The sequence below is a fragment of the Oligoflexus sp. genome, from assembly GCF_035638955.1.
In the GTDB taxonomy this organism is placed as follows: Bacteria; Bdellovibrionota_B; Oligoflexia; order Oligoflexales; family Oligoflexaceae; genus Oligoflexus.
In genome coordinates, this window is record NZ_DASQYZ010000124.1 from 57,672 (window position 1) to 170,452 (window position 112,781).

The following is a 112,781-nucleotide window of genomic DNA, read 5'->3' on the forward strand; positions in this document are numbered from 1 at the left end:
GGGACGTCACAACAAAGTCGATGTTCTCGCCGATGGCCTTTTTATTTCGGGCCAGGTTCGTGACAGGATTCGTTATGGTGATGGTCCGGCTCGGGGTCAAGCATGACGTCTGATACCCATCTTCAAAGCGATAAAACACTTCGATCGCATAACGTAACGTGGAAGCCTGAAATATACTCTTGGGCAGGCTGAGTTGCGTAGCCGAGGCCTCCACACGGCTGGCCCAAAGCAAGGAATTGTCCTGAGCATCGGCAATACGGACTTCATAGTGATCCAGAGTGTACCCAGGCAGGGTCCATGACCAATCCAAAGTCTGGGCATTGTCGTGGACCGTTTCTCCAAGGTCACAGAGTGCAATCGGATCCAGAGTGGTTGTCGCACTTTTGACGACAAAATTATACTTGGCATAGGCTGACGAGGTTCCATCCCCATCATTGATCAGGGTGATGTTGATCCCACCGTCTGCATCACGCAGAACCTCCTCCCCTCGCATTTGGAAGCGAAAGGTGCCATCCCGTGCGGTCACCGCATCCTTGAGAAAGTAATTGGGCTTGACCTTCTGGGACGCCTTTTCGTAAGTGGGAAACATCGGAAAGGCCAGGGAGATAAACCAATTGAGGGTCTCTTTAAAATAGGTCTGACTGGGATTGATATAGGCAAAGACGCGCAGGTTGCGCAGCGCAATCGAGGTGCTCGGCAGCCCTTGGTTACTGGCATCCAGAAACTGACCGCTGATCGTTACGATATCATCGTCATTGAAGTTCGGCGATTTGCCCGGATTGTCTTCTCCCGAACAGGCGACACCAGTGAGGGCCAGGGACGCGGCGATGAATTTTCTCATGGCAGGAGGATGTCCTCGTTATTAAAGGTCAGGATAGCTTTCGGAGCGTAGGCCGAGGAATGATTCGAGGTAAAAATTTTACTCGTATTCCCGGCGTTCACATCACTCGGAATGATCTGCAGCAAAAATCCCTGTATTTTTTCGCCAGCATCGATAGCAGCTATTATGGAATCGGTAACGTTGAACATAAGCTTTTTGTGACTCAAGCCGTCGGCCACCTTTTCCACATCCGGTGACACCGGGGCCAGATCCAGCAGATCGCCTCCCGGCGTAGCCCAATCCTGATCCGACGCCAACGAGAAGCGGGAATTCCAGGTCGCGTACGGGGTCCAGTTCTGGCTCACAAAACCCAGCTGAATATTGTCGGGATTGACCGTTCCCTCATTGGCGACGAGCTGAATCTCGATATGGGCAATGGAACTGAGAATGACGTCATCCCGAAAGAGCGTGAGGATATCAGGAATGGCGAGCAGGATGCGCGTTTCATGACCATAATCCTCCTGCCCGACCGAGGCTGAGTCCGCATTGTAATTATAGGTGTTGGGCGTACGGCTCTGAATGGTGACATCAAAGACCTTGGCCTCGACGGCAATCACCGTGTCCTGCTTATCCTCTTGATTGGAACAGGCACCGATCAGGATACAGCCCAGCATGATCCAGCATGGTTTAAAACTCAAAACCGATCCCAAGGGAACCTCCATCGTAGGCGTCACGATGCATGGCAGAGCCAATCAATTTATGAAACTCTTCCCGGCGTCCATGATCTTCAAGGACCTTATGGGCCTCCAGGCGCAGCATCGAATGTTTGTTACCTTTCAGAACCACGGCGGCTTTCGCATACGTGACACCAGGCAGGTCGATCCTATAGTTTTGGCCCAGGATATCGTAGCGACCCCGCAGCTTATCAAACCGTCCCGCATCAGCCTCGACTTCGAGAAAACCCACGCGCAGAGCGATTCCCGCCTGACTTTGTTGGTAGGGATAGGGATTAAAGGTCAGCGTAAAGGAATCGATGCGCGTCTTGGCCGATCCATACGGCACATACGAACGCGAGAATCCACGCAGTTGCAGAAACCCTAAATCAAGTTTGAGGCCAGCGCCGAGGACACTGCGAGAGATTCCATAGTCAATTTCATCGAGCGCAAACTTATCGATGGAAAACATATAGCCCAAATCGAGATGAAGTCGAACCGGTTCGAAATCAAATCCAAGCCCACGGGAGACGAATTCAATGGAATCGCGGATGGTTTTTTCATCGATGTGATTGAGGCTGGCAAGTTCAAAGTCCCCAAGTCCACCCTTGTCTTGGGCCACTTCAAACTTATAAAAGCTTTTGTGGACGTCCGTCTTCTCAAACGCTCCATAGCTGGCGAGTAGGGTCGCAGCTCTGGCCTGCATCGGCATCAAAGTCCCATGAGAGAGCAAAACCAGCGGAACTGTGAAAGCCTTGAGTTTCATTGCAAGTCTCCAACGAGCCGCCTCGGGGCACGCATCACATGATTGCTGGGGAGTTGCATTATTATAGGAGAAGACGCTTAGGATGGAAAACGGAAAAGAACGGTAGCAGGCGGCAGCTGCGGTTGAGCAACCAAGGGCTTTGGTTTAGGCGCTTTTACGCTCGGCTTGGGGCACGGTTGTGGCATTTTTATTTTCTGTTGGCTTGCCGTTGTAGATCAGCTTTTGGTTCATGGCGCGCGTGGGTATGATGAGTTCCGTAAGCATTATCGTTTACAGAAGCCCTTGCCTGAAGGGGACATCCTTTGTGTGCAGGCGCGGACCTTGGAGAATTGCCCCGCTCCGCTGCAGGGCACGTTTCAACGCGTGGATTTAGATGAGCTGAATCTGAAAATTCGCGACGATCATGCCGCACGTCATGTTTACAAAGGCAGGATCAAAATACCCACTTTTTCAGATGTGGGTTGAATGGGCCTCGAGGCGGGGAGGACGGCTGCTCGAAATCAATGAGCGAAATTCCACGGTCACTTGCTCGGTCTGTTTGCAAAAGACAGGTCCGTGTGGACTGAGTGGCCTTGGTATAAGAGAGTGGTCCTGCCCAAGCGGAGTGGTCCATGACCGCGATGTCAATGCGGCAACGAACATTCTCCGTCTCGGACGTGAGACGCTGAGCCTTGGGCGGATCGCCTGATGCAAGGGATGCTCGGGAATTCATTCCCGAGAGGACGTCACGTTGCTGAGTTCGATGAAGGTTCCCAACCCCCTTTGCTTCGGCAGGCCTCCTAAGTTTGACACATCCTCAGAAGGTCCAGATTTTGCAGTTATTGCAAAGGACGCTCAGGAGGACTTTGCCATGTCAAAAAAATTAATTACGATGGGACTCATGGTCCTGACCTCATATTCCATTCCATCTTTCGCGCAAACCACGGGACAGCCGCAGCCTGAAACAGCGGCGCCCGCATCCGGAACGTCGACGGCGCCCAGCACCGGCGCCGAGGGGCGAATCCATGATGAAGGGCAGGTTCAACCGCCACGAGAAGGACAGGTCGAGACGGTTCCTGAAGGGCATGTGGAGGCTGTGAATCCCACAGTTGTCGACGCGCCAGCCCAGGATATGCAGCCCGACCTTTTCCGATTTGAGTCGAGGCTGTTTAATCCGATGCCGTCGGACTAACAGCTGAACAGGCATGCTCCCGCCAAAAGGCGGGGGCGTGCATTTTAGTAATGAAATCAGAAGGATGTTGAATATCGACCTTGTTCTTGTGGGTTCATGACAACAGTTATTGCGATTTTCGCAATTTTTTCCTTATTCTTCCAGGGCCTTACTGTTGGAAAATGCCCCGACACCGTAGTTTTCACCGACACATGAGCCAGCTTTGGCTGCCCGATTGCCCATAAATTCCTACGCATACTCCAGGTGTTAGCCAAAGTCGAAGGCGTGACACTCCTTTCACGAAACTTGCATTCAATAAGATAAGAGCCATATCCCATCGAACGATCCCAAGGCCACCTGTGTCCAGGAGGGTGAAGCATGTTGCATAGACTTTTGATTATCATGTCTCTCCTGCCATGCTTCAGCTCATCCGTGAGTTCGGCCAATCCTATCAAGAAAACCTTTCAGTACTCCGTCGTTGAAGTGCTGATCGATCGAGTCAAAGATGAAAAAGCCGAGCTGAACCGTCCCATTCCCCTGCAAAAAATTCCGTTTAAACAGAGAACCGATTCTTATATCTCGATTGGAACGGCCTGGTTTATCAATGACAAGGAATTATTTTCAGCCGCCCATGTTTTTCAGGCGAACTTTGCGCCATTTACTCAAAACTTCTATGTGCGAAATATCTTTGGCGAAGTCTTTGCGGTGGATGCCGTGACCCTTTATTCGAACCGTTTTGATATTGTCAGCTTTACGTTAAAGACCTATCCCAAAAAGATCGTTCCGGTTTCGGTCACCAAATCCTATGGCATCGGCGATGACGTCTGTGTTCCGGGCAATGCACTCGGCCAGGGCATTAGCCTGCGCTGTGGTGGGCAGATTTCCTCTCTGTCCCCTGAACCCAAGAACGGTGAGTGGAAGGAAATTTATTTTTCAACGCCCGTGAGTCCTGGCAACTCGGGTGGTCCCTTAATTGATAGCAGTGGACGGGCCCTTGGCATTGTCATCCGTAAGATTCAGGGCGAGGACCTGAATATCGCGATTCCTTTCAATGAGCTGACCAAACTCAAGTCACGGCTGGAATATCTGGAAAAAGACCTGGGTTTTCAGAACAAGGTCGTGCGGCCGCTTTATGCCAAGAGTGATCTGGCTATCGCGTCCCATCAGATCATGCCGATGATGGACTGGATGCGGCTGCTGATGGCCGGAACCAACGATCACCTGATGAAAATGGCTCGGGTTTACGAATCAGGTTGGATCAAAAACGGTGTTCTTAATTCCAAAGGGGCGAAAAACTATCTCAGAAACCCGCGTAAGGGATCCTTCTTCACTCATGTCAAGTTCGTCAACCAGGATCTTTCTCAGGTTGATGGTGACGAAGGGGAACTGGAAAAATATCGAAAAACCAAAAGACGCATCCTGCTCCAGCGCATTGCCGAGAAATCCCTATTCTTCATTGGTAAAAATCGAGGCGAAAGAATTGAGACCCTGCTTTCGAATCCCAAGGAGATTATGGACTCCATTCTGTCCACAGGACGTGTGATGTCTCGCAAGGTGGTGGATGAGGATCTCTTCTATACAACCCTGGGACCGCCCACCATCGCGAGTCTAACCACGGATCTGCTGGGCCGCAATTGGTTGATGTACAGCTGGAAAATGAATGAAATCGAAAGCACGGCCGCGCTTCTCTGCACACCACGCCCCAGCGATGTGGCCTGTTTCTTTCATACGCATGAAACGATGCTGACACCCGAGACGGTAGCCGCCATGTTCCGGGTGGATATTTCGGAGTTTACTCTGAGTTACTCGGGTTCCAGCAGTGAGTGGACTGAATTCCTGGCAGCCAGCAATCGCTTTAAACCCAATTTCATGGCAGGCGTTGCCATCAGCCGAGCCGATGGCAAAATCAAGATTGCGGTGCAGGAATTATCCATCGCCTTTCCGGGAACCCAGGACACCCATGATTCCATCGTTCTGACATTTATCCCTGACGTGATCAACCCGCTCAAGCAAAATGCCTATGCGATTTCGTATATCCCTAATCTCGCGGAACGTATTATCGTGTCGGCCATGAGAGTCTATAAAGCAGGTCGGAGTCCAGCCGACATGAATGAAGGCGTGTTCCGAACCAAGGCCGGCCGCTATATGGCGACCCGGTTCATTGACCAAAAGAACAGCCCGGTGGCTTTCATGGGCTACATGTATGGCGATGAGGAGAAAAAGCTCAATCGCTTTTGGAAGAGCATTGAGTTCAGCGTTGCCACCCCTCCCGTCCTGTTAACCAACCGAAGTTGAATCACGCGGCTTCGGCCAGCTTGTGCTCGAACAGCGGCTTTTTCCGATTATTCAGCAGCTCAAGAAAATCCTCGGCACTCATGGATTTGGGGTTCAGCCATCGCTGCATCTCGTCCCAATCCAAAATAACCGGGCATCGATCGTGGCCGGCATTTTCGATTTCCGGAGTTGGCACATCCGTGATGATGGCAAAACCGCTGTCCGTGCCGCTGTCAAATCCCTCGCCCGATTCGGAAAAAGAAAAGATGGTCGGGACCAGCAGAGGTTTGTCATCGTTTGGCTTGAATTCAATGACGATTTGCCGCAGCCGGGGGTCCTTGGTTTCTGTTGGGGTTGGCTTATACTTCTTTCCTGCAGCCAGAATACGGGCCTTGCGCTCTTCCGATTGCTTTTCGAATTCCGCTTTAACCTGCGCCAGAGTTACAACTCCAGCCTTTAAAAGATCCTTCACCGCCACCCATTCGTAAAACGCTTCCAGCACCACAAAGCCATGATGCTTCATGAACCCCACCGACCAGAAATTGCTCAGCAGATTGTCCCGCCGGGCATTGAAGGTGGTGTATTTTTTAGGGTTGGCGATCGTATGAGGCGGATAGGCGCCATACCGCATTAACTCCGATGTAAAACTTTCACCCTTGCCTTGGTGAATCACCGGGCCATAGGAGCCAGGGAAAATCCGATCGCGCAGGGGTGGGAAGCGCTTGGAGTCTTCGGTTGCGGCCTTTTCATAAATGTCCTTTTGATCCCGAACCATGATGGGCAATCCGCTGTTTTTGTCGGTCCATCTTTTTACGAGTGCGGAGTAGCACATAGCAAAGTCCTCCCAGGTTTTCTCTTAGCAAAAGTTAGCCTAAAACCGCAAAACCGAGCAGACTCTTTTTGCAGTCAAGGTTGTGCTTGTTTGCTGCCAAAATGACCGTAGTCGCAGCGAAATACCCATTTTAGAGTGAAGGACTGGTCCCTGCGGGCGCTACTCAGAACCCTGTATGATGGAGGCAATCCGTGCTGACGGCTCAGTTACCCAGCAATGAAGAAGAACGGCTCAAGGAACTTTTGGAATACAGAATTTTGGATACCATGTCTGAATCCGCCTACGATGAATTGAGTCATCTGGATGCTGGAGCGAAATTTCGATCCATTGACGCCAGGCAAAAATTTCCCCCCTCATGACCTGACAAAGTCTCAAATGTTATAATCAGGTCAATCAAACCAATGGAAAACGGATTCTGCGCAAGTCCTGGCAGAACCCCTTCGCACAGGGACGGGCCCTCGGGATGCTTAAGATCATCTATTGGCTTTTGGGGCCAACGCTTCTTGTCTGGGGCGCGTCCTGCTTTGTGGTGAGGGACGGCCATCCGGATCTCACTTCGGTGAACCTGCAGCGTCAATGGAAAGGTCAGCCATGGACGGGACTCGTCGTCAGCTTTCATGACAATTTTCGACCAGCCCTGCTGAGCACGTACCTTCAAGGTCAGCGGCACGGCGTGGAACTTTCCTGGTATCACAATGGTCATCGCGAACGGGAACAGCATTACCGTCACGGCCGTTACCATGGTCTGGCCCAGACCTGGTATGAGAATTCCCGAATCAAAACCTGGCGCTCCTATCACGAAGGCCTGGCCCATGGAGAACAGTGGACCTGGGGACCCGAAGGTCAGGTTCTTGAGTACAATCTTTATCAGATGGACCAAGAGATCACCCACAAAACCTGGACCTTCGATGGCAAGCCTTTTCACAATTATGTTTATCAAAACGGCGAAAAAGTCGGGATTATGGGAGAACCATTTTGCAAGCGCAAAAAGCAGCTCTGATTTGGGCCTTGGTCCTTGGTTGTCAGAAGCCGGAATCAGCTCAGGATGCCATCGCTCGTAGCCGTGGGACTTTGATTGATCAGGTTAACGAGGCCGGAGCGGGCGTGCCCTTTTACACAGCGAAGACTTTGAATCCTACCTGGGACCCGACGCAACCCATTGTACAGATGCCTGACGCGGAATGGGTTGACCAAAATGCTAAGAAGCACGATCGTTCGCTGTTTCTGGGCCGAACGTCGGTGGTTGCGTTCATGTTCACCTCCTGCAGCGGCTTTTGTCCCTTTGTCGTGCAGGAATTAAAAAAAGTCGCCAAAGCCACGTCGGGTTCCAATGTGCAGTATGTTGTCTTCACCGTCGATCCCGAGTTTGATACGCCCGAGCGATTGAAAGCCTTCGCGGAAGCTCATCAGGTGGATCAGAAAAACTGGCATTTTTTACGCGGCTCAGCCGTGAAATCTTTGATCCAGGACACCTTGGCAAGTCAGGTTATGGCAAGGCCAATCGCCAACGGCCGGGACTTTGTCCATGCCGGGCATTTTTATATTATCGATGACATGGCTCGCCTGCGTGGCATTCTGAATGGCACGGAAATCAGTGTATCGACACAAGCCAGGAACCTCATCCAACGCCTTCCTCCCGCCTTATAAGATTCACAAGCCAGGCCCCATCATTCGCCAGGCCCGGGCACGCGCCTGGGCTTTGATCTATTCCGACCTGGTTCCACCAGGCTCGGGCATGATGATTAGTACTCAAGTTGCTGAAGGCCTTACTTTAAATCTGGTACAAATTGACTGGAACTGTTGAATGGTTTAAACCCAGACACGAAGCGAAAGCTTTTTTTCGTCTGATACTTATCATCAGGAAATTTCGATGAAACAGTATTTTTCCCTACTGCTTATATTCGTGTTGATGGGTTGGTCACCCCATGTTTTTGGCGCCAATGCCAAGCCGCTGGGTTCGCCTGATAAACCCATCCGTGTCGCGCTCCTGATTGATAAAATGGATATGTTCTGGACCCATTTTGTCCGCATTATGAATGTTGCAGCGAACCAGCTTAAGATGGACGTCCAAGTCTATCATGGGCATGAATCGCATCTCGCCATGATTCAAAAAGCCGAACAACTGGCCCTATCTCCGGACAGGCCTGATGTCCTTATGTTCAAAAGTTTTAAAGGCAATGGTCCGCAAATCATGCAAATGGCCGCCCGGCATCAGGTGAAAACCTTTGCGGTGAATGCGAGCCTGGAATTGAAGCCTGGTGAGGCTGCTGCGTGGCCTCACCTCATCGGGGAACTCCTGCCCGACGATGTCCAGGCCGGTTATGAGCTGGTGAAAGCTCTGCGCGCCGAGATGCGAAACAAGAACATAGCACATGTCCATTTGATTGCTATCAATGGGGACCAGGCGGATTCACCCGCCAGGCTGCGCGCCATAGGTTTAAGACGTGCGGTCAGCGAGTTCAAAGATATCACCTTGCATCAAGTGATCGCGGATGCCTGGACAGCGCCAACGGCGCCGGAACAATTCGAGCTTTTGAAAAAGCGCTATCCGATGATCAACGCCGTTTGGGCCGGTAATGATGCCATCGCTTTGCGAGTCGTAGAGAAAGCGAAAACGATGGACTATGTATTGGGACAGAATTTATTTATCGGCGGCATTGATAGCTCGCCCGAGGGCCTGGCGGCGATCAAAAAGCGCGAGATGGTGACCAGTGTCGGTGGTCATATTCTGGATGGGGCCCGATCTTTGATTGTACTCTATGATTATTTTAAGCTGGGCCAGTTCAAGGAAAAACTCTGGATGACACCGATGGTTCCTGTGACCTTGGCGAATGTGGATGCGTACCGCCGGATTATAGATCCGCAATCGTCAACGCCCGTGGATTTTACGCAGTATTCCAAATGGCTTCACCCTAAAGCCTCCTATGACTTTAATTTTCTGAAGGATTGATCCATTCCAACAGGGGAGAGAGGGGTAAGCCATTTGTGAAAAAAATATCATTCAGAATGTTTGGTTCGGCCTCTCCCCTTTCCAAAAAGCTTGCGCTATCGATTATCATTTACAGCTCGATCGTGGCTGTCTTTGTGACATTTATTCAGCTCTTCTATGATTATCAAAGGGACATTGATGATGTGAATCTGACCTTTGAGAACATCGAGAAGAGTTATCATGGAATCACGGCGACTGCGCTGTGGCATGTGGATCTGGAAGCCGTTCAGAAAATATATCATGGACTGGAGGCGCTACCGACGATCGATCATGTGAAGATAACTTTTGCGGAAGGACCGGTCACAGGCAAGGACCCACCCCAGTCCGCGGCTATTGCGGTTCACACGGTCAACCTTTACTACCAGCATGATGGCCAGGCCCGATACGTGGGTGAGCTCACTTTAGGGTCAGACATTAGCCGTATTTACCGCAATCTTGGCAAAAAGCTGCTTCTCATCCTTTTTGCCCAAGGAACCAAAACCTTCCTGATGGCGATTTTCATGCTTTTCATTTTTGAAAGGCTTATCATGCAACATCTGCGCTCCATCGCCGCCTACGCTCGGCAGATGAGAATCGAAAATAATAAGGTGCTGCCGCCATCATGGACAATTTCCAATGATGTTCAGGGCGAATTGAAAGACGTTGTCCAGGCGCTAAACGAAATGCGGCTCAACATTGGACGATCCTATGAGGAGCTCGAACGTGCGGAGCATCAACTGAGAGTCCTGAACGCCAGCCTTGAAGAGGAAGTGCAGAAACGTATTCAAGAGAATGAAAAGCAGCAGATGCTCATCCAGCATTCGGCGCGACTGTCATCTTTGGGTGAGATGGCCGGCAGCATTGCGCATGAGATCAACAATCCGCTCACCATCATCGCCGGCTACATCCGCATCATACGTCAGCACCTTAAGAGTGAGCATCTCTCTCCGGAAAAACTGGAAAGCTTTGGCGAAAAAGCCGAAAACACCGTTCGCCGTATCACCGCCATTATCAGTGGGCTTTTGCGACTTTCAAGAGTCGATCCCGCCAACGGACTCTTGAACTATGCGATCAACGAGATCCTTTGGGATACGGCCAGTATTTGTCGTGAAAAGTTTGCCAGCCGGGGGATAAAATTCGATGTCGAGATACCTTCGATCCATATCTGTACGGCCTGCCGGCCAGCTGAAATTGGCCAAATTGCTCTTAACCTTCTGAATAACGCCTTTGATGCTGTCAAGAATATGCCCGACCCTTGGATCGCCCTCACACTGGATGAACAGGATGGGAAGGCCGTGGTCGCTGTGTCTGACAGCGGACCGGGAATTCCAGAGGCGATACGCGAGCGCATCAAGGAACCATTTTTCACCACAAAACCTTATGGCCAGGGCACCGGCTTGGGCCTGAGTATTTCGCATGCGATTGCCAGCGAGCATGACGGGCGTTTGTACCTGGATGAGCAAAGCCCGCATACGCGGTTTGTGGTGGAACTGCCTGTCATCGCGTGTGTGACGCCGATCGACAGGTCTTCTTGAAATTATTGGAATCGAACGGTGATTTTTCCATCCGCATGAACCGTGGCGTGCAGCATCGCTCGGGAGTTATAGGAAGCATGCGTCTTGCCGTTGCGATCGACGGCGATGATTCCTCCCGATCCGCCCGCCTTCAAAAGTTCGTCCTTGATCAGTGTGTCAGCAGCCTGAGGCAGGCTCAAACCCTGGTAGCGCATGCGAGCTGTAATATCATGAGCCACGGCATAGCGGATGAAATATTCGCCGTGTCCCGTGGCTGAGATGGCCGCACTTCGGTTATCAGCATAGGTTCCCGCACCGATAATAGGAGAGTCCCCAACGCGTCCCGGCAGTTTCGCTTTGAAGCCTCCCGTTGAGGTTCCAGAGGCAAGATTTCCACAGCGATCCAGGACGGCCGCGCCCACGGTTCCAAATTTTTCTTCACCTGGAGCTGGCCTATAACCAGCTTTTTTGTCTTTTTCCTTCCCATCAAAATAATCTGGCTTAACCAGCTGAATCTGACGCTTCGATGCAAAATCCTCGGCACCGCCGGCCACCAGCAGGACGTGTTCGGACTGGTCCATCACAGCTCGCGCGGCCAGAATAGGATTTTTGATGGTCGTGACAGCGGCCACCGCGCCTGCTTTCAAAGTGGTTCCATCCATAATGGATGCGTCCAGCTCATGCTTGCCCAGACTATTGGCAATGGCCCCACGTCCAGCGTTGAAAAGAGGATTGTCTTCCAAAGCGACGATGGCTTCTGCAACAGCATCCACGGCCGTGCCGCCCGCCTGCAAATTTTTATGCACGCGGCCCATGACGTCTTCCATGGCTCGCCGATAAGCCGCTTCATTTTTCTGTTTGAAATCCCAGTCGCCTGCACCCCCATGGACGATGGCGGCGAATCCCTGCTGCTTTTGACAGGGACTGGTTTTTACTTGAGGAGCCGCATCGGCTGCCATCAAAGCACTGGACGTGAGGAGTGGAATCAAGGAGAGCCCAGAAAAGCTTTTTATCATTGTGATGTCACCTGTATTTTCGTGAATTGAACAGTTTATGTATATGATTTTGGGCCGCTTTTGCAAGCGGGGGGCAACAGATTCACCCAAAATTGCAGCATCAGCAGCTCCACTCCGTCCTCTTCCTGAATTTGACCCTTGTCAGGAAGGGGATACACCATGCTCCATCGCGCAGCTTCAGCTCTAAGCCTCTCTTTAATCGGATTTGCTCTTGCTTTGCACGCGGCGTCCGCAATCGCGCAGAATCGCCCTGGTACGAGCGATCCTGTTTCGGTTGACCTTGTGGCCGATGCGGGATTTGAGCAGGGGGTAACAGGATTTGAAATGCGTGATGGCGGTGACATTCAGGTGTCCACCAGCCGTCCTTTGGTGGGGCGATCGAGTCTTCAGGCGCGTTTTGCGACAGGGAGCAGTGAACTGTGGTTCGAGAGTCGTCTTGATACGGCCACACAGCGTGTCGCCAGTGTGAAAGCATCGGCCAGGATCCGCAACGATGCGTCGCGGAACGTGGACTTTTCCATCTGCGCCTCGGCTTATGATAGCGACTGGGCCCTGGTTCGTGCCTGTACGCCTTATCATCTCACGCCCGGTCAAACGGTTGAGGTCAGTGCCGCATTGGTGTTTCCTGCGCAACAGGTCCTGGAACGGGCTTTTCTCGTTATCGATAATGAATCGCAGGCGGCTCTTGATCTGACACTGGATGAAGCTCATCTGATCATGGTTTATCAAACCATTGCAGGGGGAACCAATCCGGGCCCTACGGACCCTCTCCCGAATCCTGATCCGAATCCTGCGGAGGACCCGTTGGTTAATCCTGGCCCCTTGCCGGCGATTACTGCCCATCCTCGACTTTGGATCACGGCCCAGGATCTGCCGCGACTTCGCCGTTGGGCTCATGCCGGTAACCCCATGTTTCAAGCTTTAGTACAGTATGCGGGATCCATCAAGGCTGAGATGATCGCCGGCCGTATTCCGTCGGGTGATATCGGAGGGGCCACGTGGGTCGGCGACCCCTCTGAGAGTTATGCCACACTCTTTGCTTTTCTCTCGCTGCTCGAAGCTGATCCTGTGCAAGCCAAGGATTGGGCTACGCGCGCCCGCACTCTGCTCATGCATGTGATGGATCGCGCAGCCCAGGGACGTCACGCGACGCTGCCGTTTCGTCAGGAAGATTTTGCCACCAACGATCGAGGCCGCTGGTGGGGTGAAAGTTTCGGTCTGACCGTCGATTGGATTTACCCGTATCTGAGTGCCGCGGATAAAGCGACCATTCGTCAGGTTTTCTTACGCTGGACTCGTGAGCTGATTCAGGAAAGCTATCATCACCCTCTGCCCGTGAATACCTTGAATAACGAGCTGCTGATCCGTGATCGCGCGCAGGTGCGTTGGGCGAATAACAATTACTTCAACGCCGCCATGCGCAATGTCGGACTTATGGCCATGAGTCTGGACCCAATTGATGATCCAACCGGTGAGCTGCGGGGACGCTTGCATTATGCCGCGGGGTCGTGGCTTTATATCGTCGATCATATGCAGAGGACCGCGACACGAGGCGGACTGCTGGCGGAAGGATTTGAATATGGTCCCCAATCTCTGGCCTATCAGGCCCAGTTTCTTTGGGCGTTGAAAACCTCGGGCTTTGATCAACCGGCGTTTTTCGGGCCGCAGGTTAAGTTTGAAAACCCATTCTGGAAAGATGTTCTACCGGCCCTTTTACATTCGGTTAGCCCGGGTCCGGTGACACTTCCCGAGGTGGGCTCAGTTTATCAACCTTCCTGGTTTGGGGCGGGTCAGCGCTTTATGCTGCCTGATTTGATTCCCGCGCTCGCGCCTTTGGCGTTCAAGGCCATGTCTGAACAGGATCAAACGACCCTTCAAGCGATCCGGTGGATTCAAACGCATATGGTTCCTGGCGGCGCGGCGGAACTTATCGATCGCGTCCGTCGACCCACATCGGCCATGGAATCGATTTTATATTTTATGCTGTTTGATCCACAGGCGCATCCCGCATCGGATCCCCGTCCGGCTTTGCCTTTGGCTCATTTTGCCGATGGAATAGGCCGCACTCTGGCCAGGACAGACTGGACTCCGAATGCCAGTTGGTTCAGCTTTGGTTTGAGTTGGGCTGGCATTGATCATCAGACAGGCGACGGCCTCAGTTTTGATTTTCATCGTAAAGGGGAATGGCTTACCAAGCGTCGCATCGGGTATTCTGAAGTCGATTTTGCGATGTCCGATAACCATAATACACTGGCTGTGGAAAATGCCAGGCCCGATCATGATGACCAACGGCGCAACGAAATGTGGCGTCGCGGATCTCAGGATGCCTTGGGCGTGGAAAATAATCCGCAGGTCCTGGCTCGTATCAGCCGCAGTGAATATGTTTATGTTCTGGGTGATGCCACCAGCCTTTATAATTCGGAACACGAAGGAACCCATGATGTCAGTCACGTGAGTCGTTCCGTGGTTTTCTTAAAGCCTGATTTTGTCATTACCTATGATCGGGCCGAGACGACTGTGGCAGACCGCTTCAAGCGCTTTCATTTGCAGCTCCCAGCCACAGCGAACATTCAGGGTAAGCGGGCGAGCATGACGAGCGCCAAGGGGCAGCAGCTGTTGATCAGCAGTCTCCTCCCTGTGCAAAGTACACTCCAAGTGGCAAGGCTTGGACCAGAATTGACGGGCAGCGCAGCCCGATATGATGACATTACGCATCGATTCACCGTTGAAGCTGTTGGGAATCCTACCCAGGCGCGTTTTCTTCATGTCCTGCAGGGAGTCGATCGTGGCCAAACTGCAGCCGCCACGACTCTGATTCATAGCTCCAGTGGGCAGGCGATGAGCGGGGCTTTGATTCACAATACGGTCGTACTTTTTCCATATAATCTGATTGCCATCAATAACGTGAGCTATACGGTTCCCGTGACAACCGCCCATCATCTAATTACGGGCCTGAAACCAGGGGCTTTCTTTACGATCAACAGGATGGTCAACGGATCGAGCCTGAACGTGACTCTGCAAGCCGGAGGCACGATGCAAGCCGATGCCGCAGGGACCCTATGGTTTTGACTCTTTGATTTTCGCAAATTGAATATATGGGAAATAAAGCTTACTCTGCTCATACGACAGACACCATAGAGTCGAGGGCTTTTGCTTCCAACCCCATGATTCGAGACGAACATGTCAACCATCAGAATGGTTTGCGTCGGCTTTTTCCTGGCCACGATGTTTCTTCTCTCCTCCTCGGTCCAGGCGGCGGATGTCGAATTCCGCCACGCGGTTCGGGGCGAAGTTGACCTGAAAGGTTGGAATGGCGAGACCTCTGGGGTGGACCTGATCCAAAGTGTGATGACCCATCTGCTGCGCAATTCCATCGATCATGGTTTGGAATTCCCCGAGATTCGGGAAGCCCAAGGCAAACCAGCCCAGGGACGCATCACCATCAGTGCGCGTCCCGAAGGCTCCCACTTGCAGATTGACCTGGCTGATGACGGCGCCGGACTCGACCTCGACCGCATCCGCACGCTGGCTGTCGCAAGCAGTCGTCTCCACTCAAGTCAGTCGTTATCGGATCTGGCATTGGCGGAATTGATTTTTGAAGATGGACTTTCCACGAAGGCCGAGGTGACTCAGATCTCGGGTCGCGGCGTAGGCATGAGCGCAGTCCGCAGAATTTTGGAAGGAAGTAGCGGCAGCATTGCGATCTTGCTGCCGAGCGTAGGTTACGACCGCAAGCATGTGCGGATCGCGTTCCGGCTGCTCCTGCCTCAGGATCTTTGGCAATCTCCAGGTGACCGGAGATCGACGACCGTTCCACAAACGGTGAAGTTTCAGCGAAAAGTACTCTGAAAATTTCTTCCCAAAAAATCAGACTCAGTTGGCCAGCCAGGCCTCAACATTTCCATCGAAACCGTGTAGCACTAGGGCACCAGCTAAGGAGGCCCTCTATGAACATGTTGAAAGCCATTATTTTCAGTCTCGCCGGTTTCGCTGCCAATGCTCAGTCGGCCGAGATTATCTCGACCAACAGTATGGCATGCACCAAGGATATCAATCTCTGGGGTCACGCGAGTCGTTGCGCCTGCCCTGTTTCGAGTCTTTATGATCCAAGACTGGGTGCCTGCGTGATCGGTACCTACGAACCTATTATGGTGAGCGGTCAGATCCTGGCCGGTTTGGGCGCCATTGGCGGCGAAACCACAGGCATCGCCCTGCGGACCTTTGAAAATCCAGAGATCAGCTATGAGCTGGTTCTTAACAAAGTGGACTCAAAGAAACTATCTCAGCTGAATGGTTTGCCCTTTGAAGTGGAAGGGGATTTTATCAATCTTCCCGGCGTGGAAATTCCATCGCGCCCGGCCATCATTGTCAGGGAACTGCGTTGGCTTGATTAAGGCCTGCGGTCGAGCTGCTGGCAGCACGTCATAAGGCTGCCAGCTACGGTCCTTACTCCGGCACCACAAAGGCCTGGAGCGGATTGAGAACTTTAAACGGCATGCCTTTTTGTAAGCCCACTTCATCCCAGGTAAAGAAGATCTCTTCACCGTCTGGTACCAGAACTTTACAGTTGTCCGCTTTTAGACGCGTGAGCTGCAGCTGAGGTGGATAGGATTCCAGTGTGTAAACCTGGAAATCATTCTTGACCGTACAGCCTCCTGAATAAACGTAATACGTGATGCCCTTACTGCCGACCCGCAAACCCAGCAAGGCTTCCTGCCTTATTGCCTCGGGATGAGCCGAAGCCATCGTGGTCATCGAAAGAAGCAGGGAGAGAGAGCAAAAACCAGTTAAAGCGAATTTCATAAATCCTCCTTATTCAGCCATGTATAAGACAACGAGCATGAAATATGCCAGCGCGATTTCACAAGGGTTCGTAAACTCCAATCACACGTGCATTCCATGGACAATAATTCTTTACTTTCTGCAGCCATTCCTTTTTGTTCTCTTCCACATAGGACGGCCGTCCATCGCACAGCTCAATCGTGACGTCCGCAAAGGTCAGTGAGTCAGGAACTGCATGAAAGGTCCAGAGGCCACTGCATGAGGCCCCATCGGCGAGCATCATCAAAGGTACTTTGAGTTTTCCTGAAGCCAGAAGGCCGTGAGCCTCGGCAATGGCTGCGGCCGACGTGGTATAGACCCAGAAATCCTCCCCAACAATATCAAACTGAATCATGGCTCCTTGATTGCGTGGCGTATAGTCCGCGTGGGCAGCCTCACAAAAGTTGTTGAAAAACCGTGCCGGTCCTTGCGCGCCGTTCGCATCTGAACATACAGGAGCATAGACGGCAGGACAGAGCAGGCGTGATGCCGTAGTGGTCGAAGCCTGGCTGAGACCTGCCCACGATGCGAGGATCAAAAGTGAGACGTTTTTCATGTCTTGTACTCCGATACGGAACGTTTCCGCCTGTCTCCCTGACAAGCTCTGAAGTCGTTCGTTAGTCGGCGCCAAGCAAGCCGAGGACCAAAACTTAAGTCGTGATAATCCGGAGAGAAAAGAATTGGCTGGATGGCCGTGCACGATGGAATGTGTGCAGAATTCTGGAGCTCATGTCCAGCTTTCTGGATGGGATCGGAAGGCTATAAAATAAGCCGAACGAGCAGCGTTCGGCTGGTGTCGTGCATTAACCCACGACTTCCTTGAGAGGTCCACTGAAACTGGCATTGCCAATCGTTTGAATATCGGTTTGTCCCATCAGATGAGCAAAGCTCACCAGCAGATGGTTCCAGGGGGTGTTGGCGTTGCTGTTGTACTGATCATACGCGTACTCGACTAATCGTCCGCCCGGCAATTTACCACCTAAGCGTCCAGCCAGGAACGCTGGAATATTCACACCATCATGGTTGTTGGGATTCTCGCCAATATCACTGGACACCAGCATCAGCGTCTCGTCAAACAGAGTCCGGTCCCCCAGTTTTACACCTTTTAACTGAGTGATCAACGCGGCGACTTCCGTCATGATGGATTTTTGAATGGCATGAAACGCTGGGGTATTGGCGTGCGATAAACTATGATAGGCGATCCCAGATGCCGGATTGCCTTCGAACGTGAACTCCCGATCCACATCCGAAAAGCCATACTGCAAAAGTCCAACACGCGTGATGCCGCAGGCCAGGGCCTGGACCATCATTTCCCGATTGACTTTGTTGATGGCCGCGGTGGCTTCGGTCCGATGATACCACTTGGGCCAGCTATTGGGATCGACACCTCCCGCCGTGGGTATGATGCCTTCCAGAGCCTTTGGATTGCAGGACACGCTGGACACGGGCGAGGTTTGATTGCTGATGGATTCCTGACGTTTAATTTCCTTGCCGAGATCATCCAAAGCCAGCACATGCGCTTCAAACATCGAGCCTTCCAGGGGGCCCAGTTTACGTTTCACCTGGCGAAGGTCATCACGGATAAAATCAATAATACGCTTGCGTCCCTGCTGAATATCGATCTGCGCCAGGCGCAAGGCTCCGGAACCGCCCGCGCTCGGCGTGAAGCTTCCAAAAATATCAGCATAAGCCGCACCCGGGTTATCCTGAGCTGGTTGAGGCTGACCGTTGTCCCGGAACGAAACCGGTTTCTGTCCATCGAAACTGGAATAGACGCCCAAGGCAACCAGACGCCGCAGCGTGTTGCCTGGTTCAATCGACGGCGTGGATTTCGGCGAGCTGGTGAATGATATTCCCAAACATGAAGCCTTTGATACGGTCATGACCCCGGAAAAATTTTTTAATAGCAATCGATTGAAAGGCTATTTGAAATTTGCCGAGATCCTGATATTGGTTGGCGCGCAGTCCGCCGACCAGGTCAGCTCCTAAGGGAACGGCATCCAATGAATTTCCGGTGGCTATGGATTCAGGTTTGGGAGGCCGCTTTTTGGAGCAGGCGCTTATTTCGAACAGAAGAAAAAGGCAAAGAGCTGACATTATAAATCGCATAAGAGGCTCCCGGCGTACGGATTTCCAGACAGTAGGATGATGGTATCGACGTCATGGGATTCCTCGACTGTGGTGCCTCGTAGACCTGTTATTTAGCAGTATTCGTGCCTTACCCTGTTATTTTCAGGGCTTGAAAAATCGCCAGCTTGGGATCCTTTGCGGCGAAAAAAGTCCAGACTGCAGGTTCAGAAGCCGGACCCTGTCGGCATCCTGGACAGTTCCCAGCCGATGGTCCGGCACCATGTCAGGTGCAGTTTTCGAGGACGTAGTCAACCCGGGGAAGATCACGAGTCATCACGTTGGGGACGGTGGTTGATGTCCCCTTGTTCAGGGTCAGGACGATCAACATGGCGAGAGTTCTCTTCGCCGACTCCATGGTCTGGCAAGGGGGACTGATGCGACGCATGAGCTGCATGGAGCGCACGAATTCAGTGTCGTTGGCAATGGGACCCATAGCCATGTTCTGATATTCGAGAGAGGCTTCTATGGTATCGCCGGCCAAAGTCAGAAGACTCACATCAACCTGCAGGCTTTGACCGGTGGACAGCATCCCCAGCGCTGCATAATAGAATTGAGGGAGGATGACGGGTACCAGACGCTTGCCCTTGGGGATGGTTGCATCCATCGCGACCAGGCATTGGATCGAGTCACTGGCCAAGGTTTCAAGTTTCAGACTGAAGTTTTCTGTCGTGAGTTTGATTGTACTGTCCGTCGTTTCCAGCTTTTTCGCATAGCTGCAGTATTCATTATATTTTTCATTGGGCTTCACGAGTACGATGGGTGGTGGTGGAACAGGCTTGGGCTCGTCAGGCAGGACCACGGGAATGGGTTCGATGGCAGTTTCTTCCTCACGCTCTTCGGGAACGATGATGTCCGATTCCACAATCTGGTCGGCTGATGTTGTCGTCTCTTCCACTGTGCCTTCCAGCGCTTTTCTTTCCTTGCACGCAGGCATCAAACCAAGAAAAAGGATCACAAGCATGAGTCGAATCATGGAAAGGTCCCCCGGTCGTGAAAAGACTCGGGGGTATCGGTCCTATGGCAAGAAACTTAAGTTTGGTGATATATAGTTAAAAATCAGTGTGTTGCAGATGCCCGAAAAAGGCCTCAAAGCGTTGGTATGGATTCGGCTTCGATTTCCACTCGCAAGCGCTGGATCCCACTGTTCTTCATTGAGCGGCATACCAAAGGAAGGGGCCACTCGATCGATAGGCTTGATTGAACTGTTTTCGATTGAGAATATTTCCGAAGGTGACGCCTTTGTAGAAGACATCCCAACCCATCTCCAGATAGCGTGGGTCCTTGCCACCGGCCCAGTAAGCGAAACCGTAGCCTTGCACGATTAACAAATTCAGATCAGGTTGGGGGCCCTGCAGATCGTCCAGCAGGCCTTCACCTTTTTGATAGCCGCATGCGGTCATATATGCGAAACCTTGGCCTAACCACGCCGTCCGGTAAAGCCAGTCCACCGCTTTCTTTACGGATTCGATCATGCGGGGATCCTGAAACCATTCGTGATACGCGATCAAGGCTTCGAAGAGCAAGCCGGTCATGAACGGTGAACCACCATAGGCATTCTCATCCGGACATTCTTCCGTATCGTGGTTATAAAGGTTATGTATCCAACCTCCATCGGTGTATTGATTCTGGGTTTTCAGAAGATTTTCCATCCTTGGTTTGACCGCATCCAGATACCTGGTTTCCCCACTCATTCGACCATAAGTCATGAGACCCAGTAAGGGGAATGCTGCTTCACGCTCCGTCCAAAATTTGTGGCCATTTTTCGGAAAGAAGAAAAAGTCGACCGGATTAGCCTTGAGAAGATAGTCCGCCATGAGCTTGCCGACGCGCAGGTTTTCGGGATCACCTGTGAGGAGATAATCGGCTTCGAGCGCACGAAGATAGAGATAACGGGTTTCCCTGCGTCCGTTCATTTTACCCGCATCTGGACCGCTTTGGACAATCTGCTCGTCACGATAGTGGAGAAGTTCGCGGCGTGCCCAACCAAAAACCTCCAGGTTACCCGTCCGAACAAAATGCAGATACCAGTTGAGACTTGTCGAATAGTATCCGTCCAGTCGAGCATCGGGTCCCCAATCATCAGATCCCTTGAGCCGATCAAAACCTTCACGCTGACGTCTATCATAACGGTCCATCGTCTCGCGATGTTTGGGGTCAGGCAAGAGTTCCGAACGCCCTGCGGGCAGGAGCCGCCCCAAGGCTGTTGTGGACGTGAGATAGTCTGCACTTGGAAACGCCACCGCTGCGGGTATGCGTGGTATCGGTGCAGCCGCTCGCGCGGGTCGTGTCGGGCTACTGTTGGCCTTTAAGGTCAGCGTGGCTGGAAACTTTTCTGCCGACCGTTCGAACTGCACAAGGGCCGAACGTACGGAACCGTCGGGCCACTGAGCCAGGGGTTTTATGAACGTCGCGATTTCATTCGTTCCATCCAGGAGGACAAGAGATTCCGTGGATGGAATCGTGCCGGGTGCAAAGGGTATCCCATTGGAGACGAGCAGTGTCCCTGTTTGTGAACCCAGGCGTTCCGCATGGAGTGTGATGCCCTCCGTGATGAGCCGAGGCGTATCCTGGGTGGCCAGTGTAGGTGATTTTCCCTCGCTGTCTGTACAGCTGAAGGTGAATACGAAACAAGTCGTTAAAAAAGTGGAAATCCATTTCATGCAGGTATGCTCCCATTCCAAAGTGTGTGCGATGGAGGACATGTCCTAGAGGACGTTCTCGGAAAGAGGCGCCTGTGAGGCAGGATTTTAATAGATCAAAAACGTAGCTTCGACAACGACGTAATTTTACACTTTATCTCTGTCATCAATTGAAGACAGATCATGAACTTTATAAGAGTACGCCTGCTCTATGCGACCAAGGGGACTGCGAAGAATTTAAGAATGAATGGGTTTTTTTTGTTCATTTTCCAACTTCAAAGATGACCGTCTAGATCCGTCATCGCATGATTTATGCCCGACAAGTATGAAATGAAAACATAAAAACTTCCATTTCTGGCCGATGAATTATGGGTAGGAGGTGGTAACCCCATACTCCGCGTCATGTATTCAACCTAGAAGTAGGGGTAGCCGTTTGAGAAACTTTATTTCGCTTTCATTACTTACAAGTTTGGTCCTGGTGAATGCCTGTGGCAAATCCAAATCTGAGGAAACTGCGTCGACTGACTCGACCGAAGAGTTGGGTGATGGTACGGAAGGTTTCGCCGTTACAGGAAGCTTGCTGCTGGGCGGTCTTTTGACTGCTGGCGTGAATATCACACACGTGGTGGCGCTCAATACGGAAAGTGGCAGAAAGCTCGCTTTCCCAGTCGACGCCGACACGGGCGAATTCCGTTTGATGATTCCTACAACGGATGAGAATGATTTCACGATCTATATCAATGCCGATGGCACGCTGGATCGCGCCAAACTCGAGAAGCAGAATCCTACAGTCGCGGTTGAAGTCGCTGACATGAGTGATGAAGAGTTGCTTGCCGCGATCAAAGAAGGCGCCGAGGAAAACGCCGGCAAAACACCTGAGCCTTCACCCTGGACACTGGCCTATGTCGATGCCACCAAAACCGGTGCTGACATGATGGTCAGCCGCTTCGCTGCGGAAACCCTGGACACCATTTCACCAACCCGTGGCAACATCGGCCTCAAGATGGGCGAAGTCACCCCAACTGTGGGTGGCGCTGCTGCAACATCGACTTCCTATGCTGATATCCTGGAAGCCATTGGCATGAGCACCGACACAGCGACAACTTTTGGTGCGATCGATGACGTTTCCTTGCGTTATATCAATCCTGATATCGACGGTGATGGTGTTTTGGACGCCGTTGTCGTGGATGCTGAAGGTGTCCGCACAGGAACGGAAGTTCGTTTCCCGCTTGATTTCCACAACCGCTTCTTAGTCCAGGCCACAGGCGGCGCCACTGTTCTTCACACAAGCCTGAAAGATAAGTTTGCTGATGACGTTGTCGGCGGTTTGGCGAACCTTAACGTTTCTTACACAGGAACCGGCATCATCCCGGAATTGGAAAAAACAATCTTCGCTTCGGCACCTACCAGCTACAAGTGGAAGTTTGAGTCGGCGTTGACTGTGCAGTCCTCGACCTGTACGGAGCTCCCATCCGGTGGAACTCTGGCCGCAGGCGACTGGTGTACCCACAACTATACTGAAGACTCGAACTATGAGCGTTATCAGTTGGGCCAGGAAGTTGCAACCCCTCCTGAAGGCACTTATGTGTTGGACGCAGGCGGAAAAGTCTTCACCTGGACCGATGTGAAAGTCTCTGATTTCAGCGCCGGCGCTGGCTTTGTGATCCTGCTGGTGAAATACAACACCAGTGATAAGGGTACAGCGGATACTGCGGATGATACACTGAGTGGTATCAGCTACAAGTATTTGAAGAAGACGACGGCGGGTTGGGTGGCTGCGACCGAGAGCGAATTGCAGCTCCTGATCAAAGGCGACGGCGGTTATATGAGCCTTAAGTTTGACTCCGATACACTCAACGTTGGCGTGAGGATTCCCAAAACTCCGACCGGAACGATTGATATCGCGACCGCTCAAATCAACACCAACAGCACAGCTTCGGGTGTGGAAACTCTGATCACCAACCTGAAGGCTGGCACTGTCCTCTGGACTCGTTTCTCCAGCGGAGCGGCGAGCTATGATGACAAGTTAGGAATGCGTTTCTTCTTCTAATCCAAAGGCCGCCGGGTTTATACAGGCGGCCTCCCAGCCTTTCCCCCTCCCTTGAGAACGATATCTTTATTTCGACTCCACCCCATTCACTTCATTATTGGCCCTGCGGCAGTCTTTCGAGGCCTCTCTTTTCCTTATCATTTCAATAGAATATCGGTTGAATCGGCGTGGATCCTGCCTGGCGAATTCAAAGGAATTAATCTTGACTGATGAAGCAATATTGGTTCAAAAGCATAGCAGGTAATCAGTTACTTAAGCTATGTCATATGAGTCTATTGAACGATCCAAGGATATCAACACACTATGAAAACAACCTCGATCGCCCTATCTTTAGCAGTCGCCTCCATGGTTTTGCCTGCTTGTGGAAACAAGAAAAAGTCGAAAAAGAATACGACAGCCCCTGTTGTCATGTTCGTTCACGGCAATCCGCAGCAGCTCATAGCGGGTTCCACTCAAGATAAAAAATCCTTTTTGACCACCGAAAACTTTAAAACCTTCAATGGTTTTCATTTTGCGGGCGGCGGGTTATTCATCGAAAAAGAAAAGCAGGTTAATCCCAAAGACTTCTCTGAGGTCGAGGAAGATAACAAAACAACCGACGACGATGAAGGATCCGAACTGGTTCGTTATTCTTTCGTCGAAGAGGGCGGTCGCGTTGTCTATCGTCCGGAAAACAGCAAGATCGATTACCCAAGCTTTGGTTTCAAAGTGAATAACGGCGTGCTCGAATTGAGCGACGTCGACGGCAATTCCCTGGCGATCGAACACTATAGTTTGAAGCAGGATGGTAAAGCGTTCAGTATTCTCGGCAGCTTCAGTAATTCCGCCCAAGGCCGGGGCTTGATCACCCTGACTTTCGCTGATTCCGCCGAGGTCAATGCTTTGACCGCGTCTCCCGAAGACAAAAACTTCAACTTCCTGAATGGGCACAGCCCTGTGAAGTGGGAAGGTCCCATTTCCCTGGATCTCTGCGGTGCAGTCCCCAAGCAGCAACAAGATTCGATTCAATTGAGTCTGGAGGCCTGGTATGCGGATCCTTCGCGTCAGGCAGGTGAAGAATTCAAAGGCGTCAGCTATAGCGTCAAAACCCAGTTCCCCCCATTCTCGGATCTGAACAGTCACTGCGTGTTCATCGTCAATCAGTTCAAGGCCGAAAACAGCACCAACTTCTTTGTCGGCGGCATGAACCTGCCAGGCATCAACTTCGCCAGCAAAGAGCTGATCGACAGTGACATCTTTTTATTTGCTGACCACATCGGTGGCCAATTAAAGGGTCAACCCAGCCCGACCACGATTCACGAAATTGGCCACTTCTTTGGACTCGGCCATGAATTCGATGACTCGGATCAGGGCCATGAACATTACAAAAGTGTTATGGGGTACAGCGACGGAACAGATGACGTGACCGAAGGCGATTTCAAAGCCATCCGTCATCTCTATAAGACCGGTCTGGGTGATCAGGCCAAGCTCACCAACTAACGATTCTTTCCTATCGAACGGGGGCTTTCCATCTGGAAGCCCCCGTTTTGCATTAATAGGTTGCATGGTGAGGGAGCTCAAGCCGCTGCACAAGCCTTTTCGCATTCTTTGCAGGCTTCCATACAGGCTTTACAGATTTCCATATGTTGAGCGTGTTTTTCACAAATTTTCGCGCAGTCGGCACAGATTTTCGCCGTAACTTTGGCAAAGTCTTTAGTATGAGCGGATCCATAGAGAGCCAGTTTTTCAAGGCTCTCACACGCAGCGACTAACTCCATAACACTTTTCAGGCATTCGGCCATGGACTTATTGCCCTGTGCCAATTCTTTTTGACAATGACTCATACAGATCAAACCGGTCTTGACACAGGCGTGAGCGGTATCGGCTAGTTTTGAAAAGTTTCCTGTGGCAACCGGCTTATCAGCAGCAAGGGCCTGAGTACCTGCGGCAAGCCCGACGGCCAGAGTTCCCACAGAGGTCGCAGTTTGCAAAATCATGTCACGGCGGTTCATAATCGCTCCTGTTATTTTGTATACAGATTACCACATTAAAATCCCCATTGTTTAGAGTAAAAGACTGGATCTGGCGTTAAAAGGACATACTTTGTCCATAGCGCATGGAAACTGCCATTGGTGCGATATCTGGGCCGCACCGATGCTATCGAATAAGTGAAAACAAGGTGGTTGATACCCTAGCAGCAGGTGATATTTGCGTAAGAATAGTTGAAAGGAATATTTGAGAATTGCTTTCGCACGACATTTTTCTTATGCCATCTCTCGATGAGATCTCTTTTCCTATCTTCAATTCCTATTCCCACAGAGGTTATTTATGAAGCAGATATTGGTCGTCATAGGGTTTCTTACGAGTGCAGCCTACGGACATTCCTGGACGGGCGCATGCTACCAGGATGGTAAAATGTTTGCTGAGGAGGTTGCTGCGATCGAATACTGCATCAAGCAGCCTGAGGCGGCGGTATCAGAGATGGCTGAAGTCGGGGCAGTTGAGCTGTGCGATTCACCCTCTGAAATTCGTGCTTTGGAATCTGGCTGCAAGGATGCTGTTATTCCAGCTATTCAAGAGCTCTATGATGAAGGCGAATGTGACAAATTTAAGAGCGTTAAAGATTCGCGGGTTCGTGTTTACTCATTGATGAAAAGGCTCTGCCAATAGTTAGGCGACCAGGGTGACGGTTGAAAGCATGGGCTTTGGCCATCGCTCTGGGCATCCCAAGCCAGGCTTGCAAGATGCAGACTGCTTAGAAAATGCGCCCCATAATCTTTGTTGCGCATGCTTCAAGTCACTCATGAATAAATGTTCGTGCTGCATGGATTTCGTATGACAACGAATGTCCTGCTTTATTGTTTGATTAATTTTCTCCCGGCATCTCCATCTTTACGTTTTAGGAAGATGACGATTTAAGACTTCCACTTTCTGCATCGGATGTGAAATAACGCATCTGGGTCACGCGAGGACTCAGTATTTGAAGAAAGTACTTATATTTATGGAGAAATGATGCATTCGCCGTGCATTTCGAGATATGAAAATTATTCATGAGGGAAAGCTATGAGTCTCAAAAACGTTTTAAAAAATTGTATGGTTGGTGCCGTCGGCGTTGCAGTTTCCATGGGAGGCGCGGTTCCTGGCCTTGCTTCCACGTCAGACTATTCTGAGTCAGAGACACTTGATGAGCTCGATCAACAAGAAATGCTCCGGATTGGTGCTGCTGAGGCTGCCGTTGTTGCCAAAGCTGCCGTGAAAGCAAAAACTGCCATTGGTGATGCTATTGCCGATGCCAGTGCTCATGCAGGGTCGGCCAAAGGTCGTGTTGTTGCGCGTTCATTGGCACAAGCGATGACTTTAGTCGGACGTGCTCAAGCCTTTGCGACATCGAGTGCATTTACTAAAGGTAAGGCCAAAGCAGCAGCGGAATCGCTCGCTTCAGCTCAAACCCATGTCGGTACTGCTATGGCAGTTGCCGATTCAATGGCTGTCAGTGAAGGCGGCCCTGCTATCGCAGTATCTGTCGCCATAGCGGTTTCTGTTGTGGGTGACGCCGTGGCTGTTGCCAATGCCGTTGCAGTATCAGAATAATACATGAGGCGGGTGGCACGGAAGCTCCTTCGAGTGGCCGTGTCACCCCCTATTTGTTCACAACTTGATTCGGAGATTGTAGTTATGCGCATCTCTACAGTTTTTATGGTAACGCTGGCTCTACTGTCATTGGGTTCGCCAAGCCTTGCGGATACAATTCGCAGCGAAAGCAGAAACAATTTGATTGATCAAAGGTGTGAAAATGCAAGCGAGGTTTCCATCAGGGTCGTAAACATGGATGGTCAGTGCCAGGCTTTTTGGAAATGCGATAGCACTGCGTTTGAAGTCAAATGTGGAAGCAGTCAATGCGAATGCCAGCATGATTCAGCAAGTTTTATTAATAAGATTAAATATGATTCATGTGATTCTGAAAGGCTGGAAATTTGCTTTAACGTGCCTCAATAAAATATCAGCCTCAGTTCCCACTGCCCACATTGAATCGCTAAAACCAACCGTTGAGCGTTTCAAATTCCACCGCGGAGATCGGCTCTTCATACGACCGATCCTCCGGAGCCCATGCTCGAAAACCTCATAAGAACACGAACCAACACTAGCCCCTTTTGCCCTATGGAGTTATCCTGACGTCAGGCTCCTCTTTGTAGCCTTGCCGTCATCATTCCACCCGTCCACCAGAGCATTGAGGGGCTTAAGTCCATCATGGAGAGTCTGAAAGCACATCTGGTCCACCTCATCGCCGCGTTGCTGCTGGTGTCCGCGAATACTTTTACCGCGCCTTTGCGCGCGGAAGTGCCCAAGGTCTTGCGTGTATGCGGGGATTCAGATGAGTGGCCGCCTTTCACTTATTTTGAACGGTCCCTTGGCAAGAAAACCAACGTGGTGGCCGGCTACAATGCCGACTTTCTTTCGACTTTACTGGCTGGATCGGGCCGTACAGCGGTCGTTACGCTGCTGCCATGGAAACGCTGTCTGGATAGAGCTGTGCGCGGCGACTTCGACATTGTTTTGGACGGAGCGAAAACCGCGGTTCGAGAAAAGGATTTCGTATTTCCGGAGTCCCATTACCATTTGACGCCTGTTGTTCTCTACCGCAAAAACTGGGCAAGCCCGACCTGGCTCGACCCGACGCCTGGTCATCGTTTAATATTTGTGGTCAGCTGGGTTATGCCTACGATTTCAAAGACACCCCCTTTGAAAAACTGCAAATCCAAATGCCGGCCAGGTCCTTCAAATCCGTGGTTATGATGCTTAAATATGGACGCTGTGATCTCGTTCTGCACGACCTGGAGATTCTGGCAGGTTATGCCAGAATTGGGGGATTGAGTGTTCTGCAGGACAAAAGCCTGTCCTATGCTCCCCTCGATTTGCCAACGATAAAAACTCAGCTCTATCTTATGGTCAGTCGATCCTCGCCTTTTCGGACGGAGCTGGTGGCGCTGTTGAATCAAGGCATCGCTCACCTCAAGAAATCGGGTACCGCTAAAAAATTGTACGAGCATCATGTCAGGATTCAGAACGATTGACGGTACTGGATCATGAAATTCCGCGGCGGCAGGGTCACAACCTGCGGCAAGGGAACAGTATTGGCTGGCGGATCGACCCAGCGCGTGTAGCCAATGTAACCAATATCGCCCAAATTGGGACGACTGTTGCCAACATTATGAACGTTCAAGGCAAGTTCGGATTTGTCCCAGCCCACACCCGCTCGAGCATTGACCAAAGCATAACCCTGACGCTTGAGGTTGATACCAGGAGCGGCATTGGCTGAAATACTGTCCCCTGTATAGCTAGAGTCGACGCTGCCGAACGCGGTCCTTGTTTCATTGAGACGTGTGGTGTAGACGTTGCCCAGAGTGCCGTTCCATTTCGGTGTTTGATAAACACGCGAACCCACCGGTTGCCCGGTTAAACCCTGTTTCGTGATACGCGCGTCCTGATAGCCGGCACCCGCCCGGATTTTCCATGCAGGGGTTACGTGACCCGCCAGCTCGAACTCGCCGCCGTTGATGCGCGCCGCCCCCGCATTGCCCTGCAAATAGAATCCACAGCTGGCCAGAAACAGGGGCTGTTGAATCCTGTCCCAATTGATGCGAAACAACGATCCAGACAGGAGCAGCCCTGGGTTTGGAAAATCGATCTTGCCGCCGAGTTCGATGCTCGTCAGGGTGTCAGCCTTTATTTTTGTAATGGATTGCGCCGTCTGGCCCATCTCATCCAGGGATGACTCACAGCCAAAGCCGGTAGGGTCGAGTTGGGCACCGCCCGCGCGAAACCCCTGAGAACCTGAAGCATAGACCTGAGCCTGCTCGGAAGGCTGATACGACAAGGCAAGCTTGGGCGTGTGGCCGCTGTCCTTGTTATTATTTTTGGAGGCAAAATGAGTGCTCGTAATATCGAAAGTCAGATCATTGGATTGGTCGAGCCAATAGTAGCGATCGCCTAGCGTCAGGGTCCATTTCTCGGCAAATTTGTAGTCGAGTTCCGTGAACATTGCTCTGTCATTGTGAGTTGTTTGGCTCATTTGTTCCCAGAGGAGGGACATGGTTCCGGGTGCGTCGCCGAGCAGGCCTTCGATGCGGTCGATGGAAAAAGTACCGCGACTGCGGGCGTGGAAAAAACCGATCGTTCCGCTCAGATTGCTGTCGGGCGGATGGAAGGCAAGCCGTGTTTCATGAGAAATCTGCCGGAGTTTATGATGAGCTGTCCAGGCGAATCCCTGCGGAATTGTGGTTTCCCAGTACTGCGCTGTACCCTCCGTGGAATCCTCGACATCACGCGTGTCGCGGGAAAAATAGCTCGTCGTCGAGACCAGATTCCAGGACTCACCCCGCCACGTGAACGTCAGTGAGGGCATGTTGATACTGTCGTCCACCACGGGCTGAATGTCAGCCGTATGTTCGATCATCTCAGTCGGTTTGAAAGTGGGTAGGGGTGCATAGGCAGCAGGGTAGCCGTTGGCATGCGAACTTTAATGCAGCATCCGCAACCCAAGGTCCAGATCCTGGCTGATACGCCAGAGCGCAGAAATGGATCCACCCTTGCTGTTGGTAGCGCCCTGGTTGTCGACTTTGATGCGGGGTGATTGAGGGTCGTTGATATCCGACAGATAAGTGCGGGTCAGATAGCCGGCGCTATCGTCAAAGAAAGTAGCGAGGCGCAGGGCAGCGACTCCTTCGGAAAGAACGAGGTTGCCCGCGACCTCTCCTGTGCTGTTCAGTGGTTCACCGCCGCCCTTGGTTTGCCCGGCGCCCAACATATAGCGTAAATCGTTCCGTGACAAATGAGGTGGTTTACTGATCAGGCGAACGTTTCCACCTAATGAGCCGTCGCCATACAAAGTTCCCTGCGGTCCTTTCAGCACTTCAATGCCTGCAAGATCCAGAACGCGAAGGTCGACCGTATTGGGGATCGGTGTTTCGTCCAGATAAAAGCCGGTCGTTCGTGCGCCAGCAACGCCACGTATCGCGATGGTTCGGGCCGCTCCCACTGCGGTAGCAGGATCGCCAGCGGTCGAGCCATTTCCATAGGCAAATGACAAATTTGGAGTTTTGGTCGCATAGTCGGTAAACGAGACTATATTGAAGTCGACGAGGCTCTGTTCAGAAAAAGTGGTGACGGAGCCTGGTATCGAGGTGATCGTTTCCTCACGCTTGCGGGCGGTCACGACCATGTATTCCGGCTTCGTCGTCCCGGCTTCAGCGTCCTTGGACGCTTGAGGGTCCTCGGACGCTTGCGCGTACTCGGACAAAATCATAGGGTTCTGCTGCGCCGCGAGCAGAAATAAAGCATTCCAGGCCTTGCGAGCTGAAGTGAGTCTAATTTTTTACTCCCTAAAACCGCTGGTCACGCGTTGATGTTCCCATTATAGTTTCCGAATTATACTCATACTCGTGGACCAAAGAAACCCCCGGAAAAGTGTGCATGCACTTTGCAATGCTCAACCCCGTGCCTCTGGAAACCCGGAGCTTCAGGGCCGCCGGCATGCTGAAAGGCTTATCATGAAGCGTTTCCAAACACGCCTTGTTCACGTTATCGGCGGGTTCCTGCTGGTCGCTGCCAACACTTTTTCAACAGCTTTGCGTGCTGAGGTGCCTAAGGTTTTGCAAGCTTGCGGGGACGCGGATGAGTGGCCACCCTTTACTTATTTTGAGCGGTCCCTCGGTAAAAAAACCAATGCAGTCAGCGGTTACAATGTCGACTATTTAACAGCCTTGTTGGCTGAGTCGGGCCGCACGGCAGTCTTTACGCTGCTGCCGTGGAAAAGGTGCCTGGAGCGAGCGAAGCATGGCGAATTTGATATAGTGCTGGATGGATCAAAAACTCCGATTCGGGAAAAAGATTTCCTATTTCCAGAGTCCCATTATCAATTGACGCCAATCATTTTATACCGCAAAGACTGGGTGAAACCCGACCTGTCTCGACCCGAGGTTCGGTCTTCCTTAAATGTCTGCGGGCAACTTGGCTATGCTTATGATCGAAAGAACACTCCCTTTGAAAATGTTCAAATCCAAACGCCGGCCAGGACATTCACATCTGTTGTCATGATGCTCAAACATGGGCGCTGCGATCTCGTCCTGTTCAATTTTGAGATCGTGACAGGTTATGCCAAGACAGGGGGGTTGAATATCTTTCAGGACAAAAGCCTGGTGCATGCCCTTCTTGATTCGCCGAGCATGCCGCTCTATCTTATGGTCAGCCGCAACTCGCCATTTCGAACGGAGCTCGTGGACCTTTTGAATAAAGGCATCGTCGCCTTGAATAAATCGGGAGCGGCCAGGAAATTATATGATCAGCACATCAAGCTTCAGAAGCCGCAATAAAATCTTTCCGACTCATAATAAGCCGCCGTGAACTTGAACCCTAAGCCACTACCTGAAAATGGGTGCTTGGTAAAGTGATCAGGAATTTGAGCGGAACAATGCCCAGATGAGGGGCCCGCGGATCTTCGAGCACCAACTCCAGACTGCCGCCCTGTTTTTCAAGGTAATTGGCCACAGCATCAAGGCCCATGCCGCGTCCCGAAATATCAGTAACTTTTTCAGCCGTCGAAAAGCCAGGCGTCAGAATAAAATTAGCCACATCGATAGCTGTGTAGGATTCGTCCTCATGAACCAGGTTGCGTTCGAGCGCCCGCTGCCAGACTTTCAAAAGATTGATCCCGCGCCCATCATCGGTCATGAGGATATTGAGGGTTTCCTGCGACAGGGTCATTTCCATGCGAATACACCCCTTAGGATTCTTGCCTTTGCGGCGCCTTTCCTCGGGTTCTTCCAGGCCATGGTCGAGAGAATTGCGAATCAGGTAAGGGGGCGGGACACTTTTCGCTATTCCGACTTGAAAATAACCGTGCAGGCCTCTGCTATCGGTCCCGTGGTGTATTCGTCACCCTCTCCCCAAGCACCCAGAGGGCAGGTCCCCGTTACAAGGATTGAATTCTTCCCTGCATCATTATTAACAGTAAATGTAACGGTTTCATTCGCATTCACGGCCGCCGATGCATTCGGGGTGATGTATTGCCCCGCATCGGTACTGGCTGTGACAACAAACGTTCCGGCCGAAAAGGAAACCGAGCAATCGCTATTGAGGCGGTTGAGATAGTAGGTATCTCCGCTCCAATATCCAGCAGGACACGTTCCCCCTGCACTCCGCGAGATAAAGAAACCATCATCGGCAGCCACCGTATAGCCAATCACCTTGGTCGAATGCGAAAGCCTATCACCGAGCGGCGACGCCGTAACGTGGTCTCCGGCCGAAGCCGTAATCTTCAGGATCACTGCGAAGCCTAAAATACAATCCCCAACGATCGGACCGGTTGTATAGGTCGCGCCATCCCACGTCCCAGCAGGACAATCACCTTCCACCTCGGTTGACAGGTCATTTATCGGGGAGGTCGATTTCACTTCAATGGAAAAGGTCGCCCGAAAGCGCTGAAAAGGAGTTCACCTGTGTGGTTTTATTATCCCGCAGCTGAAGCGTCTCGGATCGGGTCCCTGGGATTAACGCAAGCTTCAGATCCGTACGGCGGATCGGGTGGCCATAGAACTTTGGAAGCTCTTGCCTGCCATCATATTAAACCATCAGGTTTTTTTCCGGATTTACTAAAATGCATAATAATTATAAGAGCCTAATTCCGAGCAGCAAAGTGCTCGAGCTAGCACGCTAAATCTGCTTAATAAATTTCCACAATTTTCCGAATTGACATTTAATGCTGCAAAGCAGGAGTTGATAAGCAAGGCAACTGCATTCAATCAAGGAGATTCACATGACATATGTTTTAAAGCAAAGCTGCGCAATCCTCGTGCTCGAAGACAGCACTTCCTTTGGCAATTCACTTGCCAAGGTTGCGATAGAGCTCGGCATTGATCTGACGTTATGTAGGGATTTCCAAGTGTTTTCAGAGTTAACAAAAGAAAATCAGTTTGATTTAGCGGTGGTGGATATTGATTCACTGAAAGTTGAACTCAACCTGGTCGTAGGCATGCTCAATAGCAAACCGCTCGTCGTTATCAGTGCCGACGCATTAGCACAGACCAAACGCTCCAGTTGGCCGGATGCTGTCAAAGGCGTGTTTTCGACCCACGTAAAGCCTAAGGATCTATTGGGCGCCGTATTGCAATTCGTTCCAAGGCGACAAACCGTTGCCGACGAAGCGTTACACTATCTTCTCATAGATGATGATCACTCATTTGCCAAGATTGCAATTAGAGCCGCGGCTTCAAGTGGAATACGCTTAAGTTGGGTGGATACTCTGCAGAAATTAGACTCCAATAAAAGCCTTAACGGCTACGATGTCGTTCTACTGGACTATGATCTCGAAAAAACCACTGGTTTTGACGTTGCAGAGATTCTCAACACAACAGCACAGCGCAAGCCAATTGTCATGGTGAGCACAAGCAACCGACCCATCCAGGATAGTCTATTTAAATTGCCCAACATCATCGGCTTTGTGAGCAAGTGGGGCAGTCCTCATGATTTCGTGCTCAAGACCTTTCAAATCTACGACGAGCATCAGAGCAGAACCGCAAGGAGCATGAGCTCTATGGCCAAGGCAGGTTGATTCGACACGATCAACATCCTGGAGCGTGCTTCTCAGCAACCCAAGATATTTCCTGGAGTATGGATATCTTGGAAGGTTGGTTGGAAACGCGCTTAGGCTCAGGTTCAGACCCATATCATGGCCGAGCGTTTCATGATCTTACCCAAGTAAATAAGCACACGTAACTCCACACGATTTAATGATATATTGTCAATCTGCTAAAAATAACCAGCTTCGCTTGGTCAACGATGATTTTGCTCATGGCAAACCCGGACACCTTATAAGGCGATCTGAGCGTTTTTTATAAGACCGGAAGATTTACACGCGGCGTTCGTGGGAAGCCCCTGGATGGACAAGCTAAATTCAAACATTCCTACTTAACGGCATGGGCCTAAGTAACAGTAAAGTTAATGGTTTGGGGCTTTTAGCCCGAATATAATCAAGTGTTCGTCATGACCTTCAGCTATGGCTTGCCCCCCAAAAAACAGCGAGCCGAGGCCAGAGTTTCATAAGGCTAGTAACCCTATCTGATGCAATGTAGGAGAATGCCGATGAATAACACGAGAGCCGTATACACGATCACCGTCGATGATGATCCCGCCGCTCATAAAATGATCTCCAGAGCGATGGGCATCAATTCCCTTCCCTATGCATCGACGACAGCTCTGATTGCACGGATCGACAGCTATCAGCCTCTTGCGCTATTTGTTGACGTGCACTTGAGTCCTGATGAATGCGGGCTCGACGCTATTCCGACGTTTCGTCAAGCCTGGCCGTTTACGCCCATTATCGTCGTTTCGGCCGATGAGGCTGATGATGCCATCTGCAACGCGTTGGCATCGGGTGCGAACGACTACCTTCGCAAACCATTTCATCGTCAGGAGCTGACCGCGCGGCTCAAAGCTCGAATCGGTGAAATGACTCTGCTCTCCGCGAAAGACGAGCTGATTTTTGGGCCACTTCGCTACAGCAAAATCTATCGCCGCGTGTCCTGTGGGGACAAGAGCTTTCATTTTTCCCCAAGTGAAGCTCTGCTTTTTGAATGTTTACTTCAGGCCAAGGGCATGGTCGTGACCAAGACGGAGCTGAAACGAAAAGTTTGGGGAGACGTCAAGGTCTCTGATAACGCGATCGACAAAAAGATTTTTGACGTTCGAAAAGTGGTCAAGGACATTTGCGATAGCGTGAGTGTGGCGACCACCTATGGGATAGGCGTTGGTCTGACTCTGGCAAAGCCAGCTAAAACTGAGAAAGCTTCCTTAGCAGAAAATAATGAGGGTTAATTGAGAATTATGTTAAGTAACACCAAAATTTCTGTGCTCCTTATCGAAGACCAGACTGACTACCATGATATGGTTGAGAGATATTTGGGTCTCAATGAAGAAACATCGCTCGTCAACAAGCTCGTCACCACAACATCGTTGGCGCAGGGTCTCGAACTGATGAAAGACTTTGCTTTCGACGTGGTTTTGCTGGATCTTAATGTGACCGATAGCAAGGGTATTATCACGTTTCAAAAGTTTATCACGGCCTTTCCCAATGCTACGGTCGTGATTCTAAGTAGCTCGATCGACGCAAAAGTCGTTGCTGCTGCGGTCAAGGAAGGGGCGCAGGACTATCTACCGAAATCTCATCTCAATCCACTTCGCTTGGAAATGACTCTCATGCTCGCGGTTGAGCGGTCGCGATTGCTCCACCGTGCACTGGCTGCTGAAGATGAAGCCAGAACAGCCTCGCGTTTGAAATCAGAATTTTTAGCGCACATGAGTCATGAGATTAGGACTCCCATGAACGGGGTCATTGGGATGACCAGCCTGCTCCTCGAGTCTCACCTCGATGCCGAACAGCGGGATGCGGTCGAGACAATTCGAAGTTCTGGCGAGATTCTGCTCGGTGTCATCAATGACATCCTTGATCTCTCAAAAATAGAGGCTGGGCGCGCCGATCTTGAGGAGACCGATTTCAATATCCGTTCAGCGGTTGAGGATACTCTCGATCTTTTTGCAGAAGCTTCGCATGCGAAAGGCCTGGTCCTCGCCAATTTCATTGAACCTTCCGTCCCGGCGACTTTACGTGGTGATCTATCCAGACTCCGGCAGATTCTGGCCAATTTCGTCAGCAATGCGATCAAATTCACCGAAACTGGAAATGTTACGGTCTACGTCACAGCCAAAACTCAAGACAACACACGTTTAAGCCTCACTGTCGAAGTCCGTGATTCGGGCTGTGGCATCGCCCCAGAAGACTGTGTTCGTCTCTTTCAGCCGTTCGTCCAGGTGGGGCATGATTTCCGCAATAGGCGCGGCGGCACAGGTCTTGGACTCTCCATCGCCCAAAGGCTTTCCCAACTCATGGGAGGAGATGTTCTCGTCAAAAGTCAGATTGGCTTCGGAAGTACATTTTCGTTTACCGTTCTACTGAGCGAAGTTAAGACGGAAGCATCCAAATCAAGAGCCGACCTCTTGGCCAAAAACGTTCTTTTAATGAGCGATATTGCCAGCAAGAACCACATTCTTCGCGAGCAGCTGGCAGGTCGAGGATTGAATGCCGTGGAAGCTTCATCATTGACTCTAGCCGCACAAGCGGCATCAGCGGGAGAAATCAGCCTGGTGATCCTCGACGGTCATCAAAAAAATCCGGAAGATATTAGTAGGATCATCATGACCCTGCGTAAATCGAGCGGGCGATTTGATTTGCCGATCTTGTTGATTTGCGCGCCTGGAGCTACGGCTTCACGTTCCCTTAATTTAGTGGGTGCTACCAGCATATTGAGAGAACCCATCAGACAGTCGCAGCTTTACCATCAGATCGCGTCGCTTGTTGATGCTGAATCGTTAGTATCCTTCAATGCGGAATCCTTGCTCAGGTCAGAAGACCATTCGCAGTCACAAAATACGCTCAAGGCAGGCATGCGTATCCTGGTTGCGGATGACAATACGGTGAATCAGAAAGTGGCGAAACGCCTGTTGACTCATATTGGAGTAGCGGTTGATGTCGTTGCGGATGGTAGAGAAGCTCTATTGGCTTGGGACAGTCTGAACTACGATCTGATATTGATGGACTGTCAAATGCCTGTGCTGGACGGATATGAGGCAACCCGTGCGATTCGTGCTAGAGCAAACGGACGTCGTGTGCCTATTATTGCGATGACTGCAGATGCGTTGCCAGAAGGTCGAGCCAGATGCCTGGCATCGGGTATGGATGATTACCTGGTGAAGCCAGTCCAGCTCGAAGACCTCCGCCTGGTCCTGCATAGGTTTCTAGCACAGGGAAAGGATCTTGCGCCAACTGCTGCACTTGAGGTCCGGGCTGAACTTCCGCTCATTGATTTAAACGTTATTGCCAGCTTAAGAGAACTTGCTGCTGATGGTGAGGTGCATGATGAATTTATCGTGGAACTCATTACGGCTTTTCTTGAGACAGCGCCTCGCTTGATCAAGCAAATCTCCGAAGTTGTGAAGAGTTCTGACTCGAGAACTCTGGTTCATCTTGCGCATAAGTTGAAAGGGAGCAGTCGCAATCTCGGTCTTTGCCGAATAACAGCGATTTGTGATCAACTCGAGGCAGAAGGCGGAGTCGGATGTGCCTCGGATGCCAAGGTTCTCCTTCAGCCATTGCTGGACCAATTCAACGCAGCACAGAATGCTCTATTGGAGAGATGGGGAAAAAATTCAAACTTAAGCGCGTAGACATGAATGACTGCTCGAGAAAAGGCCAAGGGCTCTGCAAAGAAGGTGCTATCTGCGCCCTTCTCCTTCTACTGCATTCGCGGGAGAGAGAAGGTGAACGTGCTGCCACTCCCCTTCGTGCTGTCGACCCAAATTTTGCCTTCATGCGCCTCAACGATCCATTTGGAAATAAAGAGTCCAAGTCCCACTCCATGCCGGTCCTGTCGGCCTAACTGCGAGAAGCGCTCGAAAATCTTGCTTCGCTGCTCTTCGTCGATTCCAGGGCCTGTGTCGGTGACTGAGACGTTGATATTCGGTCCAGATTCGGCAAGCCGAACGATAATTGAGCCTCCGCGGGGAGTAAACTTAAGCGCATTACTGATAAGATTAGCCAGGACCTGGCGCACCCTTTCGACGTCAGCAAAAGCTAGAATTTTTTTCTCTGGAAGCTCAGCTGTGAGACCAAGGTTCTGCTTCGTCGCTAAAATCTGAAAATTGCGCAGCATTTCGTTTACGACACCGGTCAAATCACAGGGCACAGGAACAACCTGGAGCTTGCCGCTGTCGATATGCCCAACATCAAGCAGATCCGTAACTAAGCGAAACATGTTGGCAGCATGGCTTTTAATGGTATCGACCCATTGAATTTCCAGTTTGGTGAGTCTTTCCTCTCCCAGCGCACTCATGAACTCGTCGCTACAGAGCGCAATGATGGCAAGGGGATCCTGAAGGTCGTGGCTGACGATGGCGAGGACTTCGTCCCGCTTGGCTACAGCGGCCTTGGTCGCAGCGTGTGCCGTGCGCTCCTGATCCAATAGAAAATCAGAGTAATTATAGGCAAGGTCAATCTTGCTTCTCTCAAAGAGAAGATTGTTATCGGTTTCCAGTCGCTCCATCGTGGAAAATAGATCATCATCCGCTCGCTTTTCGATGCGCTCACGTCTGATCGTGTCATCGGTCTCTTGACGTTGACTGTTGATTCGTTCATCAACACGCCGCCGCTCTTCTTTTACCTGCTGGTTTGATTTTTCACCGAGCTCGGAATTTTCGTCCAACTCGAACCGGTCATCGATGAGCCCCTGATCAAGCAGCGCGCGTGACTTATGAAATCGGGCATCGGCGTTGGCTTCAATCGACTTGTAGGCTCTCTCGATGACAGCATCGGATTTCCTTCGTTCAGTATCTAAACTTTCGTCTGTCTGGATCCGCTCAGTGCTGACAGGCTGTTTTTCTAAAATAGGCACAGAGTCTCCTAACAAGAATAATATCCACCCAAGATACAATACCTGTCACTGTTTACAAAAGCGTTAGATAGATGCCATCGTATGGTATCACAATTCTTGTAAATAAGATAAAATTTTTTTAACATTTTAAAAATTATCAGAGCCGCAAAGAGACTGTTTTTTTGGATCTTGCTTCCAGTGGTCTGGTTAATCCATTCGACAGTTTAGCCCGCCTTCGGAAGCTGCAACAATAATCCTTGGTAACGCTGGATGGTCGAATACTGAGCGCGCTGGTCAAAATCAGGCTCCGATCGGCGGTGACCCACTCTGCTGGAGAAACTGCTCCGCAGGGATCTCAATAATGGTCTCGAAGGACTGGCGGCGGCCTTGCATGGAGTCCGACCGAAGCTGGGCCCAGACCTGACCTCCAATCTCCTCAATCATGGTTCGCAGGGCGCCCATGCCGACTCCGCGACCTGAAACCTCACTCACATGGTCCCGACTGGAAAGGCCGCTAATAAACATGGCTTCGGTCATGCCATGCGGCAGAGATTCCAGCTGACCAGGTGTGTATCCCAGTTCTATCGCTTTTTTAAGGAGAGATTCGATGTCCAGGCCACGGCCATCATCGCGGCATGTGATCACGATCCTGTCGGCCTGCGATCTGGCGTTCCAGATAATAACACCGCGAGGATTCTTGCCTTGTTCGTGGCGTTCGGCAGGAGACTCCAGGCCATGATCCATCACGTTGCGGATCAGATGGACGAGAGACATGCGAAGGACGTTGGCCGTTCGCCTGTGCACCCACTGATCCTGACCCTCGAAACGCGCCTCGGGAGGGATTTTATTCAGCTCGGTAGCGAGCGAGACCATGGAATCGGTCAATTCACGCAGAAGGCTCGATAGAGAAACATAAAGCGAATGCTGGATGTACGTGTCGAGCGTTTTCAAAAGTTCAGGCAGAGGCTGCGGCATCGATGTACCGTTCAACTTCTGCCGCCGATAGGCGAGCTCGTCCAGAAGTGCCGTCTGATTATCGCTGGGTTCCTGATGGTTCAGGCCACGTTTCAGTTTTTTCGTCCAAAGTGATTCGTAGCGGGAGAGCAGCTGACGCAATTCAGCCAAGGCACTCGTCAGCTTACTTTGTGTTGCAGCCCGGTCCTGGGGAAGTGAGCGTATCTGGTCCTCGACCCCGTGCACAGCTGTTGAGAGGTGACGACAGCCCACCGAACGTGCCGTTCCCTTGAGGGTATGCAGAGCAATCGCCGAGGCATGCACGGCAAGGTTTGGCGCCAGACCAGCGTCCTCGCCTGCAGTTTTGTCCAGAAGTTGATGGCTATGCTTGACGAAGTCGCGCCATCGACCTTCCGGAATGGGAACCAATTCCAGCAGAAGATTCAACTCCTGTTCACGCTCCTTGTTGGCTTCCTGAAGATTACGCCAGTCGGTGACATCGCGGAGTGTGACCAGAACCTGTTCAATGATGGAGGCCGAGTTGGGGACGGGATGCCAATCCATCTCAAAAATTCGCAGGCCAAGAGTCGAGGTATTCACCTGAAACTCGTAAATGAGGCAGTGCTGATTGAATTCCCAAACCAAAAGATCTTCGTCTATGGAAGCCAGGAGAGCACTGCCTAGCATGGAAACCTGTTCCGCGTCCACGTTGCTTTGGGCAAACAGCAGTGGCAGCGCCTCACGCCCTTCCAGGGATTCCGACTGCAGGATGAATTCGAGATGCTTTGAGTATTGACCTTCGATGCAAAGTTTTGCACCCATGGTGAAGATGCCCTGAGGGATCGATGCCATGATCTGTTTGATCTCGGCGGTTTGCTGAACAACTTCTTTTTTTAAGTCCTTCTGCAACTTCTCAGCCGTGCGGAAGGCTTTCGCGAACTGTTGCGCCAGTGTTTCACTTGCAAGGAAGACATAAAGAGTCGCAGCGTATTGAAGCGTGAATGGACGTGGGAGTATCCCGTAGATGACCAGAATGTCATAAACAAAGGAAAAGAGGATGCCGAGACCGCCCAGAAATACTGTGAGCGAACCGTCCAAGCGCATTCTCCAGGCACGGATCACCACCCAAAAGCCAAGCCCGATAAGAAACGCTGACGAGATCTGATAGAGCGGGAGATAAAGGGAATAGAGGTCAGCCGGGACAATAAGTGTGGCCACGATGAGAGGGGAAAAAGCGATGGACACATACTTGAGCAGGCGAGGATAGGCTGCTGGCAGAAACGTGGACTGAAGGAAGTATGAAAAGAGTATGCCGGAGCCTGTTAGGGTAAGATATTCAAAGATGTGGTTGACTTCGAGGTTGTACTTGCTCGGCTGAACGTTCAGATAGAAGAGCATATTGCTGGTGGCGACAGATCGCAAAGCAATGGAAAGTATGGCGAACGCTCCCAGAAGACTGGCCTTGTCTTCAGGCCGGCGGATGAAAAGCATCAGGTTATAGAGAAACATGATAAAAAGAATGCCCGCACAGAATAGATCCGAATCCATACCCCGGCGCCAGGTCAGGCTTAATTGGGAGCCCGGAGCGATCGCGGGCGTGGCACGAAGGCCGCCGTTGGAATGTTCGTAGCAGGCTATGTGCAGGTTGATGACCCAGATCTCACTCGGTCCTTTCGGGTGAAAAGCCAGGGTCTTTGCCAAAGTCAGCGGTGCGTTGGAGCTGGCATTCTCGGCTGGTTCTCCCAGCTGAAAGCGGACCATCCGGGTGGGATCATGCTCAGGATGCAAGGTGATTCGATAGGCGCTGAGTATATAGGGAAGGCTGATTTCATATCCGTCAGGATGGAATTCAAAACCCTGGACGCGTATGCGATAGGTTGCATAGCCTTGACCAGGAAACTTCGGGTTGGCATGCTTCCAGCCTTTTCCAGCCGGGATTCGATCATCGGGAACAGTTTGGGTATCCAATGGTTCGACGAACTTCTGCCAGTAAAAGTCCCAGGGGCCCTGAAGGATGATCATGCCGTGACGATTGGCGAGTGCCCGAGCATCCAGAGGTGTTGTCTCAAGGGCAGAAACCCGGGGCGCAAGGAGACACCAGATCCCGAATAGAATCAAAATTCGAGATATTTGTGTCATCTTACACAGCCCCCGCGACTAGGGTTCCCGCTTCTCTTATCGACATATTGTCAATTTTATGAATGTGTTGATTTCAGGCTGGATGCTTATGTTACGAAAAAGATCGAGGAAAGATGCAGGAGTTTGTGAAGAGCCAGGACAATTAGCTCGCCCGGACCATATGTCGCGAATGAGGATCGGCCAGAAAAGATCCTTGCGGTAGAGTGATTTCAAAAAGCACATGCCAGATGCCAAGCATCTCATCTGAATCCACCAAGCGGATCCGAATGGAACCCGAGCGTTCTTCCAGATAAGCACGGACAGCATCCAGTCCGACGCCACGCCCCGAATTTATGGAAGCTTCGGATTTGGTGGTGAATCCGGATAAGAAAATAAGCCGTTCGACGACGTCAAGCGTCAGTGCCTCGTCTTCCGACAAAATCCCCAAGGCTTGGCCCCGCCGCTTGATTTTACGCACATCCAGACCGCGCCCATCATCTTTGAAGCGAATCTTGAGTTCCTGGCTTGCTTCATACAGTTCAATCCAAAGACAACCCTGAGGGGCCTTATCCATCGCAGTTCTCTCGGCGACTGTTTCCAAGCCATGATCCAGCGCATTGCGCAGAAGGTGTCCAAAGCAATCCAACAGCAGATCTTCAGTGGCACGAGGAAAGTAATAGCCGCTGGCCCTAACTTCGATCCGTGGAGGGAGTTTTTCCAGGTATTCTGCAATTTTACTCGCTCCCACTTCAAGTTCTGCAAAGAACTGTTCAGCTGAGACAAAGACCTGTGGCAGAAGGCGCTGACCAATTGGCTCCAAACCCTTGGACCCTGCCAGGGTAATTTGCTCGCGCATCAACACCTCCAGCTCAGCGCGGGCCAGACAAATTTGATCCGCATCACGACCTAGACCCAGGGTATTGTAGAATGCATCATGGTACTGATTGATCAGAGCATCTATGTCCTGGGTCAGATTCTGCAGCTCACTCCATGGCCCTTTCTGCGAACCATGCACCAGCAATTCATGAACGCACTGTTCGGATCGGTGAATAATATTCGCTAGATCCTTGAGATTGAAACTGCGAGCATTACCCTTCATGGTATGCAGGTTTCTGTAAATGGCCTTAAATTCCTGTTCGTCCAGGTTTGTACCAGTGTCCAAGGACTGGAAAATCTGTTTCAGAAGTTGACGCGAAGCTTTCAAAAACCGTGAGAATTGCTCCGCTTTGACTGATAGGATAGTTTGAAGCATACGCGTCTGCTCTTCACTCTTCCTGGCAGCCGACTGGAGCTGACGCCAGCTGGTCACATCCCTTGCCGTGACGAGTATCTTCTCGATCTCCCCTTCGTCGTCGATCATAGGGGCCCAGGTCAATTCAACGAATTTCGCATGGCCGTCGACATTGAGCGTCATTTCACCAGGCAAACTGCTGCAATTGATCTCAAAATTTATGAGTTGCTCGCCTAGCGAGACTTCAAGCACGGAGACCAGGTGATTCTTTTGATCTTCCCCAAGTTGACTCAGGTCAAGGAAGCAATCTTCAAATTTCAGGCCACCCAAGTCCCTGCGTCCAAGGAGGCTTTCCAGAAATCCAGAGTACTCGGCATGAAAACGCAGGTCAGGCCCCGTCAGCATGAAAATTCCCTGCCGGATATTCCCGAGGATGGAGCGAATATCCCGTGTTTTTTCCTCAACCAGGGCTTTGACTCGTTCCACATGCTCTTGAAGCTCTTCATTGAGGTGTTGAATGTTCTGCAGGAGCCTTGTTTGGGTGCGATAGGCCTCGCCACGTTCGGCCTGATAGCGTCGCAGCAAAAGCACAACCATGGATGCGAACAGGAATGTGATACCCACCGGAATCATGCTGGTCATAGGGGATTTGAAAACTGAAGTATAGCGCAGCATATCATGGATCACGGCAAATCCTAGGGTGATGCTGCCAGACATCAAAATGCGGGCTTCAGAATTCCGACGGATTGCCGACCTCACAGTCATCGGCATGAAAATAAGCAGAGAAGTGAAAATAACGATGTGGAGATAAGGCAGCACATACCAACAATGCAGGAAAGGCATTATTGAAAAAAACAGAACCAAAGCTGCTCCAACCCAGTTTAGGGTGAGGAAGAATATGACGACTTTATGTCTCGACTGGGCAATGTCAGCCAAAAACGTGAAAAGACAAGGCGCTGCGACCGCTAGTGCATTCAAGTCGAGTAAGCCCCATGCTTTGGGATTGAATCCTGTTTGGCATTTGATCAGGGAGTCCTGATTGAACAGCATCCATAGACTGGTACTCGTAATCATGACCGCAAAGTTAAAGAAAAGATCGAATTTGCGCCGCAGAATCACCACGTAAAAGGCCATGATCCCCATGAGTCCAAAGCCGCCTGAAACCCAGATGGTAAGAAGCGAGCGTTCGACATGGCGAAGGAGAAGCGGCGCCTGAGGCTCAATGCTGGGATAAAGAGTTCGAGTCAGATAGCCAAGGGCGTAATGCGTCCGAACCAGAACAGTCTTTCCGCTCTGCTCAGGCTTAAGTGAAACCGCGTGCCAAGTTTGTGGTGCTGCATGGCCCCAGCTTCTGGAAAAGTCACCGAAGCTGTAGACCAGTTCATTATCAATATAGATGGCGACGTCTTCCAGACCATTCGCCAGGTAAAGGACCTGAGAATTATCGGGAATGGCAGGCAGCTGATTTCTGATCCATACCGTTTTATTGAAGCCAAAAGGCACCCCAGGGTGATCATATCTCTGCCATTGATCAAGTTGCCGAGGATCGACCAGAGCGGGCTGCAGAGATCATGATTCGGGTTCTGCTTCTGTAAGTTCCCAAAATGATTCGAATCCGATGGGCGTAAGGTTCTGCGCGTGAATCTCGGCTGTAAAGAATGCCCAGTGCAAAAGCACAGACAGCCCGCACAAACACGTTTTTAACCATCTTCCCAAATGCAATTCGCCTTTCGCTGTTGGTAAGGCTAACGGCGATTTGAAGGAGAAGTTAAGTTAAAAATAGTTTCCAAAACATGCGTTCAGGGTACTGGATTTAGCGCTGTATGAAATCGAGATAATGCCTGGCCGCCTGCTTGGGCTTCTCCATTTGCGGCAGATGCCCGGTCTCGGGCATGACGATCACCTGTTGATCAGGCTTTTGCGTTTTCAGAACTTGAGCGCCGCTTGGATGAAAAATATGCTCATTTTCACCCCAAATCGCCAAGGTTGGAGCGGTAATAAGGGCCAGGTTATCCTGCAAGATATAGCGATTTTCATGCTGGCGCCAAAATATACGTTCGTTGTCATCAGCCAGCTGAATACTGGACGCGCGCGTCTTTTGCAGGACCGGATAGGGTATGAAAGGACGCTTAAAAAACAGCATATCCAGCATCCTCTCAAATTCTTCCGGAGAACGGACCACAAGGGGCGCTTTCTTCTGCTCGACCAGATTGTCCATCAAACTTGGCAACGGTGTTTTTAATCCATGGGGAGCCCCGATAAACGCCAAGGACTTCACCCGCGCTGGGTTATGAATGCTATAGAGGGCGGCCAGGGTCCCACCCATCGAATTCCCCGCTATATGGAAATTATCGATGCCGAGCGCATCAAAAAAACTCTGCAGCCGTTTCCCCTGAGTTGCGTAATCATACTGGCCGCCGGCAAGTCGAGTGCTTTCACCGAAGCCAGGGATATCGGGAATGACAACCCTGTATCGGTCCGTCAGCTCACGTGCAAAGTCAACAAAGTGGTCCTTCTCCGAGAAAATACCATGCAAGAGGACTATGGTTTCACCATGACCGCCCTCCAGATAATAGATCTTATGATCCTCGATCTGAATCGACTTTTTTGACAAGCCTGAAAGACTTTGATTGAGGCTTATCAGCGGGTCAACGAGAAGTTGAGGCAGCAAAAAATAGACCAAGCTCAGCAGAGCCAAGCTTATGAAGAGAGACGCCAGGATAAAACGACTTATTTTCATGACAGCCTTTACACGATGATTTCATAGAAAATATAACTCGCATACTCCAGGAAGTTGATCAATATAAATGTCTGCCATGGGTGTGAAGGCCATTGGCTCGCCGTCTGGAGAGCAGACATGTTTACAAGGAAAGCTTGTGCCCTCCTTCAGGAGGAGGTGCTCAGCAATGGCAAAGGCAGTGCGAGACCTGCATGAATCTTGATGCTGGAGCACCTATATTCCGCCTGTGACAGCCCTAGGACTGCCTATATTCGTCTATCATGGAGATTAGATTACTGATATGAATTGGCTTGGGAAGGTAATCGGTGAAGCCTGCTGCGATGCAGCGTTCCCGTTCGCCTTTCATGGTATGAGCGGTCAGCGCAAAGACTGGTAAGTCGCACCCTTCCGATCTCAGCAGCTGAATGGCCCGGAAACCATCGAAGACGGGCATCTGAATATCCATGAGGATAAGATCAAATGCTGACTTTCGCACCAACTCAACTCCTTCCAAACCATTGACAACCTCAGCGACCAGAGCGCCTTGCAAGACCAGGAGGTATGTGATCGTAGCCCGGATGTCTTCCGCGTCTTCGACAAGGAGTATCTTTAGGCCTTTGAGACGTTTATCAGCCTGTGGCACTGGTGTAGCCACGCTGGATGGAATCTCAAAGGCAGCCGAGCCTGTCAGCACCGGCGTGGATATCGGGCCCGGATTGATGGTAACGGTGAACGTACTCCCTTTGCCAGGCTCACTGTTGCTTACGACGATGTCGCCACCTAATAGATGCGCCAGGCCAAGGGAGATGGAAAGCCCGAGGCCTGTTCCGCCAAACCTCCTGCTGATGGAACTATCTGCCTGGCTGAATGCTTTGAATATTCTTTCTTTTTCCTCCGGCGTCATCCCGATCCCGGTATCAGAGACGACAAACGCCAGGTAAGTATGGGATGTTTCATCGCTGGCTGGTAACAACTTTATAGTGAGCGATACATGGCCATGGTCAGTGAACTTGATCGAATTACCAATAATATTGAGCAGGATTTGTTTCAGACGTAAGGGATCTGTCTGGATGATGGTGGGTACTTGACCTTCTATCACAAAATCCAAACGGATTCTTTTTTCCGTAACTTTTTCACTGAGGTGGTCTTTAACCTCAGCCAAAATCCGAGCGAGGTCAACAGACCCAAGCTCTACTTCAAGTTTGCCGGCCTCAACTTTCGAGACGTCCATAATATCATTGATGAGAAGCTCCAGCTGCTCGCCGGAATGAATAATTTTATCAATCCATATTTTTTTTTGAGGGTCAACTTCATGACTCGCTAAAATTTCAGAAGAGCCCCGAATTACGGCCAGTGGAGTTCGGATCTCATGGCTTATGTTGGCGAGAAACCGTGTTTTAAAACGATTGGCCGATTCTGCAGATGTCTTTGTTGCGGCGGTGTCAGGAGCGTGGTCCACGGGCCGCTGGTGCTTGAGCTGAGCGTTCCTGAGCTCGGTAACATCACAGTCGACACCAACTACTTTGGAGGGGATGCCATCCTGTGACCGTTCAACAAAAAGATTCGCTAGGATGTATCGAATCATCCCATCCCGGTGAACGATACGGAACTCAATGTTAAACTGCGACTCACCTCTGTAAATACGCTCATAAGCATCAATCATGACCAGCTGCCTGTCGTCAGGGTGGATCACAACTTGATAAGTGTCCAGAAGATTTGGGCAATCGTCTCTCTTCAGCCCAAAGAGATTGTACATGGTGTCATCAAACTTGAGGAAACCACGCTTCAGATCCAGTTCCCAGACGCCGACCTTGGCGGCACTCAGGATGCAGGTCACATCCTCAGCGGGTCTAGTATCAGTTTTATGGCCGAACATGGTGTCTGACGCCGCATAAGCAGCTCGACCGGAAATAACATTCTCCAACTCAGTACCCCTTATCGGATCCGTAAATGTGACCTTAATGCCGATTTTTGAATTTATACTCTTGATATCAATCGCGATCAAAACGATTTTCGTAGAATGTTTGGTTGTCCGTATTAATATTTTAGACCTTGCACATGGAGGATGCGGTCTCTGCAGAAACGATTATCAGCAGAAAGGGGGTATGAGAAGTTTATCGAGTATCAATGCTCAAAAACAGCCAACGCGAAGTGATGGGAGTGAAATGCTTCAATCCAGCAATTTTGGAGCAATCAGGCGTCGAAGCGTCGAGTTGGTGCATCGGGAAAGCACGACCAGGTCCATGCGGCGCTATTCATAAGTTGAGCCTTGATCAAGGAAGCAATGATTCGAACGACTCATAGGACTCCGTGGGTAAGCTGAATTTGAATTGGAACTTCGCGTATTGATCGTCAACATCGAGGAGTTCGAGATCAATTCTGCATCCAAAGCTCATCAGATAGGATTTAACAGCATCCATACCTATCCCTCGTCCCGACACTGCGCTCACCTGAGCCTTGGTGGAGAGGTCCGGATGAAAGATCATATTGGCCAGGGCAGATGAACTCATCTCTTCGTCTTTGCGGCAAAGACCCATCATCATGGCCTTCTCCTTGATCCGCTGGAGGTCCAGGCCTCGTCCATCATCCCTGTAGAATACGAAGAGCTTGGAACCTTCCAAAGTCAGTTTAATGCTGATCCGACCTTGGGTGGGTTTACCTTGCAGGAGTCGTTCTCCCGGGGCTTCAATGCCGTGATCGACGGAGTTGCGCAGGAGATGCGTGAATACGGTCTTAAGCAAATCATGGTAGCTTGGCGAGAAACTGATGCTGGGATCATCGATTTGAACGATGGGTTGAGCCTTCTGCAACTGGCTGGCCATGCCTGGCAAGGATTCCAAAAGGTCTTCCAGGATGGTCGCCAAAGGGTTTTGAAGCAGTGAGATAAACAACGCCTGAAGTTTTTGCAAGTAGACCGTTTTTGCGTCGGCTGACCAGGTTGCGGAGTTTCTAGTTTCCTGAACAATGGCCATGATCTGCCGTCGATCCATGACGAGTTGATTGTTGTTGTGCCTTGACCGCTTCAGCTTGTTGACTGTGACGTCAGCATATTTTCCAAGGGTTTCTTCGATAGGACGAAGAATTTCGATGACTTCATTTCGATGAAATGCTCCTCTTTTCTTCAATTCGCTGATCCGGTCTTCGCAATGATGAGCGCATTCGGCGAGGGAACTCAAATCGTAGGTCCTGGCAAGGCCCTTGATCGTATGCACGTCCCGGAAAAGCTTGCTCATGCTGGACGAGTCAAGGATCTCCCCACAATGCTGCGCGGCGCCTTTCGCGCTGCTCATGAGCCTTGAAATGGACTCGAACAGGGAACCCATCTTCTTGTCATTGATCGCGATGATCTCGGAGATATGTTTCAGTTCCTCCTGCCGTGCTTCGTTTGCAGCCACAAGTTTCCGATACTCAGTGACGTCGCGGACGGTGACGAGTATTTTTTGGAGGACGTTATCCTCTTTAACGATCGGATTCCAGTCGATCTCGATGATCTTCCTCTCGCCATTGGAGGCCTTTAAGGTGAACGAAGCAGGGAGCACATGGCTATTCAACTCGAACTGGAGGAAATCGTCGCCAATCGATGCGACAGCGGATTTGATTTGAGACAAATGATCCTTTGTCAGATCGGACTGAGCAAAAAAGCGTATGAAGTTGAAATCACCTTCTGGCTCCATATCAAAGATCCTGGTGATGTAATCTGAGGACTCCTTTCCAGTGTGGCCATCTGGTGACTCGATGGTAAAGATGCCCTGCTGGATGTTTTGCATGATGGACTTCACATCGCGATTGATGGCCTCGATCTTTTCCGCCGTCTGGGCGATTTCCAAACGGCTCTTCTGCAGCTTGTTAGCCAGAACAAGGCGTGTGAACAGAGCGGCCGCCGAGACGAGGAAGACGGTCCCGCATCCGAAGTAGAGAAAGAGCAGAATATTCAAATCAAAATAGAAGAAAGGTATGAAGAGAAGCGCTGACGTCGCAATAATATAAAGCAAAAGACTTTTCAGACTTTGATAGAATGCCACAGTGACGCATATGAGTATGATGGTTCCCATCTGGTAGTAGGGATTGAAGTTGTTTTGGTACGTTATCCACAGAAGCTGAGCTGTTGTAAGAAACATCGCCGTGTAAGTGATGTGAGTGATGTAGCGACGCGCCTGGCGAATGAAGGTAGCCAGAAATATAACCAGACAGAGGCCTGAGATGATGAGTCTGGTTTCCACTGGATCGATGGCCCCGGGTACCGCATAGCGGTAGATGAAGGACCACGAGAAGTAAACAATGCCACCGACGATGGAAACAGCACGCACCAGGAAGATATTCTCTTTGCTCTCATTCGAGAGAAGGTTTTCAAGTTGCGACACCGATGCCTCCAGACCTTGTGTTTTTGGTATTATAGAGGACCTCCCGTCCCATACGATACTGCTCAGTCGTTTTTATTGTTTCCGGGGCCTGGGTTAGGATTTTCCATTTGATGGGGGAAAGATATGAAACGGTCGCTTCAGGGTAGAACCTGGGCAACGGCTTTGCTGGCCCTCATGGGAACTTCCAGGCGCCCTCTCCATACGGGTGCTGCTCCTGGGACTGGCACTGTGCCTGAAATCGTCCACTTTGAATTCTGCAATTTCGTGGCCCATCGGCGCGAATATGCGGTTGTCAAGGAAGATGGGACGGGTATTCCCATACCAATCCACACAGGAGCTTTTGCAGACGCTGCTATCAGTGCCCGACTCTCGCCTTCGATGGCAGGCCCCAGGTTGTTGGCTTCCAATCCTCCGCTTGCAAGCCCCGGCTGTCAAATGCTGTGATAGGCAAACGGAAAAGGCTTAAAACACATTGGGCAGCTTCGGAAATTTCCCGCGCGCCACTGCCTGGAGCCAGAGCCAACCCAGTTGTCTCTGGCGCAGAACCTTCATCAGTCCCTGTGACTGGGTCGGACTTCTGCCCTAGTACATGCAAGTTCCCATTCAGTTCCTTAAATGAGAATTGATCCAGTGGCAACTCAGTAAAAGCATGAGCCCGAACCGCGAGATCTTTCAAGTTGAGAGCATAGACCTTGCTTGCACTCGCCAGGTAGACGGCTTCGGTGCTCACGTATTTTTGTCGCGAAGAGTTGCCAGGCACAGCTTTCTCCTTGCAGTCGAGGCCACCATTTTCTGGCAAAGCGCAGCTGACAATCCTGTGGAACAGAGGCGCATAGTCGATCGCTTCGATGTTTTTGAAAACATCGGTACCATTGAAAAGAGTAAGAATCGTCCCACAGCGCAAGTTGCTGCCTACCGTCCTTTCTGACGAAATTTGGGTATTGTGCTAGTATCTGGACTGGCAGGATTCCTCTATTGCATAAACTCCAGGACTCATGATCATGAATGGTACAATACTCATAGTTGAAGATGACATGTCTACTCAGGCTATACTTCAAGAAATCCTGCAGTTCGAGGGATATTCGACTCTCCTGGCTTCTAACGGAAAGGAAGCGCTGGACCTTTTGTCGAAGTCGAAACTTCCTTGCCTGGTCATTCTTGATCTCATGATGCCCGTGATGAGCGGTTGGGAATTTCAAACACACAAGCAGAAAAACGCACGGATTTCGAGCATTCCCACAATTGTCACCTCGGCTTCCAACAGAATTGATGGGCTATCGGATGTATCGGCGATAATGAGAAAGCCTATTGATCTCGTCCAGGTTCTTGAAGCAGCGAGAAAATATTGTCCTCTTCATTAGGTTTGCCTTGGAACCTGCTAGCAAAAGGCCGTACTTGCACCGGCCTTCAGTGGAAGCTCTACAGTGAAGATGGAGCCTTGCCCCACCTCGCTGATAACCTCCAATTTTCCTTCATGAGCTTTCACGATCTGCGCTACTATAAAAAGCCCAAGACCCAAACCTTTTGAATCGCGGCTTACATCTGCTTTTTCGAATCGATGGAAAATCACTTTCTGTTCTTCCTTCGAAATTCCTTGGCCATGATCATGGACATCAAAGATTGCTTTTGTGACTGTTTTCCTAAGTGTAATGATGATAGGTCTTCCTTTTCCATAATCGATAGCATTGGAAAGCAGATTTTCCAGGACTTGCTCAATTCTCCTCTTGTCCCAGTATCCTTCGACTTTCTCATCCAAAAAAAGCCTGATCTCCGTGCCATAAATCTTGGATTGCTCTTCGAATCGGCTTACGACCCGATGCACGAGATCCGTTAGATTAAAATACACAGGACCTATCATGAGGCCTTTGCCTCGAAGCGCCGCGACATCAAGCAGTTTGTCAATAAGTTCGGAAATTTGATTGATTTCATCATCAACTTTTTGCAGATCCCCAAGAACGAAGTCCAAACCGCGATCCGTATTTTTTTTGACTTTATGGGTTAGAAACTGCAGCTTCAGCTTGAGGGCATTGAATGGCGTTTTCAACTCATGGCTCGCGACACACAGGAATTCATCTCGCGAATCCAGCGCCTCCCTCATATTTTTGTTGGACTGCTCGAGCTCTTCGGTACGCATGCGGATCATGATCTCAAGCTGTTCATTAAATCTCCGTAGCTCAAGGAGGTGTGCAGCTTGATGGCTCAGGGCCTTTAATGCTTCAATTTGCATGTCGTCAATGGTTTTTGGAGTTCTATCAATGACACATACTGTCCCAAGAGCCTGACCGTTCTGGACCATGAGAGGAGAACCTGCATAAAACCTGATTTTAGGTTCGTCTGTGACCAAAGGATTATTGGCAAATCTCTGATCAAGCAAGGTGTCCTGAATGATCAATATCTCATTCCGCTGGATAGCCCGTGAACAGAAAGCAACATCGCGTGGTGTTTCGTTGACGTTAAGGCCGAACTTGGCCTTGAACCACTGACGGTCCTTGTCAATAAAGCTGATTATGGATATGGGCGTCTGGCAAAGGTATTTTGCAAGAAAGGCTATTTCGTCAAACGGGGGTTCAGGTGGGGTGTCAAGAATGCGATATTCAAGAAGAACTTTTAAACGCTTTTCCTCATCGTCAGACTGCGGTGTCACCAGCATATTTTTCCCCTCCGGCACAGTCCTGGTCTCGGTAACGATCCATTACAGCTCCCATTTGTGTTGGATGTCAGTATGTTTTTGAATGAACGACGAAGGACTGAGTGATTTTATGGATCAGCCCGGTCCGGCAAGCAGAACCAGCGAGACTGCGGCGGTCCCAAGCGCGGAGACCATGATCGTCGTCGTGGTCTGCTGCGGCCAAAGGAAGCTGGCCTTGGCTATCCCCTCGCCATGGGAACGGCCTGGGAGACCTCGTATGGTGTTATCCCGGCAAACATACGAGAACAGACATGAAGATCAACGGTCTTGTTTAAGAATACTGGGGTTCTTGGGTTTCGTTTCGAGACCCTGGCGCCGTTCAAGATCATACTCAGAACCCGTAACCCCGTTGCGGACCAGTTCAGGGATATTTTTGAATGGATCCGAGTCTTCGTGCTTTTTCCTTCTTCCAGGTTGAGCTGGATGATACTGGCAGGAAAATCATAATTAGGTGGGACAAGGCGCCACAGCCCGCGAGTGCCAGTTCTGCCGGGAGAATTCCAGATGCAGGGCAATCGTGTGACTTCTTTTACGGCGAATGTGTCAAGGCCCTAAGACCTCACGCGTCATGAACATACTGTTCGGATCCAGCTTATAGTTACCGAAAGGTGGGCAGGGCGTAAATCCGAATCGGGCGTAAAGCTGCCGCGCCGGCTCGAAGAATGGCATGGAGCCTGTTTCAAGACTGAGTCTTTCATACCCACGTTGCTCAGCCTCTCGAATTATATGCATCAAAAGCCGCGCACCGACACCCATCCTGCGAAAGGAAGGAGCTGTGCGCATGGATTTGATCTCGCCATGCTGCGGCCCAAGTTCTTTCAGGGCGGCACAGCCGGCAAGGTGGGAATCCTGCCAGATCGTCCAGAAAGTAATATCAGCCTGACGCAATCCTTCCAGATCCAACGCATGCTTGCTTTCAGGCGGCGACACGGACTTCATATCCTGAATGTGCTCGCTGAGGAGAGCGGCAATCTCCGGTCCCTGCAAATCATCGATTCGTATCAGCATGCCGCTCATCCTCACTTGATGGCACCCCGGTTCAAGGTGTAACGGGCGACGCTCGCAGAAGCTGCTTCGTATAAAATTCACTACCATTAAATTCCGTTGCGCGGTCCTCCATTGTCTTTCCAGTCTTGCATGAGACTGCATGATCCTCTTCGTCGTCCTCGCAACTGTCGGCTTCCCACAATCGATCCCCTTCGAGTTTAAGAGCCGTATAAAAAAATTGTCCGGATTTATCCCTTATATCGAATTCAAATATTGTGTCGGCAATTTTCTGGCCCACCCGATATGTCAGGTGCTCGACTTCAGGGTTCATCATGGCCGCTATACTATCCCAAGGCAGCCAGGGGGCCCACTCCATGATTTCCTTCTCGCTTGTAAATCGCTGCTGGCAAAGCTTATCGCGAAAGGCCCTGGGCTCGATCGTCAGGATTCCGTCGGGCGCGAAGTGAAGCTTAATACTGAATGAATGACCAGGGATGCCTTCGACTTCCTCGACGACCTGGCACTGCTCCCACGAGCCAATGAGTTCATTCTCAGGACTTTGACTGACAGCCTGCTGGCTGTATAACGTGGCAAGAGAGACCAGGAACAAACCAAGCATACGCATGTTGAAACTCCAGGTTCATAATTTATCGGATACACGTGCTGAAAAACATGTCGCAAAGATGACCTTTTGACAGCAAACGCAATTCTAAAGACGAACGTGGATACATTTTGCGGCCGACGAGACTCTACTTTCGATCGATGGTCAGATGGCTCGTCTCTGGATTCTTCGTGCCACAGGCGCTCCCGCATAGAATGCATACGGGGCCTGTCATGACTAAACGCTTGCTCGACATACGATCCCCTTGCAGTTTTCCTGTTCAGCTCGTTTCTGCAAGTTTCTTGCCCTGAGAATAAATGTGGGTTCATTCAAAGCATGGGTGATTTGAGGTGTCAATTGGTGTGCCTGCCAGAGGGGAACCTGGCAAGGGCATAAGGGATTGGCTATCTCAATTCAAGAGCGAAGACCCTCCACAGTAAGGAGATGAACGACTGTGCTCAGGGCATGGTCCCCGTCCATGTTCCCTCGACGGTGCGACTGCCATTCGAACTGATAAGGCCCCAGCTTCCTTCAAATCCTGACTTATCCGAATTCAACTTCCATTGAAACCAGCCTTTATCCTTCTGCAGTGTCCAATGACCACTGATATAGGCCCCGTGTGTAAACACGGATGAGAGCTCACCCGCAAGCTCGCCATGCGCCTTGCGTTTTTTTCCGTGCGCATCGGGAAAGCGGAAAATTCCCGACTCGCCTTTTAACTGAACTCTAACCTGTTCGCGCTTTCGACCATCCGGCAGAGTCATGGAGCTCTCCCATATCCCCAAGTCGGTGCGCGGTTTAATCAGGGCGCGGCGCGCAATAAATCCAATCGGTTCGTTGGGAGTGGAGAAAACCTGCTGAACAGCTGTGACTTGTGCCAAAAGCCTTGGGTCCTGATATTTCTTCTGGGCAAAGGCCAAAAGCTCGCCCTTATTAATCTTCAGATCCTTATGCTGAACGACGCAGGCCGGCAGTTCATCGGTACCCAGACAACTCGCTGTAGCCAGCGGGCCTTTATAGGTGCGGCCTGGACCTGAATGGCTAGTATCGCGTGTTAATTGAATATCAAGAGGCCGGCCCGTGATGTCCTGAGGCAATCGATAGTTGAATTTCGCTTCATCCAATTCAAAAGATTCCAAAGGCAAACGAGCGACAGGCTCCAATTCCTTTTTAATGGGCACATAATAGTCTTGCGCCAAAAGCTGTGAACTGATGAACGCTGACAATACAAAGACAGAGCGGAGAATTTTCATAGGGCCTTCCTATTTGGATTGAGGTTTTCGATTCAAGCGATATTTCGTTCCACGACCTTTTCCTACACGTTCCACCAGACCTTCCTGGCAAAGACTCGATAAATCGCGGCTCGCTGTGATGCGTGAGGTTCCAAAGAGTTTGACGCAATCTTCAACATCCATGGTCGGTCTTTCCTGAAGCGCTTCCAGAATAAGGAGCTGCCGGGAATTCAGTGAATTCTGGGCTGGCGGCGCTTCGACCAAAGTGCTGGCAATCGGTGGAGTTGGTGCCGAGGGCTGAAAATTGTGAAATTGGAGAAGGACACCTGGCCTCAAACAGTAACCCTGAGGACCATGCTCGATCCAGTTGCCTGCTTCTCCCAGCTGCGTTCGCACCCTGGAGATTAACGAATAGACCAGGGAATCATGCTTCAGAGGATGATAGACATAGCCCCAGATGGCCTCGACCAGCTGCTGTTTCTGCACCCAGCCCTGACTCAAAAGTCTTAATAGATCGTGCGTCTGAGCTGACACCAGACTTTCCACCCGGGCAATGTCTCCATGATCGACGATAATCAAGGCGCCCTTCGGCATCAAGATGTGCAAGGACTGTTCGACGTCCTGGAGCGGTAACAATTTACTCAAAAGACCGATATAAGGCGAATCAAGGACAATACCGAGTTTTTGTATCATGCTGCTCTGAGTCGTGCTGAGCCCATCCAGGATATCGCCCAAGGGATCTTCGCCTCGGGTACTTTCCAAACGCCGCCCCTCAGCACGTGTCAGGATGCGTGCTGCAATATCGCCCCCGAGACGTCGAGTCAGGCGGCGGCATTCCTCGCGATAGGTCGCAGGTTCTTCCCGCATCTTAAGACCGAGTATATGCAGCCGATACTCCTCATCAAATTCCGGTTCCAGCGCAGCTTCAGCCTGAATCAGAGACTGCCGAAAGGTCGCTAAATCCTGCCGCAGCCAAGCGATTTCAGCGCCTTGCAAGTGCCAGAAAATTTCATGGCGTCGATGCCGTTCTGCATAAATGGAACGACCGATCTCTTCATGTAAACGACGGGCTTGATTGAGTTCCCCTCGAAGAATGAACTGACGGATCAGCTCCAGACTCAGGGCGTTATCCGTATAATTATTGGCGACCCGACTTTCATCCAGCAGTTCGCGTATCGTCTGCAGCGCATCATAGGGTGGATAACCCAGTTGAATTTTATACATGAGCAGCGAGCGATAAATGGCCTTTTCATTAGCACCGTGACCCAGATTCTGAGCCAGGCCATAGGCGGTTTCCAGTTCACGCAGGCCGCGCGCGATGCGACCACAACCAATCAGGCCGTGACCCAGAAGTTCTGTGGCGAGCATCCGCCCAAAATAGAAATCTGCTGCAATCGACGCTTGCCAGGCTTTTTGAGCAGCCTCCAAAGCTTGAATTTTGCGCCCACAGAGTTGCCGATAAAAACCGATGCCTTGCCAAACATAGAATCGTATCCTTGACGCCGATCCGTCGGGTGGCAATCGCCTTAGCACAGACAAATTCTGCGCAAAGAATGCTCGCGCCTTGGCATAAAGAGACAAACGTGCAAAGCCGATTCCCAAATAGAATTGACAGGCCACCCGCTCTTCATCGGGCAACTGGGAACGTATACTTTGAAAACGGATATCGGCTTCATCAATGCGTCCTTTGAAACAGAGGGCGCCAATGACAAAGGGCCAATGCTCCGTCGCGATTTGCGGACCGAAGGCTTGATCAACAGTGAGTTTAAGGACTTCATCAGTACGGCCACAGAAGAACAGTTGAGGCAGCGCAGCCCGGGATGAATTGTCATGTTCAGAAGAGTTGGTCATGCAAGGCCCAATCCTGATTTTGTTAGATTAGCATCCCATTTTTCGTTCCAGATGTGCAAGACCTGATCCTTTGGGATCTGAGCGAGTGCAATGTCAGATACAGCAATCAATACGAACAAAATCAGACGACGCGTTATCATAAATCACCTTTCAGGCTTCGATCACCGACCTCCCCCTTGTAATCCATGAATCATCCCGCGGCAGCTCAACCCATCTTCATTCGCGTGATGGGATTTGATGGGCAGGCCCTGCCCTTGGTTAGAACTATATTATGCAATGATTCCAATGTGATGCATAAAAAGGATCAGATCTTATCCCTTATTGTGGAAGGGCGGCATCCACCCTTTAGCCCGTCAAATCCCATCATGAGGCTACAGATGGCCTGAGGTGCAATGCCTACGGGGTCGGCTTATAACCACTCCTGTCAGGTGCTCAGACCTTCTCGATTAACAAAAGGAAAACCGTCATGAAAAAGAATCAAACAGTTTTTGTCGCTCTTATGAGTCTCCCTCTGCTCCTGGCTCTCGCATGCGGCCAGGGTCAAACAGACGACAACGAGAACACAGACAACAATGCCGGGAATTCTGCGAATAACACGCCAGCCCCGACAAGTCCCAACGCGACACCAACACCGGTACCAACAGTGACTCCTGCTCCTGGCACCCTGTCGCCAACTCCTAGCCCGATCCCACCAGCTCCGGCTCCTGTAGAGAATGTAGTGATCCGCCAGGCAAAAGGCCGTCAGGCTGCTGATATTCAACAGGTGGTCGATCAATTCCGTCTCGATCTGGGTGGTGTGAATAATGTGGCTGCGGTCGGAACCCAGGCGCAAGGTCATCGTGAAATTAACTGGGATGGTGTGCCTGCTGACAAGTCGGCTCCTAATCTGTTCCCTGGTGACTTCTTTAAGGTTCGTGGCGCGCTGTTCAGCTCACCCGGTAATCAATTGCAAGTCAGTGCGAAAGCTGCGGAGACTCCGGATGTGCTGTTTGCGAACATCAATCCTGCTTTGAGCAAACTCTTCAAAGCCTTCAGTCCTGAAAAGTTGTTTGCTGCACCTGGCAGCCGGGTGATCGATGTAACCTTTACCGTTCCCGGCAGCAATGATCGTGCAACGGTTACCGCGTTTGGTTCGGTCTTCACCGATGTGGATCTTGCGGGTCATACACGCATGGAATACTTTGATCTTTCCGGTCGCAAGATTCTGACTGTGCCGGTTCCAGCTGTTGCACACACGGATCAGAGTCAATCATTTGTAGGCGTGAAATTCACAGACGGAACTCTCATCACGAAAGTTCGCATCATCATGGGTAACGTCACGTTGAATGATTTCTCCAACGAAATGCACGGTGATGACGCAGTTGCGGCTGACGACTTCCTTTACGCCGAACCCCAGGCCGAGCCTCTCCGTCTGTAATAACCAGCAAACAAGGTTCGACCATCGGCCACTTTCTGAATTCAGAAGTGGCCGATTTCTTTTGAGGTGATTCAAAAGATCGGCAGGACTCGCGGACTTGCAGCACCGAGTCGGTATCCATTGCAAAAAACCGGGGTGCCGCTCATAATGTTGCATGAATCAAATGAGCGAATGTATCGGAGCCGCTGCGAACAGGAGCGAGATCATTCATTTCACAGGAAAATCCATGGCACAGCCCAATGCCCTTGTCTCTCTATTCCATCGTGTCGCTCCCTGGTTTGGTTTGGATGTGGCGCATTTCCTTCAATCGCAAGAGCGGCATCAGGCCATCCTCGTTTGGTTGTTCTGTGGCGTCGCCACGCTTACCTGGGGGGCCCATATTCCCCTTTATGGATGGCTGCTCAAGAATACTCCAGCCATGATGTATTGCATGGCTGTGGGCCTTCCCACGGCCATCCTCGGATTTTTCCTGATCAGGAAACGTTGGGTCAAAGCTGCGGCTATCTCCTGCTACTTTTTTGGGTCAGCCACGTTATTTTTGGTGTCCACTGTCACGGGCGGCGCCTGGTCACCTGTCCTCATGTGGATTATGAGTTTTCTTACGGCTGTTTTCCTTACCCAGGGTACGGTTGATGGCATCATTTATACCACCTTCATCAGTCCGCTTATATTCCTGTTTGTATTCTTTGCGGATCAGCTCGGACTATCGACCTGGAGTTTTGGCTTTCAGCAGTTTGGTGAGGTCCATCGATTGTTTTTGGCTGGCACCTACGCAGGATCCGTGTGCGTTGTCGCTTATCTGAGCTATATTTTTGAAAATCGTGTCAGCCAAGCCTTACGCAGGTCCGAAAAAGCTCGCCTGGCCGCTGAAGAGGCACGCATGGAGGCCGATCATCAAAGACAGCTCGCTGTCCAGGCTCGTCTTGGTTTGGAAGAGCAGATAGCCGAGAACAAGTCACTGATCAATGCGGCTGAAATTGGCTACTGCATGATTTACAGTGATCTCAGAATCGTTCCCAACAAGACCTCAAGTTATTTCCAGAAGCTGTTTCCAGGAGCGGTGAATTTTCGCCAAATCCTGAGGCACATGCAAGTGGAGGCGATGCACGATCTCATCCAATCGATCATGGGCGAAAGCGAACTCACCTGGGAACTGAATGAAGCCAGTTTTATCACAGAAGCCCGCATAAACGGGCTGACTCATGAAATTGGCTGGCGGAGGGTGACCGGGCCTGCCCATGAGACGGCTGCCATCATCTTTGTTGCAAGGAACATCCAGCCTATTTTGGACAGCGCTTTGAAAATAGAGACGGTGAGCCGTTTTGCAAAACTCCTCGTTACGATTGTGGGGGATCAGGACGACTCATACCGACAGGCTCGTGAACGTAAGAGCCAAAGGGTTATGAAAGCCATCAAGCGCCAGATCCCGCAGATGAAGGAAGCGATTGAACGAGCGGAGCTATCTTTAATTGATAACTGGCAACCCATATTTATCACTCTGCACACTCTCAAGGGTGAAATGAGCTCTTTCGGCTTTCATGAAATCAAAGAGGAACTGCATCAGAAAGAAGAGCTTGTTAAAGTGGTAAGGGATATGGCTGAAGCTTCTCAGCAAAAGACAGCTCCTCATGTGGAAATACCCAGGAATATTCAGCAGGAGCTGCTGAGCAGCCTTCGCCATATCCTGGAAAGACTGGAAGAGATTCGTCAATGCTGTCAGCAAATCGGAGCCGATCAGGGCATGATCAATTTGCCACGCGAAGCTTTGCTTTCTGCTCATAAAGACCCAGAGCGCCTGGTGGAACTTGTCCATAATTCCCTATTTCAAGATCTTCATCAGACTGTGATGTATTTTGAAGCGGAAATTTTTAAGGTGGCGGGAGATTTGGGCAAACCCGTACCGCGTCTGATCGTGAATGTGCCGCAGCTTTTTATCAGTGAATTTGCTGAAGAGAAATTGAAGCAGGCTCTCACTCATGTGATTCGCAATGCCCTGGATCACGGTATCGAAACCCGCGCCGAGCGGCTTCATAAAGGCAAGTCTGAGTGCCCAGGAATCACTGCATACGGACGTGAGACGGCTCAAGGTGTGGAACTTTTGATCCATGATGATGGTCGAGGCCTCGACCTGCAGGCGATTGAAAGCCGAGCACGCAAACAATTGATCATATCTGAGCAGCAGAAACTGAGTCGCCAGGGGATCGCCGAGCTGATATTCCTTCCTGGATTCTCCACTTCCGATTTTGTGTCTTTGATTTCAGGACGCGGCATGGGCATGGACGCGGTGCGCAAATATATGGGTGAGTTGGGTGGACGAGCAACCATTGTCCTGTTGGATGAATCAGCCTATCCGTCTTGGGAGCTTGTTCTGCTGATTCCCCTTCAGCATTTTCCCTTTCTTAAATCTGAACGTACTCTGCCTTGGGGAGCCTAAGCTCCCCACCAGCTCTGGTCTTCCTTATTTGCCGCTGGTCGCCAACTTTTTCACTTCCCGGCGCAGAATCTTGCCAATGGGCGACTTCGGCAAGCTGTCGACAAAAACGATCTGCGATGGACGCTTGTAATTAGTCAGTGTTTCGGCCAGGGCTTTTTGCAGCTGTTCCTGAGTTAAGCCTGCCGCATGGGGCACTGCATAGAGCACCACTCTCTCGCCCGTCTTGCCATCCGGCAAACCGATGGCAGCACATTCCTTGACAAGACCCGTAGCCATGACTTTGGCGTCGATTTCATTGGGATATACATTGAAACCGGATACCAGGATCATATCCTTCTTTCTATCCACGATTTCAATCATGCCATCAGGGGCGATGGTCGCGATATCTCCCGTTAACAGATAATGATCATCGGAGAAAATATGGGCGTCTTCGGTATCCATATTCCAGTATCGCAGCATCACCTGCTGACCTTTGGCCAGTAATTCACCGCGGACCGAGGGCCCTGCTCCCAGGGGGAGATCATAGCCTTCTTCATCCCGCAGTTTGATGAGAGTTTGTGCGACGGGATAGCCGACTGATCCGGATTGAGGATTCTTGACGTTGGCAACGGAGAGCAGGGGGCTGGCTTCCGTCAGGCCATAACCTTCGATGATGGTCGTCTGCGTGCGCTTTTTCCATTCGGCGGCGACGTCCGGGGATGTCGCCATGCCTCCTGATACGATAACCATGCGAGGGTCCAGTTGAACACCTTCAAAGTCTTTACTCATGATCAGGGCCTTCATCAAAGTATTGATCATGGCGGCCACCGCTACATCAGGCAGGGTCATCAGATCGATCAGCTTCTTTAATTCGCGTGGATTGGGAAGGGTCACAATAGCTGCGCCTTGGTCCACAGCGCACGCGAAAAAGCCGCAGGTCAGGCTGTAAATGTGATAGAAGGGAAGCGGAATCACGGCCTTGACATTGGCTGCGTCGGCACGCTGCTGGGCCATCACCACCCGATTTTTTAGATCCTCTGGAAAGGCGGCCTCAGCCTGTCTTGAGTTGACCAGCATGCTCAAGTGGGAAAGGGCTGCGCCCTTGGAAACGCCGGTGGTGCCGCCGGTGTATTGCAGAAACGCTATATCCTTGCCCTTGATATTTTTTTCCCGCGCACGCACTTCGATCAGCTGCTCGGATGTGGGTGGAGTGAGCATCACGCGGAAAGGTGCGACTTTTATTCTTGCCGCGAATGCAAAGGCCGGAACCATTTTTTTGATATGGCGCACAGCGAAATTCAAGAGCGTGCGTTTGGGCCAGGGGAGGAGATCACCGACTTTGGTCACGATCACTTCCTGCAGTTCCGGAACACTGGCTTCGGATGGGCTTTTGGCAACGTTCTCGAGCGTAATCAGAATTTTGGCGCCCGAGTTGCGAAGCTGGTATTCGATCTCATCCTTGGTATACAAAGGATTGCAGTTTACAACGATGAAACCCGCCTTCAGCACCCCGATCAATGAAATCAAATACTGCGTAAGATTGGGCATCATGATCGCGATCCGATCGCCAGCCTTCATGCCCGGACGGGCTATCAGGTAACTCGCAACAGCATCGGACAGTGTGTCGAGCTCGGCAAAGGTATGAGCATGACCGAAGCAGAGAGCGGCCTCCTTATGTGCCGATGTCTTCACACGTCGATGCCAATTTTGAATGAGGTTGTCGACACCATCCAGATTATAGTCGAAGGTTCGGCCTATATCGTTGAGGCACTTTTGCCAAAAGGCGTTGACAGTCTGATCACTCAGTCGATTGGTCTTTTTCGATTGCTCCATAAGTGCCCTGCTATTTCATTCGTTTGCGAAATTATTGGCGACGAGCGCGAAATTTCCTAAATGCTTTCTCGGCGAAAACAGGCTCCGAGTGGAATTACTGAACTTTTAATTTTCGGTAAGGATGAGATTCTGTTGTCTTTGTCACAATTATATACGGGAATTGGATCAAAGCCAGCCCTTATGTTTGAAGAGCAAATAAGGCGCAATCGCGGACAGTATCATAAGGCCAATAGCCCAGGGATAGCCAAGCGTCCATTTAAGCTCGGGAATCATGTGGAAGTTCATGCCATAGATACTCGCGATAAGGGTCGGAGGTAGGAAAACGACCGCTGCAATGGAGAATATCTTGATGATTTGGTTTTGCTTGATGTTAATGAAACCCTGAGTTGAATCCATGAGAAAGTTGATTTTTTCAAATAGAAACGTCGTATGGGACATCAAAGTATCAAGGTCACGCCCAAGCTCGCGGCATGTTTCCTGGAGCTCGGGCTTGTTTTTCATATAGCGCTTCAGAAAGGAGACATCCAGCTGAGTATCCATCAAACAGAGCCGAATCTTACCATTGCTGTCCTCCAGCCTCGCAAGCTCCGAAATGCAATTTTCAAGGTCAGAGTTTTCCTCTTCCAACACAATGAAGCTGACCTTTTCAAGGAGCCGGTGATTGTCTTCGAGGATATCAGCCAGATTGCCGACCTTTTGTTCCAGCAGAGTCAACAGCAGATCGGCAGGCGAATGGCATTCCATCTGACCCTTCCGCGCACGCATGCGCAGGAGCCGGAAATCGGCCAGGTCATGTTCACGAATTGTGATAAGGCGCTGCTGTTGAAGGATGCAGGCCACGGAAATGGTCGAATAACGGGTTTCCGTCTTGGTTAAGAAGCGTGAATGGACGTGGACGCCCGCCTGGTCAATGAAACAACGAGCCGATACTTCGATTTCTTCAACATCATCAGACTGTGGCAATTCCGTGCGGAGGAAGTCCTGCAGAAAAAGGCGCTCCTCATCCGTCGGTTCCTGAGCATCAATCCAATGGACTGTATCCAGTTCGACAGATGTCGGAACCATATGCGCATCGAGGCTTTCGATTAAGCCATTGGAAATCCTAAAAAACCTCAGCATCCGCCAACCTTTCAATCAAGGGTCCCTTGCCATTTCGGCATGGGTTTGTATTCGCTTGGACCTGATGGGTTACATTAGGCATATCTTGGGTGATGCGACAAATATAAAAGCTCTCAGGCGGGAGAATGAGGGCATGCGAGCTGACTTATTGAGTAGTTGGAAACATGTAAGCTGTTTTTCGACGCAGGTCAACAGAAACGCGCGTCAATGGTGACCTGTCGGTGCCAAGGTCCTTCCAACGGTCGCATGGCGACAGACGCTGTCTTTATGCCTCCAAGCGTGCGTTCTGAGATGCATCTGCGAAAATCCCTAAAACTCTTGAAAATCTTTTCCTGACATCACCGCAATATTTATCTTTCCTTGCTTTCATAGGCCAGGATCGCTCTCAACAAAACCGTAACAAGTTTTACACTTGCCGTTTTTTCTTCACGAGGTTAGACATGTTCGCCAAAACGTTTAAGTACTTTCCCGCAATCGGCATGATCGCCGCCCTTCAAGGGTGCAGTCCTGCGAGCCTGGACACCGATCAGGTTTCCAAGACCAGCAGTACGACAGCCGTCCCCTCACAAATAGCCAGCCTAACGTTTGAGCAGGCGTGCAAAGCCATCGGCACAGCTCCGACCAATTTCAAAGACAGCTACGTGAAAACGCTCGAGTCGCTGCGCGAGCAGTCGACCAAAGGGAAAACGTGCGGAGAACTCCAGAACGCCTTCAAGGGGAAGAAACTGAACTTTGCTTCAGCTGGATTTCCGATCGCTCTAGATCTTCTCATCAAGCTGCCAAGCATCCGGGCTCTGGATATTTCCAACAACGGCTTGAAAGACATTACAGGTCTCCAGACCTATGAAGGTACGAAGCTGATCGGTACAGGTGACTGGGGCCGCACGGGATCGCCACTCCTTGAGCTTTGGGCTCAGGGCAATGAACTGAGCGATGCCAGCGTTGTTCAATATTTCCCTTATCTTAAAAAATTGGACCTATCGAATAACAACATTACCGATTTGGAAGGCTCAGCCGCTATCGCGAGGAGTCTTGCCGATAGTAAGATTGGTATCACCACGCTTCAATACATCAATCTTGCCAACAACCCGATCACCTTTCCCGTTGTTGATGGGCTTTTGGAAAACTCCGCGACCTACAAATTCCTGACAGCCGCAACCGCCATGACCTTCGTCGACATTTCGAATACCAAAATCCAAAGCCTCCGCTTTGCCTATAGTCGCCATGTCAAATATCTTGTGGCTGATAATCTCAACCTCACGCAAGATTTGTCGCAAAGCGGCGCGCTGGTGTCTTTACAATACGTTTCGTTGCGCAATACGACTGGCGTGAAAGAAGGCTACTTCCGGCACTCGAAAAACCTCATCTTTGCAGACTTCACCAAGTCTGACCTGGCGAGCCTTGCGAATTTCACCGAACCCTCGGATCCGAATGATCCAGACTGGAGTTATACGAAGAATGATCTGAGCTTCCTGTTTGTTTCTGGGACCAAGGTTTCGACTTTCGATCCTATCCTTACCGGACCAAATTTGAACTATTTCGGCGCGAATGATTCAGCTTTCACTGCAGCTCCAGGCTCGAACCTGGTTTTGGGCGATTACCGCAATACAGTCGTGACCGACGATCCAAAAGCCACCCAGGTAGCCCTGGTTTCCTGCGCGGGTCAGCCCAATTGTGTTGCTGTACCGGCAACTGTCGAAGCCACAAGCCTGGCGTATGATCGCTTCTTCTGCAAGGGCGATCTGAATGCCCAAGGCGTTTGTGAAACACCTCACGAAGTTTGCGATGCCTCGACGATTACTTATACGCACGTGGATGGCCCAAACTCTCTGATCACGAGCATCTGCTGCAATGTTCCAGATGGTGTGAATCCTTCCCTCCCTGGAATTGGCAACATTGCGACGGTCAACGTCGGGGGTGTCAACAAGATTTGCGTCGACGTGCCTTCGGACGAAAGCTTCTTCCAATAAGCATGAGTGAAGAGCTGAGGTTGCCATGAAATATACAATGTTCTGGATCGGATTGCTGACCACAGCAGGAACTCTGTCCTGCCAAAAAACGGTTCCCAGCACGAGCCGTTCGGAACTCAAGTCTGAGATCGTCGCGTTGCCCAATGGAGTCCGCTATGCCCTGGGATCTGGCTTCGCAAGCAAGACGGGAACATTTCTGAACTCGTCTTGCATAACGGCGGCCGAGTCTCCATCGGCAGTGGACGTCATCCCCTATCCCGAAGGCAAGCTGACAGGTGGGTTCTCGGAATCGCGGAAAACGATCATCGACAAGTTCGGCATGACCGTTTCGGCTTCGGTCAAAGGTGGTGTATTCAGCGGCAGTGGTTCTTCCAGTATCGATGTTACCTTTGCTGAATCGGATTTGAAAACAGCCAGCTACCTTTCCTATACCTATCGTGCCGGCAACGTTTACTTGAAGAAGCCCACGTTATCCTTGGAAGGCAAGGGCCTTCGGGACAACCCGAATGTGGAGAAAATCAAAGCCACCTGCGGCGATGAGTTGATCTACCAGGTTGATCTGGGCGCAAGATTTCATGTCGGCATCGAATACACATTCGCGAGCAAAGAACTCAAGGATGAAATGAAGGCCGAACTCAAGATCAAGGGACCAGCGGGCGCAACCTTTTTCAAGCTGAACGAATCCCGCTCGGGGACTCTGCTCGATAAAACTGTTGGGACTCTAAACCTTGTCGTCTACCAGGAAGGTGGCGATCAAGCAGCTTTCAAAGCTTTGTCCCACGGCATACCCAAGAACTGCAATCTGAAGATCGAGAGCGGTAAGTTGTCGAGAAAAGGTTTTGAATCCTGTGCGAGCTACTACCAGGATGTCATCCTTCCCTATATGCAGGAAAAGTTGCCTGCGCAGTTGGGCAAACTCGAATATTCCGCAGCGAGTGGCTTGAATGTCCTCCGTTACTATACCAAACGCTATGACGAGTTCGGCTTTCCAGAATTGCAGACGGAATTTGTGATGCCCATCGAGGCCAAACTCTACAAGGTGCGGACTCTGGATGCCTTCGACAAGAGTGTGTTCCAAATCGCAGCCTTCATGCGATCCCTAACCCTTGGTATCGGTGGCAACCCGGATATAGCCAGACCCAAGGAATTGACCTTTGATCCTGAACGTTTTCTGAATGTAAGACACGATCTGGAACGCCTGCTGGCCGATGGTCAGCTCGGCTTAAATCGTTGCCGTGCCCTTCTGGAAAATTTTGTCCTGAAGAACCAAAGTGACAGCAAACTCAGCGATGTCATGGCCCCCTGTGACGCCGACTACCAAAGCTTCAAAGATAGTCGACTTGAAATACTTAAGAATGGATTGATTCCAGCAATTTACCAATCGTACCTGTGAAAGATTGACAAACCTCAAAGGAGACCTTGAAAATGACGTTCTACAGTAAACTGTTACTCGCACCAACGAGCACGGCTCTGGTGGCGCTGGGCCTGATCGGCTGCGGCCAAATCAAGCCAACCCATGACATACAAAATGCGTCGGCCCTCAGCTCGACGGCTGGTGACTTCGACCCTCGATTGGGTGAAGCCTATGACCAGATCGCCGACACCCATCTGGGTTCGACTTGTTTGAAGTTCACGTCCGATCTGTCGACCACAGCAGCTGCGGGAGCCGCGGTTGAGTATATTCCGCCAAAAATCGGTGAACTGGTTATCTCGCAGAACGCGTCGTTCGATGACCTTTCCGATGCCCTATCGGGTGGTGGCGAACTGAATCTTAATTTGGACGCATTCAAAGGCAGCGGCAGCGTGCAGTTTGCCAATGATATGCAATCTGATACTTATTCTTCCACGTTCTCCGTATTCTTCAATGTGGAATCAGGTGAGTATGCTCTGAAGCAGCAGGAAGGCCTCGCGGTTCTGAACAGTCTCGGTGATGCCGCCAAAGCTACTTTGGATCCAACACAAAAGCGCGCGAAATGCGGTACGGAATTTGTTTCTCGCAAAAAATTAGCGGCCAACTTCGTCGCAGTTTTGAAATTCGAATTTGCCAACAAGGGCCAGCGTGACAACTTTGAAGGCAATGTCAAATTCGAGAGTTCCGTCATCGGCGGCAATGTCGCGTTCAACAGCGCCGTGAGCAAGGCGAATGCCGATGCCAAGATCAGTCTGAAAGTTCGCCAGGTTGGTGGTGACGCAACCAAACTTTCCACTTTGGCCGTTCAAGACATTGCGAATTGCAGCACCAAAAATCGGGAAGCTTGCAGCAAATCTATCGCAGCTATCTTCACTTATTTGAACACATTTCCAGATCAATTCATCGACCCAACAACAAAACAACCATTGCCCGAGCGCTTTGCGACCGTAGCCAATGACTACAGAAGTTACGACAGCGTCGACGCCGGATGGACCAGCGCTCCGATCTCGCCAGCACAAGCTGCAAAACTGGCATTGGATCGTCGGGCCTTCGGCGAGAAGATGAACGATGAAATCTCGAACTACAACCGAGCGTCCGCACTTCTGCAATCGGGCATGAGCTTGACTGTCCAAGACCTGTCTGACATTCGCAAGATCCAGGATATCATCCGGAATCGCGTTAAAGTTTATGCCAAGGCAGCGCAATCATGCTACGGCAGCACTTGGGAAACCTGTGACGCAGCCGTGACTGCAGCCGACACGGTGATCCTGAAGGATCCCGAACTGGTTTATGACGCTACGAAGCTGGTCGTGATTCCGACCGACATCATGGGCTGGTGTACTAAAATCAACCAGTGGGGCACGATCAAAAAAGAGGCAACTTTGGGTGACGCTGTCGCCAACACGATCCTCAGCACTAACGAGTTGTATACTCTCGTGAAAATGTATGACGTTCTGAAGCCCAAGAATAAAACTCTGAGTCTCGATCCAAGCGAGAAGGGGGAAACATTCTGGCCAGTAGGCGCGGTCGACTGCGGTGCGACAGTCATTGCCACCCGTGATGCCACAGCCGACAAGGTTGTGATGTCTCAGATGCGGATCGACAACATCGATCCCATCGCTTCGCTGACCTATACCCGTAGCATTGACTTGAGCCAGAACTTTATCGCGGATGCTTTACCATTGGCGAAAATGCGCTTCCTCGAAGTGCTGAACCTGTCCAAAAACAAGATCGCCAGCATTGATGGTTTGGCCACGACCTACGTGACATCTCTCAACCTCTCGGAAAACTCGCTGTCGTCCTCGACTGCGTTGAACAAAGGGACTGCGGATAAAGTTCTGAGCCAACTGTCAGGTATCCCGACTCTGGAAAAACTGGACCTGAGCGGCAACAAGTTCCTGACCAACCTCAAGACTCTCTCGAATCTGCCAGCCCTGTCGGAAATCAACCTGGTCGGAACCGGCCTGACTCGTGACGAGGCTGCGAAGTTTCTGGATCGTGCCGCCGTGGATTTCCCATCGCTTGTGGCAGCCACCTTCTCATCAAGCCCAAAACTGAAATGTGTGGACCTGCTGAGTCGTTATTCGTTCGTAACCTGTTTGTAAGATATTTTGGGGAGCGGGACCACCAGCTCCATGAGTATAACAAGGAAAAATCTGATGTTCCGAATGCCTTGCACCCACAACCTGCTTTTTCTGATGTTTCTCGTGTGGCTCAGCGCCTGTGGCGCGCCAGTTCCCCAATCTGAGTTGAATGACCTGGTTCCTGCTCCTCAGGACGAACTTCCCCTGGTCGGCATGGGCTACAGTTCCATGGATGCCCGGGTCACCGGCACCACCTGCTTCGACCAACTGCCTATCGAGACCACGCCGTCTCAGGAAGCCAACCTCGAGTTTTATCATAATCTCGGATCGGACCAGCTCAGCAAGTTGATGGACGCCAGTATTGAAGTGGGCGTTCCTGTCTATCCCGGCATCACCGTCAAAGGCCGTGCGCAGTATGCAGAGGAATTTGCGTCCGGGAAACTTGCTGAGACTTTGACTCTCCATTTCAATACGATTGGTGCCCGGAGTCGGGTTTATTTAGGTGACGATGGTCTGGGCTCGATCGACAGCATCAAGCCGATCGATCGTTTGAACAAATTGATCGATGACAAGAAATCGGTCGCGATTCGCCAGATGTGTGGCGACCGTTATGTTTCAGAAGTGGAAAAAGGTGCAGAATTCACGGCCACTCTGAAAATGGAATTCAACAATGAATTTCAAAGAAATGCTTATGGTGCAGGCTTTGGCGCGGAGATACTCGGTGGCGTAGCCGAAGTGAACGTTGATGTCAGCTATGAAAAATTGATGGCTTCGAGCAACGTCAATGTCAGCCTCGCCATCGAACAGAAGGGCGGTAATCCGCTTGCACTTTTGAGCGCGCTGCCTGGCAAAGGCTGGTCAGCCACCGTGGGAGAAGACGAAAAGGGTCTTCCCATGTCTCCGCGTCAGAAGGAAATTCTCGACGAACTCAAAACCGGCATTACTTTTCTCAACTGTACGTTCGAAACTCGCGTCGCGTGCATTGCAATATTTCAGCGCTTGAGCCAGGTCGCTGCAAAAATGGCCTCCGATATCAACACCGATGCCGTCGACGCCCATCGAAATTTCATCAGCGGTAACATGATACCACTCCGTATCCAAACCAAGCCCTATCCGGTTGTCCAGGAGCTGGCCAAGGCCGCCCTGGGTGCCGAGGAAGACAGGGTTCTTCAGGAGCGTTTTCAAGTTGTCAACGACCTGCGCGGTCGCCTGATGCGGATCCACAGTGAAGTCAAAGAAGCTCGTCGTCGGGCCGAGAGTGTTGAACTCAATGACGAGAACCTGGGTGTATTGATCGGCAATGATTCCGTCGAGACGATCAATAGTGACGCCTATAGGGCCATCTTAGCCAAATATAAGGATCGCTCGGATCGCCTCACGGCAGTGATCGAAAGAGCAGATAAAATTCTCACTGAATATGACAAGGTTGAAGAGGACTGCTGGAATACGAAGGCCATGATGAGTAGCAGTGGCAACGGGATTGAGCTGTGTGCGGAAGGTGTCGCTGGTGAGCCCGAGCTGGCCCATGCCGGGGTCAACGGTTTGGAAAAAGCGATCCATGATGGCGAACTCTTCATCGATGCTCGGGATCTTATTGGTGACCCTGAATCCTTTACTGAATGGTGTTATTACGCCTATGCCCCGAGCCTTCAGGATCCAACGGCCGCCGCCAGTGCTCAAAAACTGCCTCAGATTCTGGAAGGCGACGAAATCAAGTCCGTGGAAGCCCTGATCAAGGCTGCCGGCCTGGCTCTTCCAACAACAGCCACGGAACTTCTCACTCAATGCTATAACGCAGAACAGAAGCTGACGCAGCAAATCAGTCCAAAGGGTGAATGGAAGTTGGTTGGCAAGGGTATCTACAGCGTGAAGCCGCTCTCAGGATTTTCAACCATCACCGATCTCGATCTTTCTCAGAATAGCATCAGTGATCCTACTCCGCTGGCTCGCCTGAAAAACCTGACCAGGCTGCTCCTGGATCAAAATAAGCTGAAAACCCTGTCGGGTTTGGTCCTCGTGCAACCTGCAGCGGGATCGGAAAGTTCGCTGAGCGTGTCAGGCAATCAAATTTCTGCAGGCCTCGAGGAGTTTCTGAATCGCTCCGCGTTCAAATGGAAAACATTTAGACTCGGCAGGAATCCGATTACTAAAATAGCCAGTCCTCTGAAGCCGAAGAACTTTACCACTCTGGATCTTGTTAACAGCATCGTCCGGGATACCACGGGTTTGCAAGATATCAAGGATCTTGAAAGTTTTCAGCTGCTGGCCTGTGCCAACAAGATTCCCGTTTGCCCCTTCGTCGAGACGGATAAAATTCGCTGCGTATTGGAAGTAAGTCCGCGTTGCCAGCCCTGAACTCGGGTCACCATACACTATCGAACCCAGACCCTGTGCAGTGTATTCTGAGTCTGCTGCGCATCCATCGGCACATCGCATTCCCAACGATCGTTGTTGTTCGTTCCGAAGTCGGCATGAATATTCCAATGGCTTGTCTGTGCTTGATAGAAAGGTTCCTTGGTCAAAGCCTCACTGCCGGAGTTGTTACTGAAATTAGTCATCACCAATGTCGCGGTATGGTCAGGATAGTTGCTAATGGCATTCGGTAAATCAGCGCAGGTGCCAGTCCCGGATCGAATATAGTCCAGGCAGGAAATTGAACTGCTCCTAAAGTGCATGATGCGCTTGTGATCCGACGTGCACCAGAAGCGAGCTGTGGAAAAACTCAGAGTATTCATCAGCTGAGGGTCCGCATGACCCCATAGCCATGGCATGCTGCTCTCGTCGATGCCGAGTTGCGAGCTGCCGAGCAGAGGCAGATTCTGGGTCTTTACCGCCAGGGGTGGATTTGTGCTCCGGGCGTGGGCATAGTTCAGAACCAGTGTCCAACCGCCGCCATCGAAATCCATATCGCAGAAGGCCCGGAAGCCTGGCTGGTTGCCGTATCCATCCGCATCGATCACATGATCACGTGTCGTGACTTGGGGAAAGCGAGCCTTGAGCTCCACGCAGGAGCGGACCAGATGCAGCTGTTCTGGGTTGCTATAGATCAAATCCTGGGAATTATAAGCCCAGAGCTGATAGCTATAGGTCGCTCCAGCCACCACAGTTTGATCAAGCCAGCTGGCTGCGCTTCCGTTGAAGACCACCTCGCCGTTGCCAAGAATAGTTCCCACGCTGTAGGGGGATTTATTCTGCGGAGCCTGGCTCAGGGGAGATGCATCGCTCCAACGGACGATCAGGACATTAACCGTGGGAGCCGCTTGCCAACTCAGCAGCAAGCCTCCGGTCACTTGCTCGAGTCGCGGGTCCGCCAGTGGGCGGTCGTTGGAATGAATTAGCCTATCCAGAGCGATGGCCTTTTGCAGGGATTCATCAGCGATTTGGGTATTGTCGGGATTGCTAACATTGACGTGATAGTCGTTCAGTTTCTGCGCCCACTCATCGGCTGTTGCTGCTCGGATTGAGACGGTGACATGCCAAGCGGAAGTCTGGACCTGTCGGTGAATCTGGGCATCGACTGGGGACGAGCCGGCATTCAAAATCTTCCATTGCAGATCCTCGGAACGGATCGTCTGATCCTTCGAACCATCGGCGAGTTGGCTCAAGCGGCAACCGACGGAGGCAGCGTCGACTTGATAAGCTTCAAGAGGTCGGCAGACAAGGTAGCTGCCAGATATATTCGCAGGGATGCTGACCTCTTCGGAGGCCTCCGCTTCGATCGAAGATTTGTCAACAGTCGGAGAGCTGGAACTGATCTTGGTAGATTCAGGTTTGCCGCTAAGAATTCTGTTTTCACATCCCCCTGCGGACAAAGCAAGTCCCAGCATGAGGGCGACCCATCTTACCCGAAGTAGACATTTCATTGTGATACCTCTTCTTCCAACCTTATCGGAAGCAGAGCGCAGCTTTCTCACGCGTGCTGAATTTGTCCAAAAGGTTCCGGCACATAGGGTTTGCAATTTGTTGTGCCTTAGGACATGGTAAATTATTTAATAATATTAATAAGTTAATAAAAATCCTGGTGGACTTGTTCTATTAAAAATTTCCGTCCTTTAAAGTCAAAAGCAGGCGATCCCTTTCAGGATGAGCCTGCCGCTTGAATTGCAATAAACTGTCAGCGTTTTTGCGCCGCTGACCTTTACGATATTAGTCGATGGTAACCTTGGTTCCATCCGCCTTGGTGAAAACCCAGACTTTGGTCTCGCCATCCTCGGCAGGACTTTCGGTTTTGTCTTCCTGGCAGTTTGTCAGGGCAGCAGCAGCGGGAAAAGTCGGTCCATAGTAGAAGTACTTATAACTTATCGAGACGTTTTCACTCGTTTGCGTAATGGTACAGGTCCCGATGGCTCCCGTCGTTCCACAATTCGACGAGGTTGCGAACATCCCTGATCCATTTTTACAACTGGTTTCCACGCTCGTGGCAACCTGTCCCGTTCCGAAGCTCAAAGGATACTCGACGCACATTGATGCCGCAGCCTTGCTCATATCACAGATGGGAACCGCGCTGTCGGATCCAAGTGTGCTAGCGTCCGTTGTGGTTGACGTTTCTGTTTTGGTTTCAGCTTTAATTTCGGCGAAGCCCTCAAGCGTCAGCGCCACCTTGCCGCCAGCATAGGTAAAGGCTCCGTTGCGCCATACGAAAAGCACGGCTCCTGACGATTTGGCGACAATGCAAAGGTTTGCGCTGGTCTTGTCCTGTTCAATCAGCCCCGTCGGTACCACGGACAAATCTATTCGTAATGTGAAGGGAGTGTCGGTCTTGGTAATAGGGGCAATTCGGACGACTTGAGGGAAACTTAACTGACCAGGATTATCCTGGATTGACCTTTTGGCAAGTAACGCGAATCTACCTCAACCATCACACACTTTTGAGAAGATCGGGTCGGGTGCGATACAGATGAAGGATCAATTCACCAAAGAGTGAATTGGCCCAGCCGAACCAGGAGCGTGTGAAACGATCAGGGTGATCCTGATGGAAGGATTCGTGCATGAACCCCGTGCCGCCATGGGTTGCCATCAGCACTTGAAGCGCCTGACGAATCTCAGCTTCACTTGAACTGGTTAAAGCCCACATCATCAGGCTCATAGGCCAAATAAACCCAAGGCCGATGTGAGGCCCACCAATGCCGGCATAGGATCCACTGCGGAAGAAATAGGGGTTGGCCTCGCTCCAGAGCAAAGCCCTTGTGTTCTGGTAGATGGGATCATCAAGGGGACAGTAACCCAGATAAGGAAGCGAGAGAAGGCTGGGTATGTTGGCGTCATCCATAAAAACCCGCCCGCCGTAACCGTCCACTTCGTAATAAAACACAAGACCCTGGCCGTGCTCGCCAATGCCCCATTGTCTGATGCCGACATCAATCGTGTCGCTCAAACTGCGGCAGTCCCGAGCCAGTTCCATAAGCCCCCACTCCTGCACCATCTGACTGACGTTGCGCAGACAAACCGCAGTCATGGCATTGGAGGGAATCAAATAGGGAAAGATACAGGCATCATCCGAAGGGCGAAAGCCGGAGGCCACCAGACCGCAGGGTCGCGTTGGGTTCCCCTGGCCACTCAATGGCAAGGTTTCCGTCGCGATATCAGAAATTCGTTGAAAACGATAAGCTGCACTCCGGTCTGCCTGCATCTGCCTTGTGATGACTTGAACACAAAGACCCAGGGCCTCAGCCCACTGATCGCCGAACACCTGCCGCGATCCTGTCTGCTGCCAATAGCCATGAGACAGACGCAGGAAATACGCGAGGCTGTCCAGCTCCCACTTCCGTTCATGGACGCCTGGCTTCATGTCCGTCCTATCCGTCTGCCAGGGACTGGGCCGTTGATCAGAATAAAAGGCATTGGCATAGGGATCGAGACGGATGCATTGGACCTGGCGGTGAATGGCCCCTTGGAAGAGGAGATCGAGCGTGGGATCCTCATGGACAAAAGGCAGGTAAGACCAGATCTGTGCGCAGGAATCCCTCAGCCACATGGCAGGAATATCACCTGTGATGATGAATGTGTCGGGCGTCTCATGCTCCTGATGAAAAGCAAGGGTCGTATCCAGAGTATTGGGGAAACAGTTTTCAAAGAGCCACGCCAGTTCCCTGTTCGGCAAAAACGCACTGATTTCGCGGATCATTTCTTCAATGCGAGGGCTTGAATAACAGCGGACCTCGGCGGACGGTCGGCGACTCGAATAATGGCTGCTTCCCACGGCCTGCCTCCAAAAAATGATCTTAAAGCCCAGCGTGACGCGAAGGGTTCAACCGAGCCTCTTCATGAGCAAGGGCCTTCTTTGGCCTTATTTTAAAAGCGATATCATTGCTGAACCGCGGCAATTCCAGAGCGAGTTTGCCTTGACCGGATTTTATGAACGCTTTTTGATGGACAGCGCCGCGATACGTATCCCAGAACTCGATTTCATAACTTTCCTCTTGGAAATTCTCGAGCGCAATTTTCACCTCCTCGTAGGCCAAGGGTTGCGAGCGGCCCTTGAGGTTCATACCCATGGAATCGCAGAGCCAGAACATTGAATATTCAGGGCTCTGCAAACCAATCAAATCAAATTCATAGGCCTGCTCTCCAACCTCCATGCGCAGCTTTTGCCGAACAGGCGTGAAGGCGTGCTCCCGCCGATCGAGGCCAGTTGCAAATCGGCTCAATGCGGCGAAGTGATAATAGAGATTGTTCGGTTCGATATGGGAATCCCACCACCAGGGCATGGCATTGCCAGCGGCTGGCTGCATGAACTGACTCCATATCCCGGCGTGGAGGAAGACGCCCCGCAGATCCCGATCATCCGTGCCGTTAGCCGAGTCGCTGCCAAATTCCCCTACGAAATAGGGCTTTTGGTATTGGCTCATCCGGTTATTGATCTGACGCAACTGCTTGTAGAGATTGTGGGTGTAGACGTGGTATTGCGCGAAGTCAATGGTGCCTGACTTATAGACGTCACCTATCGCTTCGCCGCCGTAGCTGGTGGTCGTCAGGTGTTGGTAGGGGTCCTGCTGTTTGGTCAACGTCGCCATTTCCTGGTGCCAGGCGGTGACGTTTTTTTCGTTGAAATCATCGGTGAAGCTCACCTCGTTGAAGAACTCCCAGGCCATCACATGCGGGCTATGGCCCCAACGCGCCATGATATAACGGAGACGCTTTTTATAAAGGTCCTTGGCCCGAGGATCGGTGAAGAACTGATCAGGGCTGGTCAGAAATCCACCGTTGGTCACGTTAAAGGGACTGTTGGCCCATTCCGGGTTGACCTTGTTGCTGAAAGCACCATGGAAATCGAAGACCAGCTGCAGATAAATACCATTTTTTTCCGCCAGCCGGAGGAGTTCATCGAGCTTCTGGGCGCGATCCAGGTTGTAGTTACCGAGACCCTGAAAATGGCCCATGGGTTTCCATTCAATTCCGAAGCTCCAGTTTGTCATCCAGATCCGTGCCCAGTTTTCGCCATTGGCGGCCATCTTTGTAAAGTAGCGTTCATAGTCACGCATGGGAAGCCACGCAACATTCTGGCCCATAGGATAGTAAAACCGCCCCGAGTCAAAGGCGAAGTACGTCGGATGACTTCGATTCACGCGAACGAAACCATTCTTGTCGGTTGCCTCGGCCAGGAGCTTGTGGTTTGCGCTTTGGGTGCGTTTCCAGCGGTTCCTGACTTCGACATGATAGTTCCACTCGCCCGCCTGGGACGGCGTAAAACGGATTTTCCAAATTGCGCCCTCCACAGGCTTATCGCCGACTTTGCCAGCATAAAGAAAGCCAGGAATTTCCATCTTTTGGCCAGCGGGAGACGTGAAGATACCTTTAAGCTCAAGCTCTTTTGAATCATAAGGATCGAGAACCTGGGCATCCAGATCAACCGTCAGCTCCATAAGGCTAAACATCTTGACTTTAGGCTGCTGTCCCGTGAGTTTCTGAATGCGGATGGGGTGAGGAGGTATGGCCGCGGGCTTTGATCTCTGCAGGCTCCACTCCGGACGATGCCCGGCGCGGATGTTGTCCAAGTAGACCCGACCCGCCTCGTTTTCCGTGCGAAGGAAACTCAGGATCAACGTCCCAATCGCGAGATTCGGATTGAGATGAACTATCTTTCCATCGGGATCCTTGGCTTGAAACGCGTCTCCAAGCAGTGGGATATGCACATCCTTATTCAACCCTGGCTTCAAAGTAAGGGGAGACCTTTCATAACTTTGGTCAGCGTCGACCGACACATGGAGCTGCAGAGGCGATCGCGTTTCGACAAAGATATCAAAGATGAAGTCCTGATAATCCGAAGCTCGGCCCAGCAGGGAACGCCTTAAAACAATCCCTCTAGGATGCGGCTCCGTTGCCGCTTTGGCGAACTCCAGGACGAGCGCCTTCCTGCCTTGCGACGCCTGCTGCGTTTTCACGCTCAGTTCCGCGCTGTCGCCCCACTCCTTAAGCTCCCAGGGCTGCTTTGTTTCGAAATCGTCCAGGACGATGGGCTGCGGTACGGCCAGCAGGGGCGTGCTGAACATGAGAGACAGGAGATGATGAAAATATTTCATGGTGCTTTCCTCGATGGCTCATGGTTTTGGGCGAGACGATAGATGATGGTCAGGGGCTCTCCGGGTTCAGGCGCCGAGGCTTCAAGAGCCTTACCATAGATGCAGAGACCGTGCTGATTACGGGCCCTGTCGCTCACGACAAAACGTAGCTCATTGGCTGTGCCTGGCGCGATATTCAGCTTTCGAATCTGGGCTGGATCCGTCACATGCCAGACATAAAAGAGCCCGATGCCATTGTCGGGAACCACGGTCTGCTTGCCGACCGACACACCATTGATCATCAAAGTCACATCGCTGGTTTCATTGGGTTTACCCTGCGTCTGAGATTCAGCGCTTAAACGGGCCTTGATCTTAAGGGCCTGGGGTGTGAGGTCCATGCCCGTAAAACGATAGGATAGCGAGCCGCTGCGGTCGCCCCCATAGGCATGCTCGTAAATCCCGCTCTGATCCCAATAGCCAGAACGATCAAAGCCTGGCTTTTCAAAATCCTCAACCGCTAGGGAAACACGAATCTCCTGATCTCTTCGTTCGACCTTGCCTCCAGGAATCCTGACGTCATTCGGTGCAACAGGAAGCGCCCAGCTGCCGCGAATAACCCGCTGCGAAGGATCGGGCTCGGGAGGAGGACTTGCATGTTCAGACACTGGAAGATTTTCAAGCGGTGAATTCTGCTGTGCGCAGCTCATAGCCAGGATAAGCGTCAGGCCTCCCGAAAGGCAAAAATATCTTGTCATATGCAGCTTCCCTCATCAATATGCTGGTGCAATCAGCAGCAGTATACTCAACTCGCGCCGAGGAACCAGATGGTTTCTCGATCGCTGCATGGCTCATTTTAGCCTGCGAAAAGCCTTATTTATCTGCATTACGGTTTAAGGATTAATGCGTGTGAAGAGGCCAGTTTCTGGGGGCGTTGATTCCATGCAGCGCCCGCCTAAACCTAAGCCAAAGGGACATTTCCGAAGTGCATTGGACTTGCGAAAGGCTTGGGCGTGACTGAGGCCTTGGTGTAGAGTAGTCCCCCGAAGTCTCAAAGGAGTGCACCATGATTGAACGGGTCAGTGAAGATATTAAAGCCGCTATGAAAGCCAAGGATAAAGGTCGTCTTGACGCGCTTCGTCTTCTGAAAAGCGCTTTTATCGAAAACAATACTTCAGCAAAGCCCAAGTCAGATGCCGAAGTCGCGATCGCTCACGTCAAGAAGCTGAAGGATTCCATGGAATCCTACCCAGCAGGTTCCGAGGAGGTGGCGAAGATTAAGAGCGAAATTGAATTTCTTTCAGCATATGTGCCCCAGCCTCTGAGCAAAGAAGATTTTGAGACCATGGTTCGGACCTTTATCCATGACAATCCAGGAGCCGACTTTGGTGCCGTTATGAAGGCCATCTCGCCTGAAATCAAGGGTCGGTTTGATGGTCGTGAAGCCAGTCAAATCGTGAAGACTCTCGTTGGATAAGCTCTACCGCCTGAGGATCACAAACATGCAAGCACGAGAACCAGCCCATAAAAGCCAAGCAAAAGGCCATTAAGGAGGACGAGCAGGGCATAGCGAGTGGTCCCTTTCTCAAGAAGCATGGAAGGACGATGCTTATACATGAGATACAAAGAGACGACGTTAGGAAAAAGAGGCACGACAAGACTTAGCAAACAGAGTGTCTGAGCCCGGGTGAACGCCTTGGCATGAGCGGGAGAGGCCTTTCGTTCTGTCTTGAGTTCGACCTCTTCCAATATCTGTTTCGCTTCGACTTGATGGCGCCGTTCAACTGTTAATCTCACTCCAGGTCCAAAGCCAAGATAAGGGCGATTGCCGCCCATATCATCAGCTTTCACCTGGGCTGGTATTCCGGCAGACTCCAATAAACCTTTGGCAATTTCTGCGCTCTCGCGATCCAGATAGGTCGCAACCGTCATCCAATCACTCATGATGCACTCCACATCAATAAAATTCGCAGCATTTCATCGTCAACCCCATCACTGGCTCAGGTTCATTCTCAGGAATTCCACTCTTTCGTGCATGCCGCCAGCAATTGACCAATTTAAAGGACCACAGAAAGTGCAGAATATTGCAAAAAAGTCCCAGGAAAATAGGCTGGGCTACGTGGCGAGCCGATGCAGTCCTTTGGAAACGCTGGCCTCAGCCCGCGACCATGACCAAGCAGGTTCCATTGGACAGGCAGCAATCCAACGAACTGCCCTGGCGCAAAGAGCCTTTGTCGTCGAAATAGAGGCTCAGTTTCTGCGAAATGATAAGTTCCTTCTCATGACTTTGCACGATGCTTTCACAACTTTGAAAAGAAACGCGATAGGGTGAGTCTCCTGATTTCGAGCGGATCGTGATATCAACACTGGCATTGGCCACGCGCGTCTCATTAGGAAAGTCGAAAGCAAATGTTTGCGAAAAGGCTGGCACGATGCCTGTGCGTGAGACAGCCCTGGGCACAACTTTTTTGCCTTGAACTTCAATCGTAAGCGGCTGGTCAGGTCGCATGGTCAATTGAATTTCACTCGTCTTACCTGCCGTTTGAGTTGGTACCTGCTCGCATTGCACAGCCAAAGCATCATGAGGACCGGAAGCTCCGGGTGGTGTGCGTTCCAGTAGGCTTGATGCGAGAGCGAAGGCTGGGTTTGGAGTAGGATCAGGCGTCGAGCTGCCATCGACCTGTCCCGCCGTGTCTGAAACAAAATTATAGTTCAAAAGCATGTGACGGAAATCGCTGGCATTGTAGCCAAGCTCCGAGATGAAATCACAGTCCTTGAAGCTGAGAGGGCCGCTGGACGCTTTAACGCCATTGACCTCAATATCAAATGCCAAGGTTTTGTTTCGGTCGGTCAGAGGAAGGGTATGCCTCAGCTGGGTCGCGGAAAATCTTTCACCGGGAATAATTTCACCCACACCATCCAGCCATTTTGCTGAAATGACAGGCTGTTTTTCATCGAATGGAGTCACATGAAACACATAGGCGGTCATGGTATAAACCGAGGGGTCAAGCCTTCTCCCTTGAGTCTGATTGGTATCGCTTGACTCGTTTTTCAGCGAACATTGAGGCAAAATGCCCCAACAGACCAGACTCAGAGCCATCGCCGACTTGCGTATCATGGACTTGTCTCCAGCTTTTTTATAACTATCGGCATCCATGGCGATTTCTTGAGTCTTTCCAGAAATTCTTAACTGGTCGGCTACCAGGAAGCACTGTCTTGAAAGAGCCCTTATGATGCCTGGTCATTATGTGGGCCTATTGGTTTTCAGGTTGCTGTGCTGGTAAAAACATCGCTGCGCGCGATGCTGAGGGCAGGGGTGATGGCCTCGTTGAATTTTAAGCGCTCTTCAAATGAAGCTGCGAAATCGTGCACCATATCCAGCAGAACCTTTTTTTCCTCGTTCCCATGAGCTTTTTCAACTTCCAGCTTATGACAGAGTGCACGCGCTTCGTGAAGTTGATCGATAAGGATTTTCTTGGTTCGGAATAAATCGGCAAAGATGGCAACCTTGGCTTTCAGAACAGCCGGGTTGAAAGGCTTGACAATATAGTCGACAGCGCCAGAGTTATAGCCCTTATAAATAAAGTCCATCTCATCGGCGACGGCAGAGACAAAAATGATAGGTGTATGTGTACAGTTGCGAGTGGCTCGAATAAGCTTCGCGCATTCAAATCCATCCATTGCTGGCATCATGACATCCAGAAGAACAACTGCGAACTCGTTGTGCTGCAGACAGGCCAACGCTTCCGAACCGGATGTGGCCTCCACCAGGTGATAATCCAAGCCACTCAAAATAGCGCGCAGGACGTCGAGATTCCGCTGTTTATCATCGACAAGCAACACTGAAACTTTTTCTTTGAGCTGTTCCGAAAACATATCGGGCTCCCTAGCCAACGTGTACGCACACGCTTTCTTATGTTTAAAGACGACGTTAGAGCCGCCTTTCGTGCGTCCTGCATGAAGCATGCCGCTCGGCTCGGTGCTCCCCACCGCGATGCATATGTCGATTGAACTTAGTTTATTCGAGCTTGCTGAAAAAGCGTATGGAGACGCGTTCCAATACATCGAACAAGCATGTTGATGGGTGCCCACTGGAGCAGGCCATTGGCGCAATATTTAAGGATTGAATGCATCGTCAGATGGTTGAATTTGAATCCCTGGCAAAAGCAAATTTAGACCTATGGAGATATTGGGCCATGTCCTTACTGGCTCTTTCCAACGGAACCGTTGATAGAGTCGTTGCGGTTCAGTAGGCGTCGAGGCGTTGCCATCAATCTCTCCGATTGCAACGAAGACTACAATTTTTCCGATATAGGAACTGTCCATCAACTCAGTGCCTATCAATGCCATTCTGGTAGAGTTTCGGTTGGTGTTCGCCATTATGGAGCTGCAGGGCGGGTCGATCGAGTCTATTGCTGCTCCATCTCTGGTACACTGCAGTGATTCATGCTGATAAAGATCAAGCTCCACTTCGGCCGTACGGCCTGGTGATAATTTCCAAATAGTTTCCCGAGGGATCAGCAAAATAGATGCCGCGGCCGCCGTCATTGGTGTTGATTTCTCCAGGACGCCTGCCTGCTGGATCAGCCCAATAGGGAACGCCTCGCTGCTTTATCCTGCCAAATATTTCGTCGAATTCTTTTTCACTGACGAGAAAAGCGTAGTGCTGTGGTTGGATCTCTTCATCAGTGGCAAGAAAATCAAGGCTCACGCCGTTGGCCGTGCGAACGACGAGGAAGTGGTAGAATGGTTCGGGCGGCGGAAGTCCAAGAATTTCTGCCATGAAGGTCGCTGATTCTCGCTGGTCGCGTGCATGTACGATAGTATGGTTCAAATCTACACTCATAGGGCGTCACCCAATATTGATGTGAACATATGAGCAAGAGAATACTTCGGTCCTTAAGAATCCGCGTACAAAAAAAGTGATGATATCCACTCAACTCCCTTCTGACCGACTTCGAGACAACAGTCATCGATCGGCACGCTAGCGTCTTACAAGAGGGCTGTCATTCCTCGCCTCGTAGGCCAAATTCCTGAGTATTCGTGTTATCTTGGAAGTATGCAATTGAAGGAAACTCCATGATTTACCCAGGGTCTAAGCTGATCATTTTTTTGCAATGTGTTTACTTTTTTGCTGGTGCCACCAACGCCTTTGCCGAACCCTTGGCTTTGTATGAAGAAGAAATCGGTGAAGATGAAGGGATGGAATTCTCGACTATCGTCCGAGATCTGCGGGCCCTGCAAGAATCCTATAACCCCCTGCAAAAGGGTTTTCATGCCAAGATTCATGGCTGTGTCTCGGGCACCTTGACCATGCTGCCTGATCGATCTCCTCTGACCCGCGAGGGGCTTTTTGCGGAAGAAAAGAGTTATCGGACCGTCATGCGCTTTTCCAATGGATCTGCAAAATCGGCTGGCGATAGCCATCGGGACGTTCGAGGCGTCGGTATCAAACTTTTCGACGTCGAGGGTGAGAAGCTGCTTGCAACCCAAAGCACGGCCAAAACTCAGGATTTTCTACTGAATAACTCCCCTATGAACTTCAGTTCGGAGCCTCGTGAGTTTGCTGATTTCATTCTGGCTTCGGCCCGTGGCGCGTCCTCAGTGCTATGGTTTCTTGCACGTCATCCCATCTTTACTCAACGTTTGTTTGCCACTACTTCGACCGATGTGCCCAATTTGACAAATGCGAGATTCTGGAGCCAGACTCCTTACCGCCTAGGCAACAAAGCCATGAAATATAACATCCAACGCTGTGGTGAGGCCTCTGCAGGCAAGGCCGATCCAAACGATGGCGATTACCTACGGAACGATCTGGCAAGATACCTCACCCAGCATGCGATGTGCTGGGAGATGGGTCTTCAGTTGCAAACGGATCCAGTAAAAACCCCGATCGAGGTGAGCACGGTGGAATGGACAGAAGAGCTCAGCCCTACGCTGCCAGTGGCCCGTATCACCATTCCCAGGCAGGATATAACTGACTCTGAGGTGATGGCCGCTTGCGAAGCCTTGGCTTTTACCCCCTGGCACACGACCGAACATCACCGACCTCTCGGTAAAGTCAATCGCGCCCGACGGCCTGCGTATGCTGCCGGACAGAAGACACTGCTGCAGGGCCTGGACCCGGTGGAGCCCACTGGCTTCCCGGTTAAAATTTTAGGTGAATAGGGTCCTGGGCTATGAAATCATCCTTAACTCCGCCTCTGGCGTCGCTACAAAGCGTAGAGCGGATCGTGGTATCAGCATCTCAAAATAGCTGCCATGTCCTGTTTTTGAGCTGAAGCGACACTCGACCCCGCAGCGTTTAAGAGCGACGCGTACGGCGTCAAGCCCCACGCCGCGACCACTCAGCTCGGAAATTTCTGTTTTAGTCGAAAAGCCTGGCGCGAACAAGAGATCGAGGATCTGGTTTTCATGCATATCAGCAAAGGGTTGGTTGACCAGCTGCTTGGACTGAGCCAAATCATAAACCCTTTTTAGATTGATGCCGCGGCCATCGTCGCAAATAGTCAGCAGAGTGTGTTGAATCCGATCCTCGAACGTCAACCAAAGTTTGCCCTTGCTGGGCTTGCCGCTGCTCGTCCGCTCCTCTGGATCTTCGATACCATGATCAATTGCATTGCGTAAAACATGGGTAAAGGCTTCTTGCAGAGCGCTTTTAAGACTTCCAGCGATATAAAGATCCCACTGTGGTGTCTCGAAAATCAATTCTTTGCCGAGTTCTCCTGCCAGTTCCTGTAGGGTAGGAAAAAATCCTTCGAAAATCTCCACAACGCTTAAAACCTCTTCATTCTGAGACATCTCAAACCAGTTTGCCAACTCTTTTCTATCGGTTTTAACCGAGCCGAGGAAGTTGCCAAGTCGAGAGATAAAGCGCGGTGCAAGCGGGCTGCTCTCCGTGTCAGTAAAAAGCTCTACAAAGATGCGATGGTATGCCGTGTATACGGAATGTATCTCCGTAAATCCAGAGCTTCTGACACTTGCTTCGAAATCGACATGCTCACTGTTGGATCCCATGAGGGTCAAGCGCAGTGGTTCAAGCTGATCTTCCACAGCATGGACACATTTGGCGAGCAGTTTAAGGCCAACACTACGGGCCGTGCCTTTAATCGTATGAAGTGAACGGAGAATGGGTAACGTAGCCTGAGGATCTGGCTGCAAAGAAAAGGTTCTGATCTCTTCCATGCGGGCCTCGAATTCCTTAAAGAATCCTCGCAACTGCCGTTTGTCACTGGCTGCTATCTCCAAGAGCACAGTTTCGCGCAAGGTGGATTCTTTTTCGCGAGCCGCGAGACTTGCTCGGAGTGCTAAAATTTCTGTTACGTCACTGGCCACTACGATCATCTTACGGAAAACATCGTTTTCAAAGATAGGTGAATAGCGCAAAGAGAGTGTCCTTTCAGCGCTCGTTTCACTGCTTTTATAGCGTAATACCGGCATGAGATCATGAGTGCTGATGGACCATTGAAAAGGATCAGAGTGACGAAGCATCTCCATGACGAACAAATGCTTACCTTGATTGGCATCGTGGCGATCAAGATCCTTAAAGAGGACATCGGTCAGCGAGCACCCGACAATGGCGTCCCTTCCCAGCAGTCGCAGCGAAGCAGGCGAATGAGTGGCGCCTATTTTCATTTCTGGATCAACCGTCACCACCAGATCGTCCAGGTTATCCAGGATTTCCTTGACTTCCGCATGAGCAAGTTTGAGGTCCAGTGTTCGTTCATTAACTCGACGTTCAAGTGAACTGTTGGCTTCAGCGAGCCCGGCCAGGCTTTTTTGCAGTTTTTCATAGGTCAAAAGTAAGTAAGATCCCAGTAGAGCCAGGAGGAGGCAGGCCGCTAGAGTAAGCCAGATAATGGTGAGATTGACTCGACCGGGATAAAGTTGCTTTTCAAATTTGAGGCCGAGCTGCTGGCCAAAGCGGTCGAGTTCGATTTTTGACGTGATTGAGCCTAAGTTCGGCCATGCTGCCTCAGAGCGATCGAGATAACGGTAAATGTCTTTGGCTATGGATTCACCGGCCAGTACCGTGGTCATAACAATCGTAACGCCTTCCCGCCAGCGTTCGTCGCCTAGCAATCGGGTCAGATCCACAGTTGCACCTATAACACCGACGATCGCAGCATCTCGATTCCGTACGGGAGCAAAAATCTCAATAGCAATGTTGCCGTTGTCAAGAAGAAAAGCACCGCTTGCGACGGGTTCACCAACAGATAAAAGTTTTTTGATTGCAACATCTTTATTAGGATCGGTTAATGCATTCCAGCCGAAGTATGACGCCTCGCGGGCGCCGGCATCGACGGCTGTCACAGCAAAGTATTCGTTGCCGACCTTGGCTGGACGGATATCAGGGGAATCGCCGACTCCACCTTCCAAAATTGTTTCCCCGATACCTTTGCCTCTTAGTTCGGCTTCGTATTCAAGTCGTCCTGCGTCGGCGACGCGCTGATAATAAATAACTCCCATGAGGAATGGCGATTTCGTCATGAGGTCTGCGGTAAACCTTCCAAAGCGCTCCTGATCGATTGTGCCTATGGCTTCGCTGAAAGATTCGACGCTCTGGACGGCGCTTTCGGCCGCCTTAACGCCTTCGAAAAAGCTTTGTTTCACCTTCAAAATATCAGCTTCAAAGGCTGCGCGCCCTACGCTGAGCACATAGGCCCACGCAGCGGATAGTGCAGCTGCACTCATCAAGAGAACCAATATGAGTAAAAGCGGACGACGCATGTTTATCATCCCAAACTCCAAACGTGACTTGTCGATTCCATATATTCGAATTAGACTCAATATTGTAGCATGAGTCCTATCTTTACAGGAAGGATACTGTGCGAGGGCGAACCCAGCTGAACCCACCCCTTACATGATCCATAAAGCCCATTCTAGAGTTGGATTTAAGATATCTGACCTCGCGTCTGAGGCGGCCCCACAAAAGGCATTATTGAGAGCGGTTTACAGTCCACCTGAGGAGAATGAGTATGGCTAAACGTGAACGAATGCTGGAAATTGCAGCCTTGACCTTGAGTGTCGGTGCAGCGTTGGGAACTCCAGAAGACGGCGTCGCAGCTCCCAAAAAGGGTCAAAAAACCGCTGAATGCTACGGGATCAATACCTGTAGGGGTAACAACGGCTGTGCAATTTCCAAAGACCATATCGAAGCAGCCAATAAAGTTTATAAGGAACATTATACCAAGAGCAAAATCATCGACTGTGCGGGCAATTCTGAGGGTTCAGCCAAAGGCGGCGTGCTGGCCTGGGTTTCCAAGCCTACCAATGATGAATGCTGGAAAGAGGGGGGATTTGTCTTTGAAAAAGATGCCGGAGGCAAGCTCATCATCCGCGATAAGGAAGGTGTCAAGAAATCTGGCTAAATGGGGCATCGGCCTACGTCCTCAGTACTTCAGTGCCCTCGAGGCTTGCGATTCCTTACCTATGCTCGAGATCATGAGCGATAATCTGATGTTTCATGAGGGAGGGCCAGCGTTGGCTCGAACGCTGGCTCTCGCCGAGCGAGGCCCTGTGCTCTTGCATGGGGTCGGGCTGGATATAGGGGGTTGCGACCCTCTCGACGAAACGTATCTCAATGAACTTTCCAGGCTCATCACCCTGTTTCAACCCGCGGTCGTGAGCGATCATTTATGCTTTACACGATCAGGTGGCCGATCGACTTACGAACTCCTGCCGATTCCAAGGCACCGGCGCTATCTTCAACATATAAGCGAGCGCATCACAAGGGTGCAGGAAAATTTGGGTCGGCGCATCTGTCTTGAGAATCCTTCGGCCTATACGAGTTATGTCGGCGACGAGATGAGCGAAGGCGAATTCTTTTCTGAGCTGGTTGCGCGAAGCGGTTGCGGGGTTCTGTTGGATGTCAACAATCTCTATGTTAATTCTTATAATTTCAACTTCGATGCGGCGCATGAGCTTCTCAAATTTCCGATTGAATACATCGAGCAGGTCCATGTTGCAGGTTACACTGATTGCGGATCCTACCTCTTCGATACCCACGACAAGAGCCCTGCGCCGAATGTCTTGAATCTGCTTCGGTTGACTCTCGCAGCTTTACCCGCTGTATCCCTGCCAGTAATTTTGGAGTGGGATCAACAAGACGCCAACCTCGAACAAGTTTTGGGCGAGTTGACCAAGGTTCAGAAGGCTATCTTTTTGCGTCGGGAGGATGAATCGCATGCTCACCCCTGATGATATTAACTTGCAGCGGGCCATCGTGGAGCAAGTGATAGCAATCAGGCCACGTCCCGGTATCAAGGAAACTTTAGCCGGGCTCCATCCTCACTACGCGTCGCGAATTGGTGTCTATCATGATAGCTTTCTCGGTCGCGCTGTCTCTTCATTGGCTGAGGTCGTGCTTGCACCAGTCTGTGCGGATTATGGACCTGAGTTGATCAAAGAGTTGGTCGCTCGCTATTTTGCAAACCTACCGCCCAGTTCGCTGTGCATTGTCCGTGCTCTCGATGGATTGGCAAGTTTTATACGAGAGAAGTCTGAAGGAGAAAGTGTCGGTGATTTGGCGGATGCCATAGAAGTGAGTCTGGCCCGTTGGCACCTGCTCCACGGTGTTGATCCCCCTTCTCAGCGTAGACCAGGACACCTCGCAGGACCCGCCGTTTTTTCGGCCGGTGTCCTCATGATTAAAATCAAGTTTGATACGATTGCTGCGTTCAATGTTCCCCGATCTCTCCATACCATCGCCCGATTGTTGACCCAGGGGAACAGCATCGAGCAAGTTATTAAAAATCTCAATGATCAGGACATTGCAGATTGTGATGAGGAGGAGCTGGCTGGATTTTTATGCCTCATTTTTTGAGAGTGGCGATCCGGTGCGAATCGATGAAATCCTGCCGATCCGTACGGCAAATTTCTCCCATCGTCCGTTTTCACCAGCAACCGAGAAGGAGAAAGGCGACTTACACGAAAAGTGAGTGAAAAGTAGTGCACCTTGTTTCCATAATAGTCGCATTTCTTATGCTGCCAAGCTTTATGGCTTCAGGTGTCGAGCGCGCATTCGACCTGAGATCAGACTTGAAAGGCCAGTATTTAGGTCAGTATATGGAGACCTGCCAGACTCCTTTGTCCATGGCCACAGACTTTCCGTCTGTTGTCCAAAACTGGCACCAGTTGACCTGCTTGCAAGGACGACAGGAAATCCCTAACCTAACCATGGGTCGCGGGGATTTCTGGCTTAAAGTACGTCTCAACCTTCCCGCATCTCAGGCTAAGACGGTCATACTCGAACACAGCTGGCCGAGTGACTACGTGAAAATCATACATATGACACCCGCTGGAATCGCGAGTCAGGCAGAGTTCGGCAACGATGTTGACCAATCTCATCCGATCTTGAATCGCTATGCTGCCCAGAAATTAGAGATGCAGCCTGGTGAGAATACGATCTATATCCATCTGAAACATATAGGCACGGTGCTCGCACCCGTCAGAATTTGGTCGGAAGAAGCCTTCCAGCAGAGCAAGTTTGAGGAAAACGTCGCTGCTGGCATTCTCGTAGGCGTGACTCTGGCCATGGTCTTTTATAACATTTTTCTCTACCTGACCTTCCGAGTGACCTCACAGTTATATTATGCTGGATTTTTGGTCACGACGTTCTGGTATCTTTTCTTTTATTCAGGCTTGGTAACCTATGTTCCCCAGCCCTGGCGTGAAATATGGACCCAAACCTGGATCGCTTCTGGGTCCATGGCGCTGATGCTTCTCAGCAGGTTTACACAGCATTTTCTCAACGTTGGGCAAAAGTCTCGCAGGCTTTTGCGTCTATTTCAGTTTTACTCCTGGGTTTTTACCCTCAGTGTTGTGTGTAACTTCATTCACAGAGAAACCGCGTACATTCTTTTCATAACTTTCCTAACACCTTATATTCTGACCTGCATTTGGGCGGGTGTACTCGGGCTCTTTAAAAAAGAGAGACATGCCCTATTCTATCTCTTGAGTTTTTCCCTGGTTCTGATTGGTGGTTCTCTTGAAAATTTGATTGCCTTCGGGCTCATCAGCCCTAAATGGGCGTTCTGGCCTCTCTTTACAGCCTCCAATCTGCAAGTCATGCTCCTCTCACTAGCATTGGGGGACAAGCTGCAGTCTGATCAGAAGGCCGCCCACAACCGAATTATGAATTTGAATGAAGAGCTGCAAAAGCATGTGCATCACGTCAATGATTTGGTTGACGAAAAAACCCGAGAAATTCGCTCGGTCATGGAAAATATCCCCCAGGGTCTTCTGATGATTAAGCAAGATCTCACCATTCACCGCGACTACTCGGCCTATTGCACGACTCTCTTCGAACACCAGACGATTGAGAATCGCGAGGCAATCCCTGTTATTTTCAACCAGGCTTTGCTCGGTGAGGATCAGCGGGCTCAGATTCAGTCTGCCCTGCAGGCCTGTATGGGAGACTCTGAGCTTACGTTCCAGATGAATGAGGATTGCTTCCCTCGTGAATTCAGTCGCCAAACTCCGGGTGCCGAGACTCAAACCCTCGAAATGGACTGGCATCCTATCGTGGACTCCCAGGAGAACATAGAACGCATACTCGTCAGTGTTCGAGACGTCACCTCGCTCCGTACACTCCAGCACCACTCCGAAGAGCAAACCTATCGTTTGGCTCTTATTGGCGAAATTATCAACGTCGATCAACTGACGTTCGTCCGCTTCCTGAAGTCCTGCCGAACGTTCAACGCAGAGAACAAGAGACTCGTTGATAACCTTGTCACGAACGATCCAGAGGTTCATAAGATTCTGTTCATAAATTTGCATACCATGAAAGGTGTAGCCCGCAGCCTTCATCTTTCTAAAATGGCAGATCTCTTCCACAATATTGAACACCACCTGGCGGCTCTTCAGATGGGGCAGGTTGAATTCTCACAGGATGCATTGAAGCAAGAAATCGAGAAGATTGAGCAGTTGCTCCATACTTACGAGTCCGTGTTCACACGTGATCTCCATCGTTCCAGCCAGGCCGACGAGCACGCTATCATACCGATGAAACATCTTGAGCCACTGGTGCAACGGATCGACACTCTCAATCTTGATGACGGCGACGACACGCGCAAGTTTGTAGCAGAGGTGACTTACCTTTTTACCAATCTTTATTATCAAGAGCCTCAGAAGATTTTTGTGGAGGTTTTTTCCGGGCTCGCGCGTCTGGCCAAGGACCTTGCTAAAGAAGTACCCCATGTTCACATGGAACTTGATAATGTCCTTCTCGTCCGTGAAGCCGAAGATCTTATACGAAACGTTTTTGTCCATCTCCTTCGTAATAGTATGGATCACGGCATCGAGTCACCTGTCGAACGTATGCGCAAGGGCAAATCCAGCAAAGGTCTCATTGATGTGCAGCTCCGCGAGGATGCAGGTGTCCTGCGCATGAGTTACCGTGATGATGGGTGTGGCTTTGATCTTAACGCCATTCGTGCCGCTGCGCTGAAGAAAGGGTTCATCCAGGAACATGAGCCCGTAAGCGTTGAACGGCTCGTGCAGCTCATCTTAACGACTGGCTTTACAACATCTCAAACTGTTTCGGAGATTTCAGGTCGCGGGGTCGGTATGGATGCAGTCTCCCGTTATATTCAGCAGCTGGGAGGCACTTTCGAGATTCGCTTGCCTGACAATGTGGATGAGAGCTGGAGCTTCATACCTATCCTCTTTATTATGACCCTGCCGCCACGCTTCTATCGCGTTTCAAAGCCACTGGCCGCCTGATCAGGTGGTTGGCGGGGCTTAGTGAAATGTGTCAAAAGTCATTCTCATCTTGATGCGGTACTTCCCAACTCGGTGCTGACCCGGTACTGTTCGTCGAAGTAAATGATCTTGGGATAGAGAAGGGGATCCCAAACCTTCGCTGTTGTATAGGCCAGAACAGAACTATCCTGGTTGGGCTTGCGAAATACGGTCACATACCAGGGAACTGCGGGGATGCTGTCGGAGATCGAGCCGTCGGGCTCGAGAGGATTTGCCAGGAGGTTGTCACGCCCTGTGTAATCCAAAGGATTTTCGTGAAGATATAGGGCCTCGACCGTAAACTGGCTTTGGTTTTCAAACATCACCTGGGTCATGACAGTATAGTCCAGGTTGCGTCCACCCCCGCACGAAGCAAGGATGGAACACGAGGCAGTCGCCACCAGAAATGAGCGTATGATCCACATCATCAAAAATTTAAATCCTTATGGATGTAGCTAAGTGAGATGCCAAATGTCATCGAATTGAACTCGAGCCTGTCGACGGTCAACCGGGGTCGTTCAAAAATGGCTTTACCAGGCACATAGCGGGCAGGCCCACGGAATTCCATGTCATCGGGCATCTTAACATTCGGATAGACCATGTATTGCCCATGGAAGCCAAGCGCAAAACGGGACGAAAGCATATTGTAGTAAACATCGGCGTCCAGTCGGTAACTTTCCAACGCGCTGAAGTAGCTTTTATGAATCTTTCGATTCTGAAAGGCGACCTCGGTCTGCAGATAGTCAACTGCACTGACCCATGCTGCGGCTGTGTAGGACCAGAAATTCTGCTTGTCTTTGAGCTTGAAGTGACGGCTATAGCCTCCGCCTACAAAAATGCTGGTGCTTCGCAAACCCACTCCATACTCATTGACATAATGAGGGACGACCTGTTGCGTGGCTGGATCGGAAATCACGACAGGTATATCGATGCTGTCATCGGACTCAAAGAGCGGAAGGTGACCGGCAAGATCCTTGATCTTCAATCTTTGGGATCGATAGGTCGGCGAAAAAGACCAGAACCACCCGTTGGGTGGCAGATAGCGCGTTCGGAATTCAAAAACTTCATGTTCCACCCGACCGGCAGCGATTGTGGTGCCGGTGCCGTCCTCTTCGACCCGGCTTGCGACGTCAGCATGCCCTTGGAAATAGCTCAACTGGAAGGCCTGATAGGAGAACCTGTCATCAAAATTGGGGAGGCTATCGTCCACAATCGGCAATTGGCTTTGCCTTTGGGCACTCTCCACATCCCCAAGAGGGTCCCAGGCATTATCATGAACAGAAGCCCAAAATCCCTCTGGGACCGAATTGATTGTCTCAGCTTCACCCCGTAAGACCGTTTCCCCTGCTGGATTGAATACGCGCAGACGAGGCGGAAGTTCTCTGTTGGAACTATTCCTATTGATTATGTAAGTTTTGGAATCGGTTTTCTCCAATTTTTCGCCTATCAGGCGAGTCAGCTTTTGAGTGGCATGGGCTTGAACAGTATTTTTGTCCTCATCACTCGACATAAGATAAAGCCAGCAGGCCCCGCCGTAGAAATAGAATGTAAAGGCGCAGCTGATGGGAAACCAAATTCCCTTTTCAAACGTCTCGTCATAAAGATAGCGGTAAGGACCATACTTTTGCTCTGGAATGTCGGGTCCGGCCGATTCCACAAGGCTGAATTGCTCTTCGTATTGCAGCCGGTACGTCGAGCAGCTGTTCGCGAGCAGACCAGACCCAGACATCAGGAGGATGGCTGATTTGAGACCGAGTTTTGGCATAAATTGGCTTTTTAAAAAGAGCTTTGTTGGTCAAAAGGGATTCAAATAAGCTACCATCCCCCGCGGACGGGTTCGAGACGATTCTGGCTTGGCACTCATTTTTTCCATGGGATGGAAAGTCGCTTCTTTTCACGCTGTACGGTAAGCGCGGTGCGGAGAGCAAGGGTTTGCAGTTTACTTTTGTCGGGAAGGTATGGGATTCATGGGGGGAACGTGAGGGCACCCATGAAAACAAGAGAAATTACTGACAGGAATCATGTGATATGGCAATGCACGCAGGTTTTTTCTGGCGCCAACCCTAAGCTTGCGGGCCGGGCAGCCTGCTTGGCCAAGGAGGACGACGGCAGTCTTTCCATCGTATGCACCCCGTCCGGGGGTGAGCAGACCGTACGCCTGCAACTCAAGGAAGATTGGTACGATCAGATGTCGGACGATGATCTGCGCAAGGCTATTGAGAATGCCAAGGAAAGCAGTGACACCTGAAACCCCTTGAAGGCTTTTTTCCGAAGAATCTCCTCAATACGGGTCCGGTTCGGTTCCCTTGGGTCGGCCAGCTTTTTTTGACAATATTTTTCCCCTCTGAGGTCTCAATAATTTGTCAAAATAGATTTTACGACGATTTATTCGGGTTTGAAGTGTTTTTTTGTCAAATGAATAGATTATGACGCAAATCCTTGGCGCATTCGCGCACCAGCACTTCTTCCCCAGGTAAGATTCCGATCCAATCACATACAGTGCCGATCACGCGCCTTCTTCAGGATAATTTCCAAAGGATCAGGAACGTCCGAACAGGCGTGAGCGATTGGCAAAAAAAGGCCGCGGGAAATCTCACTCACTTTTCATCAAGCAAGGTCGAATGAGGTTAATAGAGAACAATTTATAGAGGTAACGCCATGAGGCCTTCTATCGCACTCCTCTTCTATTTGCTTGCTCTGAAGAACAATAAGCTTCCCAAGAACATTGCTGAGATGGATGCCCAGGTCGGTATGAGAAAGATCGCGTGTATGGAGGCAGTTTTTGGCGATACGCCACACCAAAGTCATTGAGATCGATTCAGTTAAAGAATGACTTCAGTGGAGAGATGACGTCTTGGTTCAACACAAGTAAGCCAGCCAAGAAGATGGTTTGCCCCTACGGACGCTAGCTCCCCAATGTACAATGGGAGTCGTGCGACATTAATCCTGAACTAGGAGGAGGAAGACCCCGCGCGTGTTAACGAGCCACGATCTTCTTGTGGTCGGCGGATAAAACACTCAACCCGAAATGAAATGAGGACGATTCTACGCTCATTGTGGGAGGCCAAGTTTTTGAGCTCTTTCAAAAACGAAGGTTTTACCCGCAGGATTTTGAGCTGTCTTACCATAAGTGAGCACTAATTTGCCGTCTTCAATATTGAGGTCACAGTCCATCTTCTGGAAAGCGGTACCATCCGACGGATCTTTGAAGTACTGATCGTTGCATAGAAATAGAAGATCTCGCTCTGAGTGGGGCGGCTCGTTTCCATCGTCCGCCGGCTGTAATTGACCGCTCATACCAATTAAAACTTCATCCTTGATGATTTGCGTGAAGTTGAATCCGCTGTAAGTCCGGGTCCCATCTTCATCGAGGGAGTTTTTGTACTCAATTTCATTACTATTATAATACTTCTCTTCGAGCACAAGAACCGCCTTTGCTTTTACAGTATCCCCATAACGCAGTCCCGAATAGGACAAGAAGTTCACAAAATGCCCGTTCATATCGATGGCGTTATACATCCGTAACCTAAGAATCCGCGGTGCTCCTTTTGCAAAACTGAGAAGGCGGAATTGGCGCTGCAATCCCGTATCAATATCGTAGCTTTCCATGATTTCATAGGTCTTCTCCTCCGGAAGAAGGTTGGTACCAAATGCATCAAGTTTGCTTTTTGAGTCTGAGCCGCAGGCCATAGTTGAGAGACCGATAAACAGAGCACAGTGCATGCGCTTCATATGTTGCCTTTCGTTTCATATGTGCAGAGATGCTGAGGGTAGTTAGAATAACCCTTGAACTCGAGAAAATCGGCAAAAAACGATATCGACTCAGGATTGTACTCATGTCTTCCCTGGATGCTCCAACATGAAGCACATACTTTTCCCAGCTTAGCCTAACCGGGACGTGAGTGCGGCGAGGAACATTTCTCCGTCTCGGACATGAGACGCTCAGCCTTGGGCGAAATGGCTGAAGCAAGGGATGCTCGGGAATTCATTCCCGAGAGGATGTCACTGATGGAGTGGCCCTTAACTGGCTCCTGGAAGAAAATCCTCTCGCATGGTCACATGACCCTTCCCGATAATCCAGGCATGGTCATACATAGGGCTGAACGCGCTTCCTTCCGGTGCCCATTCGATAAGTCTCAAATCATCGAAATCAGCATAGACTTTTTGTCCCGTCTCAGAGGGAAGAAGTCTCAGATAGAGTCCCACTGCAGGCTTTACTCTCTCATCGTCCAAGGTCGTTTCAATCGGGATTACGTAATCTGGAAACTCGGGCGCAACCGCATCGACGCGAAAGGAGACCCATTCGCCTGTCGGAGGAACCGCGTGAGTCACCACAGTCTGCGTCATCGATGGTCCCTTGGAGTCCGGATGCCAACTGAGTTGCACATGCAGGCGACCGTTTGTACGAGCCATACCCACGAGTGTGACTTGCGTCTTTGGTTTAATCAGAATGCGCCTTTGGGTGGTCAGAACAATATCGCGGGTATCGCTGCGTTCACGCCATATACCCGCTCCAAGCCCGCCAGCGTAGGCATGTTGAGGTGCAATGGCTTTATCAACTCCAGGAAATAACCAAAGTGCTCCTGTTCGAGGCTTGAGCCCAACGGCCTGATCTTCGAAAGATCCCGTCCAGAGCAGGTCGCGGCCCAGCCTCAGGATACTGGGCGCATGGGCAGCTTTAAAGTCGGAAATCCACCCCTTTTGGATAGAAAACACATGCCCCATCGCTTCCTGACTCTCGAGAGCTACATCTTTCTCGCTGCTTTGAGCCCGTCCGGCTCCATCAAGGACAGCAGCACCATTTTCAACGACAAATAGCCCTGCGTCGCTACGCCCCGCAGCTCCTGTCGCGACGTGCTCAGCCAGCTTTCCTGTGACGCCGTGTGGAATAAATCCTTCGATGATCAAAGGTTCCAGATACGCATGGATAATTTCACCATGGCGTACATGCACAACCAAAATATAGGACTCGAAGGTTTGCCATATCGTTTGGTCGAAGATCATATTCCCTAGAGTCCAAGCGATAAGGGAATCCTTCTGATCGATGCGCTGCCGCCCGAAGCCGCCCACGACATGCGGATGATGATTGATGACGAGAGTCGCGCCTGCCGCCTGAGCAGCCAAAGTAAAATTTTTGACCCTCGGGGTTGGAACGCGTTCGTACTCGTAACCTCCGTGCACCATAAAGATAACGGTTTCCGCGCGCTTTTTCGCTGCCGCGATTTCGCGCTGTATGCGAGCCTTATCGCATTTGGCAGCCCCGGCCTTTGTGGGAGTCGCGACATAGCTACGAGGATGCTCTTCTCCAGTGATTGTAGTGCACCCAAGCAGAGCGATCCGATTGGGCTTACCGCCGCGACGCTTGGAGGGAATCTCGTGGAATGCAGGCTGCCAGGCTTCTACCTCGGTACCACCTGCTCCAAAAGCATTATAGCCTTTACGATACCCGGCAATCTCTAAAATCTCTAATGTTTCAGCGACGCCGCTATCATTCTTATCGTAGAGATGATTGTTCGCGAGACCTACTACATCAATACCAGCCTCTTTTAGAACATCAGCTGCACTCGCATGGCTTGCGAATGCAAAGCGTTTGGTCTCATGGAAATCACTCGGCCGCATTTGGAACGGGGCGTAGTGGGGCCATGCTCTGGAGAGAGGTGTTTCAAGATTCACGATGGTGAGGTCGGCGTCAGCCAGCAGCGGTCTGATGGAGCGAAAAAGCTTGCTTTGTTCTCCTGGCCCGTCGCCGCTTTGGATGAGACCATCACTGGTATCGCCATCCTCATTCGTGTCGTAGAAACGACGTCCCAGCATCGTATCGCCACCGAAAAGTAAAGATACCGTTTCTCCGTCATAATTCGGTGTTATGCGCACAAGTAGGGGCGAATCAGGTGAACCTGCCCGCGTGCGAGATATATAATCGGGATGGCTCACCGTAACCCAGCGGTTGCCGTACGCGGGAGGTGTTGAGAATCGGCCATCGCTGTCGGTGAACACTGTGCCTTCCATGGTTATCACGTTAGCGCCTGGCACCGGTCGGCCATCAAGATCAATGACTCGCCCCGATACAATCGTCACCACCTGTTGGATAACGTCCGTTGAATCTTTCCTTCGACCACCTTGGGATCCGCAGCCTATGGCAAGTAGAGATAAAATCAGCACGCCAGTCTTTCTACTCGATATCTTTGCAATCATTCCCGTGAATCTTTCATGTTTTGAAACAATGTTTGCCTCATATGAGACAGGTTCTCCCTGTCATGCCAGAGAGTCGAATGCGCATAAGTAAAAGCGGCGGATAATGATTCAAATCTCGGGTACTGCCTCATCGGCCGCATTGATCAGCGGACTTTCGTGGATACCTATTCCAAGGTCGCCATTTGCAAGCTCTACATCACCAAAACCCCCATCACAACCGCTGATTTGCTCAACGACAGGTCATAACCTACTTCGACCACTATCACGTTCCTGTGCTCCGAATTTTCACCGGCCGGGGGACAGAGTATTGCGGGAATCCCGAATCCCATCGCACGATTCTCAATGAATTTCATCAAGTGACATTCCGTAAGAAGGTCAATCAAAGGATTGAGGAGTTTCAGATTGATCTTGACGTTTGGTTGACGGAGTACAATGGCGAGCGGACCCATCAAGGCAAGATGTGTCTTGGAAGAACTCCATTCGCGACGTTCATGGGTGGGATGAGGCGGCCGCAAGGCCTTTGCAGAAATTACGCTCGAACTGATTTCCGCTTGGACACAATCAGCCCGCAGCTATGGCGCTTAAAAATTTAATCCGGAACCATGGCTGTGTTGCCAGTCTGCGTACAACCGGAGTACGTTAAGAAAAGCGAATTTTAAGAAAGGCGCAAGCTTTTTGGAAGCCTCTGTTGTCTCAATTCAGACCCATTACCCAAGTCGTTTGGATTGCAGCCCATGAAACGAACCTATCTGCCCAAAGCCATCGGCCTCATTCTATGCCTCTTCAGTTGGATGCTTTGGCCCTCAATCACAGCTTTCCTGGCCACAGCTCTGATCATTCTCGTGGTCCTCGGTGCCCTATGCATACCCGTTTTTAACCCCCGCTCCAGTTTTTATATTCCAACATTTGCCAAAGGCAACCCAGCCACGCCCCAGGTGGCCCTAACCTTTGACGATGGCCCCGATCCACACTACACCCCCCGGATCCTCGACCAACTCCAAGCCGAAAACATCCAGGCAGCATTTTTTGTAGTAGGTGCTCGTACTCAAGACCACCCCGACCTGGTACGCCGTATCCTCGAACAGGGCCACGTCATCGGCAATCATTCCCAAACGCACCAATTCAATTTTCATTTTCAATCGAAAGCAATGATTCGCAAAGAACTCGATACATTTGATGCCACACTTGCATCCATCATCGGCCAACGCTGCCGATTGTTTCGATCGCCCCAAGGCTTTCGCACGCCTCTTCTCAGCGACGTCCTAAGAGAACGTGGACTCGCCTGCATCGGCTGGAGCGGCCGGGGTTTGGACAGCTTCCGCCAGGACCCAAAGCTTATTCTCAAAGCACTCCTCAAAGGCCTCACAGGCGGCAGCATTCTGCTGCTTCACGACGGAGGCGGATTGGGGTCTCGCATCGAGCGAAGCGCCACACTCGAAACGCTGCCTCTGCTCATTCGCGAAGTCAGATCCCGTGGCCTGCAGTTTGCGCGTCTTGACCATCTGCTGGCCATCGAACCCTACACGGATATCAAGGATCAAAATCCGATTTAGCCGCTCAATCTCACGCCACCGACCATCACCTCGAAGCGCGATCACCACCTGGGACAATCTGTCTCCCAAACCCTACAGGCTTCCTGAATGCCGCAGTCATTGATCTGATGTTTACGGAAAATTGCGGATTTGCTGGCGCAAGATATCAAATTCACCTTAAAAGCCAGGTGACCAGTGAAGATCTAGACCGAGGTTCAAGACCAGGAAAGCCACAAAGAGTCCATGATCACGCGATGCGTGAGCCCTTGGGTCTCGAGCCCGCTTGACTCGGGTCAAAGGCTTTGTAGCTGATTTTTCCGGCGACACTTGTTCGGCTTAAAAATTGCTGGCGGGCTCGTTGGGCAGAGATATGAACGATTTTCTGGTCGTACTCGACAATCACTTGCTCCACCGGCAATCCCAGCTTGTAAATAGCCCTGGCAATATCTTCAAGGGATACATCCTCTATCACGATGTCCGCGGCCGCGATATGATCAAGCGCACGATGATCACTGTCCGCAACGCCACCCGCTTTGAGATTCACCTGTTCGCTCCGATAGCCCGAGGTGATCTTGATCGGTTTTTGAAAATGATCCCGAAGTGGCTGCAGAATATGAACTGCCAGCCACCGAAGGTTTTGAATCGCTTCTGGGCTCGGCGAGTTGTCGAGCTTATGCTGGTTGGCAATGGTGCTCGCCGTGAACTCGGCCAGAGTAAAGTTCTTGCTGAGACTGAGGGAGGGACTGGACTTGGTAACCATGAGGTGCCTCCAAGTTGTTGAGATGCGCGACTTCCTATCGGATTTTTGAGTGAAAAATCCCAGTTTCTTTCCAAAAAGTGTGTTTTCAGGCAGAAGTTGAGATGAGTTTCAAAGGCCCGGAAGCAGACAAGGATGGATCGCTCGAAACGATATACTTCGAAGATCGGTTGGTTTCTCAGGACAGGAGTTGGTCGTCACTGGGTGGATTGCTTATGTTCCAGGACCTGCTTGCAGCAAGTCCGCTCGAAGAGCGTGCTGGTGAGGTCTTGCCTCGCCAGCGGCGTGTTGGTGAGTCGTCAGGTCGCATAGACTCCTACGGAGGGATGTTTTTTTGGGAATTTTCGGGCTTTCCGGCGGAGTCAAGATTTACGGGGCACGTTTCTTTTTGATGGTCTACGGGGCTCGTTCAGCTCAAAGTAATGGGCCGTGAATCGGCAACGATCGACTTTCTTTTCCTGAAGATGTCGCTCGCTCCCCTTGCGATCAGCATCCGCCAAGTGGCAGCCCGCGCAGTTTCAGATATTCTTCTTGTTTACAAATGCATGAACCCGCAAAAATAAAAAATACTTGCAACAAATAACGCAAATATTTGATCATTATCGAGTCAAATCAGATTTGTATGGGCAGGATCAAAGCCTGATCATTTCATTGAAATTTCGATATGGCCAAATTCTTGTCCATTGTCCAAACGCAACAAAAGCCATCAGGCAATTGATCATGTTAAAATGGAGTCGAAAACCTTATCTGCAGAGGAGCAAGACATGCGGGCATTGCTGATGATCGCGATACTGGTGAGGCTGCTCTCGTTTTCCAATCAAGGAGAGGCGGCGAGCGGCACCAAGGTTCTGATCCTTGAGATCGACCCTTTTAAGCCGATAACCGCAGCTTACGATGAGAATGCTCAGAAAGGGGTAAGTGCTGCCAACTGGTCCGGACGAGTGGATTTCAATGTTCAGGGTGCATTTTCCACAGGGCCGGAGTTTTGGGTCGGAAATTTTGTTAAACGCGGTCGAGACTACGGAGACGGCCAACCGCGCCGTGAAGAACTCTGGCTTGGTGAGCAGCAGAAATTAAGTGCCTCTCGCTTTCGTTGGAATTTTACAGTCTGGGAGATAGGCGAAGCCATGCGGGGATGGTCACTTACTGCGGGTTATGATTATATTCGCATTGATGCCAAAGCCAATCGTTACACTGATGGGCCAGCGGATACACTGCCAGTCGGTGCACCTATTGATGCACCACAAGATGAAACCGACATGGTTACTGATATTCGTCATGGATTTCATATCGGTCTCGGGCAGCGATGGCTCATTGCAAGTAGACTCACCATATCCTTACAGCTGACTTTGAATACGATGAGTAAACGCATTGTGAGTGTTACCAGCAAGGATCCCAAAGCTGAAGCGTCATATGAGGCCCTTATCGAAACTATTCCTAATTTCCACAGCTCAGCAAGGCCCTATCCCGAAGCAGGCTTTGGCTTGGGCTATGCGTTTTAAATAATTACTGATCACGATGCTTATCCAGTTGAGACAACGGGGCGATACAATGCGTGGTGACATGCCAGGCCCTTATCCAAGCCCCATTTTCATCAGGCAAAAATTGACTTTCAGACCCTCCAGGGCTTTCAGGTTTCCGCGACGTTTGGCAAAGTGGAGCTGGCGCTCGAGGTGCTTGGTCACTGATCACGCACAATAAAGCACCACGCCTTCGAGGGTCATCGGGACGATGCTGATGACCTTGCCGAGGTTCATGCTCTCGCGCAGCACAGCAAATTCTTGGAAGCTTACGAAAATTACACTCAGCCTTTTGATGCTGAGCACGGTCGCAACATCGCCGCCAGCACCCTAGGCTTCGCACTGAAGCCAGGCGAAAATCAAAAGGGTTCGAACAGTAAAAATCACAAACGTTGAACGTTGAGAAATCGGGTTGAACGATTTTATGAGAGGCAGCCCGATGCGCAGGCTAAGACGCGCGCCTGGTACGTGAAGCGCTTCCCAAGCTGGGAACCTCGATGAATAGATCCGAAGGAAGGGTCAATTGAAAGAAAAAATACCAACGCCCGCGGGCTTCATCGATCTCAGTCACTTGAAGCCTGATCTCGCCCTTGTGTCGATGCAAAAGATCCCGAACCGCATCCAGCCCAACTCCACGGCCAGACAGCATGGATGCCTGGGATTTGGTGCTAAATCCCGGATGAAAAATCAGCTCATCAATGATCTCTGTTGACAGAGGCTGATCGCCTCGCAGCAGACCTCGTTCCAGGGCCTTGTGCCGTATAAGTCGAGCGTCCAAGCCTCGGCCGTCATCACTGTACTTTATTTTTAACTGCTGACCGTCTCGGCTCAGTTCGATGCGGAGGCAACCTTGGGGCGGTTTGCTGGATGACAGTCGTTCCTCCAGTGTCTCCAGCCCATGATCCAAAGAATTGCGGACGAGATGCCCAAAGCAATTGATCAGGAGGTCGCTGGCTGCACTCGAGAAATAGAATCCTGTCCCATCGAGATCAATGCGAGGATTCAGCTTACCCAGGTCTTCGGCGATCCGGCTCAAGCCTGAGGTTATTTCCGCAAACACATCTTCCACAGGCGCGAAGACTTTCGGCAAGAGCATCGTCTCGAGCGGCTCCAGATTGGGAACGCTCGATCCTGACCACTTTTCCAAAAAGATCCTCTCCAGTGGCAACCGCTCAATGCCAACCTTACCGGCCAAGTCGCCAAAGCGCAACTTTTTGTGAAACAGATCTTTGTAGGCATCAATCTTCAGCCAGGTTTCATCAACAGCTTTCTTGAGCTCGCTCCAAAGATGGGGGCGAAGCTCCTGCTGCAGCAGCTGAACGACATTCTCTGCGACGTGCACAAGGCTCGCGATTTCGCCAAGATTGAACGAGCGAGCATTGCCTTTGAGCGTGTGCAGGGCGCGGAACACTTCCTGAAGACCATGCTTTTCGTTGTGATGAGGAGCCTCAAGGGCGCGGCGCACTTCACCGAGCAGCTGATGGCAGGAATCCAGGAATCGCGAGAATCGCTCGGGCTTCGCTTGAAGGATGACCTGCAAAAGCTCCATCTCTTCCTGGCTCTTTTGCGCCAATAACTGCAGCTGCCTCCAACTCGTAATATCGCGCGCAGCAACAAGGATCTTATCGACCACACCGAGTTCGTTCACCATCGGTGCCCAGGATAGCTCGACTATCTTCTCGTTCTCTCCATGGGCGATATAGACTTCAGTTGGCAGGTTGGAAACGTTCATATCAAAACACTCAACCGCTTCTCCCATGGATGCGACCAGCGCCGACAGGAATCGACTTCTTTGATCCTCATCCATCCTGCATTTATCGAGAAAGCATCGTGCAAAAGACTTATGTGCCAAATCCTTCGCATCAAGAAGGACCTCTAAAAATTTCGAGTATTCCTCATGAATGGAAAAATCGGAGCCGGTGAGCAGGAATATGCCCTGCTGGATATGCCCCATAATGGAGCGAATAGCTCGAGTCTTCTCTTCAACCAGCGCTTCAACCCGTTCCAACTGATTCTGCAGCTCGGTGTTCAAGGCTTTGATATTGTCCAGGAGCTGGGTCTGGGTCGCAAAGGCTTCCTCGCGCTCGGCCTGATAACGTCGCGCCAGGATCATGACCATCAGGGAAATCACAACGAAGCCACCGATAGGGGCCATGGTCGGGATGGGACTTTGAAATGACGGTGAGTAATGCGCCAGATCATGGAAAACCGTGAGGCTTAAGGCCAAGCTCCCCGCCATCAGAAGACGAGCGTCGGCATGTTTCTGGATGGCTGAGCGAATGATAAGCGGAATCATAACGGCAAGACCGAAGAGAAGGATGATATGGAGCACAGGGATGAAATACCATGCATGCACGAGGCCCATGCCCGCCGCAAGAGCTACGAACGTGAGGAGCCCCCAGTTCAGCCAGATCACACTTCTGACCCAAGGGCTCCGGGATTGCACAGCATCGGCCAGGAACGAAAAAAAGCTGGCGATAATAATATAGATGCCAAAGAGATCAAAATATTCCCAACTTTTCTCGGACAATCCCACGTAGGGTTTGACCAAGGAATCCTGGTTGAACATCAACCACGAACAGGTGGCCGTTGACATAAGTCCAAAGTAGAAGAAAATATCGGCTTGCCGCCTCATCAGCGCTATAACCAGAGCGACGAGCCCCAAAGCTCCGAACGCCCCTGCTGCCAAGATGATCGGCACAAAGCTCCTGGCGTGTTCTGCCATAACCTCTGTCTGGTCGCGGATGGTGGGATAGAGCGTGCGGAGCATATAGCCGATGGCGTAATGAGTGCGGATCATGAGCGGTTTATGACTATGCTGGGGTCCAAGCGTAATCATATGCCATCGCTGGGGACTGACGCCTATCGTTTGTTTTGTAAATTGCCCGAAGCTATAGACCAGCTGCCCGTCGATATAAACCGAGAGATCCTCAAGGCCACTGGCAAAATAGAGGATATACCGCCCGTCCGGTATCCAGGGAAGTTCGTTCCGTAGCCAGACTGTTTTGTTCAAGCCCATCGGCACCGTTGATTCCGAATAACTGTGCCAGCCAACAAGTGACTCCGGGTGAACCAGGCTCGGATCAGAGGCCCAGCTTGCATCCTCGTCTTCCGTTAAATACCATGGGCCGGCGAAGGCAGGGTTTACCGAAGACGAGTCCGCATGACCGCTCCCAAAGAAGCAGCTCATGGCTATGAATATCAGGGCCCAGCGATGGAGCATGAAAGGGTTCGCCTCCGATTGTCTCTCTACGGAGTACGGTCTTGGAAAGTAAGAAAAATGCCTCTAAGCAATCAGTCTGGCTGGTGAAATCCAGCGAATGTAGTGACTTGGAAAATCTTACTTTTTAGAACACGCACACAAAAAAACGGGTGATCCCACAAAATTTTCCGTGCCTGAGGCTTGCTATCAGCGTTTGAAGACAAAAAACCATTGAGCTGAACCGTATGTTGGCAGGGAAGCTGCATCGACAGTTTGTTCATCTTTTACTCAAAACGGGAGGACTATCAGATGACCAAGAAGCCTTACAGCCCAAAACACGGCAAGGATATCCCGCATCAAAAACGCATTGAGGAATTGGCCGCGGATGATTATGTGGAACGGGCACGCGGGGATAATTTCTCGGATAGTGATATCCTGGCTCCCCAGGGTGTCACGGTAAAAACCTCAGACAATGAATCGCGTGAAGACGGCGCATCGAAAACTCTGGCGCAGGATGAAGCGGAAGAGCATGAACGCCGGGTGGAGAACCTCGAAAAACAGCCCCTCGACTGGCTGCATGAGCGCGCCGAGGCCAGTGGTATTGAGGATTGGAAGCAACTTTCGAAAAACGATCTGGTCCAACGTCTCTCCGAAAATTCGGCCCCGGCCCATTAAAGCTTACCGCGAAAACCCAGGACCGCGGGTCCTGGGACTTTTTTTCATAACCCTATAAAGTCATCATGGCTATGGTTTTTTTTATCCATCATAGGATTGGTTTTTGCGAGGCTACCGTCAGGAAAAATCTGCTTAGCCTTTTGCTTTAAAATCGCGAAGATGAAATCATTAAACTGAAGGACCAAAGACCAGTCATTGTCGTTCATATGGGCAATGTCGCCGACAGGGCATTTGTAGAGAACATTTTCAGCAAACATCGACCTGAGTTAGTGTTCCATGCAGCAGCCTATCAACACGTTCTCTGGTGGCATCCAACCCAATTCCAAGTATCCATAACAATATTCTCGGCACAAAAACTCTGGCAGAAACCGCCGGCAACTGTAGCATTACTATTCGATTCTTCTGTAGCATTTTCGTCTTCACATTGTTGCTGAGATGACTGCTTCGCTATTTTCGGTTTTACAGGGTGCCTTGGAGCACGATATGGCGATGCAGGCGACAGCCAGCAATAGAGGTGCGTAAGATTTCATTCGCTCTTCCTCGGTCTAACATTATCCTTACGGATGTGGCTGGAAGTCACATTAAAATGGAAAAAGAATTTAAATATTGCAGCGGTATATAGCAATGCTTTCGTGAGGTCGACGGAGTTTAACGCGTCTGTTTTGATAAACTTACCGTAAGGCGAGTTGGGGGCATTTCGCACTCCATGAAGCACTTCGCACGCATCTATCGTCAGGTTTAAACAGACTTCTACGGCGGAATGCGTTTTTGTGGATTTTAGGAATGAAGGCGCGGGATAAGCAGCTTCATGGGGATGATAAATCATCCTTTATTTCATATAAAGGATGATTTATCATGCCTAAAGCTCAAGCCAAATTCTTTGCGAAATTACTTCTGTCTATGATCTTAGGGATGATAAATCATTCTTAAATTGATTTAGGGGATGATGTATCATACTATATTGTATCTGGAGGTGACCTATGCATTCCTCAGCAAATGATCTTCTCCCCCCTCGCATCCGTCGAGCTTTGACAAAGCTAGGAAGCGACATTGCTTTGGCCCGGCGCAAGCGGGGTTTGACAATAGCAATGATGATAGAGCGTATTGGCGTTGCGAAGCAGACCTATCAGCGCGTCGAGCAGGGAGACCCAGCCGTTGCAATGGGTACTTATGCCATGGCAATTTTCGTCTTGGGGCTTGGTGATAAACCTTTCGATATAGCCGATCCGAGTCAGGACGAGCAAGGACTGCTCCTCGACGCGGAAAGAACTCCAAAGCGGGTCCGTGCGAAAAAGGAACCTACTTCACGATGAAACGTTCCATTGAAGTTCATCTTGGTGAAATCGCGCAACGTGTGGGTACCCTTCATTACAATCAGGATGGTAATCGCGGGAGGTCAGCATTCGAATACCACGGAGATTGGCTGGCAGATTCCAAGCCGTTTTCAATCGAACCCGCGCTTCGGCTCGTTAGCGGACCCCAGTTTTATAGAGCTTCAAAAGACGGCTCAAAGTTTAGTGGCGCCATAGCTGACACAGAGCCGGATGGTTGGGGTCGTCGCGTGATCCTGCGCGATCATGCAAAGAGGCGCGAGCAGATTCGAGCGGATGGTGGAAGGGATCTGCCGCCGCCAAATGCCCTCGATTTTTTGCTTGCTGTGGATGATATGAGTCGCATAGGTGCCCTTCGGCTCAGGGACGGCAACCAATGGCAGCGCGCAGACCCTGATTCTGGCGGCCGGACAACGCCACCAGTTATCGAGCTGCCCATGCTATTTGCAGCGACTCGAGCCGTTGAGAACCAGACAGAAACAGAGGCTGATCTTGCTTACCTCCGAGGCAGAGGGACCTCACTCGGTGGTCTCAGGCCTAAATGTACAATATTGGATGACCAGGGTCGTCTCGCTATAGGCAAGTTTCCAAGTGTTCAAGATACGCGGGCAGTGACCAAAGGGGAGGTTTTGGCCTTACGCCTCGCGAGAGCTGCAGGGATTAACGCTGCCCACTGCAAACTGATCGACAGTGACGGGGTGCCTGTGGCTATGATTCAACGCTTCGATCGCACAAAAGCCCGCGACCGAATCCCCTATATTTCCGCTGCAACAATGCTCGGGGCGGACACTGATAGTGATGTTCATACTTACACCGAGATCGTGGACGCGTTGCGGGTCCATGGAGCAGCGGCAAAAGACGATATCGAAGAACTTTGGCGAAGGATAGCCTTCTCAATCCTCATCACCAACGTCGACGATCATCTGCATAACCATGGTTTCCTTCACTCTTCCCGTCAACTCTGGCGACTTGCTCCGGCCTTCGACGTCAATCCTTTTCCCGATCGCCAACGAGACCTGAAAACATGGATTTCCGAGGAGAGCGGCCCCAATGCGACCATCGCTGCCCTGTGGTCCGTTCTGAAGTATTTTAATATTTCTCCTGCTCGCGCCAAGACGATCCTTGGTGAAGTCGAAGCTGCTGTCAGCGGTTGGCGGGATGTTGGGCGCAAGGAAGCCGATATGAGCAATAAGGAGTTGGCCGCATTCGTCGCCGCGTTCGAGCACTCCGAGCGAGTCGCCGCTAGAGACCACATTTCGGGATAAAATGAAGCCGAAAAAGCTTAAGGGAACACGGCCCGGGTTGCGCTTCCTGCCTCATTCAGTTGTGGAAAAACTTGCGCAAAGGGAGGGCAGTCTGGATGAGGAACCCAAGCAGCTCAACTGCACGATCATGTTCTGCGATCTCGTGAATTTCGTCGCCCAAACGTACACTCTGAAGGCCGAGAAGATGGGGCAGATCCTGAATCTGTACTTCCAGACCATGACGGATATCGTTTTTGAAGAAGGCGGCACCATCGACAAGTTCATGGGCGACGGCATCTGCATCATCTTCGGCGCCCCTGAGCCTATGCCAGCCGAGGAACAGGCCAGTCGAGCCGCTCGGGCCGCGATTCGCATGCTAGAGGCTCTCGATGAGCTGAACAGGATCTGGACGCAGCAGTCCCTTCCCGCTTTTGAAATGCGCATCGGCATAGACCGAGGTGATGTCGTGGTCGGCTGGTTCGGTGCGAAAACGCGCAAGGACTTTACGGCCATCGGCGTGAGTGTCAACATCGCGTCGCGTCTTCAGTCCCAGTGCAGGCCCGGCACGATTTTGGTCACCGAGCCTATGGCCAGGACCCTCCCTTCAGGATCCGCCTCGAGCATTGGGTTGAGCCATATACGGGGGGGTGACCATCAGGTGGAGCTGTTTGAGCTCAGAAAAGCTCTGGCGGTGGCTCTTTGAGAGCCAACGGTTTCAAGGGGAAACGGCTTCAGAATCTGATGCCGTAGGCTGAGGTTCACCTGTCGATGTCCAGAAATTATGATCAATGTCGTATTTGTAGTAGTCGACAATCTTTTCCATCCTGTCGCTATGCAGCCTATAGATCGTCGACGTAAAACCCTCGCTGCCCGAACTGCGCTCAACAATATAGGTTTTCTGCCCCAGTTCAAAAATCAGTTCTGGACTTGTTGGCCCACCGTGGTCTGTCATGTCTTTCTCAGGAATATCGCCATCCGCCAAAGGAAAAACGCAGATCGGGGGCCCACGTTGGCCTTCCTCCACTTTGAATTCGCCGGTATAGGGGTCACCCATAGGCCGCAGCTTGCCGCCGTCCAGAAGCCAGCTGTTGATTTCACAGCTCTTGCCTCGCTGCGTGACGGCCTGCAGAAACCCAAAGCGTTCGCCAGCGCTCGCGATCTCGCACCAGCGGACAGTATCCTTGTCACGTCCGGCGAGGGATCGTATCGCTTCTTTATCCGCATCGCTGCATTCCTTTGCAGGCAAAGGCATATCGCATGAGCTTCCCTCGGCAGTGGCATCACATCCAGGTTTCCGCGTGGCGACGATCGTCCTGTAGGTGGTCACTTCCTCTTTACGTAAGCTGAGACATACCCGATCGTAACCCTTGGTGGCTACCGGCACCTTGTAAAAGTCGTAGGATGTGCTCCCTGGCTGCAGCCAGCTATAATCGAAGGTCAGGGCTTGGATGGTCCCGTCACTGCAAACAAGATGCGTGTAAAGAGGGGGACGCCCTTCGCTCGCATGCTCGAACCCGACTCGATCATCGACATGATGGGCAAACGCAAAATGCGGCCCATCCGGAAGATCGAGGGGTGGATCGGTGCTGCGTCCCGATGGGCTTGCCTCGTCCGCCGCCTTTTGTGCGGCTTCAGCTTCGACCTTGGCCTTCGCTTCCTCGACCACGCGCTTGACCTCCGCGGCTTGAGCTAAGTCCTTTTCTTTCTTATGCTGCCAGCCCATCCATGCGCCGCCGCCAGCCAGCGACACGATCAGAACACTTATCAAAACCGGAATGCGCTTCATTTGCAGTCCTCGTGCGTCTTAATGTCCAAAAGCGACAGTCGCTCAATCTCGACAGCTGGATCTCTGCAGGAGAAAACGGAGATCACGCTTGTTTGCGTCAAGGGTTGGCCACGCCATCGTCGAACCGTGGGCTCTTTCATTGGATAGGTCAGTCCCCGCGAAAGGCCCTTTTCCAGCCCTGGCTTGGTGGCGACCAGGCCGTCCATCCCGCTGCGCTTTCGATCAAGATTCCCAGCAAGAAAGTCTGAAGGCTTCACCGCGATAATTTCCTGCGGACGAAGTGAGAAGAAGTACCCGAGCAGTGCAGCAATTGTCATGTCTTCGGGTAGTCTTGAAAAATAGCGCATTTTCCGCGGTAATAGTGAATTGCAGCGGAGTTGCTTTGTTGGATGCTTTATGGCCAGCTTTAGGAAGTCGCACCTGGGCCTTTCTTCCCACGGCTATAGTACTGCCGGTCATTGCGTTGAGGGGCTGCAGAAGAATAATCCTTATCAACTCTCAACTGACTCCTCCCGTGAGGGTTACCGTCGCTGGGCGGAAAAGCTGTTGGCGTCGTTGGCCGCTATGGAAGGGCTGTAGGATGAAGGTTTATCTGTCTCCCGCTTGGTTCAATGACGATCGGCTGGAAGCGTATGGTGTACTCAGCAATGTAGCCCGCGAATTGACCTTACATATGTGCGCTAAATTTATAGCACGGTGTCACTATCAGCGCAGAAATTTACAGGACTATTACATTCATTTCCCCCTCGACACTATATAGTGCAGTCTGAACGGGCCGCTAAACAGCGTCGCCTTGTTCTCCGAAAAGGGGTCTATGTGAGTATACTTGACAGATATCGTCCGGAGGGTCGCGAAAAAATAGATTTTGCGAGAGTCACATTTTTGGTCGTAGCTCACATCCTGGCTATTATCAGTCTTTTTAACTTCTCCTGGCAGGGGCTTATAGCTTTTCTTGTTCTCTATGCCGTCACGGGAATGGGGATAACGTTCGGCTATCATCGTCTGTTCACGCACCGCTCGTTTAAAGTTCCAAAGCTCCTTGAAGTCCTTTCAGCGCTGGCCGGAACCCTTGCCATGCAAGGAAACGTAATGCGATGGGTGGCCCATCATCGCATGCATCATGCGTTTTCTGATGAAGGGCAAGATCCCCACAATTCCAACCGCGGATTTTGGTATAGCCACATTCTTTGGGTATGCTACGCCAACCCTGAGCGTGACAGGCCCGAGGAGCTGCGAAGATTTGCCAGAGATATTGCAGCGGATAAAACTCTGAGGATGATCTCGTCGGATGGTTTTATGATCGCTCTTCAGGCGGCATTATGCGCGTTCCTATGGGCGGTCTGGGGGTGGCAGGTCATGCTTTGGGGTGTTTGGCTGCGGATGGTCGCGGTTTATCATGCGACTTGGCTGGTGAATAGTGCAGCCCATAAGTGGGGCTATCGGAACTATAAGGATGGTGATCGTGCCACGAATTGCTGGTGGGTGGGGCTCCTGACCTTTGGCGAAGGCTGGCACAACAACCATCATGCTCACAGCAATGTTGCTCCAGCAGGCCGTCAGTGGTGGGAGCTGGATGTTACATGGCTGCTTATTAAATCGCTGCGGAGTTTAGGTTTGGCAACTGATGTGAAGACACCGCCGCCGCTGGCACTGGATCCTAATTCGATCCGGCCTGCACGAAGATCGGCGTGAGAGGGTCGCCTTCCCCACGTCCACGCTGGACTTTTGCGCCTTGCCCGCTTGGGTTCAACGATGCTTCCTGTTGAAGAAGGTCCAGCGCTTGTTCATGACCAGCACCGGAATTTTTTTAATTCTCCACGCGCTCTTTCTGTATCAGCTCAAAGGCGCTGGGCCTCGACAAGCCTGTGTGTTCTGAAGTCCGGATGGTTCCTCCACCAAGCCTCTTGCGTTGGTTAAAATTTTCGAGCATACCCCTGAAATTCTTCCAGAATTAACTTGAATCTATCCTGCCAATTTCAATCCTTTAGTCTGTGCAACTGCCCAGGGGTCATTCCTCCCAACGAAGTGTGAGGCCTTTTCTCGTTCGACTTAGCATCTTGATACTCCTCTCAATAAATGAGTATTTTGAGTCTACCCAGTTTGAAATCCTGAAAATTTTTCAATGTGGAAGGTTGGTCAGGGAACAAATATCGCTTTTGCACT

Annotated in this window: 92 protein-coding genes and 1 pseudogene (1 of these 93 only partly in view); 44 read left to right on the top strand and 49 right to left on the bottom strand. The window is 51.0% G+C overall.

Features of this window, described 5'->3' with window-relative positions; translation table 11 throughout:
* The 3 genes in view from VE954_RS12180 to VE954_RS12190 are tightly spaced (each overlapping or abutting the next) and all read right to left on the bottom strand, a layout consistent with a single transcriptional unit that may run on beyond the window.
* Nucleotides 1–841: the 5' portion of a hypothetical protein gene (locus VE954_RS12180; protein WP_324953056.1), read on the bottom strand. The gene continues 320 nt to the left of window position 1, outside the view; only the first 841 of its 1,161 coding nucleotides appear in the window; its start codon is at nt 839–841; its stop codon lies off the left edge, out of view.
* Nucleotides 838–1,530, bottom strand: coding sequence for a DNRLRE domain-containing protein (locus VE954_RS12185; protein WP_324953058.1), 693 nt, complete (start codon nt 1,528–1,530; stop codon nt 838–840). The genes VE954_RS12180 and VE954_RS12185 overlap by 4 nt, the downstream gene beginning before the upstream one ends.
* The gene (locus tag VE954_RS12190) at nt 1,508–2,299 is read right to left on the bottom strand and encodes a hypothetical protein (RefSeq protein ID WP_324953060.1); all 792 of its coding nucleotides are present in this window, start codon (nt 2,297–2,299) and stop codon (nt 1,508–1,510) included. Before VE954_RS12190 ends, VE954_RS12185 begins: the two co-directional genes overlap by 23 nt.
* Before the next feature lie 454 nt (nt 2,300–2,753).
* Here VE954_RS12190 and VE954_RS12195 point away from each other — a divergent pair, with 454 nt between their 5' ends.
* The 3 genes from VE954_RS12195 to VE954_RS12205 all read left to right on the top strand — a co-directional run bounded on the left by VE954_RS12195 (nt 2,754) and on the right by VE954_RS12205 (nt 5,744).
* Entirely contained in the window at nt 2,754–2,987 is a 234-nt protein-coding gene (locus VE954_RS12195) for a zinc ribbon domain-containing protein (RefSeq protein WP_324953214.1), read from the top strand.
* Between the two features lie 162 nt (nt 2,988–3,149).
* Entirely contained in the window at nt 3,150–3,470 is a 321-nt protein-coding gene (locus VE954_RS12200; RefSeq protein WP_324953062.1) for a hypothetical protein, read from the top strand.
* A gap of 357 nt (nt 3,471–3,827) precedes the next feature.
* Nucleotides 3,828–5,744 (top strand): serine protease, encoded by a 1,917-nt coding sequence (locus tag VE954_RS12205; protein ID WP_324953064.1) that lies wholly within the window; start codon nt 3,828–3,830, stop codon nt 5,742–5,744.
* A gap of 1 nt (nt 5,745) precedes the next feature.
* Here the strand turns inward: VE954_RS12205 and VE954_RS12210 are convergent, their stop codons facing one another.
* Nucleotides 5,746–6,555 (bottom strand): SOS response-associated peptidase family protein, encoded by an 810-nt coding sequence (locus VE954_RS12210; RefSeq protein WP_324953065.1) that lies wholly within the window; start codon nt 6,553–6,555, stop codon nt 5,746–5,748.
* 191 nt (nt 6,556–6,746) lie between these two features.
* Here VE954_RS12210 and VE954_RS12215 point away from each other — a divergent pair, with 191 nt between their 5' ends.
* The 5 genes from VE954_RS12215 to VE954_RS12235 all read left to right on the top strand — a co-directional run bounded on the left by VE954_RS12215 (nt 6,747) and on the right by VE954_RS12235 (nt 11,058).
* A complete protein-coding gene (locus VE954_RS12215; protein WP_324953067.1) occupies nt 6,747–6,914 on the top strand; it encodes a hypothetical protein in 168 nt (55 codons plus the stop codon).
* A 104-nt stretch (nt 6,915–7,018) separates the two neighbouring features.
* The gene (locus VE954_RS12220; RefSeq protein WP_324953069.1) at nt 7,019–7,555 is read left to right on the top strand and encodes a hypothetical protein; all 537 of its coding nucleotides are present in this window, start codon (nt 7,019–7,021) and stop codon (nt 7,553–7,555) included.
* Nucleotides 7,531–8,202: an SCO family protein gene (locus VE954_RS12225; protein WP_324953071.1), complete on the top strand. Its 672-nt coding sequence runs from the start codon at nt 7,531–7,533 to the stop codon at nt 8,200–8,202. Before VE954_RS12220 ends, VE954_RS12225 begins: the two co-directional genes overlap by 25 nt.
* A gap of 223 nt (nt 8,203–8,425) precedes the next feature.
* Nucleotides 8,426–9,505 (top strand): ABC transporter substrate-binding protein, encoded by a 1,080-nt coding sequence (locus tag VE954_RS12230; protein WP_324953073.1) that lies wholly within the window; start codon nt 8,426–8,428, stop codon nt 9,503–9,505.
* Nucleotides 9,506–9,540: 35 nt separating this feature from the next.
* A complete protein-coding gene (locus VE954_RS12235; protein ID WP_324953075.1) occupies nt 9,541–11,058 on the top strand; it encodes a sensor histidine kinase in 1,518 nt (505 codons plus the stop codon).
* 2 nt (nt 11,059–11,060) lie between these two features.
* On the opposite strand, the gene VE954_RS12240 is transcribed toward VE954_RS12235, so the two are convergent.
* On the bottom strand, nt 11,061–12,053 hold the full coding sequence (locus tag VE954_RS12240) for an isoaspartyl peptidase/L-asparaginase (protein WP_324953077.1): 993 nt from the start codon (nt 12,051–12,053) through the stop codon (nt 11,061–11,063).
* A gap of 159 nt (nt 12,054–12,212) precedes the next feature.
* Between VE954_RS12240 and VE954_RS12245 the strand changes: the two genes are divergently transcribed.
* The 3 genes from VE954_RS12245 to VE954_RS12255 all read left to right on the top strand — a co-directional run bounded on the left by VE954_RS12245 (nt 12,213) and on the right by VE954_RS12255 (nt 16,447).
* A complete protein-coding gene (locus VE954_RS12245; RefSeq protein WP_324953078.1) occupies nt 12,213–15,122 on the top strand; it encodes a hypothetical protein in 2,910 nt (969 codons plus the stop codon).
* 111 nt (nt 15,123–15,233) lie between these two features.
* Nucleotides 15,234–15,902, top strand: a complete 669-nt coding sequence (locus VE954_RS12250) for an ATP-binding protein (protein WP_324953079.1) — start codon at nt 15,234–15,236, stop codon at nt 15,900–15,902.
* A 98-nt stretch (nt 15,903–16,000) separates the two neighbouring features.
* Nucleotides 16,001–16,447 carry a hypothetical protein gene (locus tag VE954_RS12255; RefSeq protein WP_324953081.1) on the top strand — a complete coding sequence of 149 codons (447 nt, stop codon included), beginning with the start codon at nt 16,001–16,003 and terminating at the stop codon, nt 16,445–16,447.
* A 52-nt stretch (nt 16,448–16,499) separates the two neighbouring features.
* Here the strand turns inward: VE954_RS12255 and VE954_RS12260 are convergent, their stop codons facing one another.
* From VE954_RS12260 to VE954_RS12285, 6 genes are all read right to left on the bottom strand, one after another.
* Entirely contained in the window at nt 16,500–16,856 is a 357-nt protein-coding gene (locus VE954_RS12260) for a hypothetical protein (RefSeq protein ID WP_324953082.1), read from the bottom strand.
* Nucleotides 16,857–16,914: 58 nt separating this feature from the next.
* Complete coding sequence (locus VE954_RS12265; protein WP_324953084.1) at nt 16,915–17,430, bottom strand: hypothetical protein; 516 nt, start codon at nt 17,428–17,430, stop codon at nt 16,915–16,917.
* Between the two features lie 247 nt (nt 17,431–17,677).
* Nucleotides 17,678–18,733: a DUF1552 domain-containing protein gene (locus VE954_RS12270; RefSeq protein WP_324953086.1), complete on the bottom strand. Its 1,056-nt coding sequence runs from the start codon at nt 18,731–18,733 to the stop codon at nt 17,678–17,680.
* A complete protein-coding gene (locus VE954_RS12275) occupies nt 18,687–18,983 on the bottom strand; it encodes a hypothetical protein (RefSeq protein ID WP_324953088.1) in 297 nt (98 codons plus the stop codon). Before VE954_RS12275 ends, VE954_RS12270 begins: the two co-directional genes overlap by 47 nt.
* Nucleotides 18,984–19,227: 244 nt before the next feature.
* Nucleotides 19,228–19,977 carry a hypothetical protein gene (locus tag VE954_RS12280; RefSeq protein ID WP_324953090.1) on the bottom strand — a complete coding sequence of 250 codons (750 nt, stop codon included), beginning with the start codon at nt 19,975–19,977 and terminating at the stop codon, nt 19,228–19,230.
* A 175-nt stretch (nt 19,978–20,152) separates the two neighbouring features.
* Nucleotides 20,153–21,664 carry a hypothetical protein gene (locus VE954_RS12285; RefSeq protein WP_324953092.1) on the bottom strand — a complete coding sequence of 504 codons (1,512 nt, stop codon included), beginning with the start codon at nt 21,662–21,664 and terminating at the stop codon, nt 20,153–20,155.
* Between the two features lie 412 nt (nt 21,665–22,076).
* On the opposite strand from VE954_RS12285, the gene VE954_RS12290 reads away from it, so the two are divergent.
* Both VE954_RS12290 and VE954_RS12295 read left to right on the top strand, forming a co-directional pair.
* Nucleotides 22,077–23,693, top strand: coding sequence for a hypothetical protein (locus tag VE954_RS12290; protein WP_324953094.1), 1,617 nt, complete (start codon nt 22,077–22,079; stop codon nt 23,691–23,693).
* Between the two features lie 303 nt (nt 23,694–23,996).
* The gene (locus VE954_RS12295) at nt 23,997–25,172 is read left to right on the top strand and encodes a hypothetical protein (protein WP_324953096.1); all 1,176 of its coding nucleotides are present in this window, start codon (nt 23,997–23,999) and stop codon (nt 25,170–25,172) included.
* A gap of 77 nt (nt 25,173–25,249) precedes the next feature.
* Here the strand turns inward: VE954_RS12295 and VE954_RS12300 are convergent, their stop codons facing one another.
* Nucleotides 25,250–25,684 carry a Csp1 family four helix bundle copper storage protein gene (locus tag VE954_RS12300; protein ID WP_324953097.1) on the bottom strand — a complete coding sequence of 145 codons (435 nt, stop codon included), beginning with the start codon at nt 25,682–25,684 and terminating at the stop codon, nt 25,250–25,252.
* A 316-nt stretch (nt 25,685–26,000) separates the two neighbouring features.
* Here VE954_RS12300 and VE954_RS12305 point away from each other — a divergent pair, with 316 nt between their 5' ends.
* The 4 genes from VE954_RS12305 to VE954_RS12320 all read left to right on the top strand — a co-directional run bounded on the left by VE954_RS12305 (nt 26,001) and on the right by VE954_RS12320 (nt 28,744).
* Nucleotides 26,001–26,342 (top strand): hypothetical protein, encoded by a 342-nt coding sequence (locus VE954_RS12305; RefSeq protein WP_324953099.1) that lies wholly within the window; start codon nt 26,001–26,003, stop codon nt 26,340–26,342.
* A 393-nt stretch (nt 26,343–26,735) separates the two neighbouring features.
* Nucleotides 26,736–27,263, top strand: coding sequence for a hypothetical protein (locus tag VE954_RS12310; RefSeq protein WP_324953101.1), 528 nt, complete (start codon nt 26,736–26,738; stop codon nt 27,261–27,263).
* Between the two features lie 657 nt (nt 27,264–27,920).
* Entirely contained in the window at nt 27,921–28,466 is a 546-nt protein-coding gene (locus VE954_RS12315; protein ID WP_324953102.1) for a hypothetical protein, read from the top strand.
* Nucleotides 28,457–28,744, top strand: coding sequence for a hypothetical protein (locus tag VE954_RS12320; protein WP_414698997.1), 288 nt, complete (start codon nt 28,457–28,459; stop codon nt 28,742–28,744). The genes VE954_RS12315 and VE954_RS12320 overlap by 10 nt, the downstream gene beginning before the upstream one ends.
* Here the strand turns inward: VE954_RS12320 and VE954_RS12325 are convergent.
* The gene (locus tag VE954_RS12325) at nt 28,732–30,126 is read right to left on the bottom strand and encodes a TonB-dependent receptor (RefSeq protein WP_324953104.1); all 1,395 of its coding nucleotides are present in this window, start codon (nt 30,124–30,126) and stop codon (nt 28,732–28,734) included. The genes VE954_RS12320 and VE954_RS12325 overlap by 13 nt on opposite strands.
* 63 nt (nt 30,127–30,189) lie before the next feature.
* On the bottom strand, nt 30,190–30,975 hold the full coding sequence (locus VE954_RS12330; RefSeq protein ID WP_324953106.1) for a TonB-dependent receptor plug domain-containing protein: 786 nt from the start codon (nt 30,973–30,975) through the stop codon (nt 30,190–30,192).
* A gap of 244 nt (nt 30,976–31,219) precedes the next feature.
* On the opposite strand from VE954_RS12330, the gene VE954_RS12335 reads away from it, so the two are divergent.
* Nucleotides 31,220–32,041 carry a substrate-binding periplasmic protein gene (locus VE954_RS12335; RefSeq protein WP_324953108.1) on the top strand — a complete coding sequence of 274 codons (822 nt, stop codon included), beginning with the start codon at nt 31,220–31,222 and terminating at the stop codon, nt 32,039–32,041.
* 40 nt (nt 32,042–32,081) lie between these two features.
* On the opposite strand, the gene VE954_RS12340 is transcribed toward VE954_RS12335, so the two are convergent.
* Both VE954_RS12340 and VE954_RS12345 read right to left on the bottom strand, forming a co-directional pair.
* Nucleotides 32,082–32,600 (bottom strand): ATP-binding protein, encoded by a 519-nt coding sequence (locus VE954_RS12340; RefSeq protein WP_324953217.1) that lies wholly within the window; start codon nt 32,598–32,600, stop codon nt 32,082–32,084.
* Entirely contained in the window at nt 32,546–33,121 is a 576-nt protein-coding gene (locus VE954_RS12345; RefSeq protein WP_324953110.1) for a hypothetical protein, read from the bottom strand. Before VE954_RS12345 ends, VE954_RS12340 begins: the two co-directional genes overlap by 55 nt.
* 362 nt (nt 33,122–33,483) lie before the next feature.
* Between VE954_RS12345 and VE954_RS12350 the strand changes: the two genes are divergently transcribed.
* The 3 genes from VE954_RS12350 (at nt 33,484) to VE954_RS12360 (ending at nt 37,946) form a co-directional block, all read left to right on the top strand.
* The gene (locus VE954_RS12350; protein WP_324953112.1) at nt 33,484–34,278 is read left to right on the top strand and encodes a response regulator; all 795 of its coding nucleotides are present in this window, start codon (nt 33,484–33,486) and stop codon (nt 34,276–34,278) included.
* 530 nt (nt 34,279–34,808) lie between these two features.
* Entirely contained in the window at nt 34,809–35,540 is a 732-nt protein-coding gene (locus tag VE954_RS12355) for a response regulator transcription factor (RefSeq protein ID WP_324953114.1), read from the top strand.
* A gap of 9 nt (nt 35,541–35,549) precedes the next feature.
* Nucleotides 35,550–37,946, top strand: a complete 2,397-nt coding sequence (locus tag VE954_RS12360; RefSeq protein WP_324953219.1) for a response regulator — start codon at nt 35,550–35,552, stop codon at nt 37,944–37,946.
* Nucleotides 37,947–38,014: 68 nt separating this feature from the next.
* On the opposite strand, the gene VE954_RS12365 is transcribed toward VE954_RS12360, so the two are convergent.
* The 7 genes from VE954_RS12365 to VE954_RS12395 all read right to left on the bottom strand — a co-directional run bounded on the left by VE954_RS12365 (nt 38,015) and on the right by VE954_RS12395 (nt 51,435).
* Nucleotides 38,015–39,169 (bottom strand): sensor histidine kinase, encoded by a 1,155-nt coding sequence (locus tag VE954_RS12365; RefSeq protein ID WP_324953116.1) that lies wholly within the window; start codon nt 39,167–39,169, stop codon nt 38,015–38,017.
* 279 nt (nt 39,170–39,448) lie between these two features.
* A complete protein-coding gene (locus tag VE954_RS12370) occupies nt 39,449–42,241 on the bottom strand; it encodes a 7TM diverse intracellular signaling domain-containing protein (protein WP_324953118.1) in 2,793 nt (930 codons plus the stop codon).
* Between the two features lie 142 nt (nt 42,242–42,383).
* A complete protein-coding gene (locus tag VE954_RS12375) occupies nt 42,384–44,954 on the bottom strand; it encodes an Hpt domain-containing protein (protein WP_324953120.1) in 2,571 nt (856 codons plus the stop codon).
* 310 nt (nt 44,955–45,264) lie between these two features.
* Complete coding sequence (locus VE954_RS12380; protein ID WP_324953122.1) at nt 45,265–46,191, bottom strand: alpha/beta hydrolase; 927 nt, start codon at nt 46,189–46,191, stop codon at nt 45,265–45,267.
* A 235-nt stretch (nt 46,192–46,426) separates the two neighbouring features.
* A complete protein-coding gene (locus VE954_RS12385) occupies nt 46,427–48,175 on the bottom strand; it encodes an ATP-binding protein (RefSeq protein WP_324953124.1) in 1,749 nt (582 codons plus the stop codon).
* A gap of 268 nt (nt 48,176–48,443) precedes the next feature.
* Nucleotides 48,444–50,531: an ATP-binding protein gene (locus VE954_RS12390; RefSeq protein WP_324953126.1), complete on the bottom strand. Its 2,088-nt coding sequence runs from the start codon at nt 50,529–50,531 to the stop codon at nt 48,444–48,446.
* Between the two features lie 355 nt (nt 50,532–50,886).
* A complete protein-coding gene (locus tag VE954_RS12395) occupies nt 50,887–51,435 on the bottom strand; it encodes a hypothetical protein (protein WP_324953128.1) in 549 nt (182 codons plus the stop codon).
* A gap of 97 nt (nt 51,436–51,532) precedes the next feature.
* Here VE954_RS12395 and VE954_RS44215 point away from each other — a divergent pair, with 97 nt between their 5' ends.
* Nucleotides 51,533–51,892 (top strand): response regulator, encoded by a 360-nt coding sequence (locus VE954_RS44215; protein WP_414698999.1) that lies wholly within the window; start codon nt 51,533–51,535, stop codon nt 51,890–51,892.
* Between the two features lie 17 nt (nt 51,893–51,909).
* Here VE954_RS44215 and VE954_RS12400 read toward each other — a convergent pair whose 3' ends face one another.
* From VE954_RS12400 to VE954_RS12420, 5 genes are all read right to left on the bottom strand, one after another.
* Nucleotides 51,910–53,181, bottom strand: a complete 1,272-nt coding sequence (locus tag VE954_RS12400; RefSeq protein WP_324953130.1) for a GAF domain-containing sensor histidine kinase — start codon at nt 53,179–53,181, stop codon at nt 51,910–51,912.
* Nucleotides 53,182–53,763: 582 nt separating this feature from the next.
* Complete coding sequence (locus tag VE954_RS12405) at nt 53,764–54,228, bottom strand: GNAT family N-acetyltransferase (protein ID WP_324953132.1); 465 nt, start codon at nt 54,226–54,228, stop codon at nt 53,764–53,766.
* Between the two features lie 31 nt (nt 54,229–54,259).
* On the bottom strand, nt 54,260–54,832 hold the full coding sequence (locus VE954_RS12410; protein WP_324953134.1) for a hypothetical protein: 573 nt from the start codon (nt 54,830–54,832) through the stop codon (nt 54,260–54,262).
* A gap of 434 nt (nt 54,833–55,266) precedes the next feature.
* Nucleotides 55,267–56,061 carry a hypothetical protein gene (locus tag VE954_RS12415; protein ID WP_324953136.1) on the bottom strand — a complete coding sequence of 265 codons (795 nt, stop codon included), beginning with the start codon at nt 56,059–56,061 and terminating at the stop codon, nt 55,267–55,269.
* Nucleotides 56,062–56,070: 9 nt separating this feature from the next.
* Nucleotides 56,071–57,891 carry a DeoR family transcriptional regulator gene (locus VE954_RS12420; protein WP_324953138.1) on the bottom strand — a complete coding sequence of 607 codons (1,821 nt, stop codon included), beginning with the start codon at nt 57,889–57,891 and terminating at the stop codon, nt 56,071–56,073.
* Nucleotides 57,892–58,357: 466 nt separating this feature from the next.
* Here VE954_RS12420 and VE954_RS12425 point away from each other — a divergent pair, with 466 nt between their 5' ends.
* Nucleotides 58,358–59,308, top strand: coding sequence for a hypothetical protein (locus VE954_RS12425; RefSeq protein WP_324953140.1), 951 nt, complete (start codon nt 58,358–58,360; stop codon nt 59,306–59,308).
* A 226-nt stretch (nt 59,309–59,534) separates the two neighbouring features.
* On the top strand, nt 59,535–61,742 hold the full coding sequence (locus VE954_RS12430; RefSeq protein ID WP_324953142.1) for an ATP-binding protein: 2,208 nt from the start codon (nt 59,535–59,537) through the stop codon (nt 61,740–61,742).
* Between the two features lie 24 nt (nt 61,743–61,766).
* Here VE954_RS12430 and VE954_RS12435 read toward each other — a convergent pair whose 3' ends face one another.
* Nucleotides 61,767–63,554 (bottom strand): AMP-binding protein, encoded by a 1,788-nt coding sequence (locus VE954_RS12435; RefSeq protein WP_324953143.1) that lies wholly within the window; start codon nt 63,552–63,554, stop codon nt 61,767–61,769.
* Nucleotides 63,555–63,719: 165 nt separating this feature from the next.
* Complete coding sequence (gene corA / locus VE954_RS12440) at nt 63,720–64,673, bottom strand: magnesium/cobalt transporter CorA (protein WP_324953146.1); 954 nt, start codon at nt 64,671–64,673, stop codon at nt 63,720–63,722.
* Between the two features lie 440 nt (nt 64,674–65,113).
* Between corA and VE954_RS12445 the strand changes: the two genes are divergently transcribed.
* The 4 genes from VE954_RS12445 to VE954_RS12460 are packed head-to-tail and all read left to right on the top strand — an operon-like array spanning nt 65,114 to nt 72,493.
* Complete coding sequence (locus VE954_RS12445; RefSeq protein WP_324953148.1) at nt 65,114–66,643, top strand: hypothetical protein; 1,530 nt, start codon at nt 65,114–65,116, stop codon at nt 66,641–66,643.
* Nucleotides 66,644–66,668: 25 nt separating this feature from the next.
* Nucleotides 66,669–68,036, top strand: a complete 1,368-nt coding sequence (locus VE954_RS12450) for a hypothetical protein (RefSeq protein ID WP_324953149.1) — start codon at nt 66,669–66,671, stop codon at nt 68,034–68,036.
* A 32-nt stretch (nt 68,037–68,068) separates the two neighbouring features.
* Entirely contained in the window at nt 68,069–70,159 is a 2,091-nt protein-coding gene (locus VE954_RS12455; RefSeq protein ID WP_324953151.1) for a hypothetical protein, read from the top strand.
* A gap of 54 nt (nt 70,160–70,213) precedes the next feature.
* The gene (locus VE954_RS12460; protein ID WP_324953153.1) at nt 70,214–72,493 is read left to right on the top strand and encodes a hypothetical protein; all 2,280 of its coding nucleotides are present in this window, start codon (nt 70,214–70,216) and stop codon (nt 72,491–72,493) included.
* A gap of 17 nt (nt 72,494–72,510) precedes the next feature.
* Here VE954_RS12460 and VE954_RS12465 read toward each other — a convergent pair whose 3' ends face one another.
* The 5 genes from VE954_RS12465 to VE954_RS12485 form a co-directional block, all read right to left on the bottom strand.
* The gene (locus VE954_RS12465; RefSeq protein ID WP_324953154.1) at nt 72,511–74,001 is read right to left on the bottom strand and encodes a fibrinogen-like YCDxxxxGGGW domain-containing protein; all 1,491 of its coding nucleotides are present in this window, start codon (nt 73,999–74,001) and stop codon (nt 72,511–72,513) included.
* A gap of 283 nt (nt 74,002–74,284) precedes the next feature.
* Entirely contained in the window at nt 74,285–74,866 is a 582-nt protein-coding gene (locus VE954_RS12470; protein ID WP_324953156.1) for a hypothetical protein, read from the bottom strand.
* Between the two features lie 130 nt (nt 74,867–74,996).
* Nucleotides 74,997–76,337: a glycoside hydrolase family 125 protein gene (locus VE954_RS12475; protein WP_324953158.1), complete on the bottom strand. Its 1,341-nt coding sequence runs from the start codon at nt 76,335–76,337 to the stop codon at nt 74,997–74,999.
* A gap of 22 nt (nt 76,338–76,359) precedes the next feature.
* Nucleotides 76,360–78,657: a DUF5060 domain-containing protein gene (locus VE954_RS12480; RefSeq protein ID WP_324953160.1), complete on the bottom strand. Its 2,298-nt coding sequence runs from the start codon at nt 78,655–78,657 to the stop codon at nt 76,360–76,362.
* Nucleotides 78,654–79,391 (bottom strand): hypothetical protein, encoded by a 738-nt coding sequence (locus tag VE954_RS12485; protein WP_324953162.1) that lies wholly within the window; start codon nt 79,389–79,391, stop codon nt 78,654–78,656. Before VE954_RS12485 ends, VE954_RS12480 begins: the two co-directional genes overlap by 4 nt.
* Before the next feature lie 308 nt (nt 79,392–79,699).
* On the opposite strand from VE954_RS12485, the gene VE954_RS12490 reads away from it, so the two are divergent.
* The gene (locus VE954_RS12490; protein ID WP_324953164.1) at nt 79,700–80,110 is read left to right on the top strand and encodes a GatB/YqeY domain-containing protein; all 411 of its coding nucleotides are present in this window, start codon (nt 79,700–79,702) and stop codon (nt 80,108–80,110) included.
* Nucleotides 80,111–80,127: 17 nt separating this feature from the next.
* Here VE954_RS12490 and VE954_RS12495 read toward each other — a convergent pair whose 3' ends face one another.
* From VE954_RS12495 to VE954_RS12510, 4 genes are all read right to left on the bottom strand, one after another.
* Nucleotides 80,128–80,577, bottom strand: coding sequence for a DUF2007 domain-containing protein (locus VE954_RS12495; RefSeq protein ID WP_324953166.1), 450 nt, complete (start codon nt 80,575–80,577; stop codon nt 80,128–80,130).
* Nucleotides 80,578–80,788: 211 nt separating this feature from the next.
* The gene (locus VE954_RS12500; RefSeq protein WP_324953167.1) at nt 80,789–81,751 is read right to left on the bottom strand and encodes a hypothetical protein; all 963 of its coding nucleotides are present in this window, start codon (nt 81,749–81,751) and stop codon (nt 80,789–80,791) included.
* A 146-nt stretch (nt 81,752–81,897) separates the two neighbouring features.
* Complete coding sequence (locus tag VE954_RS12505; RefSeq protein WP_324953169.1) at nt 81,898–82,509, bottom strand: response regulator; 612 nt, start codon at nt 82,507–82,509, stop codon at nt 81,898–81,900.
* Between the two features lie 583 nt (nt 82,510–83,092).
* On the bottom strand, nt 83,093–83,479 hold the full coding sequence (locus VE954_RS12510) for a VOC family protein (RefSeq protein ID WP_324953171.1): 387 nt from the start codon (nt 83,477–83,479) through the stop codon (nt 83,093–83,095).
* Between the two features lie 233 nt (nt 83,480–83,712).
* Between VE954_RS12510 and VE954_RS12515 the strand changes: the two genes are divergently transcribed.
* Entirely contained in the window at nt 83,713–84,801 is a 1,089-nt protein-coding gene (locus VE954_RS12515; protein WP_324953174.1) for a catalase, read from the top strand.
* Nucleotides 84,802–84,810: 9 nt separating this feature from the next.
* Here VE954_RS12515 and VE954_RS12520 read toward each other — a convergent pair whose 3' ends face one another.
* A complete protein-coding gene (locus VE954_RS12520) occupies nt 84,811–87,363 on the bottom strand; it encodes a CHASE domain-containing protein (protein ID WP_324953176.1) in 2,553 nt (850 codons plus the stop codon).
* 248 nt (nt 87,364–87,611) lie between these two features.
* On the opposite strand from VE954_RS12520, the gene VE954_RS12525 reads away from it, so the two are divergent.
* The 4 genes from VE954_RS12525 to VE954_RS12540 all read left to right on the top strand — a co-directional run bounded on the left by VE954_RS12525 (nt 87,612) and on the right by VE954_RS12540 (nt 92,358).
* A complete protein-coding gene (locus VE954_RS12525) occupies nt 87,612–88,004 on the top strand; it encodes a hypothetical protein (protein WP_324953178.1) in 393 nt (130 codons plus the stop codon).
* Nucleotides 87,949–88,833 carry a DUF692 domain-containing protein gene (locus tag VE954_RS12530; RefSeq protein WP_324953221.1) on the top strand — a complete coding sequence of 295 codons (885 nt, stop codon included), beginning with the start codon at nt 87,949–87,951 and terminating at the stop codon, nt 88,831–88,833. The genes VE954_RS12525 and VE954_RS12530 overlap by 56 nt, the downstream gene beginning before the upstream one ends.
* On the top strand, nt 88,820–89,458 hold the full coding sequence (locus VE954_RS12535; protein WP_324953179.1) for a hypothetical protein: 639 nt from the start codon (nt 88,820–88,822) through the stop codon (nt 89,456–89,458). Before VE954_RS12530 ends, VE954_RS12535 begins: the two co-directional genes overlap by 14 nt.
* Before the next feature lie 269 nt (nt 89,459–89,727).
* The gene (locus VE954_RS12540) at nt 89,728–92,358 is read left to right on the top strand and encodes a 7TM diverse intracellular signaling domain-containing protein (RefSeq protein WP_324953223.1); all 2,631 of its coding nucleotides are present in this window, start codon (nt 89,728–89,730) and stop codon (nt 92,356–92,358) included.
* Between the two features lie 44 nt (nt 92,359–92,402).
* Here VE954_RS12540 and VE954_RS12545 read toward each other — a convergent pair whose 3' ends face one another.
* Together VE954_RS12545 and VE954_RS12550 are read right to left on the bottom strand one after the other, a co-directional pair.
* A complete protein-coding gene (locus tag VE954_RS12545; protein WP_324953181.1) occupies nt 92,403–92,804 on the bottom strand; it encodes a hypothetical protein in 402 nt (133 codons plus the stop codon).
* Entirely contained in the window at nt 92,804–94,141 is a 1,338-nt protein-coding gene (locus VE954_RS12550; RefSeq protein ID WP_324953183.1) for a hypothetical protein, read from the bottom strand. The genes VE954_RS12545 and VE954_RS12550 overlap by 1 nt, the downstream gene beginning before the upstream one ends.
* A 225-nt stretch (nt 94,142–94,366) precedes the next feature.
* Here VE954_RS12550 and VE954_RS12555 point away from each other — a divergent pair, with 225 nt between their 5' ends.
* A complete protein-coding gene (locus tag VE954_RS12555; protein ID WP_324953185.1) occupies nt 94,367–94,624 on the top strand; it encodes a hypothetical protein in 258 nt (85 codons plus the stop codon).
* An 803-nt stretch (nt 94,625–95,427) separates the two neighbouring features.
* Here VE954_RS12555 and VE954_RS12560 read toward each other — a convergent pair.
* Together VE954_RS12560 and VE954_RS12565 are read right to left on the bottom strand one after the other, a co-directional pair.
* Complete coding sequence (locus tag VE954_RS12560; protein ID WP_324953187.1) at nt 95,428–96,108, bottom strand: hypothetical protein; 681 nt, start codon at nt 96,106–96,108, stop codon at nt 95,428–95,430.
* Nucleotides 96,109–96,396: 288 nt separating this feature from the next.
* The gene (locus VE954_RS12565) at nt 96,397–98,538 is read right to left on the bottom strand and encodes a CapA family protein (protein ID WP_324953189.1); all 2,142 of its coding nucleotides are present in this window, start codon (nt 98,536–98,538) and stop codon (nt 96,397–96,399) included.
* A gap of 162 nt (nt 98,539–98,700) precedes the next feature.
* On the opposite strand from VE954_RS12565, the pseudogene VE954_RS12570 reads away from it, so the two are divergent.
* Nucleotides 98,701–99,164: pseudogene (locus VE954_RS12570) on the top strand (hypothetical protein); the annotation flags it as partial.
* Between the two features lie 141 nt (nt 99,165–99,305).
* Nucleotides 99,306–100,124: a polysaccharide deacetylase family protein gene (locus VE954_RS12575; RefSeq protein WP_324953191.1), complete on the top strand. Its 819-nt coding sequence runs from the start codon at nt 99,306–99,308 to the stop codon at nt 100,122–100,124.
* A 226-nt stretch (nt 100,125–100,350) separates the two neighbouring features.
* On the opposite strand, the gene VE954_RS12580 is transcribed toward VE954_RS12575, so the two are convergent.
* The gene (locus tag VE954_RS12580) at nt 100,351–100,863 is read right to left on the bottom strand and encodes a D-Ala-D-Ala carboxypeptidase family metallohydrolase (RefSeq protein ID WP_324953193.1); all 513 of its coding nucleotides are present in this window, start codon (nt 100,861–100,863) and stop codon (nt 100,351–100,353) included.
* A 725-nt stretch (nt 100,864–101,588) separates the two neighbouring features.
* Here VE954_RS12580 and VE954_RS12585 point away from each other — a divergent pair.
* Nucleotides 101,589–102,362, top strand: coding sequence for a hypothetical protein (locus VE954_RS12585; RefSeq protein WP_324953195.1), 774 nt, complete (start codon nt 101,589–101,591; stop codon nt 102,360–102,362).
* 466 nt (nt 102,363–102,828) lie between these two features.
* Here VE954_RS12585 and VE954_RS12590 read toward each other — a convergent pair whose 3' ends face one another.
* Nucleotides 102,829–105,603 (bottom strand): Hpt domain-containing protein, encoded by a 2,775-nt coding sequence (locus tag VE954_RS12590; RefSeq protein ID WP_324953197.1) that lies wholly within the window; start codon nt 105,601–105,603, stop codon nt 102,829–102,831.
* Nucleotides 105,604–105,891: 288 nt separating this feature from the next.
* Here VE954_RS12590 and VE954_RS12595 point away from each other — a divergent pair, with 288 nt between their 5' ends.
* Complete coding sequence (locus VE954_RS12595) at nt 105,892–106,257, top strand: hypothetical protein (protein WP_324953199.1); 366 nt, start codon at nt 105,892–105,894, stop codon at nt 106,255–106,257.
* Between the two features lie 44 nt (nt 106,258–106,301).
* Here VE954_RS12595 and VE954_RS12600 read toward each other — a convergent pair whose 3' ends face one another.
* Nucleotides 106,302–106,514 carry a hypothetical protein gene (locus VE954_RS12600; protein ID WP_324953201.1) on the bottom strand — a complete coding sequence of 71 codons (213 nt, stop codon included), beginning with the start codon at nt 106,512–106,514 and terminating at the stop codon, nt 106,302–106,304.
* Here VE954_RS12600 and VE954_RS44220 point away from each other — a divergent pair.
* From VE954_RS44220 to VE954_RS12615, 4 genes are all read left to right on the top strand, one after another.
* Nucleotides 106,464–106,691: a polysaccharide biosynthesis protein gene (locus tag VE954_RS44220; protein ID WP_414698998.1), complete on the top strand. Its 228-nt coding sequence runs from the start codon at nt 106,464–106,466 to the stop codon at nt 106,689–106,691. The genes VE954_RS12600 and VE954_RS44220 overlap by 51 nt on opposite strands.
* Nucleotides 106,692–107,237: 546 nt before the next feature.
* On the top strand, nt 107,238–107,570 hold the full coding sequence (locus VE954_RS12605; protein WP_324953202.1) for a helix-turn-helix transcriptional regulator: 333 nt from the start codon (nt 107,238–107,240) through the stop codon (nt 107,568–107,570).
* Nucleotides 107,567–108,853, top strand: a complete 1,287-nt coding sequence (locus tag VE954_RS12610; RefSeq protein ID WP_324953204.1) for a type II toxin-antitoxin system HipA family toxin — start codon at nt 107,567–107,569, stop codon at nt 108,851–108,853. Before VE954_RS12605 ends, VE954_RS12610 begins: the two co-directional genes overlap by 4 nt.
* Nucleotide 108,854: 1 nt before the next feature.
* A complete protein-coding gene (locus VE954_RS12615) occupies nt 108,855–109,535 on the top strand; it encodes an adenylate/guanylate cyclase domain-containing protein (RefSeq protein ID WP_324953206.1) in 681 nt (226 codons plus the stop codon).
* A gap of 12 nt (nt 109,536–109,547) precedes the next feature.
* On the opposite strand, the gene VE954_RS12620 is transcribed toward VE954_RS12615, so the two are convergent.
* The gene (locus VE954_RS12620; RefSeq protein WP_324953208.1) at nt 109,548–110,618 is read right to left on the bottom strand and encodes a hypothetical protein; all 1,071 of its coding nucleotides are present in this window, start codon (nt 110,616–110,618) and stop codon (nt 109,548–109,550) included.
* On the bottom strand, nt 110,615–110,965 hold the full coding sequence (locus VE954_RS12625; RefSeq protein ID WP_324953210.1) for a hypothetical protein: 351 nt from the start codon (nt 110,963–110,965) through the stop codon (nt 110,615–110,617). The genes VE954_RS12620 and VE954_RS12625 overlap by 4 nt, the downstream gene beginning before the upstream one ends.
* Nucleotides 110,966–111,434: 469 nt before the next feature.
* Here VE954_RS12625 and VE954_RS12630 point away from each other — a divergent pair, with 469 nt between their 5' ends.
* Nucleotides 111,435–112,310 carry an acyl-CoA desaturase gene (locus tag VE954_RS12630; RefSeq protein ID WP_324953212.1) on the top strand — a complete coding sequence of 292 codons (876 nt, stop codon included), beginning with the start codon at nt 111,435–111,437 and terminating at the stop codon, nt 112,308–112,310.
* The last annotated feature ends 471 nt before the right edge of the window (nt 112,311–112,781 follow it).

Excerpts from the sequence above, each read along its gene's own strand:
- VE954_RS12200 (WP_324953062.1), top strand. The coding sequence starts at position 3,150 with ATGTCAAAAAAATTAATTACGATGGGACTCATGGTCCTGACCTCATAT.
- VE954_RS12265 (WP_324953084.1), bottom strand. The coding sequence starts at position 17,430 with ATGAAAAACGTCTCACTTTTGATCCTCGCATCGTGGGCAGGTCTCAGC.
- VE954_RS12245 (WP_324953078.1), top strand. The coding sequence starts at position 12,213 with ATGCTCCATCGCGCAGCTTCAGCTCTAAGCCTCTCTTTAATCGGATTT.
- VE954_RS12195 (WP_324953214.1), top strand. The coding sequence starts at position 2,754 with ATGTGGGTTGAATGGGCCTCGAGGCGGGGAGGACGGCTGCTCGAAATC.
- VE954_RS12615 (WP_324953206.1), top strand. The coding sequence starts at position 108,855 with ATGAAGCCGAAAAAGCTTAAGGGAACACGGCCCGGGTTGCGCTTCCTG.
- VE954_RS12495 (WP_324953166.1), bottom strand. The coding sequence starts at position 80,577 with ATGAGTGATTGGATGACGGTTGCGACCTATCTGGATCGCGAGAGCGCA.
- VE954_RS12190 (WP_324953060.1), bottom strand. The coding sequence starts at position 2,299 with ATGAAACTCAAGGCTTTCACAGTTCCGCTGGTTTTGCTCTCTCATGGG.
- VE954_RS12560 (WP_324953187.1), bottom strand. The coding sequence starts at position 96,108 with ATGAAGCGCATGCACTGTGCTCTGTTTATCGGTCTCTCAACTATGGCC.
- VE954_RS12360 (WP_324953219.1), top strand. The coding sequence starts at position 35,550 with ATGTTAAGTAACACCAAAATTTCTGTGCTCCTTATCGAAGACCAGACT.
- VE954_RS12355 (WP_324953114.1), top strand. The coding sequence starts at position 34,809 with ATGAATAACACGAGAGCCGTATACACGATCACCGTCGATGATGATCCC.
- VE954_RS12445 (WP_324953148.1), top strand. The coding sequence starts at position 65,114 with ATGTTCGCCAAAACGTTTAAGTACTTTCCCGCAATCGGCATGATCGCC.
- VE954_RS12535 (WP_324953179.1), top strand. The coding sequence starts at position 88,820 with ATGCTCACCCCTGATGATATTAACTTGCAGCGGGCCATCGTGGAGCAA.
- VE954_RS12580 (WP_324953193.1), bottom strand. The coding sequence starts at position 100,863 with ATGGTTACCAAGTCCAGTCCCTCCCTCAGTCTCAGCAAGAACTTTACT.
- VE954_RS44220 (WP_414698998.1), top strand. The coding sequence starts at position 106,464 with ATGGGCAATGTCGCCGACAGGGCATTTGTAGAGAACATTTTCAGCAAA.
- VE954_RS12625 (WP_324953210.1), bottom strand. The coding sequence starts at position 110,965 with ATGCGCTATTTTTCAAGACTACCCGAAGACATGACAATTGCTGCACTG.
- VE954_RS12420 (WP_324953138.1), bottom strand. The coding sequence starts at position 57,891 with ATGACCAACTCTTCTGAACATGACAATTCATCCCGGGCTGCGCTGCCT.
- VE954_RS12415 (WP_324953136.1), bottom strand. The coding sequence starts at position 56,061 with ATGAAAATTCTCCGCTCTGTCTTTGTATTGTCAGCGTTCATCAGTTCA.
- VE954_RS12500 (WP_324953167.1), bottom strand. The coding sequence starts at position 81,751 with ATGATACGCAAGTCGGCGATGGCTCTGAGTCTGGTCTGTTGGGGCATT.
- VE954_RS12350 (WP_324953112.1), top strand. The coding sequence starts at position 33,484 with ATGACATATGTTTTAAAGCAAAGCTGCGCAATCCTCGTGCTCGAAGAC.
- VE954_RS12435 (WP_324953143.1), bottom strand. The coding sequence starts at position 63,554 with ATGGAGCAATCGAAAAAGACCAATCGACTGAGTGATCAGACTGTCAAC.
- VE954_RS12255 (WP_324953081.1), top strand. The coding sequence starts at position 16,001 with ATGAACATGTTGAAAGCCATTATTTTCAGTCTCGCCGGTTTCGCTGCC.
- VE954_RS12465 (WP_324953154.1), bottom strand. The coding sequence starts at position 74,001 with ATGAAATGTCTACTTCGGGTAAGATGGGTCGCCCTCATGCTGGGACTT.
- VE954_RS12405 (WP_324953132.1), bottom strand. The coding sequence starts at position 54,228 with ATGCTGATACGAATCGATGATTTGCAGGGACCGGAGATTGCCGCTCTC.
- VE954_RS12455 (WP_324953151.1), top strand. The coding sequence starts at position 68,069 with ATGACGTTCTACAGTAAACTGTTACTCGCACCAACGAGCACGGCTCTG.
- VE954_RS12400 (WP_324953130.1), bottom strand. The coding sequence starts at position 53,181 with ATGCTGGTGACACCGCAGTCTGACGATGAGGAAAAGCGTTTAAAAGTT.
- VE954_RS12220 (WP_324953069.1), top strand. The coding sequence starts at position 7,019 with ATGCTTAAGATCATCTATTGGCTTTTGGGGCCAACGCTTCTTGTCTGG.
- VE954_RS12605 (WP_324953202.1), top strand. The coding sequence starts at position 107,238 with ATGCATTCCTCAGCAAATGATCTTCTCCCCCCTCGCATCCGTCGAGCT.
- VE954_RS12295 (WP_324953096.1), top strand. The coding sequence starts at position 23,997 with ATGAAAACAACCTCGATCGCCCTATCTTTAGCAGTCGCCTCCATGGTT.
- VE954_RS12530 (WP_324953221.1), top strand. The coding sequence starts at position 87,949 with ATGCCGGAGGCAAGCTCATCATCCGCGATAAGGAAGGTGTCAAGAAAT.
- VE954_RS12575 (WP_324953191.1), top strand. The coding sequence starts at position 99,306 with ATGAAACGAACCTATCTGCCCAAAGCCATCGGCCTCATTCTATGCCTC.
- VE954_RS12305 (WP_324953099.1), top strand. The coding sequence starts at position 26,001 with ATGAAGCAGATATTGGTCGTCATAGGGTTTCTTACGAGTGCAGCCTAC.
- VE954_RS12545 (WP_324953181.1), bottom strand. The coding sequence starts at position 92,804 with ATGATGTGGATCATACGCTCATTTCTGGTGGCGACTGCCTCGTGTTCC.
- VE954_RS12250 (WP_324953079.1), top strand. The coding sequence starts at position 15,234 with ATGTCAACCATCAGAATGGTTTGCGTCGGCTTTTTCCTGGCCACGATG.
- VE954_RS12505 (WP_324953169.1), bottom strand. The coding sequence starts at position 82,509 with ATGTTTTCGGAACAGCTCAAAGAAAAAGTTTCAGTGTTGCTTGTCGAT.
- VE954_RS12285 (WP_324953092.1), bottom strand. The coding sequence starts at position 21,664 with ATGAAATGGATTTCCACTTTTTTAACGACTTGTTTCGTATTCACCTTC.
- VE954_RS12300 (WP_324953097.1), bottom strand. The coding sequence starts at position 25,684 with ATGAACCGCCGTGACATGATTTTGCAAACTGCGACCTCTGTGGGAACT.
- VE954_RS12315 (WP_324953102.1), top strand. The coding sequence starts at position 27,921 with ATGGAGAGTCTGAAAGCACATCTGGTCCACCTCATCGCCGCGTTGCTG.
- VE954_RS12280 (WP_324953090.1), bottom strand. The coding sequence starts at position 19,977 with ATGATTCGACTCATGCTTGTGATCCTTTTTCTTGGTTTGATGCCTGCG.
- VE954_RS12310 (WP_324953101.1), top strand. The coding sequence starts at position 26,736 with ATGAGTCTCAAAAACGTTTTAAAAAATTGTATGGTTGGTGCCGTCGGC.
- VE954_RS12480 (WP_324953160.1), bottom strand. The coding sequence starts at position 78,657 with ATGAAATATTTTCATCATCTCCTGTCTCTCATGTTCAGCACGCCCCTG.
- VE954_RS12230 (WP_324953073.1), top strand. The coding sequence starts at position 8,426 with ATGAAACAGTATTTTTCCCTACTGCTTATATTCGTGTTGATGGGTTGG.
- VE954_RS12520 (WP_324953176.1), bottom strand. The coding sequence starts at position 87,363 with ATGCGTCGTCCGCTTTTACTCATATTGGTTCTCTTGATGAGTGCAGCT.
- corA (WP_324953146.1), bottom strand. The coding sequence starts at position 64,673 with ATGCTGAGGTTTTTTAGGATTTCCAATGGCTTAATCGAAAGCCTCGAT.
- VE954_RS12550 (WP_324953183.1), bottom strand. The coding sequence starts at position 94,141 with ATGCCAAAACTCGGTCTCAAATCAGCCATCCTCCTGATGTCTGGGTCT.
- VE954_RS12590 (WP_324953197.1), bottom strand. The coding sequence starts at position 105,603 with ATGCTCCATCGCTGGGCCCTGATATTCATAGCCATGAGCTGCTTCTTT.
- VE954_RS12485 (WP_324953162.1), bottom strand. The coding sequence starts at position 79,391 with ATGACAAGATATTTTTGCCTTTCGGGAGGCCTGACGCTTATCCTGGCT.
- VE954_RS12380 (WP_324953122.1), bottom strand. The coding sequence starts at position 46,191 with ATGAAAATAAGTCGTTTTATCCTGGCGTCTCTCTTCATAAGCTTGGCT.
- VE954_RS12335 (WP_324953108.1), top strand. The coding sequence starts at position 31,220 with ATGAAGCGTTTCCAAACACGCCTTGTTCACGTTATCGGCGGGTTCCTG.
- VE954_RS12610 (WP_324953204.1), top strand. The coding sequence starts at position 107,567 with ATGAAACGTTCCATTGAAGTTCATCTTGGTGAAATCGCGCAACGTGTG.
- VE954_RS12330 (WP_324953106.1), bottom strand. The coding sequence starts at position 30,975 with ATGATTTTGTCCGAGTACGCGCAAGCGTCCGAGGACCCTCAAGCGTCC.
- VE954_RS12430 (WP_324953142.1), top strand. The coding sequence starts at position 59,535 with ATGGCACAGCCCAATGCCCTTGTCTCTCTATTCCATCGTGTCGCTCCC.
- VE954_RS44215 (WP_414698999.1), top strand. The coding sequence starts at position 51,533 with ATGAATGGTACAATACTCATAGTTGAAGATGACATGTCTACTCAGGCT.
- VE954_RS12525 (WP_324953178.1), top strand. The coding sequence starts at position 87,612 with ATGGCTAAACGTGAACGAATGCTGGAAATTGCAGCCTTGACCTTGAGT.
- VE954_RS12595 (WP_324953199.1), top strand. The coding sequence starts at position 105,892 with ATGACCAAGAAGCCTTACAGCCCAAAACACGGCAAGGATATCCCGCAT.
- VE954_RS12515 (WP_324953174.1), top strand. The coding sequence starts at position 83,713 with ATGATTTACCCAGGGTCTAAGCTGATCATTTTTTTGCAATGTGTTTAC.
- VE954_RS12370 (WP_324953118.1), bottom strand. The coding sequence starts at position 42,241 with ATGACACAAATATCTCGAATTTTGATTCTATTCGGGATCTGGTGTCTC.
- VE954_RS12260 (WP_324953082.1), bottom strand. The coding sequence starts at position 16,856 with ATGAAATTCGCTTTAACTGGTTTTTGCTCTCTCTCCCTGCTTCTTTCG.
- VE954_RS12240 (WP_324953077.1), bottom strand. The coding sequence starts at position 12,053 with ATGATAAAAAGCTTTTCTGGGCTCTCCTTGATTCCACTCCTCACGTCC.
- VE954_RS12600 (WP_324953201.1), bottom strand. The coding sequence starts at position 106,514 with ATGTTTGCTGAAAATGTTCTCTACAAATGCCCTGTCGGCGACATTGCC.
- VE954_RS12410 (WP_324953134.1), bottom strand. The coding sequence starts at position 54,832 with ATGCGTATGCTTGGTTTGTTCCTGGTCTCTCTTGCCACGTTATACAGC.
- VE954_RS12585 (WP_324953195.1), top strand. The coding sequence starts at position 101,589 with ATGGAGTCGAAAACCTTATCTGCAGAGGAGCAAGACATGCGGGCATTG.
- VE954_RS12490 (WP_324953164.1), top strand. The coding sequence starts at position 79,700 with ATGATTGAACGGGTCAGTGAAGATATTAAAGCCGCTATGAAAGCCAAG.
- VE954_RS12620 (WP_324953208.1), bottom strand. The coding sequence starts at position 110,618 with ATGAAGCGCATTCCGGTTTTGATAAGTGTTCTGATCGTGTCGCTGGCT.
- VE954_RS12510 (WP_324953171.1), bottom strand. The coding sequence starts at position 83,479 with ATGAGTGTAGATTTGAACCATACTATCGTACATGCACGCGACCAGCGA.
- VE954_RS12325 (WP_324953104.1), bottom strand. The coding sequence starts at position 30,126 with ATGATCGAACATACGGCTGACATTCAGCCCGTGGTGGACGACAGTATC.
- VE954_RS12460 (WP_324953153.1), top strand. The coding sequence starts at position 70,214 with ATGTTCCGAATGCCTTGCACCCACAACCTGCTTTTTCTGATGTTTCTC.
- VE954_RS12555 (WP_324953185.1), top strand. The coding sequence starts at position 94,367 with ATGAAAACAAGAGAAATTACTGACAGGAATCATGTGATATGGCAATGC.
- VE954_RS12205 (WP_324953064.1), top strand. The coding sequence starts at position 3,828 with ATGTTGCATAGACTTTTGATTATCATGTCTCTCCTGCCATGCTTCAGC.
- VE954_RS12275 (WP_324953088.1), bottom strand. The coding sequence starts at position 18,983 with ATGCGATTTATAATGTCAGCTCTTTGCCTTTTTCTTCTGTTCGAAATA.
- VE954_RS12540 (WP_324953223.1), top strand. The coding sequence starts at position 89,728 with ATGGCCACAGACTTTCCGTCTGTTGTCCAAAACTGGCACCAGTTGACC.
- VE954_RS12425 (WP_324953140.1), top strand. The coding sequence starts at position 58,358 with ATGAAAAAGAATCAAACAGTTTTTGTCGCTCTTATGAGTCTCCCTCTG.
- VE954_RS12450 (WP_324953149.1), top strand. The coding sequence starts at position 66,669 with ATGAAATATACAATGTTCTGGATCGGATTGCTGACCACAGCAGGAACT.
- VE954_RS12210 (WP_324953065.1), bottom strand. The coding sequence starts at position 6,555 with ATGTGCTACTCCGCACTCGTAAAAAGATGGACCGACAAAAACAGCGGA.